The following is a 96,430-nucleotide window of genomic DNA, read 5'->3' on the forward strand; positions in this document are numbered from 1 at the left end:
TGTGCTTCTTCAGGTATAATATAATAGGCTGCACCCATAAAACCAGATAAAAGCCACACAACTAAAAGATTAGTATGTACTGCACGTGCAGTATTAAACGGTATAATATCGTGTAATCCATCTAGTCCAATACGTGCAAAACCCATTATAAAACCATAGACTAATTGTAAAACTAATAGTAGCATTGATAATGCAAAAAACCAATAAGCTACTTTTTGTGATTTATATTTCATGTTATTATTGTTTAGTTATTGATTTTATCTTTTGCTAATGGAGAAACAACCCTATCAAATCCGTTAAGATCTATATCATCAATCCAGTCAAAGAATGCAATAAGATCTTCGGCTTCCTGTTCAGAAAATCCATAGGCTACCATTTTTCTACCGTTAGGTTCCCAAGGTACCGGTGTCATTAAAACAGCTTTAATGTAACCCTTGCCCCTTCTATCAATCACCTTGGTTAATTCAGGTGCATAATAGGCTCCTTCACCCAATATTGTATGGCATCCCATACAATTATTAGCTTCCCATAACCCTTTACCTCGAACTACTTGTTCGGTAATTTCTCCATAATTTGATTGATCCTGTTCTTTACTAAAAGAATAAATGGTAAGCCCTATGAAAATAAGAAACGTTACCACTGTACCTCCAAGAAAGAAATTTCGTGCTTGTTTTTTTGATAACATAATTAAATTGGTTAAATTAAAAATAAAAAGACCTTTTTATCTTTTAAACAAAATAACTCTTTAATTATATTATAAAATATGACTTTTATCATATTTTAATTATCAGTTTTTTTACGTAATTTGTTTACGCAAAAAACTAACTAAACATGCTCATAAAAAGTTACTTAGCACATCCTTATGAAGGCAAAAAAGAGGAGCTAATTAAAGATATTTCTACCATAAAACAGTGCGAAGTTATTCCTGCAAAAAACAAAGACATTCTTATTGTTGTTACCGAAACCGAAAATAAGGAAGAAGAAAAGATAGTAAAAGAAAAATTAGAAACTATTACTAGTCTTAAGCTATTAGCAATGGTTTCAGGATTTAATACACCTCAAAAAAATTAATGTATGTATACTTCTATATCAAATAGACGAAGTTTTATAAAGAAAATGGCAATAATGTCTGCTATGACAGCGGCAGCGACCATGTTTCCCGGAATTCTGTTTGCTGATGAGCAAGAAAAAGGAATTTCGAATAGTGGAAATTTAGATTGGAAAAAAGCACCATGCCGCTTTTGTGGTGTAGGTTGTGGCGTATTGGTTGGTGTTGAAAATGGAAAAGCAGTGGCTGTAAAAGGAGACCCAAAATCTGCTGTAAATAAAGGTTTATGTTGTGTTAAAGGGTACCATTCTGTAATCGCTATGTATGGTCAAGATAGATTGACAAAACCTTTCGTTAAAAAGAATGGTAAATATGTAGAAACTTCGATGAAAGAAGCATTAGATTTAATAGCTTCTAAAATGAAAGAAACCATAAAAGATCATGGTAAAGATGCTGTTTCTATTTATGGATCTGGGCAATGGACTATACCAGATGGCTACGTGGCTTCTAAATTATTTAAAGGATGTATCGGTACTAACAATGTAGAGGCAAATGCTCGTTTGTGTATGGCTAGTGCGGTAACTGGTTTTTTAACCTCATTTGGAATGGATGAACCTATGGGGTGCTATGAAGATATAGACCATGCTGATGTATTTGTGCTTTGGGGAAATAATATGGCAGAAATGCATCCTGTCTTATTCTCACGATTGCTAGATCAACGTTTAAGAAGAGGTGTTAAAATTATAGATTTTGCCACGCGTACTACACGTACAAGTATGGCCGCCGATAAGTCCATCCTCTTTTTACCTCAGACTGATCTGGCTGTAGCTAATGCTATTTGTTATGAGATTATTAAAAATGGCTGGGTTAATAAATCCTTTGTAGAAAAGCACTGTAATTTCAGCAAAGGACTTACAAATATGGGGTACGGCTTAGAGGATAACTATAAGTTTACCGATAAACCTGAGAAAATAAGTTTTGAAGAATACAAAAAATTCTTAGAAGATTATACGCCAGAAAAAGTTGAAAAAATTTCGGGAGTATCAGCCAAGGATATTAAATACATGGCTGCTTATTATGGTGACCCGAATAAAAAAGTAATGTCACTTTGGTGTATGGGTATGAATCAACATACACGTGGTACATGGATCAATAACTTAGTGTACAATATTCATTTATTAACTGGTAAAATATCTACTCCTGGTAATAGTCCTTTTTCTTTAACAGGACAGCCATCTGCTTGTGGTACAGTAAGAGAAGTAGGTACACTAACTCATAAATTACCTAAAGGAGTAGTAATGAATCCAAAACATAGAGAATTTGCTGCTAAAATATGGGGTGTGCCCGTTGAAAATATAGATCCAAAGCCTACTTATCATACCGTAGAAATGTTTAGAGCTTTAGATAGAGGTGATATTCGTTTTATGTGGATACAGGTAACCAACCCAATGGTAACAATGCCAAAGTTAAAGCGCTATAGAGATGGTGCTAAAAAAGAAGGACGTTTTATTGTAGTTTCAGATATCTACCCTACTCCTACTACAGATATCGCAGATGTAATTTTGCCATCTGCTATGTGGGTTGAACGTGAAGGTATGTACGGTAATTCAGAGCGTAGAACACAGTATTTTGAGCAAATGGTAGAACCGCCTGGTGATGCTATGAGTGACACCTGGCAACTTGTAGAAGTAGCAAAAAGACTAGGATATGAAAAGCAATTTGGTTACAGTAAAGAAACTCATATAGAAGAAATTTATAACGAATACCGAAAATTTCATGAAGGAAAAAAGCATAACATGGCACCGCTAGCTGTTCTTAAAAAAGAATCTGGTGCTATTTGGCCCTATGTAAATGGTAAATCTACACAATGGCGATTTAATGCTAAATATGATCCTGCTTGTGATAACGGAGAAGAATTTCATTTTTATGGAAAACCTGATGGCAAAGCCATTATTTGGCAACGCCCGTATGAGCCTGCTGCAGAGGAACCAGATGCAGAGTATCCATATTGGTTAAATACTGGACGTGTAGTTGAGCATTGGCATACAGGCTCGATGACACGTAGAATTCCTGTATTACACAAAGCAATGCCGCAAGCTTATGTAGAATTGAATCCGGGTGACGCAAAACGTATGCAAATAAAAACAGGAGATCGTGTAAAGTTAACCACAAGACGTGGAAAAATTACCTTACCAGCTTCTGTAAATCAACGTGGAGTACCAGCACCAATGCAAGTGTTTGTTCCATTTTTTGATGAAAATATGCTCATTAATGATATTACATTAGATTCTTTCTGCCCAATCTCTAAGGAACCCGATTATAAAAAATGTGCTGTTAAAGTTGAAAAAGCATAGGCTATGAAAAAACGACTCGGTATCATATCACTATTTGTTTTGCTCTTTTTAGCCTTTATTATTGTTTGGAATTATAGTTATTATGAAGGCTTAGAGGAGGCTTATGTACCGATTACAAAAGATAAAGAATTGCCAATTATTCCTTCAGAAATAGGTGTTTTTCAGCGTTCTGAATATGCTTTAGATTATATGAACATGCCTGTTGATGAAAATCATCAACGTTCTATGGATACTTATTATAACAATAGAGCTTATCACGGTGCGCCGCCAAGTATCCCACATCCAATGTCAGATGAGCGAAGTATGGGAGGCAATAGTTGTTTGAAGTGCCATGAGAATGGTGGATTTGCTGAAAAATTTAATGCATATGCTCCTGTTACTCCCCATCCAGAAATGGTCAACTGTAAGCAATGTCATGTCCCTGAACAAACACAATCATTATTTAAAGGAACAAATTTCACAAAAGGAACTATCCCTTCAGTTGGAGTTAACAATGCATTAGCTGGTAGCCCTCCGGTAATACCTCATCAATTACAAATGCGAGAAAACTGTTTATCCTGTCATGCAGGCCCGAGTGCTCCAAAAGAAATTAGAGTAACACATCCTGAGCGTATTAATTGCCGCCAATGTCATGTGCTAAATACTAAAAAAGTAACAGATATAGGAATCTTTAAAAGAGCTACTACTAATGAATAACCTTTTTATTAAAATAATAGCTGTTTTTTGCTTAGTTGCATTGTTGACATCATGTAAACATCACGAAGAAGAATACCATAGTATCACAGATAAAATAGAAGCAGAAAGTAAAAATTATCATGGTACATCAATTTCTTCAGAGGAATTTATAGAAGGCATAAAAACCTTAGAAGTAACCGAAAACGGACAAACATTTCTAATACCAGATAGAAAAGGGCAATTAAAATCTTATGCATGTACCGAATGTCATACAAAGCCTTTAGCCAATATGCAAAGTAAAGACTTAAAAAAAGCGCATTGGAACATCAAGTTAGATCATGCAAATTTAAATACTATGAATTGTGTAACCTGTCATAATGGGAATGACATGGATCATCTTAAAAGTTTAACCGATGTTAAAATAGATTTTAATAAAAGTTATCAATTATGCAGCCAGTGTCATACAAAACAATTTAATGATTGGACAGGTGGAGCACATGGTAAACGTATAGGTGGTTGGGCGCCGCCGCGAGCTTCTATGACTTGTGTAAACTGTCATGATCCACACAAACCACACTTTGAATCGAAATGGCCAGAACGATATAACACTCAAAAAGTTGAAGAACGTAAATAATCAGGTATGAGCAGTCAAGAAAAAAAATGGTTTTCTTTAAACTTAAATAGTAAACGTAAGCAAAATCAAAGTTCAGGTTCTTGTGGTTGTGGAAATCCTTCAGGTGGATGCAATTCAGATAAAAATTTGAGCGATCAAGAGTTTTTTGATGCTGCTGTAGATGCCTCTATCGGTGAAGAACGACAAAAGGATGGCTTTGAACAGGTTTTTGATGTAAAAATGAGTAGGCGTTCAGCTTTTAAAAAGCTAACTGCTAGTTTATTGATTGGTGCTGGAGCTGTAAGTACTTCATGCAGTGTTGTAGCGGGAGAAGAGTCTAAAGAAAAAGCACAAATAGATTGGGAGGAACAATTTAAGGGCAATTATAAATTGATGGAAGATGAAGAAAAAGAAGCCACTGTAGATCGTTTAGTTCGTTCTTATCAATTACGTACAGGAAAAACAATTAGTATGTCTTCTAAAAATGCTGAGGAAGATGTATTATTTGGGTATGCATTCAATATTTCAAAATGTCAAGGATATATGGATTGTGTGAATGCCTGTGTGGAGGAAAACAATCAAGATCGAAAATCTGAAATGCAGTACATCCGTATTCATGAGATGAAAGATGGTAAAGGCTTTAATTTTAATGAGGCTGATGATAATTATTACCACGAGGTTCCTGCAGAAGGTCATTTTTATATGGGTACACAATGTTTTCATTGTGATAATCCACCATGCATTGAAGTATGCCCTGTGCAAGCTACATGGCGTGAGGAAGACGGATTGGTAGTAGTAGATTATGATTGGTGCGTTGGTTGTAGATATTGTATGGCCGCTTGTCCTTACGATGGTCGCCGATTTAATTGGAGTAAACCTGAAGTTCCAGAAAACGAAGTAAACAAGAATCAGCACTATCTAGGAAATCGACTACGCAAAAAAGGTGTGGTAGAAAAATGCACATTTTGTGTACAACGTTCAAGAGCAGGTCAAAATCCTGCTTGTGTTGAAGCTTGCCCAACCGGAGCACGAATTTTTGGTAATTTATTAGATCCAGATAGCACTATTCGCTGGGTATTAGCAAATAAAAAAGTGTTTAGATTAAAAGAAGACCTAGGTACCGAACCTAAGTTCTGGTATTTTATGGATTAAAATGCATATAATGAGAAGACTTAAAGTTTTTTGGAGTTTAATTAAAGATAGCTTAGACATTATTACTCATGGCTCTAAAAAATACCATATCTGGATGGCTTTTTTAACCTTTGTTATGCTTGTTGGCATGTACTGTTATTCCATTCAGCTAGATCAAGGATTAAGTGTTACAGGTATGACAGATCGTGTAAGTTGGGGATTGTATATTTCTAATTTTACCTTTTTGGTTGGTGTTGCCGCTGCCGCGGTGATGCTCGTAATGCCTACCTATGTACTGAAAGACATTGATTTTAAACAAGCTGTTTTAATAGGTGAAGGAGTTGCTGTAGCCGCTTTAATTATGTGTTTGGCATTTGTAATAGCAGATATGGGTGGTCCTTCTGTTTTATGGCATATGATACCAGGTATTGGTGTCTTTAACTTCCCTAATTCTATGCTTACCTGGGATGTTATTGTATTGAATGGCTATCTATTCTTAAACATTACCATTCCGTTTTATATATTATTTAGACATTATCAAGGAAAAAAATCGAAGCAAAGTGTCTATGTACCCGGAGCGCTTATTTCGGTATTTTGGGCTGTAGCCATTCACTTGGTTACCGCATTTTTATATCAAGGCCTACAATCACGTCCGTTTTGGAATAATGCCTTACTAGGTCCTCGATTTTTAGCTTCTGCTTTTGCTGCCGGGCCTGCATTGATCATTCTAGTTTTGGCTATTATTAGAACCTACACAAAGTTTAAAATTGAAGATAAGACTTTAAAGAAATTGGCTATGGTAGTTACTGTGGCTGCACAGATTAATTTAATTATGTTGATCTCAGAATTATTTAAAGAATTCTATGCGCCAACTCATCATAGTGAGAGTGCCTACTACCTTTTCTTTGGTTTAGATGGTAAAACTGCGCTTCTACCTTGGATATGGACTTCCATTTCTTTAAATGTGCTAGCTACCATTATACTTACTTTTCATAAACTACGTAATAATTTTAAGGTATTATTCTTTGCATGCTTTATTCTATTTGTAGCGATATGGATAGAAAAAGGTTTTGGCCTAATAGTACCAGGGTTTATACCAGGACCTTATGGTAAAATAGCCGAATACACACCAACAGGTATAGAAATTGGCGTCACCTTAGGCATTTGGGCGTTAGGTGCTTTTGTGTTTACTATTTTAGCACGAACAGCTATTAAGATTGAAACTGGGGAATTGAGGTATAAAGAAAAATGATTTATTTAATTGCCCTCCCTCTTATTTGAGGAATTATAGGAATAAATGGAGAGTATGAATTATATGTTTCTAATTCTAAACTGCTAAAACCGCTAGTCTCTAATAATTCTTTTGTTCCTCGATCAGTATGACAACCTTCGAAAAACCAATGCCATGGTTTATGCGCTAATTTTTGAATAAAGGCCAATATAGTATTCTCTTTTGCCTTTACGTGCTCAATAAAAACAAAAACTCCTGAAGGCTTTAATATTCGTTTGATTTGATTTATACATTTTATTGGATCATCTACCGTACATAATACTAACGTGCATAATACAAAATCACAATAATTATCTGGCAAATCTATACTTTCGCCTGTAAGCTCTTTTATTTCTAAATTTATTCCAAACTTATCAGCACTCCTTTGAAGGTTCTTATGCATATAAATATTAGGTTCTATAGCTACTAGTTTAGTTCCTTTTTTTAAATATCGCATATTTGCACCAGATCCAGAGCCAATTTCTACTACCACATCTGGATGGTCTTTAAGTAACTTTCTCTTTGAATTTCCGAAAAGCCAATTCATATAACCTGAAAGTACTTTGAACATCCATGAATTAATTGGTCCTAAAACTGGGTTATTTTTAAATTGTTTACTTGCTTTTAAATTTAAATTATCCATTATTTATCCTTTTTTAAAGACACATCTTTAAACAAAAGCATTTCTAATAATCTATTAGAACTACCGTCATAAAAACCAGTAGCACTATGATATGTCTTAGGGTTTTGAAACGTTCCAAAAATCATATCTACTAGTGGTATATCTGTATAATTATTCTTATGTATTTCTCTACCATGATGAATAGAATGACTTTCTGGGCGTTGAATAATATATCCTATCCAATGTGGTGTATTTATATTAGCATGTTGAAAGAAAGCTAAAAAGTTGATTATAAATAAAACTACTGTGATAGCTTGAGGCGATAAACCAATAGTAAGTGCAAATATTATACTACCAAGTAATGTAAACCCTATCATATCTAAAGGGCTATGAAATAGCGCACCATAAGTATCAAGTCTTTCTGCACTATGATGTATCTGATGAAATGTTCTCCATAAAAAATCAAATCTGTGCATGGAATAATGATAAGCAAATATTCCAAATTCATATACAATTAGCCCTATTAATGAAGAGGCAACAATTCCTAATTGACTTAAGTCTATCAATTGATACTGAGAAAGAAAAGGATCAGTTAACATTGGTAAATAAGAAGCAACAAAAAAGAAACTGAAGAATGAAATCAATCCTTTTAGCTTCCAATATTTAACTTTTGGGAGTTTTCTAGCCGGAAATATAGCTTCCCAAATTATTAATGAAGCATAAGTTGCTAACACGGCTAGTGATAAAGGGTCTAGTAGAATCTCTATCGGATTCGGTAATTGTGAAAATAAATTTTCCATAAATCTTAGTTTTTAATTAGATCGCAAAAGTAATTGTGTCTGAAATTTTAAACTAAAAAATGGACTTGACCTATGTTAGGAATTTAGCTTTTTTCTAATTCTGCTAAGGCTTTCTGGGTGTATTCCTAAATATTTTGCAATTTTATTTACTGGTATATAGGAGATGTATTGTGAATGTGTTTTAAACATTTCGGCATATCTTTCTTCTGCCGTTTTAGTTAAAAGGTTTTTCTCTCTATTAGATTTTCTTATATATCCTTGTTCTGTTAAAATTCTTCCAAACTTATTTGCATCAAGTGACGTGTTATATGCTTTCATTAAGTCTTCTCTAGTTATCATTTCTATTTCACAATCAATCAATGCTGTAATTTGTATATCTGTAGGTAGTTGAGTTAAAAAGGATGTAAAACCACAAACCAATTCGCTTTCAAAAAAGAAGTCGATAACTTTTTCAGTCATATAACTCCTAATCGTCATTTCAACGATACCATTGTTTATAAAATAAATGGCATCCTCAACTTCACCATACTCAGTTATAATGTCTCCTTTTTGAAATTGAATTTTTCTTACCGGATATGGCAAGTCATTATTAGAGGTAATAGATGTATTTAAAACTGAGTTGTAAAAGTCTAAGAATAGCATCATATACAAGTTTTAGGCTATATGCTTGTAATAAACTAACAAATCTAAACTAAATTTAATGCAATAAAAACCGTTTGAACTCACATCAAACGGCTTTTATAAATTTATAAGTTATTAAATTATAGTTTTAGGCCAAAACCAAAACCAAATATCCATGGGTTGATATCTACATCAGCACCAACAGTTGCTCCTAAAGCCGTTGTAGCATTAACAGTAACGTCAGTATTTAAGAATACTTTTTTTACGTCTACATTTAGAAACCACTTATCATTCAACATATAATCAAAACCTCCCTGAAACGCGAAACCAACAGCAGTATCATAATCTACATCATCTGCTACTGGGCCTTCATCTACCCCATAGAACAATGTTAAGTTTAAACCAGCGCCTAAATATGGTATAAAATCGTTACCCGTAAAATGATATTGACCTAATAAGGTTGGTGGTAATAACCAAACATCGCCTAAATCTATATCGCCAACTGCAGTTCCAACTGCTTTTACGTCATGATTTGTTGTTGCTAAAATTAATTCTGCTGACCAATTTTCATCAAAAAAGTAAGTAATGTCTAATTCTGGTACTACAGCAGTAGAAATATCTGCATTACCACCAATGCCTTGTATTGTAGCGCTTTCATCTGGAGTAACAACTATACCTCGTAACCTAAATTGCCAATTACTAAATCCTTTATCCTCTTCTAGTTTTTCTTGCGCATAAGTAAAACTAATAGCGCTTATAGTCAAAACTAATATTGAAATTATAGTTTTTTTCATTTGATATGATTTTTAAATTATATCATAAAAGTAGCTCTAAGTAGTATAAACATCTATGATAATTATCATAGATGAAAAGTATTTTTCAATAAAAATTAAACTTATAAGTTTAGATAAATAATAGACTTATTTATTAAACCTTTCGTATGCTGCTTTTTCTAATTCTTCTTGAAAATCTGGGTGTGCAATCTCAATTAAAGCATTAGCTCTTTGCTTTAAACTTTTGCCAAATAAATTTGCCACACCATTTTCGGTAACCACATAATGTACATGTGCTCTTGTGGTTGTTACACCAGCACCTTGTTTTAAAAAAGGTGTAATTTTAGATAAACCCTTATTGGTTACAGATGGCATGGCGAAAATTGGCTTCCCTCCTTTTGAGAGTGCTGCTCCTCTAATAAAATCCATTTGCCCACCTACACCCGAATATTGATACTTACCAATAGTATCAGCACATATTTGTCCGGTTAAGTCTATTTCTATAGCACTATTAATAGCAGTCACTTTAGGGTTTAATTTAATGAGTGAGGTATCGTTGGTATAAGCTGCTTCTTTAAAATGTACTATGGGGTTATCGTCAATAAAGTCATAGAGTTTTTTTGAACCAACGGCAAAACAGGTTACTAATTTTCCTGTTTTAAGCTTTTTTTCTTCTCCAGTGATCACGCCTTTTTCAACCAATGGCAAAATACCATCAGAAAACATTTCGGTATGAATACCTAATCGTTTATGATTGGTAAGATTATTTAACACTGCATTTGGTATATTACCTATACCCATTTGCAGCGTAGCACCATCTTCTACTAAATTAGCTACATAAGCTCCTATCTTTTTCTCTACAGGTGATAGATTTCCTAATTCTGTACTATGGATAGGCTTATCTACATGTACCGCATAGTCAATATTATCTACATGTATGATTCCATCTCCGTGTGTTCTAGGCACCTGTGGATTTATTTGAGCAATGACCATCTTTGCAGAACGTAAAGCTGGCAAAGTAATATCTACAGATGTTCCTAAAGAACAATAGCCGTGTCTGTCTGGCGTAGATACTTGTATAAAAGCGACATCTAGGGGTAATATTCCATCATCAAATAAATGATAAATTTCACTTAAAAATATAGGGATATAGTCACCTCTATTTGAATTTACAGATTTTCTGACATTGCCACCAACAAAACAACTTGTTAGTCTAAACACCTTATCATAAGGCGCTTCGGTATATCTGGCAGTCCCTTCAGTATGCACTTGAATAATATCAATATTAGAAAGCTCTTGATACCTTTCGCATAAAGCATCTATTAAAACATTTGGGGTCATCGCTGCTCCTTGAAAGAATATTCTGTCTCCAGATTTTACATTATTAATCGCACTAGTAGCATCTACTATTTTCATTTTATCTTATTTATAATTTTTTTTGAATTTATTCTACACACTCAATGGGTGTATTATGTACTTGTAGTTTTACATCTTTAGGAGATACATAAGGAATGCCTAAACCCATACCTCTAAGGATAAACAACAAACCAATTAATATTACAAATACTGGTATGGCTTTGGTGATTTTTTTACGAAAATTAATTGAAAAAATATTTTTAGAATATATAGCAAGTGTCATTATGGGTATGGTGCCAAGACCAAAAATAAACATATACAAGGCACCCAAATAGAATTCTGACATAGCAATCGCTCCAACCAATGCCATATAAACCATACCACATGGTAGAAATCCATTAAAAAAACCAATAGTAAAAATTGCTTTGTTAGATTTCTGTTTTAAATAAAAACCTAATTTAGACTTAACTTGACCAATTAAACGAAACAAGGGCTTTGAGAAATTATATTTATTAAAGATTCTAGCAGGTATTAATACAATGGCTATCATTATAATACCCAATAAAATAGATAACCGCTGCTGAAAACCAGATAAATACAATCCTCTACCCAATAGGCCAAATAAAGCACCAATGCTACTGTAAGCTAATAATCGACCTAAGTGGTATAACACCGTTTGATAAGTACCTTTTGTTTTGTTAGCTCGGTCAATTGGCAATACAAATGCTATAGGCCCACACATGCCAACACAGTGAAAACTACTTAATAAACCTAATATGATAGCAGACAATAGCATCTAATACACAAACTCTTTTTTATAGAGGTATTCTTTATTATTTTCGCTCCAACTAATTTTAATGTCCCAACGACCGCCTACCAACTTATTATCAGGTATGAGTAATGTAGTAGTTTTAGATAAGACAAATGGGATGTCTGTATCTAAACTTTGGTTAGACGGTCTATAAAGGGACACGTTTCCCTTGATAGTTTCTGTTTGATAATTTTCAGGGAAACTAATTTCTATTCCTTTTGTTGTTTTTTTAAATTGTAATTTAACACCTAGCTCTTTGGTATTCTTATATTTATCAATATCTTTTTGATAATTTAGTTCATCTTTATAATACTCATCAGAGACTAAATCGTAATCGTATTTTTCATTGGTACTGGCCTTTATAACAAAAAAGAGTATAAAGACTATAAATAGGATGAATGCTATTACGATACCCGTTCCCCAATTGATTTTCATAATTTCTTGTCTTTAGTTGTCAGTTCGAGTATTCCAGAGGAACATATCGAGAACTTGTTTTATATTCTAGATTCCGCATCAAATGCCGAATGACAATTCTTGTCAATATTTTTTTGGTCCTAGAAAATTAGTAGTTGTAGTTTCTACTAGCTCTCCATTTGAATAGACTCCTATTTTAATTTTTTCTTTACTCTCTTTTAATGATGCTCTAGGTATTTCAATAAATAGTGTTCCTTCAGACAAATCTTGCTTTGGTACTGACAAATCTTCTTCACCTACTAATTTTACTATACCATCGTGTGAAATTAATTTTATAGTTACGTCATTAATTTCATCGGTAGTTTTATTAATCAATTTGTATGTATATACATTACTGATTATATTGTTTTCTTTAGTAGTGTATAGTTGACCTGGCAATCGTAAAACTGTCGCCTCAACTGCATTACGCATAAAAAGCATTGCGATTAAAACACCAATTAAAATGATCAATACGCCTGTATATGCTTTTATTCTTGTTGTAAATGTTGGTTTTTCTTCTTTAGCAATGTTATCTTCAGATGCAAATCGTATTAATCCTTTCGGGAGGTTAACTTTTTCCATCATAAAATCACAAGCATCTATACAAGCTGTACAGTTTACACATTCTAATTGTGTTCCGTTTCTGATATCTATTCCAGTTGGACATACATCAACACATTGATGGCAATCTATACAGTCACCTTTACCAGAGGTTGGTCTGTCTTCATTCTTTTTAAACTTGGCTCTACCTGCTTCTTTTTCTCCTCGCTTATAGTCATAAGCAACTACAATAGATTTATTATCTAATAATACACTTTGCAGCCTTCCGTAAGGACAAGCTATCACACAAACCTGCTCTCTAAACCAAGCGAAAATAAAATAGAAAACTAATGTGAAAATGATAATAGAAATTAACCCACTTATATGATTCATTGGATTATCAGTAATAATCTCAAATAGTGCATCACTACCAATTATATAGGCTAAAAACACATTTGCAATTAAAAAAGATATGATAAAGAATACGGTATGTTTTAATACACGTTTTCTTATTTTCTCTGGAGTCCAATCTTGCTTTTTTAAACGAATTTGCGCCCCTCTATCTCCATCAATTGCATATTCTATCTTTCTAAAAAGCATTTCTAAAAAGATAGTTTGTGGACATACCCATCCACAAAATACCCGCCCATAAACCACAGTAAATAATGTGATAAAGACTACGCCAATAATCATTGAAATCACCAAAAGATGAAAATCTTGAGGCCAAAATGGAAATCCGAAAATATTAAATCGACGTTCTAAAACATTGAATAATAGAAACTGATTACCATTAACCTTTATAAAAGGTGCTGCAAATAGAAAAACTAATAAAAACCAGCTTACATAAGTACGGTACTTATAGAATTTACCACTAGGTTTTTTAGGAAATATCCATGAACGCTTACCGCTATCATCAATAGTGCCTATAGAATCTCTAAAGCTTTCTTTTGTTTGCTCACCCATTATTTACAAACTTCATTTTCCTTTTGAGTTAAACAAAGAATCTCTAGAACTAAAGATTCTTCAATACGTTATGAATGATAAATATTTACTCTTTCCAGAGTTCGCCTTCTTTTTCTTTAGGATTTTCAGTAGTTACTCCTTTCAAGCTCAATATGTAACTGGTAACTTGTTGAATCTTCTCGGCATTCAAACTATTTTTCCAAGCAATCATACCTTTACCGTCACGGCCACCATCAGAAATTGTATTATAAATATTTTCAGCACCACCGCCTAAAATCCAGTATTCATCAGTAAGGTTAGGGCCAATACCTCCACCACCATCAAAAGCATGACAGGCAGCACAATTAGTCTTAAAAATCTTCTTCCCTGCCTCTAAATTATCAGCACCACTCATACTGCTCGCATCTAGCACGACAGGATTGGCTCGTTTGTAATTATCTACTTCTATTTTCGCTAATCGCATTTCTTCTTCGAAACTTTCTGCATTCGTGTTACCTCCAAGAATATGATAATATCCTAAATATAATACTGCAAAAACAATAGAAATGTAAAAGGAATATAACCACCATGGTGGTAAAGAATTATCTAACTCTTTTATTCCATCATAATCATGATCTAATAAAATATCTTTTTCTTGCTCTATAGGCTTAGAACCCCACATACTTTTAAGAAAGCCTTTGAGTCCACTGTCTTCTTCAACTAAATTGTCTGAAGACTCATCAGAATCATTTGCATATATATTAAATGCCTCAAAACCGATCAGTAATAAAAACACAAACAAAAGAAATAAAGCTACCGAAGGGTTAGATATAAAAGCTGGTTCTGTACTAGTTTTATATAAACTTTCTACTATTATAAAAATAATTGCAAAAACAATTAATACACGCAGAAATGCAAGGGTTGATTTATTTTTCATAGTTCTAAAGTATTATCATTATCTAATGGTAAATTGCTTACCTTATTTATATATTCTTTTTTAGCTGTGAATACCCACCAAAATAACACTGCGAAAAAAATAAAAAAGATCAATAAAGAGATCATTGGGTATATGGCAACACCTTCCATGCTTTCCATATGATGTTTTATAAACTTTAACATGATTAGTTATTTTGAACTGTTTTTTGTTCGTCTTTTACTTTAATATCTGTACCTAGTCGCTGCAAGTAGGCAATTAATGCTACTATTTCGCGCTCATTCATTGGCGTAAATTCAAGTCCATTTGATGCTGCATCCTTTTTAGCAGCTTCATAACTTTCTGCGAATGCAGGATCTTGATATAAGTTCTTTTCGATACCTAATGCCTGCTCTTTCATGCTTGTACGTGCATTATCTATTTCTTCTTGAGAATATGGTACACCTAGTTTTACCATTACTTTCATCTTCTTCTCTATTTGAGAAATATCAAGCTTATTCTTACTTAGCCACTGATAATTAGGCATTATTGATCCTGGTGAAGTACTTTGCGGATCATTCATATGATTTAAATGCCAACTGTCTGAGTACTTTCCTCCTTCTCTGGCCAAGTCTGGCCCTGTTCGTTTAGAACCCCATAAGAAAGGATGATCATATACAAATTCACCAGCTTTTGAATATTCTCCATAGCGTTCAACCTCACTTCTAAATGGTCTAATCATTTGTGAGTGACACCCCACACAACCTTCTCTTATGTATAGATCTCTACCTTCTAATTCAAGCGGTGTATATGGTTTTACACTTGTGATAGTAGGAATATTCGATTTCACCATAATTGTTGGTACAATCTGTACTATGCCACCAATGAGTATTGCAATTGTTGCAAAAATTGTTAATTGAACTGGTTTTCTTTCTAAAGCATGATGCCAAGTTTCTCCTACTAAACGTCCTTTTTTAATTTTTACTAAAGCAGGAGCTTCTGCATGCTCATCTTCTACTTTGCTTCCAGATTTCACAGTCTTGACAACGTTATATAACATTATTATAGCACCAACTATATACATAGTACCGCCTATAGCACGCATCCAATACATTGGCATAATCTGAGTAACCGTTTCTAAAAAATTACCATAAACTAATGTACCATCTGGATTGAATTGTTTCCACATAGAAGCTTGCACAAAACCTGCTACATATAATGGTAATGCATATAAAATAATACCTAAAGTGCCAATCCAAAAATGTGTGTTGGCCAGTTTATTAGAATATAGTTTTGTTTTAAACATTCTAGGTATTAACCAATAGATCATACCAAAAGTTAAGAAACCGTTCCATGCTAAAGCACCAACGTGTACGTGAGCAATGATCCAATCTGAGAAATGCGCAATGGCATTAACACTCTTAAGAGAAAGCATTGGACCTTCAAAAGTTGCCATACCATAACCAGTAATGGCTACTACCATAAACTTCAATACTGGATCTGTTCTTACTTTATCCCAGGCGCCTCGTAGTGTTAGCAACCCGTTAATCATACCTCCCCAAGATGGCATTAATAACATTATAGAGAATACAACTCCTAAATTTTGAGCCCAATCTGGTAAAGCAGTATATAATAAATGGTGTGGGCCTGCCCAGATATAAATAAATATTAATGACCAAAAGTGAACTATAGATAATTTATATGAGTAAATAGGCCTGTTAGCCGCTTTAGGAATGAAATAATACATCAATCCTAAAAATGGTGTTGTTAAAAAGAATGCTACCGCATTATGACCATACCACCATTGCACTAAGGCATCCTGAACTCCGGCATAAACCGAATAACTTTTTAATCCGTTTACTGGTAATTCTAAACTGTTAAAAATATGGAGTACTGCAACAGTAACAAACGTAGCTAAGTAAAACCAGATAGCCACATATAAATGACGCTCTCTACGTTTTAAAATTGTACCAATCATGTTAATACCAAAGATTACCCAAACTAATGCAATAGCTATATCTATTGGCCATTCTAATTCAGCATATTCTTTACTTGTGGTATAACCCAATGGTAAAGTAATTGCAGCCGCCACAATAATTAATTGCCAGCCCCAAAAGTTTAATTTACTCAACAGATCACTATACATTCTTGCTTTAAGCAATCTCTGTAGAGAATAATAAACACCTGCAAAGATCGCATTACCTACAAAGGCAAAAATTACTGCATTAGTATGTAGTGGACGTAAACGACCAAAACTTAACCATGAAATTCCACTGGTTAGGTCTGGAAATAGAAACATAAAGGCTAGTAATAAGCCAATTAACATTCCTACCAACCCCCACAAAATGGTTGCATACAAGAAGTTTTTTACAATCTTGTTGTCATAATAAAATTGTTGCATTTCCATAAATTATGATTTATCTAAAGGTTTTGAAGTTTCTTTTTTAGTTGATTTATTTTCGAATAACATTCGTATAGAGGGAGTTACGGCATCATCGTACTGACCACCGCGGACAGCAAAAAAAAATGCTGCTAAAAAAATAATTGCAATAATTAAACTAACGGTTATTAATACATAAATAACGCCCATACCATACCTGATTAATAGACAAAATTAAGCGAGTAGAAAATTAAAAAATATGACAAATGTCATGTTTTATATTTTTTACTATTAGCTATAAAATTTGTTGCTACGGTTACAAAAATTACTATAGTTACAGAACTTAAAGGCATTAAAATTGCCGCAATAATTGGTGATAACAAACCATTAATGGCAAAATACATACCTATAAGGTTGTAGAGTAATGAAATTACAAAACTTATTTTAATAATTTTCAATGTTTTTTTAGACAATTCTAACAAGCTTGATAATTGTGCAAATCTGGTTGCATCTATTATTCCGTCTGAAGCAGGAGAAAATACATTAATGTCTTCTGCCATAGCCAAACCAACATTACTCTGTGCTAGTGCGCCTGCATCATTCAGCCCATCACCGACCATCAATACTTTTTGTCCTTTATCTTGTAATTCTTTAATATAGTTAAGCTTATCTTCTGGTTTTTGATCAAAAACCAACATTGTTTTATTAGGTAGTATTTCTTCGAGCTTATTTTTTTCACCTCGATTATCTCCTGATAAGATTCCTAAACGATAACTTTTCTTTAATTCTTTGAATAGTGAACCTAATTGTTCTCGGTATGAATTTTCGAAAACAAATTTTCCAAGCACCTCATTATTAATACTAATAAAAACTTTAGTTTGCAAAGAGGAAAGTTCTTTTGCATTTACAAACTCAGCTGACCCAAGTTTTACATGCCTACCATTTACTTTTCCTTGCACACCCTTTCCTAATTCTTCTTTAAATTCAGAAACTTTAAGCGAATGAATTTCTGTTAAATAATTATAAATATTTCTGCTTAATGGATGATTAGAGTTTCTTAAAACACTAATAACGGCTTGTTTATCTTCATATGAAAGTGGTAAACCGTCATAAACTATTCTAGCTTTGTTAGTAGTTATAGTACCCGTTTTATCAAAAATAATAGCATCTATATGAGAAAGATTCTCAATAACATCAGTATTTTTAAGATACATTTTTCGTTTACCAAAAATACGTAGCATATTCCCTAAAGCAAATGGTGCTGAAAGTGCTAACGCACAAGGACACGCAACTATAAGTACCGCAGTTACAACATTCGCCACCATTGTTACATCTTTAAAATACCAAAAGATTCCTGAGGCAAAAGCAATAAGTAAAACAATGATAGTAAACTGCTTACTTATAGAATCTGTTAGATTTTTTATTTTGCTAGTTTTAGTTTTTGTAAAAATATCATTGCTCCATAGCTGTGTTAAATAGCTTTGTGAAACAGATTGTAGAACTTCCATTTCTACTGCTCCTAAAAGTTGTTTTCCTCCTGCAAAGATTTTGTCACCAGATTTTTTTGAAACAGGTAAAGATTCGCCCGTAACAAAACTATAATCTATTTCAGTATTTTTAGAGATAAGTATACCATCAACTGGAATTAACTCGTTATTTCTGATCAATAGTCGATCTCCTTTTTCTACTTCGTAGATTGAAACATTTATTTCTGATTTGTCATCTTTAATTTTAGTGACTGCAATTGGAAAATAGGATTTATAATCTCGCTCAAAAGACAAGAAGCTATAGGTTTGTTGTTGAAATATTTTTCCTAGTAATAGAAAAAAAACAAATCCAGCCAAGCTATCGAAATATCCTTGACCAACATTAAAAAGTATTTCATAAGAACTTCGTAAAAACAGCACAGAAATACCTAAGGCTATAGGTACATCTATATTTAAGATCTTATGTTTTAATCCTTTATAGGCAGAAAGGAAGTAATCACTTGCAGCATAAAAAACAACTGGCAAAACTGTTATAAAAATTATGGTTCTAAATAAGGGTTTGTATTTTTCTAACCAGTAACCATCAGATTGAAAGTATTCAGGAAAAGATAACAACATAATGTTCCCGAATGCAAACCCCGCAACAGCCAATTTATATAAAAGTGATCTATTAACTTTCTTTTTTTGAGTAGTTTCACTATCAAGGCTAATGTAAGGTTCATATCCTATAGAACTTAATAATTCAACTAATTTTTTTAAAGTAGTTTCTCTATTACTAAATGTTAAACGAACTTCTTTTTTAGGGAAATTTACAATTGAAGAACTTATAGCAGAATTTAGCTTATTTAAATGTTCTAAAACCCAAATACATGAACTGCAATGTATATGTGGAATATAGAATGTGATTACAGTTGTATTTTCATCTTTAAAATCATAAAGGTTTTTTACAATCGCATCATTGTCTAAATAATCATATTTACCTTGAATATTCTCTGGAATTTTGCCTGGTGATTGTTCTAAATCATAATAATTACCGAGTTCATTCTCATTGAGAATTTCGTATACAGTCTTACATCCATTACAACAAAAAGATTTATTATTGAAATGGGTTACATCACTACTACAGTCATCACCACAATGATAACAATTAGTTAAAGACATACATTACTCATTTACCTTAAACAAAGGTTAGATATAAACTATTTCTAAAATATGATAAATATCATATATATTGAATATATTTGAATAGTAATTTCTCAATTTGGTATGGGTAACTGTCAGCAGTGTATAATCCGTGAATTTAATACTTTAAAATCTCTAACTAAAGATGAACTTAAGAGCATGTCTGATCATAAGGATGCCATGACTTTTAAGAAAGGTGATGTTTTATTTAGGGAAGGAAATACTTTAAATGGTGTTTATTGTATTAAGCAAGGTGTATGCAAACTTTCTAGATTGAGTGCAAATGGTAAGGAACAGATAGTCCGCTTTATTAAAGGAGGTGATATGTTGGGTTATAGATCTGTATTAAGTGAAGAACCTGTAACGCTTACTGTTACCGCTTTAAAAGATATGGAAGCTTGTTTTATACCTAAAAAAGATATTTTTGATTCTATTAGAGAAAATCCAAAGTTTTCTATGGATATGATGAAGACTGTTTGTCATGATTTAAAGGATGCCAATGCATCCATTACAAAAATGGCTCAAAAAACTGTAAAGCAAAGACTAGCCGATACCTTATTATTTTTAAAGGAAACCTTTGGTGAAAGTAAAGAGGGTTATTTAGATATTTCTCTAACACGTGAAGAAATTGCAAGTGTTATTGGAACCGCTACAGAATCTGCCATTAGACTTTTATCTGAATTTAAAAAGAAAGAGTTAATTTCTTCAGATGGTAAAAAACTTAAGGTTTTAGACGAAAAAGGTTTGTACAGAATTTCTCAAGGGTTTTAGTTGACAATAAGAACTTATCTTGTTGACATAAGAAAAGAGCAAAATTATTCAAATGATTTTCTTCCCGTTTAAATACACTTTTTCAACTTGATGATTTCCAAAGGAATATGGAATAAAACTGTAAGAGTTGATAGGTTTAGTCACTATTAAATTCGCCTGCTTACCAACAGTAATAGAACCTAATTGTTTTTCTAAACCCATTGCATAAGCTCCGTTAATTGTTGCTGCATTTATAGCTTCTTCTGGAGTCATTTTCATTTTTACGCAAGCAGTTGAAACTACAAAGTTCATATTACCCGATGGTGTGGAGCCAGGGTTATAATCTGTAGCAAGTGCTAATGGTAAACCTGCATCAATCATCTTACGCGCTGGAGTATAAGGTATGCTTAAAAAGTATGAACAGCTTGGTAAAGCAACTGGCATTGTCTTTGTGTTTTTTAGCACCTCGATGTCTTCATCTCGCATTTCTTCTAAATGGTCAACAGAAAGAGCATTATACTTTACGCCTGCCAGTATACCGCCAATTGCTGTAAATTGATTTACATGAATTTTAGGAATAAGTCCATACTTCTTACCTGCCTCTAAAATCAATTCTGTGTCTGCTACAGAAAAATATCCTGTTTCACAAAAAACATCTACATATTCGGCTAAGCTTTTTTTAGCTATAACTGGTATTATATCATCAATGAGCATTTGTAAATACCCATCTTTATTATCTTTATATTCTAAAGGTAAAGCATGAGCGCCTAAAAAAGTGGACTTGACCTCTATTGGATAATTCTCTTTTAACCGTTTAATTACGCGAAGCATTTTTAATTCTGCTTCTTTTGTTAAACCATACCCTGATTTGATTTCAACGGCACCAGTTCCTAAAGAAATAACTTCTTCTAAACGCACTTTACTTTGCTCATAAAGTTCTTCTTCTGAAGTTTCTTGTAGTTTTTTAGCTGAATTTAAAATACCTCCTCCGCGCTTGGCAATTTCTTCATAGGTTAGTCCATTAATGCGATCGACAAATTCTCCTTCACGATTACCAGCATAAACTATATGCGTATGAGAATCACACCATGATGGCAAAATCATTTTACCAGTTACATCAACAATTTTTGCTTGAGTTTCTGGGCAGTCTTCCATCTTTCCAAAATCAGCAATCAAACCATCTTTAACTAATAAATAAGCATTTTTAATAGTTGGTAACTCTTTCATTTCTTTACCAGAAACAAACGATATGGGTTCTGTTCTAACTTGAATTAATTCTTTTATATTCTTGAATAATGTATCCATTAAAACAGGTTATTTAATATATTATCGTCAACTAAATTAGGTATTGTAACTTTTAAACTTGGTGTACGTTCCATTTCACGCTTTATAGCAAATAATGCTTCCTTATTACGTGCCCAACTTCTACGCGCTATTCCATTATTTACATCATAAAAAAGCATTTTCTTCAATCGAGATTCAGCTTCAAAAGTACCATCAAGCAACATACCAAAACCGCCATTAATAACTTCTCCCCATCCTACTCCACCTCCATTATGAATAGAAACCCAGGTCGCACCTCTAAAACTATCACCAATTACATTATGAATTGCCATATCAGCTGTAAATTTACTTCCATCATAAATATTAGACGTTTCTCTGTATGGCGAATCCGTACCACTCACATCGTGATGATCTCTACCTAATACAACTGGTCCTATTTTCCCTTCTGAAATAGCATCGTTAAACGCTTTTGCAATTTTTACTCTTCCTTCCGCATCAGCATATAAAATACGTGCCTGAGAACCAACAACCATTTTGTTTTTCTTAGCGTCTTTTATCCAAGTGATATTGTCTTGCATTTGTAACTGAATTTCTTTAGGAGAATTTTCCATGATCTCTTGCAAGATATTCATAGCAATTTCATCAGTTTTATCTAGATCTTCTGGTTTCCCAGAAGTACACACCCAACGAAAAGGACCAAATCCGTAATCGAAACACATAGGACCTAAGATGTCTTGCACATATGACGGATACTTAAAATCTATCTGATTTTCGGCCATTACATCTGCTCCTGCGCGAGAGACTTCTAATAAAAATGCGTTGCCATAATCGAAAAAATAAGTTCCTTTAGCTGCATGGTTATTTATAGCTTCTGCATGTCTTCGCAATGTCTTCTGCACCTCTTTTTTAAACGTTTCTGGTTCCTTGCGAATCAATCGATTGGATTCTTCGTAAGAAATATCAACAGGATAGTAACCGCCTGTCCAAGGAATATGTAATGATGTTTGATCTGAACCTACATGTATAAAGATATTTTCTGCATCAAATCTTTCCCAAACTTCTACTACATTTCCGACATATGCGATAGAAACAACCTCTTCAGATGCTTGCGCTTGTTTTACGCGAGTTAACAAGTCATCCATATTGTCAATCAAGACGTCTACCCAGCCTTGCTCATAACGTTTTGTTGCTGCTTTTGGATTTACTTCTGCTGCAATAGTAATACAGTTAGCGATATTTCCTGCTTTAGGTTGCGCTCCACTCATACCTCCTAACCCAGCTGTTAAGAAGATTTTTCCTTTTGGGGTTTCTCCTTTCTTTAAAATTTTTCGAAAGGCATTCATCACCGTAATTGTGGTTCCATGTACAATCCCTTGAGGGCCAATATACATATATGAACCTGCCGTCATTTGTCCATATTGCGTAACTCCTAATGCATTGTATTTTTCCCAGTCATCTGGTTGCGAATAATTAGGGATCATCATACCATTAGTCACTATAACCCTAGGTGATTCTTTCGACGAGGGAAATAAACCCATAGGGTGACCCGAATACATATGCAACGTTTGTTCATTAGACATGGTAGCCAAATATTGCATTGTTAAAAGATACTGCGCCCAGTTTTGAAATACAGCTCCGTTACCACCATAAGTGATTAATTCTTCTGGATGCTGAGCTACTGCGGGATCAAGATTATTCTGAATCATCAACATAATAGCTGCTGCTTGCTGTGATTTAGCAGGGTATTCATCAATTGGTCTCGCAAACATTTTATAATCTGGCTTAAAACGGTACATGTATATGCGACCATAATCATTCAACTCTTCAGCAAATTCTAACGCTAGTTCAACATGCCACTTTTTTGGAAAATATCTCAAAGCATTGCGAATAGCCAATTGTTTTTCCTCTTTAGATAAAATATCTTTTCGTTTTGGAGCTCTATTTACATCCTTAGGATATTCTCTTTTTTTAGGAAGTTCCGATGGAATTCCTTGTAATATATTTTCTTTAAAAGTCATTTTAACTTTTGTTTAGTGCACTCTAAAAGATCGATTTTTAACTAAATCAATCATTGTATTAATATCATCTTTTAAAATCCTATCATCTTCTAATTTAGCAACTTTACCTCTAATAAGCTTAAAATTTTCTTCTATAATTTTAGAGAAGGTATTTGGACGTCTAAATTCCATGGCCTGTGCAGCATACATTAATTCAATTGCAAATATTTTTTCTAAATTTTCTAATATCTGATTGAACTTACGTCCAGAAATACTTCCCATAGAAACATGATCTTCTTGCCCCAAAGAAGTTGGTACACTATCTGCTGATGGTGGAAAACACAAAGATTTATTCTCAGTAACTAAAGCAGCTGTGGTATATTGAGGAATCATATAACCAGAGTTTAATCCACCACTTTCAGTTAATAATCGCGGCAAACCATATTTACCTTCGAGTAATAAATAACAACGCCTATCTGAAATATTTCCTAATTCAGAAGCTGCTATTGAAGTATAATCTAACGCCATAGCCAATGGTTGTCCATGAAAATTACCACCAGAAATAGCTTCAGTTTCACTCAATACAATAGGGTTATCTGTAACCGAATTCATTTCAATTTCTGCTAGTTCATTTAAATGATAAAAAGCATTTCTAGAAGCCCCATGTACCTGTGGCATACATCTAATTGAATAAGGGTCTTGAACCCTATCACATTCTAAATGATTTTCAACATTCTGAGAATTTTTTAAAAACATTCTTATACGCTCAGCAACTTTTAAATTTCCTTTAAATGGACGTATATTGTGTAGCTTTTCTTTAAATGGTGATGCACTGCCTTGAAATCCTTCTAAAGTCATGGTTCCAGAAAGATCAGCAAGATCAAGTAAATAGTCCATCTTTTTTAAACCTACAATCGCGTGCGCTAAAATAAATTGAGTACCATTAATTAAACCCAATCCTTCTTTTGCTTCTAATTTTAACGGTTTTAGTCCTCTAGATGCTAATACTTCTTTAGCAGAAATTATTTTGTCTTTAACCCAAAACTCTCCTTCTCCTAGTAATGGTAAAAATAAATGTGATAAAGGTGCTAAATCGCCCGAAGCTCCTACGGAACCTTGTTCTGGTACAACTGGCAATAAATCATTTTCAATAAAGTAAATAATAGTATTGATCAATTTTAACCGAACACCAGAATATCCTTGACAAAGTGCATGAACTTTACAGATCATCATAATTTTTGACAATTCTTTATCAATCGGATTACCAACACCAACCGCATGTGTAATTAACAAGTTTTCTTGAAGTTTACTAGTCTCATCTGGAGTAATTTGTGTGTCACACAATGGGCCAAAGCCAGTATTTATACCATATACAGCTTTCTTGCCGCTAGCCATAATCTCAACTTTCTTTCTGCATTCTTCAACTTGAATTATTGCCTTTTCGGTGAGTTCTGCCTTTAGATTACCATTTGCAATAGCAATAGCCTTATCTACTGTTAAATGATCTATACCGTATCTAAACATACTATTTATTAAATTTTATCAAAGTTATTCTTATTTTTGATGCTTTATAATACTAATATTGTTTATTATTGATAACTATGAGTAATCAAATTGAGCATAGACATTTACGCTATTTTTTAGCTGTTGCCGAAGATTTACATTTTAGAAAAGCTGCCGAAAGACTATATATTTCTCAACCTGGCTTAAGTAGACAGATCAAACAAATGGAAGATGATCTTGGGGTTCAATTGTTTGAACGCCATAACAGAAAAGTAGAACTAACTGAAGCTGGAAAATATCTTAAACATGAGGCTACACAAAACCTAAAAGAATTTGAGAATATATTATCTCATACGAAGCTCTTACATGATGGTACTCGAGGAAATTTGAGTTTTGGTTATGTGGGTTCTGCCATGCATCAATTGATTCCTGACCTTTTATTAAAGTTTAAAAAAGAATACCCTAAAGTAATCTTTAACCTAAAAGAAATGGATAATCAACGCCAGATTAAAAGTTTATTATCTAAAGAAATTGATATCGGTTTTGTAAGATTAGAACGCGTACCTAGAGCGCTAGAAGTATTACCAATTCTAAAAGAGCCTTTTTGTTTAGTTCTACCTAAAAATCATCCAATAAATTCTTCTAATTTTAAAAAACTTAGTCAATTAAAAAATGAATCGTTTATAATGTTTGATCCTTCTTATAGCCCTTCTTATTACGAAAAAGTAATGCAACTATTTGATGATAATGGATTTTCACCAATTATATCTCACAACACGATACATGCGAGTTCAATTTATAGATTAGTAGAAAACGGATTAGGTATTTCTATAGTACCGAGATCATTACAGCTTGGTTATAATATGGGTGTAAAATTTATAGAGTTAGATAAAATAAAGCATAGAACTGTTTTATCTGTTGTTTGGAATAAAAATAATAGAAACCCAGTTTTAGCCTCTTTACTAGAGTATTTAAAATAAAAAAGCCGTGCTAAACACGGCTTAAACTTTTATATAATAAGATTATTTTTCTTCTCTCTTCACCCTAATCTGTTCTCTAACTCTAAAATTAGTTCTTCTATTAAGCTGATGTTGATCTTCTGTACAATCTTTACCATTAACACAATCGTTTACTAACTGAGTTTCTCCTTTACCTTCGCTACTTACTCTACTTGTATCTATTCCTTTAGAAATAATATATTCTATTGTAGACTTAGCTCTTTTATCTGATAAACGCATATTATAAGAATCTGGCCCTCTAGAATCCGTATGCGAGGTTGCATGAATATCTAACTCTGGATATTTTTTCATAACCTCAACTACTTTATCTAATTCTTCAGCAGCATCTGGTCTTATATTATGCTTATCGAAATCAAAATAAATTACATTAATATTAATCAATAACTCATCACCCACCATTTTAAAGTCTGGTGTCATATCGAGGTTTTCTACTAAAGCATCAGCATCTAAATCGTTTACCGTTTTAATTGAGCGCTCTTCTCTTAAATACCCATCATTAGTAGCAACTAGAGTATAATCTCCATCACATGGTAACTTAAAACTAAACGTAGCATCATCTTCGTGAGCCGCCGTGATTTGTAATTGATTACCGTCAGCATCCAAAATTTGCACTATGGCTCCTGGTATTAATTCTTTCGTATCTATATCTCTAACCACACCTTTTATTTCTTGGAAACATTCAATAAATAACTCTTCGTCTTCAATAAAAGAATAAATATCATCATCACCTTTACCTTCTTCTCTGTTCGAAGAGAAAAATCCTTTTTGCGCTGATTCATTAATTATATACGCAAAATCATCTTTAGGGCTATTAACTGGTTGCTCTAGGTTTAAAGCTGGCGATACAGTATTATCAAAAATTTTACTTGCAAAAACATCTAAATTACCATGCCCAGGATGACCGTTAGAAGAAAAATATAAAATATTATCTTCTGCCATAAATGGAAACATTTCACGTTCTTCTGTGTTAATTCTAGGTCCTAAATTTTTAGGGTCACTAAAGGTTCCATCAGAATTAATATCTACAACATAGATATCCGTTTTACCCAAACCTCCTTCTCTATCTGAGACAAAATATAATTTTGAATCATCACTATTTAATGCTGGCAATCCTGTTTGAAAATCATTACTATTAAAAGGTAATTTCTCAACATTAGACCATACACCTTCATCATTAACAGTTGCTTTATACATCTGTATGTTATCAAATCCTCCTTTACCTCTTATAGATTTCTCCTTTTCATCATAGTTGTTAGCACTAAAATAAACAGTCTTTAAATCTTTGGTAAACACTACTGAACCTTCGTGCAATCTTTTGTTTACCTCGCCTTCAAATTTACGTTTGTTAACTACAGCTCCGGTGCTATCAATATCTCCTACATAAAGATCTAAATATGGTTGGCCATTTTCTCGCCATACTCTTTTTACAATAGTTACTTTATCACTAGGTGATGCAAAAACTACTTTTCCTTCTCCAAAAAAAGCAACTCCAAAATCTGCCAACTTGGTGTTAACGTCTTGAAGTTTTACTAAATGTTTTCCGGGTGTTGTTTGAGCCACAACAAAAAGTGTACTCAACAATAATAGTGTGGTTAATATTTTTCTCATGACAATGTTGTTTTCTTTATTAGAAAAATCTTGGTGACTTAATTTTTTTCTCTGCTGATCTAATATCCCATAATAAAATTCCTTCAAAAGAACCATTATTAAAATCACCTAAATTAGATAAGGTATGATCGTATGCAAAACCTAATCTAAATGTTGGGGTTATTGCAAAGTTAATTAAACCACTAATAGAATCGTCTAAACGATAGCTTGCCCCAACTTCAAAACGCTCGTTAAACAAAAAATTAGTCGAAATATCTGCCGATAAAGGGGCACCAGAAGTTGCTTTAAGCATTACTGATGGCTTAAATTTAAGATTTTTATTTAAATCGAACACATAACCAGAGGTTAAGAAATAGTGCATTTGATCTGAAACTTCGGTTATTTCACCATTTGAAGTTCTAATATGTGATGCTTTTAACATGTTTGGCATAGACAAACCTAGGTAAAAATGATCGGTATAATAAAATGCTCCTACTCCAAAATTTAAATCAGATGAAGAATCAATATTATCAAAAATAGGGTCTGGATCTACAGTTTCTAATAATAGATCTGCATTAAATAGTGTTACACCAGCCTTAATACCTAAAGCTAATCTGCCTTCTTCTGACGTTTGCAAGGTATATGAAAAATCACCGTAAATATTATGTTCTTTTATAGGACCATACTCATCTGCAATAAAAGATAAACCTAATCCTACTTTTTTTGCAATTGGAGCATGTAACGAAGCTGTAAACGTTTCTGGCGCGCCGTTTAAACCTGTCCATTGTTTTCTTCCTAACAAGCCAATACTTAAAGTCTCTCGAGATCCGGCATAAGCTGGATTCACCACATTCATATTGTACATGTATTGGGTATATTGGGGGTCTTGCTGCGCAAAACTATCAACCGTAAACAAACAAAATGCTATTGTTATATATAGAATAATCTTCTTCATCGAACTTTTTTTATCTATTTAAGTATACCCAATTAGAAATCGGATCTAAATTATCTTGATTGAAATATATAATGTAGTAATAGGTTCCGGTTGGTACTTGTTCACTACCATTAAAGTTTAGATTTCCGTTTGAGAAACCATCCCACCATAATGGATTATTTCTACCTTCATTTTCATAATCAAAAACCTTATTACCCCATCTATTATAGATCTCCATTTTAAAGTTTGGATATAAGAATCCTAAACCAGGCACTACAAATGTTTCGTTGATATTATCTCCGTTTGGTGAAAATCCTTCTGGAATAAAAATATCTATAGGATCTACAGAAGCAGTATCTTGATCGTCTTCATTAGGATCATTATTATCTGGAGTCGAATCAGGATCAAAATTTGAAGTAACAATTTCAGCTGAATTCACATAATCTTCAATTAAACCAATAACTGCAGTAATATTTAATGAAACAGAACTTCCGTTAGTAATATCTCCAATATTCCAAATACCAGTTGTTGGATCATAATCTCCATCATCTGAAAGATAAATATAACCTTGAGGTAAAATATCTCTAACTGTTACATTAGAAGCATCCTCAGGACCATCATTTGTTACAGTTATTGTAAAAACTACATTTGTACCTCTATGAGGTCTTCCTCCGACAGGATTATTATCTAAAATTTCAACTTCTTTTGTAAGGCTTAAATCTGATACAGTAGGAGTTACAATTACCAAACCTGTTTCATCATCATCAGCAATACCATCTGAATAATCATCATCATCAAAACTTGATGAAGGATCACTATCTAAATCATGAACATCAGAGGCAACAATCTCTGCTCTGTTATTATACTCTCCGGCAGCTAAAACAGTAGCACTAATAGTTAACGGAATAGATTGACCTGAGTTAACCGTTAAACCTGTCCAGTTAATAATATTACCACTATTTGAGCCCCCATTACCTATATTGGTTATGTTACCATAACCGCTAGGTACAATATCTCGAACAGCAACACCGGTAGCAGTATCTGGCCCATCATTAGTTAATGTTAACGTAAAAACAACCGTGTCACCAATATTAGGTGTTGGATTATCTACTGTTTTTGTTAAACTTAAATCAGCTCTCATAGGTACTACTGTAACAAGACTAGTTTCGTCATCATCAATACCGTCTGGAGTGCCATCTTTTCCATCATCTTGATCAAAACTTAGTGAAGGATCACTATCAGGATCTATCTGATCTGAAGTTGTTATTTCTGCTCTGTTATTATAATCACCTGTAGGGAGCACAGTTGCATTTACTGTTAAAACTATATCATCTGCAGGTGTATTTCCAACGGGAATTATCAAGTTTGGCCATAGAACTGTAGTTCCTATAGGAGTAACACCATTACTAATATTAGTAAGGTTACCATACCCATTAGGAATTACATCTCTAACGGTAACACCTGTAGCAATGTTTGGTCCATCGTTATGAATAGTTAAGGTAAATGTAACCACATCACCAACATTAGGCGCAGGGTCATTTACCGTTTTTGTAATACTTAAGTCAGCTTGAGCATTAATTGCTAGACTGGTAAAAACTAACAATACCGTAAATATTGTAAGTCTTCTAACAAAATGTCTTATATGATTATTAAGAGGAGTGTAGTTTTTTACCATATTATCTTTCCGTTCACAATTTAAATCTATGACACATTATATAACAATTAAGTCACAGATATTACTAGTTTTATTTTTATAAAAAAATCTTTTTGAAGCAGATGCTTTAAAAAGGAGCTTTTTTTAATTTGGTCGACAAATTTACAAATAATTTATAAAGACCAAATTGTTAGAAGGTTATTAAATAAATTTATAGGGTGATTTTCTGCTTTGAAAAGAAATCTAAAACAAGTAAAGAACTAATAGATAGTAAGCTATAAACAAATATCATCGATAAGTTTAAATTAATTTTAAAGTTAGTAAATAACGACTGAAGACGTTCAAAATAAGGAATCGCTTCATCCAATAATGATGGAGAAGTAGCAGGGGTTTGATTATATAAAGCATACGTCACTACAATAATAGAAATTACACCAATTATAAACCAAGATTTCTTGCTGATTATGGGTTGATATGAATTTACTGTACTAACCTCTATACTGTGCATTACATTCGAAATAAAGCCTGTTGAAGGCTTATCAATTGCATTATTCTTTAAAGCCTTAGAGAGTCTAATATCCTTAAGTAATTCTTCTTTGGTAAAGATATTTATATCATTCATAACACTATCTGTAAAGCTAGTTGGTGCTTTATCTACAGAAATATCTTTTAATAATTTGTCGATATGTTGCTCCTTATTTTTTTTCATTATAACAGTGTTTTTAATTCACTGTGTAACACAGATTCTAATTCTTTATATAATTTTTTTCTGGCTCTAAATAAACGCACTTTTACATTAGTTTTAGAATAGCCAGTAATATCTTTTATTTCATCAAGTGTATTATCATTTATATAAAACAAAGTTATTAATAATGCATCTAATTCTGGCAATCTATTAATAGCTGCTTTTACAAAATGCTCTTGTTCTTCATGCCTTAAGCTATCTATTTGAGATAAAGAACTATCAGTAGAATAATTATCTACTACATACTCATCTATATCTGTGACTTCTAGTTTCTTTTTTCTAGTTTTTGAAATAGCTGTTCTATAAACTATAGTATATAACCAAGTAGAAAATTTAGACTTCCCTTGAAATGTTTTTAATTGTTGAAATGCTTTTATAAAACTATCCTGAGCAACCTCTTCCGCGTCTTCCGCACTTCGCACAATTTTTAACGCAACGGTATATGCCATATCTTTATATTTTTCAACAAGATAGCTAAACGATGAAGTATCGCCAGATAATACTTTATCAATATAAATTTGGTCGTTGGATGGTTTCATTTAGTAGATAAGACATCCTTAACGGAATATTGGTTACACAAAAATGAAATTTTATTTAATATTATTTTAATGCTTTATTGCTCTAAGCATTTCCCTTTTGCCAGGAGGGCCAGGTAATCTTTCAACAAAAAAACCAGCTTCTAACATTGCTCGCCTTACACTTCCTTTAGCTGAATATGTCACTAAAATTCCTTTAGGTCGTAGTGCTACAAACATTTTCTTAAAGATCTCCACCGACCAAAGCTCGGGCTGAACTCTTGCGCCAAAAGCATCAAAATAGATTAGATCAAAGGTATCTACGTCATCAATTTCATTAAAAAACTGCTTTCGTTTTGTTAGTAAAAAATCTTGAGCTATTTGATGTTTTTCATTCCAGAAAAGTGAATGTATCTTATCAAAAATTTCTATTTCTTTTATAGCATTTAATTCAGAAACATAATTTAATTTTTCAATTTCATCCTTTTGAACAGGATAAGCTTCAACACCGCAGTAATTAATTTCGATTCTCTTCTTTTTTGCTTCTAAATAAGTAATAAAACAATTTAAACCAGTACCAAAACCAACTTCTAGTATTGATACATTTCTATGATTTTTTAACTGTTCTAGCCCATTTTTAATGAATACGTGATATGCTTCTTGAATAGCGCCATGCTTAGAATGATATTGCTCGTTCCAATCTGGTAAGTGAATAGTAGTAGATCCGTCTCCAGTAATTAAAATTTGCCGTTTCATTTGATTAGCAAACGCTTTATTTTAGGTATTGGTCCCTGACACTTAATCTCATGGCAGGTTATACAAGAATTTATAGTTTTATTAAAAAATACTTTTGCCGAGTCTTTACTAATTTGAATGGACTTTTGCATAAGCAAATATTTTCTTGAAAGCGTTTCAAAAATAGAATCTCTATCAGCTGGATCTGTAAGTACAGCTGAATGAATCTTAAAAAATTCTTCTGGAAAAACAATTAAAGAATCATTATCTACGATGCTTTTGCGTACAACCTTATTATATTCATACATCTGACGCATAAGCAAAGCCATTTCAGACGATTCATATAGCTGATATTCCTCTTTTACAGGATCATTTTTTTTAGAAGAACATGAAATTAAAAAAGCTAAGAATAAAAATAAAATTAAATACCTTATCATTCCTTAAGGAGTACTCCATTAGCTTCAAAAGCATATGTAAACTCTGGCTCTGTAATAGCTGCTATTTCTTCTTCAGATTTGCCTCCGTCTTTTGCGTAATGTTTGAGCTGATCTACAGAGATTTTGGTAACATAAGCTTTACCATCTACAATAACTTCTTTGTTATTAATATTTTTAGGCACAAAGAAACCATAGTCTTTAAAACGCACCATAGATTCTTTCTCGTTACCAAGGTCAAGTTTCATCCAACACCCTTTTTTTACACAAACCTCATTAACGGTAGAGGCAAACTTTACATTAAGCGTATCTCCATCTTTAAGCGAATAAAACTTTTCTGCCATTTCATCTTTAGTGAGTGTATTATCTTCTGTAATCTTATCTCCAAATGATGCATAAGTAGCTTTCATTACTTTTGCCTCTTCTTTATTCTCTTTACATCCAACAATCAAAAAAGCAAAACAAACTATTAATAAAAAATGTTTCATAATCATATTTTTATCACACAAAAGTACTAATTATAAGAATTATTCATTAGCAAAAATCTATTTAAAAAGTAAGTTTTATTGATTTTTTACGTTTATTTAATTGCAATTAGCAATTATTTTACACAAAAAAAGCATTTTAGTTAAAATTAGTAACTAAAACTAGCTAATCCTTGAATGAGGTATTATATTTTGTACTTTTGCATCGTAAAAATTTACCCTAATGAGCGTACAAATTTCATCACATCTTGATATTCAAAAAGTTACTAATTCTAAAATTTCTCAAGTAGATTTTGATAACTTGCAATTCGGTAGAGTCTTTACCGATCATATGTTTGTTTGTGACTATAAAGATGGTAAATGGCAACGCCCAAAAATAATGCCTTATGGCCCTTTAAGTATTGAACCTTCTGCTCGTGTTTTTCATTACGGACAGGCAGTTTTTGAAGGAATGAAAGCATATAAAGATGACAATGATGATGTGTGGTTATTTAGACCTGAGGATAATTTTAATAGGATAAATATCTCTTCAAAAAGAATGGCAATTCCAGAATTCCCAAAAGAATATTTTTTTGAAGGTTTAACAACTTTATTACAGCTAGATAAAGATTGGGTAAAAAAAGGAATTGGAAATGCATTATATGTTCGTCCGTTTGTTATTGCTTCTGAACATGCTGTAGCTGCATCTCGCTCTGAAGAATATAAATTTATGATTATTTGTTCTCCAGTACAAGCTTATTATAGCATGCCTATTAAAGTGTTATTTGCAGAAAAATATAGCAGAGCAGCAGATGGTGGTGTAGGTTACGCTAAGGCCGCTGGTAATTATGGTGCCCAATTTTATCCAACAAGCATAGCACAAGAAAAAGGGTTTCAGCAAATTATTTGGACAGACGCTAATTCGCATGAATATTTAGAAGAAGCCGGAACAATGAATATCTTTTTTAGAATAGGAGATAAGTTATTGACAGCTCCCAATAATGATAGGATTCTTGACGGAATTACTCGTAAAAGTGTTATAAAGTTAGCCGAAGACAATAATATAGATATAGAAGTTAGACCTGTAGCTGTTGCAGAAATTAAAGAAGCCGCCAAAAATGGTAGTTTAAAAGAAATTTTTGGTGCAGGTACTGCAGCTGTAATTACGCAAATATCTGGATTTGAGCATAGTGGTGAGACATTCGACTTAGAAATGCTAGAGAATTCTTATGCGAAAATGTTTAAAGAAAAGCTAATGAACATACAATACAATGTGTCTGATGATCCTTATGGATGGAGATACAAAGTATAAAATAATAATATATAATTTAAAAAGGAGCTCAATGAGCTCCTTTTTTATTATTCTAAAACTTCAGCAATATTTGGTTTAAAATAATTTGGGCCTTTCATCACCTTACCATCTTCACGATAAATCGGCTTTCCATCTGCTCCTAACTTACTCATATTACTTCGTTGTATTTCATTAAAAACATCTTCAATTTTATCTTGCATACCATGTTCTATAATTGTTCCACAAAGAATATATAACATATCACCAAGAGCATCAGCAACCTCAACCAAATCATCACTTTTAGCAGCTTCTAAATATTCTCTATTTTCTTCATCCATTAAGTCAAAACGCAATTGCATTTTTTGTTCAGAAAGTTTTGCAACTGGTTCTGTTTGATATCCTATGCTAAAAGCTTTATGAAACTCTTTTACAGCATTAATTTTATCTTTCATTCTTTATTAAAAATACTTCATTAATAATTTTGTTGGAACAATTTTTAGCATAAAAGCAACAAATGCCCAACGTTTTGTTATATATGCTTTTCTCTTTTTCTTTTTTATAGCGGTATATATCTGTTTTGTAGCTTTGTCTAAAGGAGCCATCCAAAAAGTTTCTCCTTTTATGATATCTGTATCTACATAACCAGGCAAAATATTTGTAACATCTATTTTAGCCTTTTTGGTTCTCTTAGCCTTCATATATAAAGACTCCATATAGCTTGATTGAAATGCTTTTGAAGCATGGTAAGCAGCCACCTGTCTATTACCTCTTAAAGATGCTACAGAAGTTATACCAACTAAATGCCCATAACCTTGAGCTGCAAAATAATTATAAGATCGTTGATAGATTTTTGTTGCTCCAAGAACATTTGTTTCTAAAGTAGGTAGGTCACGATTCCAATCAAGGTTAAAGTTAGGTTGCATAATTCCTGAATTATGAACTATAAGATCTACTTTGTCAAAAAAAGAAGGAAGCTCATCAAAAAATGTATCGGTATCATTTACGTCGGTCACATCATGTTGTCTAATTTTATATCGGTCGGGGCTTTCCGCTTTAATTTCCTCTAATCGCTCTAGTCTTCTTCCTGTAATCAGCACATTATAACCATCATTCACTAATAATTTGGACAGTTCTTTACCGATACCAGAAGTTGCTCCGAAGACAATTGCATTCTTACTCATATAGAAAATTTAATACACAAAAAAACGTATTTTTGTCGACATAAAAGAATCTCAATGCAATTTAGTACTGGTCAGAAAATTTTCGCACTTTTTTTTATTGTCGCTTTTGCTATTGGTATTGTTTGGAGTTACCGAAAAGACATCAAACTCCATAAAACATATTATAAAAAAGTATGGCTAGTTGCCTTAGGCATTATTCTAACGATACTTGCTTTTAAATATCTTGCTTATTATTTACACGAATAGCTATTTTTTATATTTAAGAACTTCTGAACGTCCTTTTTTAAATATCTTATTACTATTATGTTTCCCTTTGCGGAGTGCTTTCTGTTCCTCGTAAGGAAGATTAAAAACTTCTTGACAATCTGGCGAACAACATCCTTGCATTTTTTCTTTACAAGAATCACATTGAATGAATAATAAGTGACATGCTTCGTTTTCACAATTTACATGTGTGTCACATTTTTCGCCACATTGATGACAGTCAGCAATCACGTCAGCCGAAATTCGCTCACCTCTTCTATGATCAAATACAAAGTTTTTACCCACAAACTTATTCTCTAATTCTTCGGTTTTTACCTGGCGTACATATTCTATAATCCCGCCTTCTAACTGAAATACATTTTTAAAACCTTTGTGTTTATAGTAGGCACTTGCTTTTTCGCAACGTATACCGCCAGTACAATACATTAATAGATTTTTATCTTCTTTATGATCTTTTAGATCCTCTTCTATTATATCTAACGAATCACGAAAAGTATCTACATCTGGAGTAATTGCGCCTTTAAAATGACCTATTTCACTTTCGTAATGATTGCGCATATCGACACAAATAGTATTAGGGTCTTCGAGTAGTTTATTAAACTCTTTCGCCTTTAAATGAACGCCTTTATTTGTCACATCAAAAGTTTCATCATTTAAACCATCGGCTACAATTTTATGCCTCACTTTCACTTTTAGTTTTAAGAAAGACATATTATCTTGTTCAATGGCAATATTCAAACGAATATCTTTTAAAAAAGGAATACTATCTAAATGTTCTTTAAATAACTTGAAATTTTCTGCTGGTACAGATAATTGTCCATTAATTCCTTCATGGGCAACATAAATTCTGCCGAGAACATCTAACTCATTCCAAGTAACAAACAAGTGATTTCTAAATAATTGCGGATTGCCAATTTTGGCATATTGATAGAAAGATAGGGTTAATCGTTGCTGGCCAGCTTCTTCGATTAACGCAGCTCTTTCTTTTGCACTTAGTGTATTGTACAGTTGCATGCTATACTAATTTTAAGATTAAAAGAATGTTATAATTTGCGGCAAAAGTAATAATTTTGGCTCAAATTAAACTTAAGCCATTTTTAGGCGTTTGCATACATATAATCTTAGCTTTTTTATGACCTTTGTATCGAAATTAGTAAACTATAAATTATGAGAGTTGCTGTAGTTGGTGCTACCGGAATGGTAGGTAATGTAATGTTAAAAACATTAGAGGAGCGTAATTTTCCGATAACGGAATTAATCCCTGTTGCATCTGAAAGATCTGTTGGGAAAAAGGTAACTTATAAGAATTCTGAATATTCAGTAGTAGGGTTACAAACCGCCGTAGAGATGCAACCAGATATTGCACTATTCTCTGCAGGAGGTAGCACATCTTTAGAATGGGCACCAAAATTTGCTGAAGTCGGCACTATAGTAATTGATAATTCTTCGGCGTGGAGAATGGATGCCTCTAAAAAATTAGTGGTTCCTGAAATTAATGCTTCGCAGCTAACCGAGGATGATCTAATAATTGCAAATCCTAATTGTTCTACAATACAAATGGTTGTTGCGTTAGCACCTCTTCATAAAAAGTATGGCATAAAACGCTTGGTAATTTCTACGTATCAATCTATTACAGGAACTGGTGTAAAGGCCGTTCAACAATTAGAAAATGAGTACAAAGGTGAAAAAGGTGATATGGCCTATCATTACCCAATACATAGAAATGCCATACCACATTGTGATGTTTTTGAAAGCAACGGCTATACAAAAGAAGAGCTAAAGCTTGTTCGAGAAACACAAAAGATCTTAGATGATAGATCCATTGCTATAACAGCCACGGCTGTTAGAATTCCGGTAGTTGGTGGGCATAGTGAAAGTGTGAATATTGAATTTGAAAATGATTTCGACGAGTCAGAAGTTAGAACAATCTTAAGTGAAACAGATGGTGTAACTGTTCAAGACAATGTAGATACTAATACCTATCCTATGCCAATTTATGCTGAAGGAAAAGATGATGTTTTTGTAGGTAGAATTCGTAGAGATCTATCTCAACCGAAAAGCCTGAATATGTGGATTGTTTCAGACAATTTACGCAAAGGTGCTGCAACTAATGCAATACAAATTGCAGAATATTTAGTAGCAAATAATTTAGTTTCTACTAAAGTAATTTCTTAAGTACATAAAAAAATTATATGAAGCCTGAATTACAATTCAGGCTTTTTTACTTTTAATACTTCTTCAATTATTCTTTCTAACTCTTGCTTAGGCAAAGCTCCATTGGCCATTTGTGGTTGTTCATTGGCTTGACAAAACAGCATAGAAGGTATACTTCTAATTGCAAAAGCAGCAGAAAGTTCTTGTTCTACTTCTGTGTCAACTTTATAAATATTGATCTTTCCTTTGTATTCTTCACTTAATTGCTCTAAAACTGGAGCGATCATTTTACATGGCCCACACCAATCGGCATAAAAATCAACTATACACGGTATACCACCTTCAAACTTCCATTCTTTATTTTCGTTATAATTAAAAACTTTTTCTAAAAAAGTTTCTTTGGTCAATAATTCAGTCATTTAAATTTTAATTTTACTCCTATTGGTACGAATATATGTTTAAAAATTACAAAAGTATGTTGACGTCAATAAAAAAGTTAAAATTCTGTTATTCAGAATCAATCATGTAATTTAAAGTTCCTTTTTTAGTAGTTTTGTGTTGCTTCAAAATAAAACTAACTTAATCATGAAAAAAATTCTTTTTTTATTTATTGCAACATTAATTATAATTTCCTGTAAAACAGATAAAAAGACAGAAGAACAGCTGGCTATGACCTATCCTGAAACCAAAAAAGTTGACACTGTAGATACCTATTTCGGAACAGATATAAAAGATCCATATCGTTGGTTAGAAGATGATATGTCTGATGAAACAGCTGAGTGGGTAGAAGAACAGAATAAGGTAACTTTTGGTTATTTAGATAAGATTCCATATCGAGAAGAACTAAAAAAACGTATAGAGAAATTAATTAACTACGAAAGATATACTGCTCCTGTTAAAGAAGGTGATTATACCTATTTTAGAAAAAATGATGGCTTGCAAAATCAATCTGTGGTTTATAGACAAAAAGAAGGTGAAGATCCTGAAGTTTTCCTAAATCCTAATACTTTTTCTGAGGATGGAACAACTTCTTTAGGTGCATTATCTTTCTCAAAAGATGGTAGTATTGCTGCATATGCAATTTCTGAAGGTGGTTCAGACTGGCGTAAGGTAATTACTATGAATGCTATCACAAAAGAGATTAAAGAAGATACTCTTATTGATGTGAAATTTAGTGGCATCTCTTGGAAAGGTAATGAAGGTTTTTATTATTCTAGTTACGATAAGCCAAAAGGAAGTGAACTATCAGCCAAAACAGATCAGCATAAATTATATTACCACAAACTAGGCACAGAGCAAAAAGATGATCAATTAATTTTTGGAGGAACACCAGAACAGAAACATAGATATATTTTTGGCGGTGTTACAGAAGATGATCGGTATTTAATAATTAGCGGAGCTAAGTCTACTTCAGGTAATGATCTTTATGTTAAAGATTTATCGAAGCCCAATAGTAAATTAATGACTATTGTAGATAATTTTGATAGTGATAACACTATTGTAGATAATGATGGCAGTACGTTATTTATTCTTACTAATCTAAATGCACCGAATCAACGATTAGTCAAGGTAGATATTAATAATCCGTCTTCAGATAACTGGAAAGATCTAATACCCGAAACAGAAAATGTGCTAAACATAAGCACTGGTAGTGGTTATATTTTTGCAAGATATATGCAAGACGCTATTTCTAAAGTAATGCAATATGATTATAGCGGAAAATTAATTAGAGAGGTTGAATTACCTGGCATTGGTACTGCGAGCGGATTTAATGCTAAAAAAGATGCTAAAGATATATACTTCAATTTCAGCAATTATACAACTCCTTCTACTATTTACAACTTAAACCCTAAAGAGGGAAGCTCAACAGTATTTAAAAAACCTGTGATGGACTTTAATGGTGATGATTTTGAGTCAAAACAAGTATTCTATACTTCAAAAGATGGCACTAAAGTGCCGATGATAATTACCTATAAAAAAGGGCTAGAACTAAATGGTAAGAATCCAACTATTTTATATGGTTATGGTGGATTTAATATTAGCTTAACCCCAAGATTTAGAACTACAAGTATTGTTTGGATGGAGCAAGGTGGTATATATGCCGTTGCCAATTTAAGAGGTGGTGGCGAGTATGGAAAAGCATGGCATAAAGCGGGTACTCAATTGCAAAAACAAAACGTATTCGATGATTTTATCGCAGCGGCAGAATATTTAATAGCTGAAAATTATACATCTTCAGATTATTTGGCAATTAGTGGCGGTTCAAACGGAGGATTACTTGTAGGTGCTACTATGACACAACGACCAGATTTAATGAAAGTAGCATTACCTGCTGTTGGTGTATTAGATATGTTACGTTATCATACGTTTACTGCTGGTGCAGGATGGGCATATGATTATGGTACATCTGAACAAAGTAAAGAGATGTTCGAATATATTAAGGGATACTCTCCTGTTCATAATGTTAAGGAAGGTGTGCAGTATCCAGCCACATTAATTACAACTGGTGATCATGACGATAGAGTTGTGCCTGCTCACAGTTTCAAGTTTGCTGCTGAATTACAAGATAAACAGTCAGGTGCTAATCCAACCTTGATTCGTATTGAAACTAATGCTGGTCATGGTGCTGGAACACCAATTAGTAAAACTATTGAACAAACTGCCGATATTTTTGGATTTACGCTCTATAATATGGGAATAAAAGAATTAAAGTCTGATTATAAAGATTAGTTCTCTTTGATTATAAAATTAAAATCCCGCTATGAGCGGGATTTTTTATTAATATATTTCTTTAACAACAATCTCTTTATTGAGTACAAACTTCTCGCCTACTCTTTTACCTAATAATAACTTGCCAATTGGTGACCTAACTGAAACTCCATAATACGTTATTCCATTTACCAATAGTTCGCCAGCACTAATAGAAAGATAGTAATTCGCCTGATTGGTTATAATTAAACTTCCAAGTCTAACTACTTTAGAAGCTTCTGGAATATCTATTCTACTTAAAATAGTTTTCATATTATGAGCTACTTCTAACTGTTGACTTGCTTTTTCAATTTCAAGCTGTAGCATAGCTCTACCTGTTTCATGTTTGTCGCCTGCACTACTCTTAGTTTCTGAATTCAGTGCTTCTTGGTTAGATTGAATAGTTTTGAGAATAGCTTCTTCTTTGCCTTTTACAAAATCAAGACAAGCTTGATATAATTTTTTTTTAATTAATTCCAAACTAATAATTATACTATTAAATTCAAAAAGGTTAAGCCTAAATATATACTATATTTGGTCTTCAAAAGATATTAAACTTTCTAATAATTAACCTCGCTATTTATAAAAATGAGTAAAATAATTGTATTAGGGGCTGGTATGGTTGGTAGTGCCATGGCTATTGACCTCTCTAAAAAACATCAAGTTACAGTAACAGATCTTAATGCAGAAGCTTTAAAAAAGATAAAAGAAAAATGTAATAATCTTGAAATTAAACAACTAGACGTTACTAATAAATCTGATTTACAAAAAACTATATCGTCTTACCATTTGGTGATATGTGCAGTCCCAGGATTCCTAGGGTTTAAAACTCTAAAAACAATTATTGAGTCTAAAAAAGATGTTGTCGATATTTCATTTTTCCCTGAAAATTCTTTAAAATTGGATGATTTAGCAAAAGAGAATAATGTAACAGCTATTGTTGATTGCGGCGTAGCGCCAGGCATGGATAATTATATATTAGGTTATTATAACGAGCAATTAAAACTAACAGATTTTGAATGCTTAGTTGGCGGATTACCAAAAGTAAAAAAATGGCCATTCAATTATAAAGCGCCTTTTTCTCCAGTTGATGTTATCGAAGAATATACCAGACCTGCTAGATATGTAGAAAATGGAAAACTTATAACTAGAGACGCTTTGACCGATTGTGAATACATTGAATTTGAAAATATAGGCACTCTAGAATCTTTTAATTCTGATGGTCTTCGTTCGATTATCCACACTATGTCGCATATTAAAAACATGAAGGAAAAAACACTACGTTATCCTGGTCATGTAGAGTATATTAAAGTTTTAAAAGAGAGTGGCTTTTTTAGTGAAGATAAAATCTTGCTAAATAATTCAGAAATTTCTCCTTTAGATTTTACTAGTAAAATATTATTTAATGAATGGAAATTAAATGATACTGAAGAAGAAATTACCGTAATGAAAGTGATAGTAAAAGGTGAAAATTCTCAAGGAAAAATTGAAGAAATCATTTATACTTTACATGATAAATATTGTAATAACTCTCAAACATCTTCTATGGCGAGGTCAACAGGTTATACAGCTACGGCTTCTGCAAATATGCTCTTAGATGGATTATTTAACGAAAAAGGTGTATTCCCACCAGAACTAATCGGTAAGTATGAAAATTGTTTTAAATATATTTTAGAATATTTAAAAGATCGAGGTGTTGTTTATAAAAAAACGTCCCAAACAATAAACTAATTATGAATAAAAAAAGGTGTACTTGGTGTGGTGAAGATCCACTTTATGTTGAATATCATGATAAAGAATGGGGCGTGCCTGTATATGATGATGATACTTTATTTGAATTTTTGATTTTAGAAACTTTTCAAGCCGGTTTAAGTTGGATAACTATTCTAAGAAAACGAGAAAATTTCCGCAAAGCATTTGATAATTTCGATTATAAAAAGATTGCGAATTATGGTGAAGCAAAATATGATGAATTACTTCAAGATGCTGGAATTATTAGAAACAAATTAAAAATAAAAGCTACTATTTCTAATGCACAAGCTTTTATAAAAATTCAAAAAGAATTTGGTTCTTTTTCAAAATACATTTGGAATTTCACAAACGGAAAACCTATAAAAAACAAATTCAAATCTATGTCAGAAGTACCAGCAACAACAGAACTTTCTAACCAACTATCTAAAGACTTAAAAAAGAGAGGCTTTAAATTTGCAGGATCTACAGTTATTTATGCGCACATGCAAGCTACAGGTATGGTAAATGATCATACAACAGATTGTTTTAGATATAATGAGGTATAAAAAAACCCGAATTAAGATTCAGGTTTTTAAAAATTATTTTACAGGAATATAAATCTCAGTTTCCCAGTCCGCAGGGTTAGCTCGTGTCATCGGATCATTTTTATAAACCTCCATAGCAGCACTACCAGCAACCTGTTCTAGATTATTATCAACTATATATTTATAGGCTGTTTCCCATGCTTCTTTTAAGTTATCGTAATTACCTTTAAGAGTCGTTTTAATTGCTTTAAAAGGTTTTAACATACCTGTTTGTAAGCCACTAGCAGCATCTGTAATTACTCTATCAGCTACTGGAGCAGCACATGAGAAAATAACGGCATTATTTTCTACATCGTATTTATGATATAAGGTAAAAGGCATGCCTGCCATTTTTATATTATTCTTTTGTACATATTCACCAACTTTAGGCATCATTTTATTCATTTTATCGGCCAATTCTTCAATCTTACAAGACGTGGTATTGTATAGATAATAACCTCCACCATGAGTAGTTTCTCCATTAACAACTACGCTATATTTTTTCATATCAGACTGAATAACACTGTCTAACTTTATCAAGCCAGAATCATAGTCTTTACCCACATATTCATCCATTTTAGATGCCATATATCTCATCATAAAAGGCATTTCACCCTTCATTCCCCAGGTCACTTCTGTACCACCCCCTTCAGCAGGCTTAAAAGTCCAATAAATATCTGATTCAGATTCCCAAGGCTTAGTAAATTTAATTTTTTGATCGAGAGATTCATTAGCTTTACTCTCAATAGTTTCCATGCTACCAGCACCTACATCTTTATGTTCACTATCCCATGAATAAGATGCTCCATTACCAGAAGTAGTTTCACCAAAAGTTAATTTTGTGTTCGGATCTTTCCATAACCACGGTGACCAACTTTCCCAAGTTTTATAATCATTTACTTTATTAAAAACTAATTCTACAGGTGCTTTAATTACTTTAGAACGTTTTACATCATACTTTCCATCTAGGGTCGCTAAGTAAATAGCACCACCAATAAGAACTATAAGTACAAGCAATAATAAATATTTAAGGATTTTCATTTTAGACAATATTAGAGTTAGTAATTATCACAAATATAAAGAATTAAGTCAATTTTTAATTAAATTTGGCGCTCATTAAATTAAATTCGAACAAATGAAAATCAAATATCTGTTTTATAGCATTCTTATTATGAGTGTTTTAATATCTTGTAAAGGTAAAGAGCCTGTTGAAACTGAAGTCAAAGAAGATAAAAAATTTGAATATGTAGTAGATCAGTTTGCAGATTTAAAAATATTACGCTATCAAATTCCTGGATTTGATGAATTAACTCTAAAAGAGCAAACATTAGTTTATTATTTAACACAAGCTGGTTTAGCAGGTCGTGATATTATGTGGGCTCAAAATTATCGTCATAATTTATCGATAAGAAATGCCTTAGAAAATATTTACACATCTTATAAAGGAGATAAAACTGCTGATGATTGGAAAGCTTTTGAAACCTATCTAAAACGTGTTTGGTTCTCAAACGGAATACATCATCATTATTCAAATGATAAAATTAAACCTGGATTTTCTAAAGAATATTTAGAACAGTTATTAAAAGACACCAATACCGCTTTAACAGGAGAAGCACTAGAAGTAATCTTTAATGACAAAGATGCTAAAAAAGTAAATCTATCTAAAGATGCTGATATTGTTCTAGAATCTGCTATTAATTTTTATGGTCCAGACGTAACTGAAGCTGATGTAGATAGTTATTATAATGCCATTGAAGTCGATAAAAACAAACCTATCGAAAAGGGTTTAAACACTAGATTAGTTAAAGAAGATGGTAAGCTAGTTGAAAAAGTATATAAATCAGGCGGGCTCTATGGAGCTGCTATTGATAAAATTATTTATTGGTTAGAAAAAGCTAAAGATGTAGCTGAAAATGAAAAACAAGCTAAGGCTTTAGAATTATTAATTGAATATTATAAAACTGGAGATTTACATACTTGGGATGACTATGCTATTGCTTGGGCAACTTCTACTGAAGGAAATATCGATTGGATCAATGGTTTTATAGAAGTATATAATGATCCTAAAGGGTATAAGGGGTCTTATGAAAGTATTATAGAGATCAAGGATTTCGACATGTCTAAAAAAATGGCAGTGCTATCAGAAAATGCACAATGGTTTGAAGACAATTCTCCTCTAATGGATGCTCATAAAAAGAAAAATGTTGTGGGAGTATCATATAAAACGGTAAATGTTGCCGGCGAAGCAGGAGATGCATCACCGAGTACACCAATTGGTGTAAATCTGCCAAATAATAATTGGATCCGTCAACAACATGGTTCTAAATCAGTTTCTTTAGGAAATATTATAGGCGCCTATAACAATGCAGGTGGTTCAGGTCGTTTAAAAGAATTTGCTCATGATGCCGAAGAAATTGAATTAGAAGAAAAATATGGCAAATTAGCCGATAAATTACATACTGCATTGCATGAGGTTGTAGGCCATGCTTCTGGTCAGTTAAATGATGGTATTGGTACACCAAAAGAAACATTAAAAAGTTATGCTTCTACTTTAGAAGAAGGTAGAGCAGATCTTATTGGATTATATTATCTCATGGACTATAAATTACAAGAATTAGGATTAGTTGAAGATTGGGAAGCAACAGGTAAAGCAGCTTATGATGGCTATATAAGAAATGGTTTAATGACTCAATTAATTCGTCTAGAACCTGGTGCAGATGTAGAAGAAGCACATATGCGTAATAGACAATGGATTTCAGCTTGGGTTTTTGAAAAAGGTCAGGCCGATGGCGTTATAGAAAAAGTGACCCGAGATGAAAAAACTTATTTTAACATAAATGATTACAATAAATTACGTGAGTTATTCGGTCAATTATTAAAAGAAACTCAACGTATTAAATCTGAAGGGGATTTCGCTGCTGCACAAGCTTTAGTAGAAACTTATGGAGTAAAAGTAGACCAAAATATACATAAAGAAGTACTAGAGCGTAATAGTAAATTTAAATCTGCTCCATATAGTGGGTTTGTAAATCCTGTATTAACTCCAGAAACAAATGATGCTGGTGAAATTATAGCAATTAAAGTAGTACAACCAAATTCTTTTGAAGAACAAATGTTATATTATGCTAAAAAGTACAGTAATCTATCTGTTGAAAATTAATATTGAAAAAACAACTTGTAAAATCCGTTTTGAATAAATCGAAACGGATTTTTTTATTGTATTCATTTGAAAATAATTTTGGTAGTTTTGCTTGAATGAAATTGAAAGGAGTTGTCACAAAATCTACGGGTAGTTGGTACATTGTTAAACTAGATAATGGTCAGTTTATAAATTGTCGTATCCGTGGAAAATTTAGAATAAAAGGAATCAAGAGTACAAATCCTGTAACTGTTGGTGATAAAGTAGATATTAAACTAGAAGAAGATTCAGAAAACGGAATAATAACTACCATCCATGTCAGAAAAAATTACATTATCCGAAAATCTGTAAATCTTTCTAAGCAAACGCATATTATTGCGGCTAATATAGATCAGGTTTTTTTACTGGTTACCCTTAAAGAACCACAGACATTTACGAGTTTTATAGATCGTTTTTTAGCAACCGCCGAAGCTTATTCTATTCCTGCCATAATTATCTTTAATAAGATAGATATTTATAATAAAGAAGAGTTAGAACAAAAAAACAGTCTAGAAACTATCTATAAAAACATAGGTTATAAATGCCTTAATATTTCTGCTAAAAATGATGTGAATATTGATCAATTAGAAGATTTAATGAAAGACAAAGTAAGTATGTTTTCAGGTCATTCTGGTATCGGTAAGTCTACTCTAATAAATAAAATTGCTCCTGAATTAAATTTAAAAACAGCCGAAATTTCATCTCAACATAAACAAGGGCAACATACCACCACTTTTGCAGAAATGTTTGATTTACCTTTCGGTGGAAGCATTATTGATACACCTGGTATAAAAGGATTTGGAGTCGTCGATTTTCAAGAGGAAGAAATTGGTGATTTTTTTCCTGAAATTTTCTCACTAAAACAGCAGTGTAAATTCAACAATTGCTTGCACACAAATGAGCCCAAATGTGCAATAAAGGAAGCTGTTCAAGATGATAAAATTGCATTTTCTAGATATAGAAGTTACCTCCAGCTATTAGCTGGCGAAGACGAAAATTATAGAGTAGATAATTATATATGAAAGCAGTAATTCAAAGAGTTTCTAAAGCTTCTGTATCTGTAGATGGAAAAATTATAAGTTCTATAAAACATGGGCTTCTAATCTTATTAGGAATTACAAATGACGACTCAAAAAGTGATATAAAATGGTTAACTAAAAAAATCGTTAATCTTCGTATTTTTAATGATGAAAACGATGTAATGAATAAATCGTTACTAGATGTAAATGGCGATGCAATTATAGTAAGTCAGTTTACATTACATGCATCAACAAAAAAAGGTAATAGGCCATCTTATATTAAAGCTGCAAAACCAAAAATAGCTATTCCGTTGTATGAGCAATTTATACAACAATTAGAAAAAGATTTAAGTAAAAAAGTTGGTACTGGTATCTTTGGTGCCAATATGAAAGTAGAACTTCTAAATGATGGGCCAGTGACAATTAATATGGACTCAAAAAATAAAGAGTGATTTATCTTTCTCTTTTTAATATCTCAATATCCTTTTTTATTCTTTCTATTTCTTTTTTATCAGTCCCATCATAATAGCCTCTAATTTGCCTTTTTTTATCTACTAATATGAATTGTTCTGTATGAATAAAGTCTTGTTCACCTCCATCACCTTCATCTAAAGTTGCGAAATACGATTTACGAGCTAAATCATAAATATGCTTTTTATTTCCAGTAGTAATATGCCACTTATTTGCTATTATACCCTTGTTTTCAGCATACATCTTTAAGATAGGAATACTATCCATTATTGGAGTTACCGAATGCGACAATAGCATTATATCATCATCATCTTTATATATATTTTGTAATTCTATCATATTACCTGTCATAATAGGGCAAATAGTTGCACAACGGGTAAAAAAGAAATCTGCAACATAGATTTTATCTTTGTAAGTATTGTTGGTGATGATATCTCCATTCTGATCAACTAAACTAAAATCTGCTATTCTATGATTACTCTTTATATGTTGAACGGAATAATCTACTAACTTAGGATTTACATCGGAAGGGCTATAAATTGGTAATGTTTTTTTAGGGTTTAATAAAAAATATCCTATTATAACAGAGATTAAGAATATAGATAAAACTATTATTATTGATATTCTTGGTTTTTTAAAAAAACTAGATTTCATTAATTTTTTATATATTTGTTATACTATTACCCCCTTTGCTATGAATTACATATCACAAATTTACGTTATATGAATAAACTAATACGCTTATTTTTATTCATATTTCCGCTTATAGTAGTTTCTCAAGAAAATGAAGCATTTAGTATGCAAAACATGTATCTAAGTGAATTTGTAAATTCCTTTGAGGAAAATTCTTTTACAGGATATGATACCGATAATATAGATTGGCGCAAAGAGACCATCGCCAAATTGACTTCAAATAGTAATATTCAAGAAGCAAGTTTTTTAAAAACTGCAATGATATTACATATGTTAAAGTATAAATTAGGTGATAGTGTTTTTTATGAGGCTATTGGAGATTATAAAAATTCAATTGAGGAAAATAATACTGAAGTAGATTTGTTAGACTTTCAATACCTTCTAGAAAACAAAAGTGATATAGAGTTAACTTATTTTTTTAATGATTGGTTTAAAAGTAAAGGGCATCCTTCCTATCAGGTTAGTTGGTTTCAAAATGAAACGACAAATGAAGCTAGTTTTACAGTAAAACAATCACAATCTGACGCGTCAGTATCCTTTTTTGAAATGCCTTTACCTATTAAATTAATTGGCACTAAAGGTCAATCGCAATTAGTTAGATTAGAAATTAGTCAAAGCGGGCAAAGTTTTAACGCTCCTCTACCTTTTAAAATTGAAACAATAGAAATAGATCCTGATTTTCAATTGATTTCAAATAATAATATTGTAAAAGCTGGTATCGATCAAGAAGTTTTAAATAAGGAAATTTCTTTATATCCAAATCCTGCAATAAACCTTATTAAAATTCAAAATTCTAGTGAAGCTGTAGTAGAAAAAGTATCAATTTACAATATGCTTGGTAAACTGGTATTAGAAGAATCTAGTCCACTTATTTCAATAAACTTAAAACCTCTTTCTGCTGGTATGCATTTGGTTAAAATAGAAACCTCTCAAGGCACGCTGCATAAAACGATTCTTAAAAAATAACTTTAGCTTAAGTTTAACGCTATTTTGATGTCGGTCAATTACCCACAATTGACCATAAAATGGTACATTTGTGCGTTTTTAATTTTTATTGATTTAATGGAAGTATTCATAAAAGTATCACAATTCATTTTAAGCTTATCGATCCTAATAGTTTTACACGAATTAGGGCACTTTATCCCTGCAAAATTATTTAAAACCAAAGTTGAAAAGTTCTATTTATTTTTTGATTATAAATTTTCATTATTTAAAAAGAAAATCGGAGAAACTGTTTATGGTATAGGATGGATTCCTCTAGGCGGATATGTAAAGATTGCCGGTATGATCGACGAAAGCATGGATACTGAGCAAATGAAGCAAGAACCTAAACCTTGGGAATTCAGGTCTAAACCTGCTTGGCAACGATTAATTATTATGTTAGGTGGTGTTACTGTAAATTTTATCTTAGGAATACTTTTATACATCTTAATCTTAAACATATGGGGAGAAAAATATTTGCCTAACGAAAATCTAAAGGATGGTGTTTGGGTACAAGATCAATTAGGCAAAGATTTGGGATTAGAAACTGGAGATAAGATCTTAAAAATAGATGGAAATGAGGTTAGAAAATTTAGTAATCTTTTACCTGAATTTGTTAATGGAAATTCTTATACCATTGAACGAAATGGTGAAATAATAGATAAAGAAATTCCTATAGATTTTATTTCTAAGTTAATTGAACGCAAAAAAGAAGATGGAAGTTTTATTATGCCAAGAATGCCTTTTGTAGTTGGGCAAGTTACTGACTCTTCATTAAATACTACAAGTGGATTATTAGCAAAGGATATTGTTGTTGCTGTTAATAATGAGCCCATTAAATATTTTGACGAAATGAGCTCTACGCTTAAAAATTATAAAGGTCAAGAAATTCCACTTACAGTTAAAAGAAATAATGAGAATGTAAATTTAACCGTTAAGGTTAGTGATTCTGCTAAAATCGAAGTCTATCCAGCGAGTATATCAATAATTGATGCTAGTAAATTAGGGTATTATGATTTAGAAACTAAAACCTATTCTTTTATGGAGGCGATTCCAGCAGGAATTGAAAAATCATACAATACACTTGCAAGTTATATAAAGCAATTTAAGAAGATATTTAACCCTAAAACTGGTGCTTATAAAGGACTAGGAGGTTTTATTACTATAGGAAGTATTTTTCCGGCAACTTGGGATTGGCAGACATTTCTTAGTATAACGGCTTTCTTGTCAATTATGCTCGGTTTTATGAATCTATTGCCTATACCAGCCTTAGATGGTGGTCATGTAGTCTTTACATTATATGAAATGATCTCAGGTAGAAAGCCTAGCGATAAGTTCTTAGAATATGCTCAGGTTACAGGTTTTATTATTCTAATAGCATTACTATTATTTGCCAATGGAAATGATGTATATAGGTGGTTAACCGATAAATTCTAACACATAAACTAATCCAATAAAAAACTCGAAGCAATGCTTCGAGTTTTTTATATTTGAATAACTAATTATTCTAGAGATTAATCCGCTAGAATAATTATTTTATTTTCGTTTAATTCTATTGTACCAGAACTTATTGTAAGTAAAGTATCATCTCCATCTTTAGAGAATTTGTCTTTAAAATCTTCAGAAACTTCAACGTTTCCTTTAATCTTAACATTACCTTGTTGTAAAAGTGACACTATAGGTGCGTGATTGTTCAGCATTTGAAACTCACCATTTATACCTGGTACAGCAACTGATTCTACTTCTCCACTAAATAAAACTGCCTCTGGTGTTACAATTTCTAAAAACATAAATTTTTGTTTTAAACTTCAGCCTCCGCTAGCATTTTCTCTCCTGCATCAATAGCATCTTGGATAGATCCTCTTAAGTTAAATGCAGCTTCTGGATATTTATCTAACTCACCGTCCATAATCATATTAAAGCCTTTAATAGTATCTTTAATATCAACTAATACTCCTGGTATACCCGTAAATTGTTCAGCTACATGGAATGGTTGTGATAAGAAACGTTGTGCTCTACGAGCTCTATGTACAACTAATTTATCTTCTTCAGATAATTCTTCCATTCCTAAGATGGCAATAATATCTTGAAGCTCTTTATAACGTTGTAATAATTCTTTTACTCTTTGCGCTGTATTATAATGCTCTTCTCCTAAAATATCTGCTGTTAAAATCCTAGAAGTAGAATCTAACGGATCAACCGCAGGATAAATACCTAACTCAGCAATCTTACGCGATAATACTGTTGTTGCATCTAAGTGAGCAAATGTTGTTGCCGGTGCAGGGTCAGTTAAATCATCAGCAGGTACATATACTGCTTGTACAGATGTAATAGAACCTGTTTTAGTAGAAGTAATACGTTCTTGCATAGCACCCATTTCTGTTGCTAATGTTGGTTGATAACCTACCGCAGAAGGCATACGGCCTAAAAGTGCAGATACCTCAGAACCAGCTTGTGTAAATCTAAAGATATTATCTACGAAAAATAATACATCCTTACCTTGACCATCACCAGCTCCATCACGGAAATATTCTGCAATTGTTAATCCTGATAATGCCACACGTGCACGTGCTCCAGGAGGTTCATTCATCTGACCAAATACGAAAGTCGCTTTAGATTCTTTCATTCCTTCTTTGTCAACCTTTTCAAGATCCCAACCACCTTCTTCCATAGAATGCATAAAGTCATCACCGTATTTGATAATACCAGACTCTAACATTTCACGTAATAAGTCATTTCCTTCACGAGTTCTCTCTCCTACTCCTGCAAATACAGATAAACCACCGTGACCTTTCGCAATATTGTTAATCAATTCTTGTATTAATACTGTTTTACCTACACCGGCACCACCAAATAATCCAATCTTACCCCCTTTAGCATAAGGCTCAATTAAATCGATTACTTTAATACCTGTAAATAAAACTTCTGTAGAAGTTGATAACTCTTCGAACTTTGGTGCCTCTCTGTGAATTGGTAAACCATCTTTTTCAGTTTTTGGTAAATTACCTAAACCGTCAATAGCATCTCCTGTTACATTAAATAAACGACCGTAGATATCATCACCAACTGGCATTTGAATAGGATTACCCGTAGCAACCACTTCATGGCCTCTACTTAAACCATCCGTAGAGTCCATTGCAATACAACGAACAGTATCTTCACCTGTATGTTGTTCTACTTCTAATACTAATAATGATCCATCTTTTTTAGTTATTTCGAGTGAATCGTAAATTTTTGGAAGGTCAGCTCCTGATTCGAATTCAACATCGATAACAGGACCAATAATTTGGGCAATCTTACCTGTAACTTTTGACATTACTTATCTATTTAATATTATGCTTTATAATTGAAAGAAAACACTCTCGGTTTTCGCGCTGCAAAGATAAATTTTTAATTTAAAAATAAACTTGTTTTTTCTTCTTTTTTTGGAATAAAAAAGCGCTTCTAAATTAGAAGCGCTTTACATATAATATTTTTCGAAACTTATTGTAAAGTTGGTGAATAATTAGTTGGATAATCTACAGCCTTTGCGGTAGTATTAGACTCTATAAAATTTGAACCAAATGTTGCATCTATAGCTTCTAAAAACTTATTAGCCATAAAAGCATAGCCTCTTGAAGTTAAATGAATTCCATCTAGACCAACTAGTCCTCCAACAACTAAATCAGTTGTGTGCGTAAAATTATCGAATACAACACCTGATGTAGTAGCTTCGGTTAAAATGCTATTTAAATCAACTAACGCCACATTTGGATTTGAACCAGCAACAGCTGCTATAGTTAAATTATAAGCGTCTGTAGCATCTTTGATCTCAGCTTGTTCACTTGGTAATAGCACCCATTTGTCTGCTAATGGTAATGTTACACCCTCAACTGCAAATTGACCAGCTACTGCCTGAGGTAAACCTTGCCCCATTAAAGCTGCAACCACACCTGTATTTACAGTACCTATAACTGAACTACTTGGCAAAACAAGTAGATCGTCAGAAGTAGCTTGCCTTGTTTGTCCATATGTTGCACCAAATAGTGCTGCAACTGCTCCAACGGTCGCAGGATCTGTAGGTAATCCGAATTGAGCTAGTAAGCCAGCAAACTGAGGGCTGGCACTTAATACTCCTGCAATTTGTGCAGCTATATTTGGTAAATCTTCGTCTTTAATAACTACTGCACTTGCAGCAGATTCAGAAAAAACAATTGTTCTTTCAGCAGCATCACTAATTGCGCCTTGTGATTGTAAAAATGCATAAACTCCATTTAAGGCACCAAATACTGTATTCAATGTAGGAATTAACGGTCCATAAGCTGGATTAGAAGGATCTAACGGCGCATGAGGCACTGTTGTAAAATGCGGTAAATCTGTTATATAAGGAACATTAGTAACCACACCTTTAGCACCGCCACTAGTTAAAGTAGCTACAATAGCTCCAAATGTTTGATCAAAACCAACCCCAGGAGGGCCAGCAGATGGTGTGATAGCATTAGAACCATCTCCTCCAGAAGTAGCGTAACCTAATACGTCATTACCTCCTATTTCAGATAACGTGAAAAACGACGGACTTTGAGCCATTGCATCGCCTAACATAGTTGCGGTAGGACTAGACGCCATTCTTACAAAATAAGGATTAGCACTAACGCCCAAATTGGCTGGGTTACCATAGCCGTCAAACAATAAATGAAAACTTTTAGCACCAGGCACACCCATATTATTATAAGGCCCAGGTGTTCCTGCTAAAGTTTCAGTTGTTGGCGTAGCCGGTAATCTTACTGGCCCAGCACCATCAAAAAATAATCTTGGTAAGAAATTTTCATTCGTTGCTCCATTAATGAGTAAACCTCCAATATTGTCATTCATTAACGGTTGTGTAAAATTTGCCGTTCCGAACTGCTGCGCTAAAATATTAGGAAATGAGTTTTCTTGACTAGCTTTAAATAAAGCTCCATCAGAGAATCCAGCTGTAAATGAAGCTCCTAAAGCTACATAGTTAGAAAAATCTGCACTTCCAGTAGTTAAGGGAGGGTATACCGCTTCTGGTGGTAAACTCGTCTCTATCTCATCTACCTCACATGATGTTAGCCCAATAAAAACTAACAACAACCATATATATTTAAACTTATTATACATTTTCATTCTATTTTTTAATTATTTATTACCCAAGAAACATAAAACTGTGAACCTACAGCACCAGCACCTACAGCACTTTGGTATTCATCACCGCCAAGGTTAGAACCACCAATTTTAAATGTAGATTTAATCTTTGGTACTTTTAAGTTGACTTGAGCATCAACAACAGTTCTAGAAGGGATCATTGCATTAGCTATACTTGCTTGCCATAAATATTCGTCTTGCCATCTTGCGTTTATGTTAAACCCAAAGTTTTCAAATAATTTAGTATGTCCAAAAGAAAGTTTCACTTTATGTTCTGGAGTATTAAAGCCTGCAGAAAAATCAGGGTCATCAGCTTGTTCAAAGTCTAATTTTGCATAGGTATAATTTAATCCTAAATCAAAGCCTAAAATCTTTGTATCTAGACCAATATTAGCTCCATAAGAAGCAACATCGGCAGAAGCATTAGTATATGTTTGAAAAGCTGTTGCTTGACCTGTTATAAGATCTTGAATACCAGAAGCATCAGCTGTACTACCATTATTAGGTGTTACAACTATTTCTTGACTAATAAAGCCTTCATAGCTATTGTAGTATCCATTTATATCCATATTTACTTTACCTATTCTACCTCTATAACCAATATCGTAAGCCGTCACTTTTTCAGGTGCTACCAAGTCTGTTGGAGCTTGAACTAATAGGGCAGGGTTTCCACTTGCTCTAAATGCGTCTACAGATGTTCTTGTATAAGAATCAAAATATACATCGCGTCCTGTTAAAGCTGTACCAGGTAGTCTTCTATCTAAGTTATCTGGTGATGAACCAACTAAAATAGCTCTACCTACATTAAAACCAATAAATAAAGATTGTGTATCTGGATTTCTAAAACCAGTTTGGTAAGAAGCTCTAAAGTTATGATTTCTATTTTCACCAGCCGAGTATACTAGGGATGCTCTTGGCGAAATATTACTATCAAAAAATTCATTCTTATCATAACGAATAGATCCTGTTAATTTTAATCTTTCGTCCGCAACTTTAGTACTTGCTTGTACATAAGCACCTACTTCATTATATTTTATAGGCCCATCGTAATCTGTAAAAATAGTACCAAATGAATTTAATGCATATTGTCTATAAGATCCACCAACTTGAAGATCAAATTTATCATCAAATAAATGAGAGAAATTATAATTCCCTTCTGCATGATACGCTTTAGTCTCGTCTAAAAATTTAGAACCAGAAGAAATATCTGGGTCTGATGTTATTTGATCGAATAAAGCTCTAAATTCTGGCGTACCTGGTTCTGGCCTATAAGCAGCATCTGCTGCTGCTCTACCTGTAGCATGAGCTTGAGCATCTGAACCACCACCTAACACAGTTTGTAAATAACCACCTGCGTAAGTACCAAACCATTCTAAAGCATTTACTCTATTCATATTAATACCTGTAAAGCGCATATCATATGAATCACCCGCTTTCTCTGCTGTAGTATATCCTCTAACAAAGAAGTTATCACTCTTAATTTCTAATTTATGTTGTTGAATAAAGAAATCGTCTAACTGATATCTATTAGCTCCTTGGTAAATTGAATTACCAAAACCCATTCTAGAATTCCAGATAACTTCTACATCATTTTCGAAAGGTCTATAGTTTAATGATACATCTAACTTTATACTTCTTGCATCATAATCTGTTAAATCTTGTTCCATATAACCCGTACGACCTATATTAACATCTGGCAATAAAGCAGCTCCACCCGCAGGAAAGCCTGTTCCTGGTGTCATTTCCAAAACTTCTCCAACACCCCTCAAGGTAAGGCCAGCTAGAGCAGTTGTAACTTCATCTCCATATATATTTAACCCGTCATGATCATGTCTAGATGGGTCTGCAGGGATAACAAAATCAGGGTCACCTACCCTTGAACCTACATCGCTATATTGATTTGTATCATTCGCATACCAATCTGTTCCGTCTAAATAAGAAAATGAGGCTTTGGCTGCAAATTTTTCACTAAATGCATGTGCAGCACGAATACCTACATCAGTATATTGATTATCTCCTGCCAAATCTTGAACAGTTAAACCTGTTTTTACATAGGCACTTATTCCTTGATGTTCAAAAGGATTTTTACTAGTCATAAATAAGATACCATTAAATGCGTTGGCACCATATAATGCAGAAGATGCTCCTGGTAACAATTCGATGCTATTTACATCAAGTTCATTTATACCAATTAAGTTACCCATTACAAAGTTTAACGCTGGTGAAGAGTTATCCATACCATCAATAAGTTGAACGAAACGTGTATTCGCAAACGTTGCGAAACCTCTGGTATTTACAGAGTTAAACGTTAAACTACTTGTATTTACATCTACTCCTTTTAAATTTTCTATACCTTGATAGAAAGAAGCGGCCGAAGTATTTTGTATTGCTCTGGCATCCATTCTTTCAATCGTCACTGGAGATTCACGTACACTTTCTGGAGTTCTCGAAGCAGATACTACAACTTCATCTAACTGCGTACCTTCTATTAAAGCAATAGTAAGTTTTTGATTATTCTCGGTTACTTCTACTGTTTGGCTCTCATATCCTACAGACGTAAAAACTACTTTAAAAGGTAAAGGTTCAGTAACATTCAAGGTAAAATTACCATCAAAATCAGTACTGGTACCAATAAATTTACCTTCAAGCCTAATATTTACACCTGGTATTGGGTCATTATTTGCTGAGTCGGTAACAGTTCCTGAAACTACGGTTTGTGCCATTGTAGTTGCACAAATACATAGCATAGCAACAAGAGTAAAAAGTTTATTCATAATGTATAATTATAAGGTTAACAATGTCGCAAAGTACGATTTTTTTTGAAGTTTACAATGCGTGCATAATAAATTCAATAGGGATAAATTAGAAAACTAATAATCTTTTTACAGCAGTTTCTTTACCCTTACGGATTTCAACAAAATAAATGCCATTAGATAAATTACTTACATTTATTTCCTCATTAAAAACTACCTCTTCGATATTATATTTCTTTGAAACTACTCTTCTACCTAGCGTATCGTAAATAGAAATATTAGTATCGTTATTTATAAATGACACAAAGGATATATTCACTATATCTTCTGTAGGATTCGGCCAAACTGATAAGTCTTGAAACGTTTCACCGTCTACATTGGCTACGGTAACACTTTCACACAATTCTATGCTCCAATTGTCTATACTACCAACATCATCACCTGCATTATCAGAAACATTAAGTATCCAATCTCCTATTGAAGATTCACTATTAAAACCTGACAGCGTTTCACTAGGCTTTATTGTTCCCGTTATAACAGGAGTAGAATTTGCACAAGCTAAGTCGACACCTAAATCATCAAAAGTTGCAGACATATTTACATTACCACCAGCTCCACTACATTGCCGATTTACTAATTCAACAATTGTTCCTTGTGGGCTTTCTAAGGTAAAAATGAGATCACGCATCCATGTATGAGTCACATTTATGGCAATATTTACATCACTAATAATATAATCATCACTAATAGTTATAACCGAATTAACACCAGAAACATCATCATCAGGTATATTTAAAGGTGTATCAGTAGCATTATATATTTTGCAAACAATTTGGCTAGTTGTAAAGATACTTATAGCTGAAAAATTGCCAGTGTTGCAATTATTATTCCCTCTTGCTCTCCAATAATAAGTTACCGCATCTTGTAAATTTTGAGGAATATAAGAATTTGTTTGAATAGTTGCAGATTCTATTATAGTATTAAAAGCAGCATCGGTCGCAATTTCAACATCATAATTTTCTACATTTACATCAACATCCCATTGTAAAGTACTCCCCATTGCTAACACACCAGTAGCTCCATTTGAGGGAGTTGCTAGAACAGGATCAGCAATTGAACTTTCAAAAATATTTAAGACAACATCTAAGGTTCTAGTAACTGAAGTTGACGTCCCTACGATTTCAATATTATATGTGCTTGGAGCAATATTATCTGTATTACTAATAGTCATTTGAACATTAGCATTTGAATTTGCAGATACTGGACTAAAACTTACACTTGCCCCAGTCGGAAGATCATTTGTTGAAAAGCTTACAGTTTCTGAAAAACCAGCAGCAAAATTCACATTAAAGTCATAGACTGCATTTGCAGGTAAACATATTGTTTTAGTATTTTGAGTTGTACTTAGCGCAAAATTATTTACGATGCTTATATCGGTTTTATTTAATGCATAAAATATATTATTAACTGCTTCTACTTTAATTCTACCCGTACTCGTTATATTAGAAGGTACAGTAATAACATGACTCCCATCATTTGGAGTATTAGAAGCTAATGTTATTGGGTATGTAAAACCACCATCTAATGATAATAATATATTAACGTTAGCTGTATTTATTGGAGCGTTATTAGTTCCTGCAACATCCCAAATAATAGTTTCAGAAGTCCCTGCTGCCCAAAAAACCTCATTTGCGCTTTGACTTGTAACAACAAAAGGACCGGAATTATTATCAACAGTTATAGTCATATTATCTGAAACTGTTTGTCCTCCACCAGCTACATTATCTCTAACAGTTAACATAAAATCCATTGTTCTACCTACACTTGGTAATACTTGCCATGTAGAAGATAAATCACCCGCTATAACTGTACTTAATGCCGGCAAATACCTGTCAGGTGAACTTGTAGGACTTAATGATCTAAACACTGAGCCCTGAGTTTGAGTAGATATAGGCGGGCTAGAAATACCAACAACACTGTTATCATTTTGTTCCCAACAAAATGTTATTGGGTCTCCATCAAGATCTGCGCCTTGCCCTCTAAGAACTAATGGTGTTGACTTAGGTACAGTAAAATTATTACCGGCCTCAACAGTCGGAGCATTTGCATTTCCTGTTAAAGCTGTTTCGTCATCACATAAAGAACTACCAGATGAGATAAAATTATATATCTCTTGTATGCTTCTAACATTAAAATAATCATCACTATTTAATTGTATATTTTGAGGAGCGCAAATACCAGCATAAGCCATAATTGTTGTCCCGCTACCTGGTTCTACTGCAGTAGCATCATTTCTATTACCTCCTCCGCAACTTCCAGCGGTTCCGTTAAAGGTATGATTAGCTCCAAACTGATGTCCCATTTCATGAGCAACAAAATCAACATCAAAAGGATCTCCAACAGGTGCATTTTGACCTGTAACTCCTCTAGCTTTTGACCCGCCACAAGGTGATCCTAAAAAGGCTACGCCTCCTCCTCCAGTACTAAATACATGACCTATATCGTAGCTTGTAGATCCAATAACACTATCAATATTGTTTTGATTTTCAGTAAGCATTGCTGTTCCATCTCCGTTAGAGTAAGGATCAGTAGTTCCATCTAAATAAATTAATAAATCATTATTTGGAACCAACTCCATAGTTAATGCTAATTCTCGTTCAAAAATAGCATTCACACGAGTCATAGTAACATTTATAGCGGCCATAACAGCTGCTCTTTTTTGTGCTTCAGTGCCGCCAGAAACACCAGCTGCATTAATATGAAATTGTGAATATTCTCCTGTGGTGGCAAGTGCTAATTCAAAAGTTCGAAGCAAACCATCATTCGCATTTTTAAAATTTGAACTTTTAGTTTTAGGTATTGATGGTTGACTTTCAGTAAGACAAGTAAACTCTTTTTTAATTTCTAAGTCTTTTCTTTTGTAAGTTACATATGTATTTGTATTGGACTTAACGGGATCTATGTATAAAGTACTTTTAGAATTAGTAAACACAACAGCATGTAGCCCTAAATTACTCAAACTAAATCGAACAGAAGTAGATTTGTCGTTTAGCCCTTTACCAATATAGGATTTGATGTTAGGGAATTTTGAAGCAAGATCAGAATGCATTATAGATGCCTCTTGTATCGAGTATTTTACTAATTCACCATCAGCATTCGGAAATTGAATAATAGTTTTAGGTTTAGGTGCTTTATTTTTACGTGGAGGAACATTGCTCAACATCTCTTTAAGAGCATTAATTTCTAAATTATATGCTTTATAATTTTTGGGAAGATTTTTTTTAGCAACTAGCAATCCTTTTTCTACGCTTGCTTTTGTCCATAAAGTTCTCTCTTGGGCTAATCCAAACAAACAAAAAAATGTAAAAAAAACTGTTAGTAAGAATGATAAATCTCTCTTCATGCGATCGTCACCATTATAAAGTGTCTTAAACAAATTTAGGCAATTAAATTTTATATCTTTACAAAAAGCATACTATGAGAATATATTTTGCTTTATCTGTTTTTCTTTTCTTAATGGGCTGTAATGCCCAAAAACAAACCTCTAACCTAACTGATTTAAAAAAAAGTAAATCTTTTAACATTAGCAATTGCCCTGACAATGGAAGTTGTTTTTTAAAAGTTATACCCAATAAAAGCTTAGAATTAAAAAAGGATGAATTTGGAATGCTTTATGGAAAAACGATTGATAGCGACAACATTCTTGTTAAATACTCCTATAAACGTAAAGAATTAAAAAATACTGCCGACAGTCATTACAGTGAAACTATCTATTTTTCAATTTCAAAAAATGTAAAAAAACTAGACTTAGCTGACACAGATTTACAAAAAGCTTCTGTAACTCTACATCGACTTTGTTATTGTAAAGGCACAGCAGGATATTTTAAAATTACTAGTGGTAATTTGAATATAGATATCAAAAAAAATGAATTAACTTTGAAGTCAGATTTAAGCTTGAAAAACATTCCTTTAATGCTTGCTAAAATCAATGAAAAAATAAATTTAGAACATTAAGTTTCTTTAGTGAATATACACCATTCTTACCAAAATTTTAACAAAAAAAATATTTCGATTGTTACCATCGGCACTTTTGATGGTGTGCATATTGGCCATCAAGCCATCATAAAAAATTTAATAAAAAACGCTAAAAACAATCATGGCGAGTCGGTGATTTTAACTTTTTTTCCGCACCCCAGAATGGTATTACAAAAAACCAATTCTATAAAATTACTCAATACAATAAATGAAAAAATAAACTTGCTAGAAAAAACTGGTTTAGATCATTTAATTATTGAGCCTTTTACAAAAGAATTCTCTCGGTTAACTGCTTTAGATTTTGCTAGAGATATTTTGAGTAAAAAATTACATGCTAAAAAATTAGTAATCGGATACGATCATCGTTTTGGAAGAAACAGAGAAGGCAATTTTGAGCAATTACAAGAATATGGATCTGTTTATAATTTTGAGGTAGAAGAAATTCCTGCTCAAGATATTAAAGATGTAGCAGTAAGTTCGACAAAAATTAGAACTGCATTAGAAGAAGGTGAAATTGAAAAGGCCAATGAATATTTAGGCTATTCTTTTATGTTGAATGGTGAAGTTGTTGCAGGAAAAGCTTTAGGACGACAATTCAATTATCCCACAATTAACATTAATGTAAAAGAAGATTATAAATTGATTCCGAAATCTGGGGTTTATGTTGTTGATTCGAATATCAACAACTCCCATTATTTTGGTATAATGAATATTGGTAAAAGGCCTACATTAAATGGCAAACGTAAAACAATTGAGGTTCACCTTTTGGATTTTGACGCTAATCTTTATGGAGAAAATATTCAAGTAAATCTTTTAAAGCGTTTGCGCGATGAGCAAAAATTTGCGTCTATAGAACACTTATTTGCACAAATTAAGAAAGATGAACAGAAAGCTCGAAATTTAATAGAGAGTGGAGCGATTTCTTTTTAGACATATAGACAATTCTCCTTTAATTATTTTTCGAATTATTTTCGGATTGTTACTTTTTCTAGAGTCCTGGGGTGCTATTTTAACAGGTTGGATAACCAAAACCATGGTCGAACCCAAGTTTACATTCAATTTTATTGGTTTTGATTTTCTACAGCCCTTACCAGGTAATGGTATGTATTATTATTACCTCATTATGGGCATTTTCGGATTTTGTGTAATGATAGGTTATCGATATCGTTTAGCAATTATTTCTTTTTTCTTACTATGGTCTGCAACCTATTTAATGCAAAAATCTTCTTACAATAATCACTATTATTTAACAGCGTTATTAAGCTTTTTAATGATCTTTTTACCAGCGAACAATTACTTATCTGTTGATGCAAAACGAAATCCTACCCTAAAAGCAATTTCGGTTCCTTTTTGGACTTCTCTCATACTTATGCTACAAATAGGATTAGTTTATTTTTACGGAGGTATTGCAAAAATATATCCCGACTGGCTACAAGCTATACCAGCCAAACTATTCTTGGCTTCAAAAGGAAATTATCCCATAATAGGAAAGATGCTTACTACAGACTGGTTTCCTTATTTTTTAAGTTATGGAGGTTTACTCTTTGATCTTTTGATTGTTCCTTTATTATTGTTCAAAAAAACACGGGTTTTTGCTTTTGCTGTTTCTATATTTTTCCACCTTTTTAATGCAATAGTCTTTCAAGTTGGTATTTTCCCTTTTTTAAGCTTAGCATTTGCACTATTCTTTTTTGAACCAGAAACAATCCGAAATATCTTCCTAAAAAAGAAACCTTTCTATGTTAAAAATGAAGTAATCATACCCAAATACAAGAAAGTATTGATATTATTTATAGGAGTTTATTTTGTCATTCAATTTTTGCTTCCATTAAGACATTGGGTTATTAAAGATAATGTACTTTGGACAGAAGAAGGACATCGTTTAAGTTGGCGTATGATGCTTCGTGCAAAATCTGGTTATCAAACTTTTACAGTTATAGACAAAGAAACTGGTAAAAAGGAAGTAGTTGACCTAAACCAGTACTTGACCAATAAGCAAAAACGGTCTGTAATGGCTAAACCGGACATGATTTGGCAATTTGCACAGAGACTTAAAAAAAGTTATGCGAAAAACGGGAAAGATATTTCAGTCTTTGTAAAAGGTTATGTTAGCGTAAATGGAAAACTTAGCCAACCTTTAGTAAACAACACTATAGATTTAGCATCAATAAAATGGGATCATTTTAAACATAGTGACTGGCTACTGTCATCTACAAAAAACTAAATCACCTTAATACAATATAGCTTCTTTACACTCGTTCTTTTTTTATAGGTTTTATCCTTTTCTAATGTTTAGACAAATACTCCTACTAGGATGCATCTTTGTTCTCAGTATGAAGACACATGGTCAATCATGCATTACAATAAACGAGCAACCACAAGATCAACTTTTTTTAGATAACGATAACATCTCTTTAAGTGTTGATGCTACTAGTAGCGAAAACTTATCATATCAATGGCAAATATTTAATACCGTATCTGGAGAATGGGAAGATATTAATGACGATTTTGATTATACCGGAACAAACACAACTACTCTAACATTAATTAATGTATCTCAAGCTATTAGCGAGACAGCTTTTAGAGTTCAAATATTTGGTCAAGACCCTTCATGTACCGAAGACTCAGATCAAGCAATAGTTAGATTTATTGCTATAAATGTAAATAACATCTTTACACCAAATGACGATGGATTTAACGATTTTTTAAACATTGGTGGTATTCTTTCATTCCCACAGAGTAAGCTACAAGTTTATAATCGTTGGGGAAATTTAGTTTTTGAAAAAAGAGGTTATCAAAATGATTGGGATGGAATTGCCACTACAGGAGCAACAATCAATGGTTCAAAAAAATTACCAACAGGCACTTATTTCTACACTATCGATTTGAATTTTGATAATAAAAAATTCTCAGGATGGTTATACCTAGCTAGATAATGAAGAGATACCTAAGACATATTATTTTTAGCTGTTTTTTATTAACCTTATTATTAAACATACAAGCTCAGCAAGTACCACATTATACCCAATATATTTTCAATACTCAACTTTATAATCCAGCTTACGTTGGTAGTAAAGAATTTTTAAGTTTAACGTTATCTTCGAGAATTCAATGGACACCAATAAATGGTGCTCCACAAACACATAATATTTTTGCACAAAAGAAGCTAGAAAATAGACCTATTGGTATAGGAGCTTCTTTTTCTCTAGATCGCTTAGGTCCTGTTGACCAAAAGGACTTCAGTATCGATGGGTCTTATACAATAAGAGCAACAGAAAAATCTCAACTTGCTTTTGGTTTAAAAATAGGAGGAGAAATTTTAACAATAGATTTAAGCAAAGGTAATCCAGATGACCCAAACGATCCTTTATTAGCCGAACCTTTAGAATCCAAATTTTCACCCACTTTAGGCGCAGGAGCATTCTGGTATGGCGATAACTGGTATATGGGCTTATCAGCATTGAATTTATTACATGCCAATCATTTTAATGGCGAAATAACTGATAGGCCACAATATTTTCTAATGAGTGGTTATGTGTTCGAATTAAGCAGAATGTTAAAATTTAAGCCAACACTTTTAACCAAGGTCGTTAGTGGCGCTCCTATATCTCTTAATGTTGCAGCTAATATTATGTTCGATGAGAAATTTACTGGTGGGCTGTCGTATAATAATGGTGAGTCGTTAAGTATAGTAGTAAGTGCAGATCTAAGCTCAGTTTTTACCATTGGTTATTCGTTCGATTATTCTCTAAAAAGTTTAAATCAATTTAATGATGGTAGTCACGAATTTGTATTATCCTATCGATTTACGGAAAGCTCTAAAGCACATCGTTGTCATACCCGATTCTTCTAAATTAAAAATAGAATTCTTCATTCATAAATCTACTGGCAATCCTTATCTTTGCTCACTTAAAGTTGAACTACAATGTTACAAGTAGCTTTTATAAGAGAGCATAAAGAACGTGTTTTAAAAGGATTAGAGGTTCGCAATTTTGCTAATGCTATAGGCATAATCGACAAAGTTTTAAGTGCAGATGAAGCAAGAAGAAATACTCAGGCCGAATTAGACGCTATCCTTGCTGAATCTAATAAGATTTCTAAAGAAATCGGATTACTCTTTAAGTCTGATGAGGTTCAAAAAGCCAATTTATTAAAAGAAAAAACTATCCAATTAAAAGAACAATCTAAACAATTAGCTGAAAAATTAAACACTTCTCAAGAAGAGCTAAATCAATTATTATATCAGATTCCTAATATTCCAAACTCATTAGTTCCTGTCGGAAATACTGAAGATGACAACGAAGAAACCTTCCGTGAAGGTGATATTCCGAAATTGAATGAAAATGCCTTACCACATTGGGAATTAGCAAAGAAATACGATATTATCGATTTTGAGCTTGGTAATAAAATTACAGGTGCTGGTTTTCCTGTCTACAAAGGAAAAGGCGCAAAATTACAACGTGCATTAATTAGCTATTTTTTAGATAAAAATACTGAAGCAGGTTATCAGGAAGTACAAGTTCCACATTTAGTGAATGAAGCTTCGGGTTTTGGAACTGGTCAACTTCCTGATAAAGAAGGTCAAATGTATCATGTAACTGGTGATAATTTATATTTAATACCTACTGCTGAAGTTCCAGTTACTAACTTATATCGCGACACTTTACTTAAAGAAAGTGATTTTCCTATTTTGAATACTGGTTATACTCCCTGTTTTAGACGAGAAGCAGGTTCGTATGGTGCACATGTTAGAGGGCTAAACAGATTACATCAATTCGATAAAGTAGAAATTGTTAGAATAGAGCATCCTGATAATTCTTATGAAGCTTTAGACGGAATGGTAGATCATGTAAAAGAAATTCTAAGAGAATTAAAACTACCCTATAGAATTCTACGATTATGTGGCGGTGATTTAACTTTTGCTTCAGCCCTTACTTATGATTTTGAAGTCTTTTCTACAGCGCAAGATAGATGGTTAGAAATAAGTTCAATTTCAAACTTTGAAACCTTTCAGGCAAATAGATTAAAGTTACGTTTTAAAAATAGTGAAGGTAAAAGTCAATTAGCACACACGTTGAATGGAAGCGCTTTAGCTCTGCCTAGGGTACTAGCAGGAATCTTAGAAAATTATCAAACGGAAGAAGGCATCGTGATACCAGAAGTATTACAAAAATATACTGGTTTTAAGATAATAGACTAGTTATTGGTAACAGCTACCATTAATTTTTTATACCTGTTCATTTCTATAAGTGCATCAACATATGCATTTATATTACCAGATTTCATAAAAAGATTTGCTTTTTTCTTTGCAATCGTGTAGTGTTTCTTTAATTCGATCATTGTAAAAGTATTTAGTTGTTGTTACTTAATAGACAAATGTCATGCCAAAATGTTACAAAGTAAAGGTTCAACTCATACGTTTTATCAAATTTTTAACACTTCTTTTACTACCTTTGATCAAGTAGCAAATAAATTTTAGTTTACTCACGTTATAACGCTATGCGAATTACTTTTATTGCCATATTATTATTCTTTACAACATTTAGCTTTTCGCAAAGCTCTCAGTTGGCTTATAGTTATTTTAGAAAAGGAGAGTATGAAAAGGCCTCAGTACTATATAAACAATTACATGAGAAGAATGCCATTAGGCGTGATTATTTTAAAAAATTATTGTCTTGTTATCAATTAACTGAAAGGTTTGAAGAAGCTACTGATTTACTAAATCAACAAAAGGAAAGGTTTCCTTTGCAACAATATTTAGATGTTGAAGTAGGTTATAATTTACAACTTCAAGATCAACCAGATCAGGCACTACCCTATTATGAATCAGCTTTAAAATCTGTTGAAAAAAATCCTAACTCAGGATACCTTGTCGGAAAGACTTTTCAGGATAACCACCTATTAGATTATGCTTTAAAAGCTTATAAAAAAGCGATGGAATTGAACCCTAACCTCAACTATGATGCTTATATCGCCTTTATATATGGTGAAAAAGCAGAAATAGAAAACATGTTCGATTCTTATTTAAATATGGTTGATAAAAATCCTAGTTATTTTTCTACAGTTCAGCGTTATGCAGGGCGTTTCTTATCAGATGATAATCAAGATGTAAATAATGTACTTTTTAGAAAGCTATTATTAAAACGTTTACAAAGTAATCCGAATAATTTGTGGAATATGTTACTTAGCTGGCTTTACATGCAGCAAAAGGATTACGACAAAGCTTTGGTTCAAGAAAAAGCTATTTATCTACGTAATAAAGAAAGTTTAGAAAGAATTATCGAAGTTGGCGATCTTGCCTTTAATAATGAAGATTTTGAAACTGTAAAAAACACCTTTCAATATGTATTAGAAAATACTGCAGATCAAAATACTCAGCTTGAGGCTCAATTGTATTTACTAGATGCCAGTATTGCTACGGCAATATCTAAAGAAGAATTAAACTTATTAGATGAAAAATTCCAGCAATTATTTCAACAATACGGTATTAATAATAATACAATTGACCTACAGGTAGCCTATGCAGATTTTCTAACATTTAAGAAAAATAATCCTCAAAAAGCTATTGATATTTTAAACGCCGCATTGCAAAGAACAACATCAGATTTTCAAAGAGGTGAAGTAAAAATTAAGCTAGCAGACGTTTTAGTGTACACTAATCAATTCAATCAGGCATTGATTCATTACACACAAGTTCAAACCAAACTAAAGAACAGCACATTAGCTCAAACTGCACGTTTTAAAGTTGCGCAAACATCTTATTTTAAGGGTGATTTTAAATGGGCTTCTACTCAATTAAAAGTATTAAAAGGATCTACATCTCAACTAATAGCCAATGATGCTGTTGATTTATTTCTATTGATTTCTGATAATTTAGGGTATGACTCAATCCCTAAAGCATTACAACTATATGCTAAAGCTGATCTATTGGCTTTTCAGAACAAAAATAAAGAGGCGATTGATAGTTTAAATCTCGTTTTAAAAAACCATAAAGACCACGAAATAGAAGATGTAGCCTTATTTAAACAAGCACAGCTTTTTGAAAAAATTCAACAATTTACCAACGCTGAAAGTAACTATCAAAAAATTATTACTATGCAAGATGCTAGTATTTTACTAGACAATAGTTATTTTAGATTGGGTGAATTGTACGAAAACAAACTCAACATTCCTGAAAAAGCCAAAGAAATGTATCAAAAGATCATTTTCGAACATCCGTCTAGTATTTATTTAGTTGATGCTCGTAAACGTTTCAGGAAGCTAAGAGGAGACATCATTAATTAGAAATATACATGTACATATATAACGTAACAATAAATATTGATGAATCAGTTGAAAACGACTGGCTCAGATGGATGCAAGAAAAGCATATACCTGAAATGTTAGACACCGGTAAGTTTACCGAAGCAAAAATGTGTCAAGTAATGGTAGAAGAAGAATTGGGTGGTGTTACTTATTCAGTTCAATATACAACCGACAGTAAAGAAACACTAGATCTTTATTATCATCATGACGCTGATAGATTACGTGAAGACGCCATAAAACTTTTTGGCAATAAATTTGTTGCGTTTAGAACCGAATTAGATGTAGTACATCACACCAAAAACTTCATTAAATCTTAATGTCGGTAAAAGCAAAAAAACATCTTGGTCAGCATTTTTTAAGAGATGAAAATATCGCCAAAAAAATTGCCGATTCACTTACTAAAAATGGTTATAATGATGTTTTAGAAATTGGCCCTGGCATGGGTGTCTTAACTAAGTATTTATTAAAAAAAGATTTTACAACTCATGTTATTGAAATTGACTCAGAGTCAGTTGAATATCTAAAAGCACATTACTTAAATTTAGCAAATAGAATTATTTCAAAAGATTTTTTAAAGCTAAATCTAGATGATTATTTCGAAAGCAAGCAATTCGCAATAATTGGTAATTTTCCATATAATATTTCATCTCAAATTGTTTTTAAAGCTTTAGAAAATCGTCACCGTATACCAGAGTTTTCTGGCATGTTTCAAAAGGAAGTTGCCCAACGCATAGCCGAAAAACCTGGTTCTAAAACCTATGGAATCCTTTCTGTGTTAACACAGGCTTTTTATAATGCAGAATACCTTTTCACTGTTCCGCCAAGCGTATTCAATCCGCCACCTAAAGTAGATTCTGGCGTAATCAGACTTATCCGTAAAGAAAATTACACACTCCCAGTTGATGAAAAATTGTTTTTTCGAGTGGTAAAGACAGCTTTTAATCAACGTAGAAAAATGCTACGCAGCAGTTTAAAAGCTTTTAATCTTTCAGATAAATTAAGAGAAGATGCTATATTTGCGCAACGTCCTGAACAATTATCGGTTGAGGAGTTTATCAGTTTGACGCAAAAAATAGCAAACGATGCCATTTGAATTAACCAAAGAATTTTTAGAACAAGTTGAGTTGCACATCTCTCAATTAGATGATAAGGCTATTCTTACATTGTTGGAAAATGAGCATTACGCTGATATTGCAGAAGTCTTAGAGGAATTAAATTTTGATAATGCTGTTTACATTATCAAATTATTAGATAGTGAAAAGACTTCGGATATTTTAATGGAACTTGACGAGGATACTCGTGAAAAAATCCTAAAAAATCTATCTGCCAAAGAAATTGCAGAAGAACTTGAGGAGCTAGATACTGATGATGCAGCAGATATGATTGCTGAATTGCCAGAAGAGCGTCAAGAAAGTGTTATTTCTGCGATAGAGGATGAAGAACACAAGGCGGAAATTGAGGAATTACTGGCTTATGATGAAGACACCGCTGGAGGTTTAATGGCAAAAGAGTTGGTTAAAGTTTATGAAACTTGGACCGTCGCAGGTTGTCTACGAAGAATTAGAGGGCAAGCTAGAGATGTTAGAAGAGTACATTCAATTTATGTAGTCAATAAACAAGAACAATTAATCGGTAGACTTTCGTTAAAGGATTTGATCATAGCTAAAAATGAGGAAAAAATTGCTGATATCTATATTACAAATGTCGATTCTGTTCATGTAAATGATCACGGTGAAGAAGTTGCCAAAGTAATGGCTAAATATGACTTAGAAGCAGTTCCTGTAATAGATGATAATCAAGTCTTATTAGGTAGAATTACGATTGATGATATTGTTGATGTATTAAAAGAAGAAGCCGACAAAGATTATCAATTAGCTGCTGGTATTACAGAAGATGTTGAAGCCGATGATTCTATTTTTGAACTTACAAAAGCGCGCTTACCTTGGTTAATTTTAGGGTTAATTGGCGGATTAGGTTCTGTTATTATTATGGAAGGCTTTGAAGATGCCTTAGCCAAATACAAACATTTATTTTTCTTTACGCCTTTAATTGCCGCAATGGCAGGTAATGTTGGCGTGCAATCTTCGGCAATTATAGTTCAAGGTTTAGCTAACAATACTGTAAAAGGAAGCTTGTTTAACCGTTTAGTTAAAGAAGTAGGGTTAAGTTTAATTAATGGTCTTGTATTAGGTATTTTAGTTATTCTTGCTGGGTTTGCCATGAAAATGGATATTACTTTTAGCTTTACAGTAGCTATATCTATGATTAGTGTAATAATAATTGCTGCATTAATAGGAACATTTGTTCCGATTATTTTAGATAAACGTGGTATAGATCCTGCAATTGCAACTGGCCCATTCATTACCACCAGCAACGATATTTTTGGTATCTTTTTATTCTTCTATATTGCTAAAATTATCCTTGGTTTTTAAAGTTTAAACCTCCTTAAACCTTAAGTCATTTTGAACAAATGTGAGAAATATAGATTTCTCAATCGCAAGCTCTTTTCGAAACGACATATTAATAATCTCAGCTCACTTATTTTAGCTATTTTTGCATGTCAATTTTTAGAAGATGTCTGAAGAAAAAAAATCATTAAACTTTTTAGAGCAAATTATTGAAGAAGATTTAGCAAATGGTTTCGATAAAAACAAATTGCGATTTCGTTTTCCGCCAGAGCCAAATGGGTATCTGCACATTGGTCATGCCTCTTCTATCTGTCTAAATTTTGGATTAGGATTGAAATATAATGCGCCTGTAAATTTGCGTTTTGACGACACTAATCCTGCCAAAGAAGAGCAAGAGTATGTTGATGCCATTAAACATGACATTAAGTGGCTAGGCTTTGAATGGGAGAATGAATTGTATTCTTCAGATTATTTTCAACAATTGTACGATTGGGCTATTCAATTAATAAAAAAAGAAAAAGCTTATGTAGACAATCAGTCTTCAGAAGAAATTGCTAAACAAAAAGGCACACCAACAGAACCGGGTACAAACAGCCCTAATAGAGATCGTTCTGTAGAGGAAAATTTAGAACTCTTCAACAAAATGAAGAATGGTGAATTTGATGAAGGTTCACATATTCTTCGTGCTAAAATAGACATGACTTCACCAAATATGTTAATGCGTGATCCTATTATTTACAGAGTACTAAAAAAAGCCCATCATAGAACTGGCAATGATTGGAATATTTACCCAATGTATGATTGGACACATGGCGAATCAGATTATATAGAAAGTATTTCACACTCTTTATGTACATTAGAATTCAAATCTCATAGACCACTATATGATTGGTTCTTAGATCAAATTTATGATGGCGGCATTCGCCCTAAACAACGTGAATTTGCTCGTAGAAACCTCAGCTACACGGTTATGAGTAAGCGTAAATTATTGCAATTAGTAGAAGAAGGTCATGTTGCCGGTTGGGATGACCCGCGTATGCCAACGATTTCTGGATTACGACGTAGAGGTTATACTCCCAACTCCATCAGAAAATTTAGTGAAGTTGCGGGTATTGCAAAGCGTGATAATGTTACAGATGTAGCACTATTAGAATTTTGTGTAAAAGATGATCTAAATAAAACCGCGCCTAGAGTGATGGCTGTGTTAAACCCTGTAAAGCTAGTTATCACAAATTACCCTGAAGGAAAAGAAGAATGGTTAGATGCAGAAAATAATCCTGAAGACGAAAATGCTGGCAGCAGAAAAGTTCCTTTTTCAAGGGAAATTTATATAGAGCGAGAAGACTTCCGTGAAGAAGCAAATAAAAAATTCTTCCGGTTAAAATTAGATAAAGAAGTTCGCTTAAAGAATGCATATATAATTAAAGCAGAATCTTGTACTAAGGATGAAAATGGCGAAATCACAGAAATTAATTGTACTTATGACCCACTTAGTAGAAGTGGTAGTGACACCGAAGAAAGCAAGCGTAAAGTAAAAGGCACCTTGCATTGGGTTTCTATTCAACACGCCGAAAAAGCCGAAGTGCGTATGTATGATAGATTGTTTAATAATGAAGCTCCAGATGGCCATAAAGACAAAGACTTTAAGGAATTTATTAATCCGGATTCTTTAACTATTAATAAAAATGCTTTTGTTGAACCAAGTTTAAAAGAAGCAAAGATTGGAGACCGTTTTCAATTTCAACGTTTAGGATATTTCTGTGTAGATAATGATAGTACTTCTGAAAATTTAATGTTTAATAGAACTGTGCCTTTACGAGATAGTTGGGCAAAGATTGAGAAGAAAAATTAAGATTCTATTTACTGATAATGATGTACATTTGATGCTCCAATGAAAGTTGTTGAGCAAATAAAGTCCCCTATTCAGCAAGAAATGGAACTCTTTGAAGAAAAGTTCAAAGAGTCAATGATTTCTAAAGTTCCGTTACTAAACAGAATTACGCATTTTATCATTCGCCGTAAAGGAAAACAAATGCGACCCATGTTTGTTTTTTTAGTGGCAAAAATGGTTTCTGGCGGTAAATTTAAAGATAAAACCTATCGCGGTGCTTCGCTAATTGAATTGATACATACAGGTTCTTTAGTTCACGATGATGTTGTTGATGATAGTAATCGTCGTCGAGGATTTTTCTCTCTTAATGCTTTATGGAAAAATAAAATTGCTGTTTTAGTTGGTGATTATTTATTCTCTAAAAGTCTTTTGTTATCTGTTGATCATGATGATTTTGACTTGTTGAAATTAGTTTCAATTGCATTAAAAGAAATGACAGAAGGTGAGTTATTACAAATTGAAAAAGCTCGTCAACTTGACATTACAGAAGAAGTATACTTTGACATTATAAGACAAAAGACAGCAACACTAATTGCTGCCTGTTGTGGAATCGGTGCTGCATCTGTAGATGCGCCTGAAGACGAAATTCAACAAATGCGAAAATTTGGAGAATTGATAGGTATTGCTTTTCAAATTAAAGATGACCTTTTTGATTATACCGATGGTAAAATTGGTAAGCCAACTGGCATCGATATTAAAGAGCGAAAAATGACTCTTCCACTAATTTATGCATTAAACAATTGCTCAGTTAAAGAAAAGAAATGGTTAATTAATTCTGTAAAGAATCATAATAAAAATAAAAAAAGAGTAAAAGAAGTTATTGCTTTTGTAAAACAGAAAGGCGGTATTGGATATACCAATAAAAAGATGCATGAGTATCAGATAAAAGCTTTAGAAATTTTAAATTTATACCCTGATTCAGAATATAAGAAATCACTTACAGAAATGGTAAATTATGTAATAGAAAGAAAGATTTAATCTTTAATAAGTTGTTGAATCACATCTTTTTTTACTTCATGTTTTCCTTCAAAAGAAGTCATTGTAGCCGAGTCACCAAATAAATTATAAAAACGTTTCTTCTCTTTATTGAGAAGTTCTTTATTTAAATATTCATCTTGTGTACCATATATAAATGAAACTTTAGTTTTATCATCTGAAAATTCAAAATCTTCTTTAGTAAGTTCATTAGGGATTCTTCCTGAAAGAAATACTAACTGTTGACATTTTAATTTTCTCTTAGCTACATATCTTGCAGCAACGGACACACCTTGAGAATAACCTAAAACTATCAAATTAGTAGTACTAGGTAATTTTTCTGCCTCTAAAACAGCATCAAAATACGTCATTACATTTTCAATTTCTTTTAAAGTATTTTCTTTTGTAAGCCAACTGGCTCCAACATGTTTGTATGTTGAACCCAAATAGTGTTTACTCTGAGCCTGAGGAGCAATAATATAATTCTCATCACTATTTAATTCACCAAAATATCTTAAGAAATACCTACTTAAATACCCAATACCATGGCAAACAAACCAAATGTTTTTTGTTTTATCTGTTAAACTATTTAACGTTGAATATGAATTTGCAGCAGTATAAGAAACTTCTTTTTCGATAGCGATCATTTAACTATTTTTAAGTAGTGTATAACTGTTCTGACTGCCCAAGTAATTCTTCAATAAAATCTCTATTATTTGCAAGTCTAGGTACTTTGTGTTGACCACCTAGTTTCCCTTTTTGCTTCAACCAATTATAGAACATTCCTTGTTTTGCTATATGAACCTTTGGCATATCTAACGTCATATTATTATAACGTTTCGCTTCATAATCAGAATTTATGGATTTTAATGAATTATCTAACAATTCAGCAAAATAATCGATATTCTTGGGTACCTTTTTAAACTCAATTATCCATTCGTGAGCTCCTTTAGAATTACCATCCATAAATATTGGCGCAGCAGTATAGTCAGTAATTTCTGCATTTGTTTTTTTACAAGCTTGCCTTAAAGCATCTTCTGCGTTTTCTATAATTAGTTCTTCACCAAATGCATTGATATAATGTTTGGTACGCCCAGTAATTTTAATTCTATAAGGGTTCAACGAAACAAATTTTACTGTATCACCTATTAAATACCTCCAAAGACCTGAATTCGTAGTAATCACCACTGCATAATTCTTATCTAATTCTACTTCCTGTAAAGGAATGGCAATCGAATCTTCTCCATGATATTGATCCATTGGTATAAATTCATAGAAGATTCCATAGTCTAACATTAACAATAGATCGTTAGAATTATTAGAATCTTGAATTGCAAAAAACCCTTCTGAAGCATTGTACGTTTCGTAATATTTAAAATCGCTTTTAGGTAATAGCTTTTTATACTGTTCTCTATATGGATTAAAGTTTACACCTCCATGAAAATAAACTTCAAGATTAGGCCAAACTTCTAAGATATTTTCTTTGCCAGATTTTTCGAGCACACCATTTAATAAAACTAACATCCAAGAAGGTACACCAACAAGGCTTGTCATATTTTCATCTATAGTCTCATTAATAATTGCCCCCATTTTAGTTTCCCATTCGCTCATTAATGCCACTTCTGTTTTTGGAGCACTACTAAAGTCTGCCCAAAAAGGCATGTTTTCTATAATAATAGCTGATAGATCCCCGAAATACGAATTGTTATCCTCATAAATTGCACTACTACCACCTAAACGTAAGCCTTTTCCGTTAAACAATCCTGCACTCTCATTATTATTAATGTATAATGCAAGCATATCTTTACCCGCCTTTAAATGGCAGTTTTCTAAAGCCTCATTACTTACAGGGATAAACTTGCTCTTCGCATTAGTAGTACCGCTAGACTTAGCAAACCACTGAATATTACTTGGCCAAAAAAGATTTTGCTCACCTTTTCGAGTTCGTTCGATTAAAGGTTGAATAGATTCATATTGCTGTATCGGAACTCGTTCTGAAAAGGTTTTATAATCATAGATCGTCTTAAACTCATATTGTTTACCAAATTCGGTGTTCTGGGCAACTCCGAGTAATCGAATCAATAATTCTTGCTGTACATCAATCGGATATTTTAAAAATAATTCCATTTGATGTTTTCGTTTCTTTAAAAACCACGAAACAACAGTATTGAATAAGGGTAACATTGATTTTTGAGTTCGTTAAATTCAACTAAAAACCAGTCTTTAAAAACCAGTTTTTATAGTATCTTTAGCCAATAAAAATACAATATTTCTTGATATCAGTTTTGACTGATTTTAAGTAAATTAAAATCTTTTCTTTAAAATTATGGCTAAAGTTGGTATTATTATGGGTAGCAATTCTGATATGCCTGTTATGCAGGATGCTATTGCTATTTTACATGACCTTAATATAGAAACCGAAGTAGATATTGTTTCTGCACATCGTACACCGGATAAGTTGGTTGATTACGCAAAAAATGCACACTTACGTGGAATTTCAGTCATTATAGCTGGTGCAGGAGGTGCCGCTCATTTACCTGGCATGGTCGCTTCTATGAGTCCGTTACCAGTAATTGGCGTACCAGTTAAATCGCGTAATTCTATTGATGGGTGGGATTCTATTTTATCTATTTTGCAAATGCCAGGTGGAGTGCCTGTAGCAACTGTTGCGTTAGACGGTGCAAAGAATGCCGGCATTTTAGCAGTACAGATAATTGGATCGGCCAATAAAGATGTTTTACAATCAATTATAGATTATAAAGAAGGATTAAAAGAGAAAGTAAACAAAGCTGCCGAAGATTTAAAAAAATGAGTAACCCACTTCTAGAGAAATTCAACACCAAACATACTACCGCCCCATTTTCGAAGATTAAAGAAGAGCATTTTAAGCCTGCATTTAAAGAAGCTATTAATCTCGCTAAAGCGGAAATTGATGAAATAACAGCTAATACAGAAGTTCTAACTTTTGAAAATATAATTGAAGCTTTAGAGTTTTCTGGCCAAACATTAGATCGTGTTTCTTCTATCTTTTTTAACCTTAATTCGGCTGAAACTAATGATGAAATTCAAAAAATAGCACAAGAAGTTTCACCTTGGTTATCTGAATTTTCGAATGACGTTAGATTAAACGAAGAATTATTTAAACGTGTAAAAGCTGTTTATGAAAACCGCAATAATCTTAATTTAACAACAGAACAAAATACGTTACTCGAAAAAAAATATAAAGGGTTCTCTAGAAATGGTGCCAATCTAAATGAAACTGATAAAGAGAAACTTCGAGAAATAGATAAACAACTCTCACAACTTTCATTAAAATTTGGTGAAAATGTCTTAGCAGAAACCAACGCTTACGAGTTGCATATTACCGAAGAAGGTCAACTTAAAGGTCTATCTGATAGTGCCAAAGAAGCTTCTGCGATGACAGCAAAACAAAAAGAAAAAGATGGCTGGATATTCACATTAGATTATCCGAGTTATGTGCCGTTTATTACCTATGCTGATGACCGCAAATTACGAGAACAATTGTCAAAAGCTTTTGGTGCAAGATCATTTCAAAAAAATGAATACAACAACGAGCAAATTGTTCTCGATATTGTTAAGCTTCGCCATGAACGTGCTAACTTGTTAGGTTATAAAACGCATGCTGATTTTGTTCTCGAAGAGCGTATGGCCGAAACACCCGGTAAAGTATTGTCCTTTGAAAATGATTTACTCAAAAAAGCTAAACCAGCCGCTAAAAAAGAATATAAACAATTGGTTGAACTGGCAAAAAAGGACGGAATCGATCAACTCCAAAAATGGGACGGTGCTTATTATTCTGAAAAATTAAAAAAGCAACTATTCGATTTAGATCAAGAACAGCTAAAGCCCTATTTTAAATTAGAAAATGTCATAGAGGGTGTCTTTACTATTGCCAATAAATTATTTGGCCTCAACTTTAAAAATGTTAATGACATTGATAAATATCATGAGGAAGTAATGACGTATGAAGTCACCAATTCTAAAGGTAATTTTATAGCAATATTTTATGCAGATTTCTTTCCGCGTAAAGGAAAGCGAAATGGTGCTTGGATGACCTCTTATAAAAGTCAGTGGAAGAAAGGCAATGAAAATTCTAGACCACATATTTCTATTGTATGTAATTTTACCAAACCTACAGAAACCAAACCTTCGTTATTAACTTTTAACGAGGTAACCACACTGTTTCATGAGTTTGGTCATGCCCTACATGGTATGTTGGCAAACACCATCTATCCTAGCCTTTCGGGTACTTCTGTTTATTGGGATTTTGTAGAACTACCAAGTCAACTACTGGAAAATTGGTGTTATGAAAAAGAAGCCTTAGACTTATTTGCTCGTCATTACCAAACCAATGAACCTATACCGATGGAATTGGTTCAAAAAATTAAAGATTCTTCTAGTTTTTTAGAAGGTATACAAACCTTACGTCAATTAAGTTTTGGCTTATTAGACATGGCTTGGCATGGTGCCGGCGAGTCGCCGGAGACAATTACTTCGGTAAAAGATTATGAAACTAAGGCTTTTTCGGGTACACAGTTATATCCTGATGTGCCAGAAAACTGTATGAGTACCGCTTTTTCACATATTTTTCAAGGTGGTTATTCTTCTGGTTATTATTCATATAAATGGGCGGAAGTATTAGACGCGGATGCTTTTGAGTATTTTAAAGAAACTGGCATTTTTAATAAAAAGACAGCTAAGAAACTTGAAGAGAATGTACTATCTCAAGGAGGCACAGAAAAACCAATGACTTTATATAAACGTTTTAGAGGTAAAAAGCCTAGCAATGAAGCTTTGTTAAAAAGAGCAGGTTTGTTAAATTGATCTGATATAGTTATACATCTTTTCCCGACCTTTTGCATTTGGCAGATTACCATAACCAGCCATCATATTATCAATTACATGGTGAGGTTTTGAGGTGCCAGGAATCACACAAGTAACCAAATCGTTGGAAAGAATAAATTTTAAAAAATACTGTCCCCAGCTATTAATATCATATTCTTTACACCATTCAGGTAATTGTTTGCCTCGAGTGATTCTAAAAAGCGAACCACTTTCATAAGGTTGGTTGATCAAAACTGCTGTCTGATTTTTTCTGATGGTTTCAAACAAAGATTTCTCTGCATGTCTTTCTCTAATAGAATAATTGAATTGTACGAAATCTGGTTTTTCTTGTTTGATAATTTTTTCTAAAGATGTATGAGATGAATTTGTATAATGGGTAATACCCCAATACTTTATTTTGCCTTTTTCTTTCCACCCTTTGAGTGTTTTCGCATGAGTTTTCCAATCAACTAAATTGTGAATCTGCATTAAATCTATTTGCTTACGGCGCATCAATTTAAATGACTGCTCCATTTGACGAATACCGGCATCTTTCCCAGAAGTCCAAACTTTAGTAGCATAGAAAAATTTATCTGCTAATCCCGATTTTGTCGTTAAATCACCTACCACTTTTTCTGAGCTTCCATACATAGGTGAAGAATCGATAACACCTCCTCCTAATTTTTGCATTTCTTTAAGCACTTGCATCAGCACAGTTCTTTCTTCAGATGAATTACCCACATCAAAGGTTTGCCAGGTACCTAAACCAACAACAGGTAATTTTTCTTTTGAAGATGGAATAGCTCTTTGCAACATATTTTCTTTTAGATTCAATGATAAAAAACTGGGGCTAATCAATAATCCTGTTGTAGCAAGTCCAGCTAGTTTAAGAGCTTCTCTTCTAGTAAGTTCATTTGTTTGCATGCCTAAATTTACGAATTCTTAGCTTCAATCCACTTACTTAAATATTTAGTGCTTTGTAATGAGTGATATTGTAACAACCTTCCTAAAAAGTTTTTAGTTCTATGGGTTTCTAAATTAATTTGGAGTTCTTCAATTCTATCGACTAATCTTTGACCTAACTCTTCTTTGTCATACAGTTGATTGATGAGTTTAATTCCATTTTGTTGTGATTGCTCCCAAAGCAACTTATTCGAATATAATTCTACAGCCTCTTTTGCAAATAATTCTGGATTATCTTCTATAAATCCATTCCATGGTAGATTACTATGCATCCCTTCAGCACCAATAGAAGTGGTCATACTTGGCGCTCCACAAAGCATCGCTTCGGTAAGCTTTCCTTTTATACCAGCTCCAAAACGTAAAGGGGCTAACACAACTCGAATATTTCTAACAATTTCTTCAGGTTTATCTGTATGCCCTTTGATTAAAAACCCTTCTCTTTCATTGTGTAAATCATTTACTTGTTGCGTAGCATAAGCTACATACACATGCAATTCGGCTTTGGGTAACTGTTTTCTAATTAGTGGCCAAATAATTTTTTTTAATAGTAAAATAGCATCTACGTTTGGATCATGTAAACAATTACCTATTATCGTAAAATGCTTGCGATCTTCAAACCTTTTCCAAGAATCAATATGATCTTTATCTATCTTATTTAGTAAAAATGGAATGTGATACAAAAGCTCTTTATCTACCTTAAAGATTCGCTCTAGTACATCCATTTCATACGTAGAAATCATCAATGATAAATCACATCGAAGTATGGAAGCTATTTCACGTTTTGCCAAATCAAATGCAAGCAAATCTTCTTCTTTAAAAGCCCTATTCTCTTTTAAAGCTTGATGACGTGCTTTTCTAAGTGTATGAAAATCTTCAGTATCTAAAATCCGTAAAGCGTTAGGGCAATTTTCAGCAACCCGCCATCCAAACTGTTCTTCGGTCATAAAGCGATCAAACATCACGATATCTGGATTTAATCTCTTTACAAAGTCATCAAAAGAAGCATCGTTTAATTTAATTTCAACCTCATCAATCCCCAAAGAAGAAAGATTTGTCGCTTTTTCATTTTTTTGAGCTGTAGAAGCAAATGTTATTTTCCAGTCTTGTTTTAAAAAAACCTCTATGAGCTGTAACATTCTACTTCCCGCCGCTGAAGAATTAGGTTCTACCCAAACATAGCCTATTATCAATACGTGATTCATATCACAAAATAAACGATAATTAACTAGCATTCCTAGTTTCAAGAACTCAACAAATATGATTACTTTTGTGTTTCAAAATTTAAAATACACATGAGTACATACGATGTAGCCATTATTGGCTCTGGTCCTGGAGGATATGTAGCAGCAATTCGTTGCGCGCAATTAGGTATGAAAACTGCAATTATAGAAAAATACGATACCCTTGGTGGTACCTGCTTAAATGTTGGTTGTATCCCTTCAAAAGCCTTATTGGATTCTTCGCATCATTATGACGATGCTGTTAAGCATTTTGAAGAACACGGTATTGAAATCACTGGAGAGGTAAAAGCCAGTTTAGAGAAAATGATAGCTCGTAAACAAAATGTTGTTGATACAAACACGGCAGGTATTAAATACTTAATGGATAAAAATAAAATTGATGTGTATCATGGTTTAGGGTCTTTTAAAGATGATACCCACATCAATATCGCTAAAGCAGATGGAAAATCAGATGAGATTGAAGCTAAAAATACGATAATAGCAACAGGCTCAAAACCATCAACGCTGCCATTTGTCAAGCTAGATAAAAAGCGAGTTATTACTTCTACTGAAGCACTTAGTTTAAAAGAAATACCTAAACATTTGGTAGTAATTGGTGGCGGAGTTATCGGATTAGAATTAGGACAAGTTTATCGTCGTCTGGGCGCTGAAGTTTCTGTAATTGAATATATGGACAGAATCATTCCGACAATGGATGCTGCACTATCTAAAGAATTACAGAAAGTATTAAAAAAACAAGGTGTAAAGTTTTATACCAAACATAAAGTAACAGCAGTAAAAGCTTCTGCTAAAGAGGTTACTATTACAGCAGATGATAAAAAAGAACAGCCAGTAGAATTTAAAGGTGATTATTGCTTGGTTTCTGTAGGTAGAAGACCATACACTGACGGATTAGGATTAGAGAATGCTGGTGTAAAAATGACTGAAAGAGGTCAGGTTGAAGTAAATGACCATTTACAAACTAATGTGTCAAACATCTATGCTATTGGCGATGTGGTTCGAGGCGCTATGTTAGCACATAAAGCAGAGGAAGAAGGTGTTTTTGTAGCCGAAACTTTGGCAGGACAAAAACCACATATTAATTACAATTTAATTCCTGGCGTGGTTTATACTTGGCCTGAAGTTGCTGCAGTAGGTAAAACAGAAGAAGAGCTTAAAGAAGCTGGTGTTAATTATAAATCAGGACAGTTTGCTATGCGTGCATTAGGGCGATCTAGAGCAAGTGGTGATATCGACGGGTTTGTAAAAATATTAGCAGATGCAAATACTGATGAAGTTTTAGGCGTACACATGTGTGGTGCTCGTGTAGCTGATCTTATTGCAGAAGCTGTTACCGCGATGGAGTTTAGAGCTTCTGCCGAAGATATTGCGCGTATGAGTCATGCACACCCAACCTATGCCGAAGCGGTTAAGGAAGCGGCTTTAGCTGCAACAGATAACAGACCATTACACAGTTAAAACAATTATAAGATGAGATTTCTTTTTACGTTCGTATTTTTAATAACCACAGTAATTATGGTCATAGGCCAAGAAAAAGAAGTCTCATCTTCTTATCAAATTTCCAAAAAGGAAATTACCCAAATGTTAAACCAAGATGCTAAGTATTGGAGCGACGGTAATATTGAAGCCTTTATGGAGAGTTATATAAAATCTGACAGTTTGGTTTTTATTGGCAGTCGAGGTTTAACCTATGGTTGGCAACAAACCTTAGAAAATTATAAGAAAGGATACCCTACCAAAGAGCATATGGGTACTTTAAGTTTTGATTTATTGGAGTTTAAAGAACTAGCCTCAGATGTTTTTTTGGTTATCGGAAAGTACAATCTAAAAAGAACTGTTGGTGATGCCAGTGGTTATTTTTCTATCATCTTAAAAAAGATTGATGGTAAATGGAAGATCATTGCTGATCATTCATCGTGACTTGTTTGAATGATAATAATAACTTGTCATTCCGCACTCGATGCGGAATCCAGAAAAAACACCTCATAGATTCCTGCCTTCGCAGGAATGACAAATAGTTAAATTCCTCATTGCGTACTTCAAAAAAAATAAAACTTAAAAACATTACTGAATTCAAGGCTAAGTTACTTGTTTGGTCGCAACAATTTGATGAAGTAGTTTGGTTAGATAGTAATGAGTACCCTCAAAAGTATTCGAGTTTTGAAGCTGTATTAGCCATAGATGCAAAGTCACGATTAGCATGTAATTCTAAAGATGCTTTCGCAGAATTAAAACAGTACAAAAGTAAGGTCAATGATTTCATTTTTGGCTATTTAAGTTATGATTTAAAGAATGCAGTTGAAGACCTTTCTTCTAATAATTTTGATGGGTTAAACTTCCCTGAATTGTATTTCTTTCAACCAAAGAAATTATTCTTTTTAAAGGATGATGAATTAGAAGTTCAATATCTAAAGGAATACGAAATAGAATTAGAGAATGATCTTGAGCAAATACGTCATTACGAGGAAAGTCAGTCTGAGCTTGTCGAAGACTGCAACCGAAGTAATCTCACTAATAATAAACAGATTGCCGCAAATTTTCAAGAAAATTCTCGCAATGATGTTAAGATTCATAAGCGTATCACTAAAAAAGAATACTTACAACACTTAGATACGATTTTGCATCACATCCACCGAGGTGATATTTATGAGATGAATTTTTGCCAAGAATTTTATGCCGAAGACGCAGCAATCAATCCGTTTAAAGTGTATCAGCATCTAAACGAAATTTCTTCTCCTCCGTTTGCTACTTTCTTAAAAGCGAAGAACAAATTTCTATTATCAGCCTCACCTGAGCGTTTTGTGAAAAGAGAAGAAAACAAAATCATTTCACAGCCAATTAAAGGAACTGCGAAACGTTTACAAAAGAAAAAACTAGATAAAAAACTAGCAGATCGACTGGAAAACGATGAAAAAGAGCGTTCAGAAAATATTATGATTGTCGATTTGGTTAGAAACGACTTATCTAAAACAGCTATTAAAGGTTCTGTAAAAGTTGAAGAATTATGCAAGGTGTATTCTTTTAAACAAGTACATCAATTAATTTCTACGGTTGTTTCTGAAGTCGCTCACACAACTGACAGTATCGATATTATCAAAAGCCTCTTCCCTATGGGAAGTATGACGGGGGCACCTAAGATCTCTGCTATGCAAATCATCGAAAAAGAAGAAAGCACAAAACGAAGTTTATACTCTGGTGCTGTTGGTTATTTTACACCTAAAGATGATTTTGATTTTAATGTGGTGATAAGAAGTATTCTATATAATGAAGCTAAGCAATATTTATCTTATTCGGTTGGTGGAGCCATAACGGCAAAATCAGATCCTGAAAAAGAATACCAAGAATGTTTATTAAAAGCTATTGCCATGAAAAAGGCGCTTAAGAGCTAAAAACTACAAGCAAAATCATTTGTTTTCCATATAATTATTCCAATTGATAAGACCTCAAAAGGAATGTCTTGCTCGCCACTTCCAATTATGCCTATTAATTCTCCAGAACAATTATAAACAGGAACAACTTTACTTATTGCGGGGTTACAATCTCCATAAATAAAAACTGTATTATCATTGTATGTAGATTGACTTATATAACAATATTTAGAATCTTCGGTTATATTTTGATTTCTCTGTTCTATTTCATTTCTAAGCCATTCTAAGTCTTGAGCAGGATTTTCTACTGAACAGGTGTTAACATTTACGTCATCAGAATTACAACTAAAAAGCAGAAAAGAAACAAGAAAAATATTCAGTGCCAATTTCATAATATTGTTATTTTATAATCAGTAGATTCTAATATTTAAAAAGGTTGCTTCATTATTATATTATTTTTTAGTAACGTAAATTCTTTTAGAAAATGTAAATTTGCCGAAATTTTTTAAAGCCATAATTATGGATATCAACATGCTTAAATGCAAAATACACAATGCCACCGTTACTGAAGCAAATCTAAAGTATGTAGGCAGTATTACAATCGATAGTGACCTATTGGATGCGTCTGGCATGTTAGAGTATGAAAAAGTGCAGGTAGTAAATGGTAATAATGGCGCTCGAATAGAAACTTATACATTTAGAGGTGAGCCTGGAAGTGGTATTATCTGTTTAAATGGAGCAGCGGCTCGTCATTTTGAAGTTGGTGACGAAATCATTATCATGGCTTATTGCCAATTAAATGCTGAAGAAGCCAAAGAACATAGACCTACTGTTGTTTTAGTAGATAATAAAAACAATATTACTAAAGTTGGTAACTATGAAGAGAATGGTGTGATTGGTTCATAATTCTCTCCTTTTTAATTAGAAAATTTCATTTTAAAGTTTTTAGCAGTTTTTAACATTTTTGCAATTTGAGGAATGTCATTATCTATTTTTGGTTACAAACCTAGCTAAATGACAAACCAAGAATTTGACTTTAATTTTTATAACACAAAATTTTATGGTCAATATTTTCAGTTAAAAACTGTAAAAGGTGTCGTTGTATTGGTTCATGGTATGGGTGAACACTTAGGTAGATATACTTCATTTGTTATTCCTAAACTTACAGGGCAAAATTTAGCAGTAATTGCTTACGATCAATTTGGTCATGGTAAGACCCAAGGTAAAAGAGGTCATAATCCTGGTTATTCGTATCTATTAGATTCACTTGATGCAGTTGTAAAGAAAACACAAGAATTATTTCCGAATAAACCTCTTTTTTTATATGGTCATAGTATGGGTGGTAATGTTATTATCAATTATATTCTAAAAAGAAAACACCCATTCAAAGCAGCCATCGCTACAAGTCCTTTATTACGATTAGCTTTTCAACCTCCAAAATGGAAATTGTCTGCTGGTAGAATCCTTAAAAAAATTGCACCGTCAATTACTATGCCTAGTGAATTAGATGTAAATGCTATTTCTCGCGATCCTGCTGAAGTAAAAAAATATGTAGACGATGTATTTGTCCACGATAAAGTAAGTGCTAATTATTCATTATCTGTTTTCGATGCTGGCGAATGGGCCATAGAAAATTCGAATCAATTAACCGTACCTGTGTTAATTATCCATGGTACTGGCGATCAAATAACAAGTCATAAAGCATCTGAGGAATTTGCTAATAATAGTAACAAAAAAGCTGAATTACATTTATTTGAGGGTGGTTATCATGAATTACATAATGACTTAGAAAAGGAAGCTTTTATACAAACTATTTTAAACTGGATTAATAACCAAATCAATTAAATGAAGAAACTCCCCTTTACTACCCTTCTAATCTTCTTAGCAAGTATTTTACACTCACAAGATGGCCTTTTAACGGAAAGTTCAAACGACTTGGTGTATTCTGAAAACTTTGAAACTTCATCAATGAATATATCACATGAATCTTCTTTAAATGAAGAATCTATAAGCGATTTAAAAAATAAAAATGTTTTTAATTCTGAAATTTTAAAACAACGTTTAGAGACACTTAATGAAAAAACACCATTTGACGTACCCTATAATGCTACTGTAGAACGATTTATTAGAGTTTATCTTAAAACTAGAAAGGATGATTTTTCGAATCTAATGGATAAGGCCAAATATTACTTTCCTCTTTTTGAAGAATACCTTGACAAATATGATTTGCCATTAGAAATTAAATATTTGGCAATCGTCGAATCTGCTTTAGAACCTAATGCTAAATCAGTTTCAGGTGCAAAAGGATTATGGCAATTTATGTATCATACAGGTAAACAGTTCGACTTAAATGTAACCTCCTATATAGATGAGCGTACTGACCCTATAAAAGCTACACAAGCAGCTTGTCAATATCTAAAAAGTTTGCATAAAATTTTTGGCGATTGGGATCTTGCTTTAGCAGCTTACAATTCTGGGCCTGGTAATGTCTCTAAAGCTATAAGACGCTCGGGTGGAATGCGTAATTATTGGAACATCCGTAACTACTTGCCAGCTGAAACAAGAGGCTATTTACCTACTTTTTATGCTACTTATTATTTGTTTGAATATGGAGATGAGCATCAGATTTATCCTAAAAATAATGATATTACTTTTCACGAAACCGACACCATCCTAGTAAAAAACAAGATTACTTTTAAAGAAATAAAAGAGCGATTTAATATTAATGATAAGCTATTACGGTTTTTAAATCCGCAATATCGTCTGGGCATTATCCCACATTCTAAAGAGAGGAAGCATTACCTAACTTTACCAAAATCAATGATTAACAAATTTGTTTCCTGCGAAAGTGAAATATACAACATAGCTCAAAAAAATCTTAAGAAAGAACCTTTTACTTTTTTTATTCCCAACAAATCAAATAGCTATGTAGTTCGAGCAAATGATAATTTAAGTTCGATCGCCAAGAAATTTAACATTTCAATTGCGCAAGTAAAGCAATGGAATGGCTTACAAACTAATTATATTATTGAAGGACAACGTTTAGTAGTTACTAGTAAAAAGCTAAATAAGCTTGACCTTATTGATAAAACTGAATTACCTAAAAACCATCAAACATATGTAGTTAAAGAAGGTGATTCACTATGGCGAATTTCAAAATTATTTCCTAATACTACCATTACCCAATTAAAAAGCTGGAATAATCTCTGGAGTGTTTCCTTTTTAAAGCCTGGAACCAAACTGAAAATTTTAACAAAATAATTACAATCTAAACCCAGATAAGGCGTTATCTTTTTTTAGTAACCCAAAACTAAAACATCCTGCCTTAACTATTACTTTAAAAAGTGATTTAAATAATTTAATTACATTTGTTTTTGCCGTTAATTGAGTAGTGGCATTATTTTAAAAAGATATGACGATGACGAAACCCCTTCTTATAGCCCTAATGTCATTTTTTTCTATTGCTGCATTTGCGCAAAAAGAAAATAATACAAAACCTCTTGATAGTAAAGATGCTAAGCAAGCTAAAAATGTTGATTTTGGAGGAAATGTAGTTGCTAAGAAAAAAGACAATTCTAAAGACACTTTAAAATTAGTAAACCATAAAGAAGCTACTTTAATTGATAGTTTGTGGTTAAATTCTATGTATCAATCACCTTTGTATGATTCGATAGAATATGTATTGTCTGAATCACAAATCAAAGATGAAACTTCTGTTGATCTTTCAACAGAAATTTTAAAGGAACGTTTGGCTTATTTAAATAGTAAAACACCTTTTAATGTAGAATATAATCCTTCTTTAGAACGTATTATAAAATCGTATTTAAAACATCGTCAAAAGTCATTAGCTGAATTAATGGCTAAAGCGAAGTATTACTTTCCGATGTTCGAAGAACATTTAGATAAATACGACCTCCCTTTAGAAATAAAATATCTAGCTATAGTTGAATCTGCTTTAAGACCACGTGCCCGTTCGCGTGTTGGGGCATCAGGCTTATGGCAATTTATGTATTACACGGGCAAACAATTTGGACTAGATGTTAGTTCTTATGTAGATGAGCGCCACGATCCGTTAAGAGCAACTGAAGCTGCTTGTAAATATCTAGCAAACTTATATGGTATTTTTAATGACTGGGATCTTGCTTTAGCAGCTTATAATTCAGGACCTGGTAATGTTTCTAAAGCTATTCGCCGATCTGGAGGTAGTAAAAATTATTGGAATATTCGTCATTATTTACCTCGAGAAACTGCAGGTTATCTACCAGCTTTCTACGCAACATATTATATTTTAGAATATGCCGATAAGCACAATATTGATGTTACAAAAAACTACATCAATAATTTTGAGACAGACACTATTCATGTAAAAAGGCAATTAACCTTTGAGCAAATTAATAAGGTATTAGATACAGATGATGAATTGTTAGAATTTTTAAATCCACAATACAAATTGAATATTATTCCGTTTGTAAAAGATAAAAATTACACGCTGAGATTGCCTAAAGATCTTATTGGTAAATTCGTGTCTAATGAGGCGCAAATTTATGCTTTTGCGGAAGCTGATGAAGCTAAAAGAGAAAAGCCATTACCAAAATATTTTGAACCAAAAAATAGAATTCGTTATAGAGTTCGAAATGGTGATTATTTAGGGAAAATTGCACAGCGTTATGGCGTTGGTGTATCTCAAATAAAACGCTGGAATGGATTGCGAAGTAGTCGTTTAAGAATTGGACAACGTTTGACAATTTATCCAAGAGGTTTTTCCAAAACTAAAAAGAAAAGTAATACATCTAATACTAAGAAAACTGTTGCCATTGCCACTCCAAAAGGTAAATACACAACATATACTGTACAGAAAGGTGATTCGCTTTGGTTAATTTCTAAAAAATTTCCTAAAGTTTCTGTTAGTCAAATCAAAAAATGGAACAATATTTGGAGTGTAAAAAGTCTAAAACCAGGTACCAAACTTAAAATTTATAAAGGATAATTTTTGAGTTTGTTATCATAACATAACTAACATCAATGAAAAAATTATTCGTTTTCGCATTTATAGTTGCAATTTTTACTTCGTGCACTAACAATAACAAAGCTGTTTTAAGACAATCGACCGGCAGTATGAACGGCCTTTTAATTGTTATGAATAATAGCGAATGGCAAGGTAAAGCTGGTGATGTACTACGCGATATTATTGCCTCTCCTGTCTTAGGGTTACCTCAAGAAGAAAATCAATTTACAGTACATCAGGTACCACCAAATACATTTTCAAAATTATTTAAAGCAAGTAGAAATATATTATTTGTAGGTGTTGATAAAACTGATGGTTTTAATGTAAATCAAGAGTTATATGCAACCCCGCAAATAGCCATGACCATATTAGGTAAAGACGAAGCTTCGCTTATAGAACAAATACAAAATCATAAAGAAGAGATAATCTCTGTGTTTAAAGAAGGTGATCTAAAATTTTTCCAAAAAAAATTAACTGAAAAACATTTAGATGCAGAAAAAATAGAAACTTTTAAAAAGTTAGGCGTTTCTATGGCTATACCTAATGACTATAGAACAGTTGATGATAATGGTGAATTTTTATGGTTACGCGATGAGTATGACAATGTGAGCAAGAATATTTTAGTGTACTCTGTACCTATAAATTCTGAAGATGATGCTTTAGGAAATAATATTGTTGCTGCTCGCGATACTATTGGAAAACGTTTTATTCCTGGTGGGCCAGATGGATCTTATATGGTTACCGAAGCCGCTTATTCACCTCATATTAAAAAAACACAACTAAACGGAAAAGATGCTTTTGAAGCCCGAGGCAAATGGGAAGTTAAAGGCGATTATATGGCTGGTCCATTCTTAAATTATACTGTGGTTGATAAAGAAAACAATCGACTACTAGTGGCAGAAGGATTTACCTATGCACCTAATGTAAATAAACGTGATTATATGTTTGAACTAGAAGCCATTTTAAAAACGCTAAAGATCTAAATTGGTAGTAGCAAAGGTTTCTAGATTTCCTTTTTCATCACTAAAAATAAGATAGGCTTTCAGTTCTTGATGTTTATTCAAGAACTGTTTTGCTTTGTCAACAGACATAGCCATTAATGCAGTGGCATAGCCATCTACATCTGCACAATCGATTTTTCCGATAATAGAAACACTTAATAAATTACTTTGTGTTGAGTATCCTGTTTCAGGATTTAATATATGTACGTATTTTTTACCTGTCAAGCTATCAACTTTAAATTTTCGATAGCTACCAGAAGTTGCCATTGACTCATTTTGTATCGAAATAATTTTCTGAATAGAACGTGTACCATCAAAATTTGGATCTTCAATACCAGCTTTCCAAAATGAACCATCTTTCTTAACTCCTTTGGTTCTTATCTCTCCCCCAATTTCTACTAAATAATTAGTTATGTTTTGAGATTCAAGAAAACGCCCAGCTATGTCTACGGCATATCCTTTCGCTATAGCATTAAAATCAAAATAAATACTATCATCGCCCTTTTTAACTTTTCTATTTTCTAACTGAACTTTGTCAAACCCTACTAATTGTAACAACCTCTTAATGCTAGCTGAATCTGGTTTAACTTTAGCTTTCTTAGGTCCAAACCCCCAAGCGTTTACCAAAACACCAATAGTAGGATCAAAAAAGCCTTGGGTTTCTTTATAAATTTTTAACGATTTATTATAAACTTCCGTAAAAAAGTCATCTACTATAACTGTTGTATCTCCTTTATTGATCTTTGAAATATCTGAATTCGGAATGTAGGTTGATAGTGATCTATTTACCAAGTGAAATAAGCTATCTATTTGCTTAGTAAAATCTTGTTGATTATCATAAGTAATATGAAATGTTGTTCCGAAAGCGTGTCCTTCTAATTTAATAAATTCATGTTTTTCTGTTTGACGGCAAGAAAAACTTAATAAAAGAAGTAAAAAAAGTGAAATTAAAACTCTAAACTTCATATTTGCTTTAGATTCTATAATTAACATTGCAAAGATAAAAGTATCGTTGTTAAAATAGTATTAAATAGGTTTTTAAAACTGGTTGCTAAATATATTTTAATAACTTCGTATCATAATTAAATAACTATCCATCATGAAGAGAATTATTACCCTTTCTGTGGTTTCTGCTATTCTATTATCATCTTGTGTTTCGCAAAAGAAATTTGCGGAATTACAAACTGAATACGACTCCACAAAACAACAATTAACCGATGCCAATGCTAAGGTGTTAGAATGTCAAGTAGAAAAAGACAAAATAGCTGGTCAAGTTGCTAGTTTAGAAGCTCAAAATAAATTATTGAGTCAGAATAATGAAAATAACATTAGACAAATTGAAAGCCTAACTAGATTATCAGAATCTGCTAGTGGTAATATTAAAGATGTTATTGCACAATTAAGTGAAAAAGATAAATATATAAATGGTATTAGAGGTGCTATGTCTCGTAAAGACTCTATTAATTTAGCCTTAGCTGTGAATCTAAAAAGTGCTTTAGCGGACGGAATACAAGATGAAGATATTATTGTAGATGTAGAAAAAACTGTTGTTTATATTACTATTTCTGATAAATTATTATTTAAAAGTGGTAGTTCAACAATCACTTCTAAGGCAAAAGGATTGTTAGCTAAAGTAGCTGCTGTTATTGCTGAAAAACCAGATATGGAAGTGATGGTAGAAGGTTATACCGATAATGTACCTATTAAAACAGCTAAAACTCAAGACAACTGGGACTTAAGTACTCAACGTGCAACTTCTGTTATTAGAATATTGCAGAATGACTTTAAAATTGACCCGAAGCGATTAATAGCATCTGGTAGAAGTGAATATTCACCAATTGCTACTAATGATACTGCCGAAGGTCGTTCAAGAAATAGAAGAACACGTTTTGTTATTTTACCGAAATTAGATCAATTCTTTGATATTTTAGAACAAAAACCTGAGTCTACTTCTGGTAATTGAGACAGAAAAGATTAAATAAAAAAGCCGCTGTAACAGCGGCTTTTTTATTTTTCGATGTTATTATAGACTAGTAAAATTATTTCGTAAATTAGAGACATCAACAATAAAAATTAATTATTATGAATGACTCAGAAAAATACACAGAAGAAGAATGGAAAACTATTTCGTCTACTCCACAAGCAGTAGGTGCTATCATGGCCAGTGCTGGCTACAGTGGTTTAATTGGCTCTGGTAAAGAAATGTTTGCCAGTGTGCGAGAAATTATGGATGCTAAAAAAGAGTATGCAAACAATCAATTAATTCAGCAAATAATACCTGATGTTAAAGATAGAAGCAAAGCAATGGAAACTGCAAAAGAGCAGCGTAAGTTTTTAATGAATAGAATTAAAGAGAATGATATAAAGAACTCTGAAGGGTTAAGAACATTAATTTTAGGTGATTGTAGAAAAACAATTAAACTTCTTGAAGCCAATGAGTCTCCTGAGGCTGTAAGTGAATATAAAGAATGGGTTCTGGGTGTGGCCGAAAGAGTTGCCAATGCAGCAAAAGAAGGTGGTTTTTTAGGTTTTGGAGGTGAGCGATTTAGTGAAAAAGAGCAAAAACTTTTTAGTGAACTAAAAAATATTTTGAACTAAATACTTTAAGAAAATAAAAAAACCGCTCAATGAGCGGTTTTTTTATTTTCTTAAAGTACACTGTTATTACACTTCTTCTACAGACGCTTTTGGTGCATTACTTCTAACCGAAGCAATACCATTTTCCATAGCTGAAGCAGATGAATATTGTTCGCTAGTACCAACAACTTGACCATTAGTTGATTTTAGATTGAAATAAGGCTCACCGTTTTTAGCTTCTAATCTTTCGAAACAAGCATCATCAGTGCAATTAGTTCTTACAGACTCAATTCCGTTTTCGCATCCTGATTTAGATGCATATCCTTGACTAGCCAAGATAGTTTGACCATTACCTGCTTTTAATCTAAATCTGTACTTTCCACCCTTATCAGTGTACACTTCAAATTTTCCCATAGTTATAATTGTTTAAATTTTTGTTTATTGACCAATTTATAAATTTCATTGTTAATTTAAAAGTCTTTTTATCTTTTCTTTTACATAAATAGTGAGCATAACTACAAGAGTATCAACCAATACTCTACCTAGCCTATTATTTATGCTCATATATCTTATTAAAGTTTTCGAACGCCACATAATAAGGATGATCTTTAAAAACGGGCATTTCAACACTTTCTGCATTTGCTAGACCTACACTCGCAAACCAAACTGAAGCTTCTTGTTTTTTAGCATGCTGTACAAAGGTTTCCATCCAGATTTTGTCATAATCATGACCTTGTTGAATATTATTGGTTGCTTTTACTAATACAAAAATAGTAGGCTCTCCTTTTTTGAATAAAACAAATTGAGGGTGTTTTTTAAGCTTACTATTTACAGCAACAAACTCATAACCCATTTCTTGAAGTTTCTTACCAACAATGTTCATTGCTAAATTATGTAATTCTTGTTCAGTAAGTGGTGTCATTATCTTTTTAAACATTTTATTAAAACACAAAATTTAATTTGGTATTGTGTTATAATCATTTAAAGTATTTGATATTTTTTAAGAAATAAATAATTATAATTTCTAATTATTCCTTATTTTTCATTTATAATCTTAATTGTTTATTATTTTAATAGATTTAATGCTAAATTTTTGATTTTAATATATTTTTATTATCTTTGAAGTAATAAACCCCTTAACTACAAAGCTTTAGAAGTCATTTCTGTTAATTTTTTTTCTTAAAAAGAAAAAATGCTGTGAAGAATCTAACTTATTCGAAAAGTCTTCTGAACAAAAATAAAGAACAAATCTAATTGAATACATTTAATATGAAATAACTTTACAATTCTTTTAATTAAATAGTCATTTTTTTATAACGAGTTGTAGAGTAATTTCTAAACTAACTTAAACCCCCTTGTTATGAAAAAAAATGTTACCCCCTACATTTTTAAGTCGCTTACACCCTTTTTTAAAAAAACCCTTTTTATCGCTTTTATTGGATTAGCTTTTGCTACCAGTTCTTATGTAATAGATAAGATTGAAAATGATAAACAATTAAGTGAGTCTATTAGCAACGAAACTGTTGAAAACATATACAGTCGTTCTATGTTGCACAATGCACCTAATTCATTTAAAACATATCCTGAAAGTGCTTTTAATACAAACTCAGAAAATAATTCAATTAAAAATATTGTTTTAGATGGTGGTGATTTTTCAGATATGGATTTTGAAGCTGGCGACCCAGATCTTTATCCACGACTTACGTATGCGCAAGTAATGGGGTCATTGCCCTCAGGAACTGCTAATTCAACAAGTCTAGGTTTCCCTATACCTGGAGCTGATCATAGCACATCAGTAGAATCATTAAGGCCAGATAATTTAGGTCTAGGGCAAGTGGTACCTTTCTTGTTAGAGTTCCAAATGGATGGTACCTGTACTAATGAATGTATGACATATACTGCCGTGTGGGATACAGAGACTACTGCCGGATCAGATTTTGGTTTTGATCCTGCTCTTGGTGTCATCGCTGCATTTGTAGATTCTGGTGACCCTTTTCATAATGACACAGGAGCTACAGCAACCGTAGATAATTTTTCATGGACAATTAATGGTTCTAACCAGATAGAAGGAACATTTGAAGTATGCGGCATTGATCCTGGAGATGATTTAGTTGTTGAAATGTGGTTAGTGTTAGACAATGCTTTACCTACAATGGGAGGTTTAAGCGGTAATATTCAAACAGCTTTGACTAATGCAGAAACTTCTGGAACTGGAACTGGTAATTGCGCTCCTGGAGATGCTATTTCTACTGGAAATCAAACTGTACCACTTAATCAAGTTGGAAAATTTGAATCTGCAAAGGTAGATATAGGAATCACTAAGATTGATAATGCAGACCCCGTAGCTTACAATACAGACTTCACATATACTATTACCGCTGAAAATTTCCTTGCCGACCCACCAGTAGTTGCCAATACTATTGTAATTACAGATACTTTCGACCCAAACACTACCTATGTATCTCATGTTGTTAATGATACAGAAGGTGCACCAACTACCTGTACATTTTCAGGCGGTGTTTTAACATGTACAAGCGATTTCATGAATTCTGGAGAAAGTTTGAGTATAGATGTTACAGTTCAAGTCACTGGCACAACAGCAAATTCAGGTATTGCATATGAAGGTATACCATGCGATGGCAGTGAAGATGTCTGCAACAATGTAAATATAACTACCATAACTGATGATACCGATCCATCAAATAACTCTGATGATGAACCTACTGGTGTCATTTGTACTTTAGATAATAGTATAACTCAAATAAATATCTCTTGCTTTGGGGAAGCAACTGGCGAAATAGATATAACACTTACTGATGGAACAGCACCATATACATATTTGTGGTCAACCTCAGATGGAAGTGGTTTAAATACTATTGCTGAAGACCAAACTGGACTTTCAGCTGGCACTTATGATGTGACCGTAACTGATGCTAATAATTGCACTACTCAAGCAAGTGTTACTATCACACAAGCTGATGCTTTCAGTGTAGCCGCAACAGGTACCAATGTAACCTGTAATGATGATAGT

The 96,430-nt window shown here is 32.7% G+C and carries 90 protein-coding genes and 1 pseudogene (1 of these 91 cut by a window edge); 44 read left to right on the forward strand and 47 right to left on the reverse strand.

Annotated elements, in window-relative coordinates:
- Together AC3IF2_RS09525 and AC3IF2_RS09530 are read right to left on the reverse strand one after the other, a co-directional pair.
- Nucleotides 1-233, reverse strand: the 5' portion of a protein-coding gene (locus AC3IF2_RS09525; protein WP_489166807.1) for a cbb3-type cytochrome c oxidase subunit I. It extends 1,108 nt beyond the left edge of the window; 233 of the gene's 1,341 nt are visible here — the first part of the coding sequence; its start codon is at nt 231-233; its stop codon lies off the left edge, out of view.
- Nucleotides 234-244: 11 nt separating this feature from the next.
- A complete protein-coding gene (locus tag AC3IF2_RS09530; protein ID WP_489166808.1) occupies nt 245-685 on the reverse strand; it encodes a c-type cytochrome in 441 nt (146 codons plus the stop codon).
- A gap of 146 nt (nt 686-831) precedes the next feature.
- Here AC3IF2_RS09530 and AC3IF2_RS09535 point away from each other — a divergent pair, with 146 nt between their 5' ends.
- The 6 genes from AC3IF2_RS09535 to dsrP are packed head-to-tail and all read left to right on the forward strand — an operon-like array spanning nt 832 to nt 7,073.
- Nucleotides 832-1,071, forward strand: a complete 240-nt coding sequence (locus AC3IF2_RS09535; protein ID WP_489166809.1) for a hypothetical protein — start codon at nt 832-834, stop codon at nt 1,069-1,071.
- Between the two features lie 3 nt (nt 1,072-1,074).
- The gene (locus AC3IF2_RS09540; protein WP_489166810.1) at nt 1,075-3,402 is read left to right on the forward strand and encodes a molybdopterin-dependent oxidoreductase; all 2,328 of its coding nucleotides are present in this window, start codon (nt 1,075-1,077) and stop codon (nt 3,400-3,402) included.
- 3 nt (nt 3,403-3,405) lie between these two features.
- Nucleotides 3,406-4,098 (forward strand): multiheme c-type cytochrome, encoded by a 693-nt coding sequence (locus AC3IF2_RS09545; RefSeq protein ID WP_489166811.1) that lies wholly within the window; start codon nt 3,406-3,408, stop codon nt 4,096-4,098.
- Nucleotides 4,091-4,711: a cytochrome c3 family protein gene (locus AC3IF2_RS09550; protein ID WP_489166812.1), complete on the forward strand. Its 621-nt coding sequence runs from the start codon at nt 4,091-4,093 to the stop codon at nt 4,709-4,711. The genes AC3IF2_RS09545 and AC3IF2_RS09550 overlap by 8 nt, the downstream gene beginning before the upstream one ends.
- 6 nt (nt 4,712-4,717) lie before the next feature.
- Nucleotides 4,718-5,842, forward strand: a complete 1,125-nt coding sequence (locus AC3IF2_RS09555; protein ID WP_489166813.1) for a 4Fe-4S dicluster domain-containing protein — start codon at nt 4,718-4,720, stop codon at nt 5,840-5,842.
- Between the two features lie 10 nt (nt 5,843-5,852).
- Entirely contained in the window at nt 5,853-7,073 is a 1,221-nt protein-coding gene (gene dsrP, locus AC3IF2_RS09560) for a sulfate reduction electron transfer complex DsrMKJOP subunit DsrP (protein WP_489166814.1), read from the forward strand.
- 1 nt (nt 7,074) lies between these two features.
- Here the strand turns inward: dsrP and AC3IF2_RS09565 are convergent, their stop codons facing one another.
- The 13 genes from AC3IF2_RS09565 to AC3IF2_RS09625 all read right to left on the reverse strand — a co-directional run bounded on the left by AC3IF2_RS09565 (nt 7,075) and on the right by AC3IF2_RS09625 (nt 19,950).
- The gene (locus AC3IF2_RS09565) at nt 7,075-7,734 is read right to left on the reverse strand and encodes a class I SAM-dependent methyltransferase (RefSeq protein ID WP_489166815.1); all 660 of its coding nucleotides are present in this window, start codon (nt 7,732-7,734) and stop codon (nt 7,075-7,077) included.
- Nucleotides 7,734-8,513 (reverse strand): sterol desaturase family protein, encoded by a 780-nt coding sequence (locus AC3IF2_RS09570; protein WP_489166816.1) that lies wholly within the window; start codon nt 8,511-8,513, stop codon nt 7,734-7,736. The genes AC3IF2_RS09565 and AC3IF2_RS09570 overlap by 1 nt, the downstream gene beginning before the upstream one ends.
- A gap of 75 nt (nt 8,514-8,588) precedes the next feature.
- Nucleotides 8,589-9,158, reverse strand: coding sequence for a Crp/Fnr family transcriptional regulator (locus AC3IF2_RS09575; protein WP_489166817.1), 570 nt, complete (start codon nt 9,156-9,158; stop codon nt 8,589-8,591).
- A 116-nt stretch (nt 9,159-9,274) separates the two neighbouring features.
- Nucleotides 9,275-9,928, reverse strand: a complete 654-nt coding sequence (locus AC3IF2_RS09580) for an OmpW/AlkL family protein (protein ID WP_489166818.1) — start codon at nt 9,926-9,928, stop codon at nt 9,275-9,277.
- 126 nt (nt 9,929-10,054) lie between these two features.
- Complete coding sequence (locus tag AC3IF2_RS09585; RefSeq protein ID WP_489166819.1) at nt 10,055-11,323, reverse strand: acetyl-CoA hydrolase/transferase family protein; 1,269 nt, start codon at nt 11,321-11,323, stop codon at nt 10,055-10,057.
- A gap of 28 nt (nt 11,324-11,351) precedes the next feature.
- Nucleotides 11,352-12,059: a sulfite exporter TauE/SafE family protein gene (locus AC3IF2_RS09590; protein WP_489166820.1), complete on the reverse strand. Its 708-nt coding sequence runs from the start codon at nt 12,057-12,059 to the stop codon at nt 11,352-11,354.
- Nucleotides 12,060-12,509, reverse strand: coding sequence for a FixH family protein (locus AC3IF2_RS09595; protein WP_489166821.1), 450 nt, complete (start codon nt 12,507-12,509; stop codon nt 12,060-12,062). It abuts the gene before it with no gap.
- Nucleotides 12,510-12,611: 102 nt separating this feature from the next.
- Nucleotides 12,612-14,030 carry a cytochrome c oxidase accessory protein CcoG gene (ccoG, locus tag AC3IF2_RS09600; protein WP_489166822.1) on the reverse strand — a complete coding sequence of 473 codons (1,419 nt, stop codon included), beginning with the start codon at nt 14,028-14,030 and terminating at the stop codon, nt 12,612-12,614.
- An 85-nt stretch (nt 14,031-14,115) separates the two neighbouring features.
- On the reverse strand, nt 14,116-14,946 hold the full coding sequence (locus AC3IF2_RS09605; protein WP_489166823.1) for a cbb3-type cytochrome c oxidase N-terminal domain-containing protein: 831 nt from the start codon (nt 14,944-14,946) through the stop codon (nt 14,116-14,118).
- Nucleotides 14,943-15,128 (reverse strand): CcoQ/FixQ family Cbb3-type cytochrome c oxidase assembly chaperone, encoded by a 186-nt coding sequence (locus AC3IF2_RS09610; protein WP_489166824.1) that lies wholly within the window; start codon nt 15,126-15,128, stop codon nt 14,943-14,945. The genes AC3IF2_RS09605 and AC3IF2_RS09610 overlap by 4 nt, the downstream gene beginning before the upstream one ends.
- 2 nt (nt 15,129-15,130) lie before the next feature.
- A complete protein-coding gene (gene ccoN / locus AC3IF2_RS09615) occupies nt 15,131-17,329 on the reverse strand; it encodes a cytochrome-c oxidase, cbb3-type subunit I (RefSeq protein ID WP_489166825.1) in 2,199 nt (732 codons plus the stop codon).
- Between the two features lie 3 nt (nt 17,330-17,332).
- Complete coding sequence (gene ccoS / locus AC3IF2_RS09620; protein WP_489166826.1) at nt 17,333-17,512, reverse strand: cbb3-type cytochrome oxidase assembly protein CcoS; 180 nt, start codon at nt 17,510-17,512, stop codon at nt 17,333-17,335.
- A 59-nt stretch (nt 17,513-17,571) separates the two neighbouring features.
- Entirely contained in the window at nt 17,572-19,950 is a 2,379-nt protein-coding gene (locus AC3IF2_RS09625) for a heavy metal translocating P-type ATPase (protein ID WP_489166827.1), read from the reverse strand.
- A 180-nt stretch (nt 19,951-20,130) separates the two neighbouring features.
- Between AC3IF2_RS09625 and AC3IF2_RS09630 the strand changes: the two genes are divergently transcribed.
- A complete protein-coding gene (locus AC3IF2_RS09630) occupies nt 20,131-20,742 on the forward strand; it encodes a Crp/Fnr family transcriptional regulator (protein ID WP_489166828.1) in 612 nt (203 codons plus the stop codon).
- A gap of 48 nt (nt 20,743-20,790) precedes the next feature.
- Here AC3IF2_RS09630 and hutI read toward each other — a convergent pair whose 3' ends face one another.
- From hutI to hutH, 3 genes are read right to left on the reverse strand one after another with little or no spacing between them, the layout of a single operon-like run.
- Complete coding sequence (gene hutI, locus AC3IF2_RS09635) at nt 20,791-22,026, reverse strand: imidazolonepropionase (protein ID WP_489166829.1); 1,236 nt, start codon at nt 22,024-22,026, stop codon at nt 20,791-20,793.
- A complete protein-coding gene (gene hutU, locus AC3IF2_RS09640; RefSeq protein ID WP_489166830.1) occupies nt 22,026-24,023 on the reverse strand; it encodes a urocanate hydratase in 1,998 nt (665 codons plus the stop codon). The genes hutI and hutU overlap by 1 nt, the downstream gene beginning before the upstream one ends.
- A 12-nt stretch (nt 24,024-24,035) precedes the next feature.
- Nucleotides 24,036-25,526, reverse strand: coding sequence for a histidine ammonia-lyase (gene hutH / locus AC3IF2_RS09645; protein WP_489166831.1), 1,491 nt, complete (start codon nt 25,524-25,526; stop codon nt 24,036-24,038).
- Nucleotides 25,527-25,603: 77 nt separating this feature from the next.
- Between hutH and AC3IF2_RS09650 the strand changes: the two genes are divergently transcribed.
- Nucleotides 25,604-26,485, forward strand: coding sequence for a LysR family transcriptional regulator (locus AC3IF2_RS09650; protein WP_489166832.1), 882 nt, complete (start codon nt 25,604-25,606; stop codon nt 26,483-26,485).
- 42 nt (nt 26,486-26,527) lie between these two features.
- On the opposite strand, the gene AC3IF2_RS09655 is transcribed toward AC3IF2_RS09650, so the two are convergent.
- From AC3IF2_RS09655 to AC3IF2_RS09690, 8 genes are all read right to left on the reverse strand, one after another.
- Nucleotides 26,528-28,132 (reverse strand): OmpA family protein, encoded by a 1,605-nt coding sequence (locus AC3IF2_RS09655; protein ID WP_489166833.1) that lies wholly within the window; start codon nt 28,130-28,132, stop codon nt 26,528-26,530.
- Nucleotides 28,133-28,151: 19 nt separating this feature from the next.
- Nucleotides 28,152-29,066 (reverse strand): PorP/SprF family type IX secretion system membrane protein, encoded by a 915-nt coding sequence (locus AC3IF2_RS09660; RefSeq protein WP_489166834.1) that lies wholly within the window; start codon nt 29,064-29,066, stop codon nt 28,152-28,154.
- 10 nt (nt 29,067-29,076) lie between these two features.
- Complete coding sequence (locus AC3IF2_RS09665; protein ID WP_489166835.1) at nt 29,077-30,720, reverse strand: T9SS type B sorting domain-containing protein; 1,644 nt, start codon at nt 30,718-30,720, stop codon at nt 29,077-29,079.
- A 190-nt stretch (nt 30,721-30,910) separates the two neighbouring features.
- Entirely contained in the window at nt 30,911-31,408 is a 498-nt protein-coding gene (locus tag AC3IF2_RS09670) for a hypothetical protein (RefSeq protein ID WP_489166836.1), read from the reverse strand.
- Nucleotides 31,408-31,983: an RNA polymerase sigma factor gene (locus AC3IF2_RS09675; protein ID WP_489166837.1), complete on the reverse strand. Its 576-nt coding sequence runs from the start codon at nt 31,981-31,983 to the stop codon at nt 31,408-31,410. Before AC3IF2_RS09675 ends, AC3IF2_RS09670 begins: the two co-directional genes overlap by 1 nt.
- A 66-nt stretch (nt 31,984-32,049) precedes the next feature.
- A complete protein-coding gene (gene mnmC2, locus AC3IF2_RS09680) occupies nt 32,050-32,715 on the reverse strand; it encodes a tRNA (5-methylaminomethyl-2-thiouridine)(34)-methyltransferase MnmC2 (protein ID WP_489166838.1) in 666 nt (221 codons plus the stop codon).
- Entirely contained in the window at nt 32,712-33,131 is a 420-nt protein-coding gene (locus AC3IF2_RS09685) for a hypothetical protein (protein WP_489166839.1), read from the reverse strand. Before AC3IF2_RS09685 ends, mnmC2 begins: the two co-directional genes overlap by 4 nt.
- The gene (locus AC3IF2_RS09690) at nt 33,128-33,616 is read right to left on the reverse strand and encodes a DUF4920 domain-containing protein (protein ID WP_489166840.1); all 489 of its coding nucleotides are present in this window, start codon (nt 33,614-33,616) and stop codon (nt 33,128-33,130) included. Before AC3IF2_RS09690 ends, AC3IF2_RS09685 begins: the two co-directional genes overlap by 4 nt.
- A gap of 220 nt (nt 33,617-33,836) precedes the next feature.
- Here AC3IF2_RS09690 and AC3IF2_RS09695 point away from each other — a divergent pair, with 220 nt between their 5' ends.
- A complete protein-coding gene (locus AC3IF2_RS09695) occupies nt 33,837-34,904 on the forward strand; it encodes a branched-chain amino acid aminotransferase (RefSeq protein ID WP_489166841.1) in 1,068 nt (355 codons plus the stop codon).
- A gap of 47 nt (nt 34,905-34,951) precedes the next feature.
- On the opposite strand, the gene AC3IF2_RS09700 is transcribed toward AC3IF2_RS09695, so the two are convergent.
- Both AC3IF2_RS09700 and AC3IF2_RS09705 read right to left on the reverse strand, forming a co-directional pair.
- Nucleotides 34,952-35,335, reverse strand: coding sequence for a pyrophosphohydrolase domain-containing protein (locus tag AC3IF2_RS09700; protein WP_489166842.1), 384 nt, complete (start codon nt 35,333-35,335; stop codon nt 34,952-34,954).
- Between the two features lie 6 nt (nt 35,336-35,341).
- Nucleotides 35,342-36,064: an SDR family NAD(P)-dependent oxidoreductase gene (locus AC3IF2_RS09705; RefSeq protein ID WP_489166843.1), complete on the reverse strand. Its 723-nt coding sequence runs from the start codon at nt 36,062-36,064 to the stop codon at nt 35,342-35,344.
- Nucleotides 36,065-36,118: 54 nt separating this feature from the next.
- Here AC3IF2_RS09705 and AC3IF2_RS09710 point away from each other — a divergent pair, with 54 nt between their 5' ends.
- Complete coding sequence (locus tag AC3IF2_RS09710) at nt 36,119-36,310, forward strand: hypothetical protein (RefSeq protein ID WP_489166844.1); 192 nt, start codon at nt 36,119-36,121, stop codon at nt 36,308-36,310.
- Here the strand turns inward: AC3IF2_RS09710 and trhO are convergent, their stop codons facing one another.
- Nucleotides 36,311-37,342 (reverse strand): oxygen-dependent tRNA uridine(34) hydroxylase TrhO, encoded by a 1,032-nt coding sequence (trhO, locus tag AC3IF2_RS09715; RefSeq protein WP_489166845.1) that lies wholly within the window; start codon nt 37,340-37,342, stop codon nt 36,311-36,313. It lies immediately after the preceding gene.
- A gap of 153 nt (nt 37,343-37,495) precedes the next feature.
- Between trhO and AC3IF2_RS09720 the strand changes: the two genes are divergently transcribed.
- Complete coding sequence (locus AC3IF2_RS09720) at nt 37,496-38,503, forward strand: aspartate-semialdehyde dehydrogenase (RefSeq protein WP_489166846.1); 1,008 nt, start codon at nt 37,496-37,498, stop codon at nt 38,501-38,503.
- 29 nt (nt 38,504-38,532) lie between these two features.
- Here AC3IF2_RS09720 and trxA read toward each other — a convergent pair whose 3' ends face one another.
- The gene (gene trxA / locus AC3IF2_RS09725) at nt 38,533-38,901 is read right to left on the reverse strand and encodes a thioredoxin (protein WP_489166847.1); all 369 of its coding nucleotides are present in this window, start codon (nt 38,899-38,901) and stop codon (nt 38,533-38,535) included.
- A gap of 166 nt (nt 38,902-39,067) precedes the next feature.
- Between trxA and AC3IF2_RS09730 the strand changes: the two genes are divergently transcribed.
- Complete coding sequence (locus AC3IF2_RS09730) at nt 39,068-41,212, forward strand: prolyl oligopeptidase family serine peptidase (RefSeq protein ID WP_489166848.1); 2,145 nt, start codon at nt 39,068-39,070, stop codon at nt 41,210-41,212.
- Nucleotides 41,213-41,260: 48 nt separating this feature from the next.
- On the opposite strand, the gene AC3IF2_RS09735 is transcribed toward AC3IF2_RS09730, so the two are convergent.
- The gene (locus tag AC3IF2_RS09735) at nt 41,261-41,710 is read right to left on the reverse strand and encodes a 3-oxoacyl-ACP synthase (RefSeq protein ID WP_489166849.1); all 450 of its coding nucleotides are present in this window, start codon (nt 41,708-41,710) and stop codon (nt 41,261-41,263) included.
- A 108-nt stretch (nt 41,711-41,818) separates the two neighbouring features.
- Between AC3IF2_RS09735 and AC3IF2_RS09740 the strand changes: the two genes are divergently transcribed.
- Together AC3IF2_RS09740 and AC3IF2_RS09745 are read left to right on the forward strand one after the other, a co-directional pair.
- Nucleotides 41,819-42,961 carry a saccharopine dehydrogenase family protein gene (locus tag AC3IF2_RS09740; RefSeq protein WP_489166850.1) on the forward strand — a complete coding sequence of 381 codons (1,143 nt, stop codon included), beginning with the start codon at nt 41,819-41,821 and terminating at the stop codon, nt 42,959-42,961.
- Nucleotides 42,962-42,963: 2 nt separating this feature from the next.
- Nucleotides 42,964-43,527: a DNA-3-methyladenine glycosylase I gene (locus tag AC3IF2_RS09745; RefSeq protein WP_489166851.1), complete on the forward strand. Its 564-nt coding sequence runs from the start codon at nt 42,964-42,966 to the stop codon at nt 43,525-43,527.
- A 33-nt stretch (nt 43,528-43,560) separates the two neighbouring features.
- Here the strand turns inward: AC3IF2_RS09745 and AC3IF2_RS09750 are convergent, their stop codons facing one another.
- Nucleotides 43,561-44,586, reverse strand: coding sequence for an SRPBCC family protein (locus AC3IF2_RS09750; RefSeq protein WP_489166852.1), 1,026 nt, complete (start codon nt 44,584-44,586; stop codon nt 43,561-43,563).
- Between the two features lie 94 nt (nt 44,587-44,680).
- Here AC3IF2_RS09750 and AC3IF2_RS09755 point away from each other — a divergent pair, with 94 nt between their 5' ends.
- From AC3IF2_RS09755 to dtd, 3 genes are all read left to right on the forward strand, one after another.
- Complete coding sequence (locus tag AC3IF2_RS09755; protein ID WP_489166853.1) at nt 44,681-46,705, forward strand: dipeptidyl-peptidase 3 family protein; 2,025 nt, start codon at nt 44,681-44,683, stop codon at nt 46,703-46,705.
- Nucleotides 46,706-46,806: 101 nt separating this feature from the next.
- Complete coding sequence (gene rsgA / locus AC3IF2_RS09760; RefSeq protein ID WP_489166920.1) at nt 46,807-47,745, forward strand: ribosome small subunit-dependent GTPase A; 939 nt, start codon at nt 46,807-46,809, stop codon at nt 47,743-47,745.
- Complete coding sequence (gene dtd / locus AC3IF2_RS09765) at nt 47,742-48,194, forward strand: D-aminoacyl-tRNA deacylase (RefSeq protein ID WP_489166854.1); 453 nt, start codon at nt 47,742-47,744, stop codon at nt 48,192-48,194. Before rsgA ends, dtd begins: the two co-directional genes overlap by 4 nt.
- A 1-nt stretch (nt 48,195) precedes the next feature.
- On the opposite strand, the gene AC3IF2_RS09770 is transcribed toward dtd, so the two are convergent.
- The gene (locus AC3IF2_RS09770; RefSeq protein WP_489166855.1) at nt 48,196-48,867 is read right to left on the reverse strand and encodes an SCO family protein; all 672 of its coding nucleotides are present in this window, start codon (nt 48,865-48,867) and stop codon (nt 48,196-48,198) included.
- Between the two features lie 69 nt (nt 48,868-48,936).
- Here AC3IF2_RS09770 and AC3IF2_RS09775 point away from each other — a divergent pair, with 69 nt between their 5' ends.
- Both AC3IF2_RS09775 and rseP read left to right on the forward strand, forming a co-directional pair.
- A complete protein-coding gene (locus AC3IF2_RS09775) occupies nt 48,937-49,872 on the forward strand; it encodes a T9SS type A sorting domain-containing protein (protein WP_489166856.1) in 936 nt (311 codons plus the stop codon).
- A 96-nt stretch (nt 49,873-49,968) separates the two neighbouring features.
- Nucleotides 49,969-51,324 carry an RIP metalloprotease RseP gene (rseP, locus tag AC3IF2_RS09780; protein WP_489166857.1) on the forward strand — a complete coding sequence of 452 codons (1,356 nt, stop codon included), beginning with the start codon at nt 49,969-49,971 and terminating at the stop codon, nt 51,322-51,324.
- Between the two features lie 77 nt (nt 51,325-51,401).
- Here the strand turns inward: rseP and AC3IF2_RS09785 are convergent, their stop codons facing one another.
- From AC3IF2_RS09785 to AC3IF2_RS09805, 5 genes are all read right to left on the reverse strand, one after another.
- Nucleotides 51,402-51,677 carry a FoF1 ATP synthase subunit delta/epsilon gene (locus AC3IF2_RS09785; RefSeq protein ID WP_489166858.1) on the reverse strand — a complete coding sequence of 92 codons (276 nt, stop codon included), beginning with the start codon at nt 51,675-51,677 and terminating at the stop codon, nt 51,402-51,404.
- Between the two features lie 11 nt (nt 51,678-51,688).
- Nucleotides 51,689-53,203, reverse strand: coding sequence for a F0F1 ATP synthase subunit beta (gene atpD / locus AC3IF2_RS09790; RefSeq protein ID WP_489166859.1), 1,515 nt, complete (start codon nt 53,201-53,203; stop codon nt 51,689-51,691).
- Between the two features lie 167 nt (nt 53,204-53,370).
- A complete protein-coding gene (locus AC3IF2_RS09795; protein WP_489166860.1) occupies nt 53,371-55,008 on the reverse strand; it encodes an SGNH/GDSL hydrolase family protein in 1,638 nt (545 codons plus the stop codon).
- 14 nt (nt 55,009-55,022) lie between these two features.
- The gene (locus AC3IF2_RS09800) at nt 55,023-57,806 is read right to left on the reverse strand and encodes a TonB-dependent receptor (protein WP_489166861.1); all 2,784 of its coding nucleotides are present in this window, start codon (nt 57,804-57,806) and stop codon (nt 55,023-55,025) included.
- An 88-nt stretch (nt 57,807-57,894) separates the two neighbouring features.
- Nucleotides 57,895-61,221, reverse strand: coding sequence for a reprolysin-like metallopeptidase (locus AC3IF2_RS09805; protein WP_489166862.1), 3,327 nt, complete (start codon nt 61,219-61,221; stop codon nt 57,895-57,897).
- A 41-nt stretch (nt 61,222-61,262) separates the two neighbouring features.
- On the opposite strand from AC3IF2_RS09805, the gene AC3IF2_RS09810 reads away from it, so the two are divergent.
- The 6 genes from AC3IF2_RS09810 to serS all read left to right on the forward strand — a co-directional run bounded on the left by AC3IF2_RS09810 (nt 61,263) and on the right by serS (nt 67,020).
- Nucleotides 61,263-61,799: a hypothetical protein gene (locus AC3IF2_RS09810; RefSeq protein ID WP_489166863.1), complete on the forward strand. Its 537-nt coding sequence runs from the start codon at nt 61,263-61,265 to the stop codon at nt 61,797-61,799.
- 9 nt (nt 61,800-61,808) lie between these two features.
- Complete coding sequence (locus AC3IF2_RS09815; RefSeq protein ID WP_489166864.1) at nt 61,809-62,750, forward strand: bifunctional riboflavin kinase/FAD synthetase; 942 nt, start codon at nt 61,809-61,811, stop codon at nt 62,748-62,750.
- Complete coding sequence (locus tag AC3IF2_RS09820) at nt 62,731-64,044, forward strand: HTTM domain-containing protein (RefSeq protein WP_489166865.1); 1,314 nt, start codon at nt 62,731-62,733, stop codon at nt 64,042-64,044. The genes AC3IF2_RS09815 and AC3IF2_RS09820 overlap by 20 nt, the downstream gene beginning before the upstream one ends.
- Nucleotides 64,045-64,153: 109 nt before the next feature.
- Nucleotides 64,154-64,756, forward strand: a complete 603-nt coding sequence (locus AC3IF2_RS09825; protein WP_489166866.1) for a T9SS type B sorting domain-containing protein — start codon at nt 64,154-64,156, stop codon at nt 64,754-64,756.
- On the forward strand, nt 64,756-65,673 hold the full coding sequence (locus AC3IF2_RS09830) for a PorP/SprF family type IX secretion system membrane protein (RefSeq protein ID WP_489166867.1): 918 nt from the start codon (nt 64,756-64,758) through the stop codon (nt 65,671-65,673). Before AC3IF2_RS09825 ends, AC3IF2_RS09830 begins: the two co-directional genes overlap by 1 nt.
- 72 nt (nt 65,674-65,745) lie before the next feature.
- The gene (gene serS, locus AC3IF2_RS09835; protein ID WP_489166868.1) at nt 65,746-67,020 is read left to right on the forward strand and encodes a serine--tRNA ligase; all 1,275 of its coding nucleotides are present in this window, start codon (nt 65,746-65,748) and stop codon (nt 67,018-67,020) included.
- On the opposite strand, the gene AC3IF2_RS09840 is transcribed toward serS, so the two are convergent.
- Nucleotides 67,017-67,160 carry a hypothetical protein gene (locus AC3IF2_RS09840; RefSeq protein ID WP_480199135.1) on the reverse strand — a complete coding sequence of 48 codons (144 nt, stop codon included), beginning with the start codon at nt 67,158-67,160 and terminating at the stop codon, nt 67,017-67,019. The genes serS and AC3IF2_RS09840 overlap by 4 nt on opposite strands.
- A 159-nt stretch (nt 67,161-67,319) precedes the next feature.
- Here AC3IF2_RS09840 and AC3IF2_RS09845 point away from each other — a divergent pair, with 159 nt between their 5' ends.
- The 6 genes from AC3IF2_RS09845 (at nt 67,320) to AC3IF2_RS09870 (ending at nt 74,402) form a co-directional block, all read left to right on the forward strand.
- The gene (locus AC3IF2_RS09845) at nt 67,320-69,104 is read left to right on the forward strand and encodes a tetratricopeptide repeat protein (protein ID WP_489166869.1); all 1,785 of its coding nucleotides are present in this window, start codon (nt 67,320-67,322) and stop codon (nt 69,102-69,104) included.
- A gap of 8 nt (nt 69,105-69,112) precedes the next feature.
- Complete coding sequence (locus AC3IF2_RS09850) at nt 69,113-69,442, forward strand: DUF4286 family protein (RefSeq protein WP_489166870.1); 330 nt, start codon at nt 69,113-69,115, stop codon at nt 69,440-69,442.
- The gene (rsmA, locus tag AC3IF2_RS09855) at nt 69,442-70,218 is read left to right on the forward strand and encodes a 16S rRNA (adenine(1518)-N(6)/adenine(1519)-N(6))-dimethyltransferase RsmA (RefSeq protein ID WP_489166871.1); all 777 of its coding nucleotides are present in this window, start codon (nt 69,442-69,444) and stop codon (nt 70,216-70,218) included. The genes AC3IF2_RS09850 and rsmA overlap by 1 nt, the downstream gene beginning before the upstream one ends.
- Nucleotides 70,208-71,557 (forward strand): magnesium transporter, encoded by a 1,350-nt coding sequence (gene mgtE, locus AC3IF2_RS09860; protein ID WP_489166872.1) that lies wholly within the window; start codon nt 70,208-70,210, stop codon nt 71,555-71,557. The genes rsmA and mgtE overlap by 11 nt, the downstream gene beginning before the upstream one ends.
- Before the next feature lie 142 nt (nt 71,558-71,699).
- Nucleotides 71,700-73,385, forward strand: coding sequence for a glutamine--tRNA ligase/YqeY domain fusion protein (locus AC3IF2_RS09865; RefSeq protein ID WP_489166873.1), 1,686 nt, complete (start codon nt 71,700-71,702; stop codon nt 73,383-73,385).
- 39 nt (nt 73,386-73,424) lie between these two features.
- Nucleotides 73,425-74,402, forward strand: a complete 978-nt coding sequence (locus AC3IF2_RS09870) for a polyprenyl synthetase family protein (RefSeq protein ID WP_489166874.1) — start codon at nt 73,425-73,427, stop codon at nt 74,400-74,402.
- Here AC3IF2_RS09870 and AC3IF2_RS09875 read toward each other — a convergent pair.
- Together AC3IF2_RS09875 and AC3IF2_RS09880 are read right to left on the reverse strand one after the other, a co-directional pair.
- On the reverse strand, nt 74,399-75,046 hold the full coding sequence (locus AC3IF2_RS09875) for an alpha/beta hydrolase (RefSeq protein WP_489166875.1): 648 nt from the start codon (nt 75,044-75,046) through the stop codon (nt 74,399-74,401). The two genes, AC3IF2_RS09870 and AC3IF2_RS09875, sit on opposite strands and share 4 nt — an antisense overlap.
- Nucleotides 75,047-75,056: 10 nt before the next feature.
- Nucleotides 75,057-76,583: a GH3 auxin-responsive promoter family protein gene (locus AC3IF2_RS09880; protein WP_489166876.1), complete on the reverse strand. Its 1,527-nt coding sequence runs from the start codon at nt 76,581-76,583 to the stop codon at nt 75,057-75,059.
- Nucleotides 76,584-76,725: 142 nt separating this feature from the next.
- Here AC3IF2_RS09880 and purE point away from each other — a divergent pair, with 142 nt between their 5' ends.
- Both purE and AC3IF2_RS09890 read left to right on the forward strand, forming a co-directional pair.
- A complete protein-coding gene (gene purE / locus AC3IF2_RS09885) occupies nt 76,726-77,211 on the forward strand; it encodes a 5-(carboxyamino)imidazole ribonucleotide mutase (protein WP_489166877.1) in 486 nt (161 codons plus the stop codon).
- Nucleotides 77,208-79,244, forward strand: a complete 2,037-nt coding sequence (locus tag AC3IF2_RS09890; protein WP_489166878.1) for a M3 family metallopeptidase — start codon at nt 77,208-77,210, stop codon at nt 79,242-79,244. Before purE ends, AC3IF2_RS09890 begins: the two co-directional genes overlap by 4 nt.
- Here the strand turns inward: AC3IF2_RS09890 and AC3IF2_RS09895 are convergent.
- Nucleotides 79,236-80,168: an aldo/keto reductase gene (locus AC3IF2_RS09895; RefSeq protein ID WP_489166879.1), complete on the reverse strand. Its 933-nt coding sequence runs from the start codon at nt 80,166-80,168 to the stop codon at nt 79,236-79,238. The two genes, AC3IF2_RS09890 and AC3IF2_RS09895, sit on opposite strands and share 9 nt — an antisense overlap.
- Nucleotides 80,169-80,176: 8 nt before the next feature.
- The gene (locus tag AC3IF2_RS09900; protein ID WP_489166880.1) at nt 80,177-81,409 is read right to left on the reverse strand and encodes a glycosyltransferase; all 1,233 of its coding nucleotides are present in this window, start codon (nt 81,407-81,409) and stop codon (nt 80,177-80,179) included.
- A 90-nt stretch (nt 81,410-81,499) separates the two neighbouring features.
- On the opposite strand from AC3IF2_RS09900, the gene lpdA reads away from it, so the two are divergent.
- The 3 genes from lpdA to AC3IF2_RS09915 all read left to right on the forward strand — a co-directional run bounded on the left by lpdA (nt 81,500) and on the right by AC3IF2_RS09915 (nt 84,837).
- Nucleotides 81,500-82,906, forward strand: a complete 1,407-nt coding sequence (lpdA, locus tag AC3IF2_RS09905; protein WP_489166881.1) for a dihydrolipoyl dehydrogenase — start codon at nt 81,500-81,502, stop codon at nt 82,904-82,906.
- A 12-nt stretch (nt 82,907-82,918) separates the two neighbouring features.
- Nucleotides 82,919-83,368: a YybH family protein gene (locus tag AC3IF2_RS09910; protein ID WP_489166882.1), complete on the forward strand. Its 450-nt coding sequence runs from the start codon at nt 82,919-82,921 to the stop codon at nt 83,366-83,368.
- A gap of 110 nt (nt 83,369-83,478) precedes the next feature.
- A complete protein-coding gene (locus AC3IF2_RS09915) occupies nt 83,479-84,837 on the forward strand; it encodes an anthranilate synthase component I family protein (protein WP_489166883.1) in 1,359 nt (452 codons plus the stop codon).
- Here the strand turns inward: AC3IF2_RS09915 and AC3IF2_RS09920 are convergent.
- On the reverse strand, nt 84,834-85,208 hold the full coding sequence (locus AC3IF2_RS09920; protein ID WP_489166884.1) for a hypothetical protein: 375 nt from the start codon (nt 85,206-85,208) through the stop codon (nt 84,834-84,836). The two genes, AC3IF2_RS09915 and AC3IF2_RS09920, sit on opposite strands and share 4 nt — an antisense overlap.
- A 127-nt stretch (nt 85,209-85,335) precedes the next feature.
- Between AC3IF2_RS09920 and panD the strand changes: the two genes are divergently transcribed.
- From panD to AC3IF2_RS09945, 5 genes are all read left to right on the forward strand, one after another.
- Nucleotides 85,336-85,722 (forward strand): aspartate 1-decarboxylase, encoded by a 387-nt coding sequence (panD, locus tag AC3IF2_RS09925; RefSeq protein ID WP_489166885.1) that lies wholly within the window; start codon nt 85,336-85,338, stop codon nt 85,720-85,722.
- A 108-nt stretch (nt 85,723-85,830) separates the two neighbouring features.
- Nucleotides 85,831-86,661 carry an alpha/beta hydrolase gene (locus tag AC3IF2_RS09930; protein WP_489166886.1) on the forward strand — a complete coding sequence of 277 codons (831 nt, stop codon included), beginning with the start codon at nt 85,831-85,833 and terminating at the stop codon, nt 86,659-86,661.
- Nucleotides 86,662-88,077 carry a lytic transglycosylase domain-containing protein gene (locus AC3IF2_RS09935; RefSeq protein WP_489166887.1) on the forward strand — a complete coding sequence of 472 codons (1,416 nt, stop codon included), beginning with the start codon at nt 86,662-86,664 and terminating at the stop codon, nt 88,075-88,077.
- A gap of 151 nt (nt 88,078-88,228) precedes the next feature.
- Nucleotides 88,229-89,803 carry a lytic transglycosylase domain-containing protein gene (locus tag AC3IF2_RS09940; protein ID WP_489166888.1) on the forward strand — a complete coding sequence of 525 codons (1,575 nt, stop codon included), beginning with the start codon at nt 88,229-88,231 and terminating at the stop codon, nt 89,801-89,803.
- Nucleotides 89,804-89,838: 35 nt separating this feature from the next.
- Entirely contained in the window at nt 89,839-90,804 is a 966-nt protein-coding gene (locus AC3IF2_RS09945; protein ID WP_489166889.1) for a DUF4837 family protein, read from the forward strand.
- Here AC3IF2_RS09945 and AC3IF2_RS09950 read toward each other — a convergent pair.
- Nucleotides 90,793-91,788, reverse strand: coding sequence for an FAD:protein FMN transferase (locus AC3IF2_RS09950; RefSeq protein ID WP_489166890.1), 996 nt, complete (start codon nt 91,786-91,788; stop codon nt 90,793-90,795). The genes AC3IF2_RS09945 and AC3IF2_RS09950 overlap by 12 nt on opposite strands.
- Nucleotides 91,789-91,921: 133 nt before the next feature.
- Between AC3IF2_RS09950 and AC3IF2_RS09955 the strand changes: the two genes are divergently transcribed.
- Together AC3IF2_RS09955 and AC3IF2_RS09960 are read left to right on the forward strand one after the other, a co-directional pair.
- A complete protein-coding gene (locus AC3IF2_RS09955) occupies nt 91,922-92,785 on the forward strand; it encodes an OmpA/MotB family protein (RefSeq protein ID WP_489166891.1) in 864 nt (287 codons plus the stop codon).
- A gap of 119 nt (nt 92,786-92,904) precedes the next feature.
- A complete protein-coding gene (locus tag AC3IF2_RS09960) occupies nt 92,905-93,420 on the forward strand; it encodes a hypothetical protein (protein WP_489166892.1) in 516 nt (171 codons plus the stop codon).
- Nucleotides 93,421-93,486: 66 nt separating this feature from the next.
- Here AC3IF2_RS09960 and AC3IF2_RS09965 read toward each other — a convergent pair whose 3' ends face one another.
- Complete coding sequence (locus AC3IF2_RS09965) at nt 93,487-93,813, reverse strand: YegP family protein (RefSeq protein ID WP_489166893.1); 327 nt, start codon at nt 93,811-93,813, stop codon at nt 93,487-93,489.
- Nucleotides 93,814-93,949: 136 nt separating this feature from the next.
- Entirely contained in the window at nt 93,950-94,336 is a 387-nt protein-coding gene (locus tag AC3IF2_RS09970; protein WP_489166894.1) for a DUF8840 domain-containing protein, read from the reverse strand.
- A 423-nt stretch (nt 94,337-94,759) separates the two neighbouring features.
- On the opposite strand from AC3IF2_RS09970, the pseudogene AC3IF2_RS09975 reads away from it, so the two are divergent.
- A pseudogene (locus AC3IF2_RS09975) lies at nt 94,760-96,430 on the forward strand (hypothetical protein); the annotation flags it as partial.

The sequence above is a fragment of the Maritimimonas rapanae genome (assembly GCF_057837205.1).

What these genes read in the sequence shown, in the direction of transcription:
- AC3IF2_RS09625 (WP_489166827.1), bottom strand. Translation starts at nt 19,950, where the DNA reads ATGTCTTTAACTAATTGTTATCATTGTGGTGATGACTGTAGTAGTGAT.
- AC3IF2_RS09555 (WP_489166813.1), top strand. Translation starts at nt 4,718, where the DNA reads ATGAGCAGTCAAGAAAAAAAATGGTTTTCTTTAAACTTAAATAGTAAA.
- AC3IF2_RS09650 (WP_489166832.1), top strand. Translation starts at nt 25,604, where the DNA reads ATGAGTAATCAAATTGAGCATAGACATTTACGCTATTTTTTAGCTGTT.
- mgtE (WP_489166872.1), top strand. Translation starts at nt 70,208, where the DNA reads ATGCCATTTGAATTAACCAAAGAATTTTTAGAACAAGTTGAGTTGCAC.
- AC3IF2_RS09775 (WP_489166856.1), top strand. Translation starts at nt 48,937, where the DNA reads ATGAATAAACTAATACGCTTATTTTTATTCATATTTCCGCTTATAGTA.
- dsrP (WP_489166814.1), top strand. Translation starts at nt 5,853, where the DNA reads ATGAGAAGACTTAAAGTTTTTTGGAGTTTAATTAAAGATAGCTTAGAC.
- AC3IF2_RS09755 (WP_489166853.1), top strand. Translation starts at nt 44,681, where the DNA reads ATGAAAATCAAATATCTGTTTTATAGCATTCTTATTATGAGTGTTTTA.
- hutI (WP_489166829.1), bottom strand. Translation starts at nt 22,026, where the DNA reads ATGGATACATTATTCAAGAATATAAAAGAATTAATTCAAGTTAGAACA.
- ccoN (WP_489166825.1), bottom strand. Translation starts at nt 17,329, where the DNA reads ATGGAAATGCAACAATTTTATTATGACAACAAGATTGTAAAAAACTTC.
- AC3IF2_RS09950 (WP_489166890.1), bottom strand. Translation starts at nt 91,788, where the DNA reads ATGAAGTTTAGAGTTTTAATTTCACTTTTTTTACTTCTTTTATTAAGT.
- AC3IF2_RS09575 (WP_489166817.1), bottom strand. Translation starts at nt 9,158, where the DNA reads ATGATGCTATTCTTAGACTTTTACAACTCAGTTTTAAATACATCTATT.
- AC3IF2_RS09705 (WP_489166843.1), bottom strand. Translation starts at nt 36,064, where the DNA reads ATGAGTAAGAATGCAATTGTCTTCGGAGCAACTTCTGGTATCGGTAAA.
- AC3IF2_RS09605 (WP_489166823.1), bottom strand. Translation starts at nt 14,946, where the DNA reads ATGAAAAATAAATCAACCCTTGCATTTCTGCGTGTATTAATTGTTTTT.
- AC3IF2_RS09920 (WP_489166884.1), bottom strand. Translation starts at nt 85,208, where the DNA reads ATGAAATTGGCACTGAATATTTTTCTTGTTTCTTTTCTGCTTTTTAGT.
- purE (WP_489166877.1), top strand. Translation starts at nt 76,726, where the DNA reads ATGGCTAAAGTTGGTATTATTATGGGTAGCAATTCTGATATGCCTGTT.
- AC3IF2_RS09890 (WP_489166878.1), top strand. Translation starts at nt 77,208, where the DNA reads ATGAGTAACCCACTTCTAGAGAAATTCAACACCAAACATACTACCGCC.
- AC3IF2_RS09895 (WP_489166879.1), bottom strand. Translation starts at nt 80,168, where the DNA reads ATGCAAACAAATGAACTTACTAGAAGAGAAGCTCTTAAACTAGCTGGA.
- AC3IF2_RS09675 (WP_489166837.1), bottom strand. Translation starts at nt 31,983, where the DNA reads ATGAAACCATCCAACGACCAAATTTATATTGATAAAGTATTATCTGGC.
- AC3IF2_RS09595 (WP_489166821.1), bottom strand. Translation starts at nt 12,509, where the DNA reads ATGAAAATCAATTGGGGAACGGGTATCGTAATAGCATTCATCCTATTT.
- lpdA (WP_489166881.1), top strand. Translation starts at nt 81,500, where the DNA reads ATGAGTACATACGATGTAGCCATTATTGGCTCTGGTCCTGGAGGATAT.
- dtd (WP_489166854.1), top strand. Translation starts at nt 47,742, where the DNA reads ATGAAAGCAGTAATTCAAAGAGTTTCTAAAGCTTCTGTATCTGTAGAT.
- AC3IF2_RS09700 (WP_489166842.1), bottom strand. Translation starts at nt 35,335, where the DNA reads ATGAAAGATAAAATTAATGCTGTAAAAGAGTTTCATAAAGCTTTTAGC.
- AC3IF2_RS09865 (WP_489166873.1), top strand. Translation starts at nt 71,700, where the DNA reads ATGTCTGAAGAAAAAAAATCATTAAACTTTTTAGAGCAAATTATTGAA.
- AC3IF2_RS09785 (WP_489166858.1), bottom strand. Translation starts at nt 51,677, where the DNA reads ATGTTTTTAGAAATTGTAACACCAGAGGCAGTTTTATTTAGTGGAGAA.
- AC3IF2_RS09685 (WP_489166839.1), bottom strand. Translation starts at nt 33,131, where the DNA reads ATGATAAGGTATTTAATTTTATTTTTATTCTTAGCTTTTTTAATTTCA.
- AC3IF2_RS09745 (WP_489166851.1), top strand. Translation starts at nt 42,964, where the DNA reads ATGAATAAAAAAAGGTGTACTTGGTGTGGTGAAGATCCACTTTATGTT.
- AC3IF2_RS09940 (WP_489166888.1), top strand. Translation starts at nt 88,229, where the DNA reads ATGACGATGACGAAACCCCTTCTTATAGCCCTAATGTCATTTTTTTCT.
- AC3IF2_RS09695 (WP_489166841.1), top strand. Translation starts at nt 33,837, where the DNA reads ATGAGCGTACAAATTTCATCACATCTTGATATTCAAAAAGTTACTAAT.
- AC3IF2_RS09585 (WP_489166819.1), bottom strand. Translation starts at nt 11,323, where the DNA reads ATGAAAATAGTAGATGCTACTAGTGCGATTAATAATGTAAAATCTGGA.
- trhO (WP_489166845.1), bottom strand. Translation starts at nt 37,342, where the DNA reads ATGCAACTGTACAATACACTAAGTGCAAAAGAAAGAGCTGCGTTAATC.
- AC3IF2_RS09810 (WP_489166863.1), top strand. Translation starts at nt 61,263, where the DNA reads ATGAGAATATATTTTGCTTTATCTGTTTTTCTTTTCTTAATGGGCTGT.
- atpD (WP_489166859.1), bottom strand. Translation starts at nt 53,203, where the DNA reads ATGTCAAAAGTTACAGGTAAGATTGCCCAAATTATTGGTCCTGTTATC.
- AC3IF2_RS09610 (WP_489166824.1), bottom strand. Translation starts at nt 15,128, where the DNA reads ATGTTAAAGTTTATAAAACATCATATGGAAAGCATGGAAGGTGTTGCC.
- rsmA (WP_489166871.1), top strand. Translation starts at nt 69,442, where the DNA reads ATGTCGGTAAAAGCAAAAAAACATCTTGGTCAGCATTTTTTAAGAGAT.
- AC3IF2_RS09710 (WP_489166844.1), top strand. Translation starts at nt 36,119, where the DNA reads ATGCAATTTAGTACTGGTCAGAAAATTTTCGCACTTTTTTTTATTGTC.
- ccoG (WP_489166822.1), bottom strand. Translation starts at nt 14,030, where the DNA reads ATGGGTGAGCAAACAAAAGAAAGCTTTAGAGATTCTATAGGCACTATT.
- rseP (WP_489166857.1), top strand. Translation starts at nt 49,969, where the DNA reads ATGGAAGTATTCATAAAAGTATCACAATTCATTTTAAGCTTATCGATC.
- AC3IF2_RS09875 (WP_489166875.1), bottom strand. Translation starts at nt 75,046, where the DNA reads ATGATCGCTATCGAAAAAGAAGTTTCTTATACTGCTGCAAATTCATAT.
- AC3IF2_RS09630 (WP_489166828.1), top strand. Translation starts at nt 20,131, where the DNA reads ATGTCTGATCATAAGGATGCCATGACTTTTAAGAAAGGTGATGTTTTA.
- AC3IF2_RS09970 (WP_489166894.1), bottom strand. Translation starts at nt 94,336, where the DNA reads ATGTTTAAAAAGATAATGACACCACTTACTGAACAAGAATTACATAAT.
- hutH (WP_489166831.1), bottom strand. Translation starts at nt 25,526, where the DNA reads ATGTTTAGATACGGTATAGATCATTTAACAGTAGATAAGGCTATTGCT.
- AC3IF2_RS09830 (WP_489166867.1), top strand. Translation starts at nt 64,756, where the DNA reads ATGAAGAGATACCTAAGACATATTATTTTTAGCTGTTTTTTATTAACC.
- AC3IF2_RS09750 (WP_489166852.1), bottom strand. Translation starts at nt 44,586, where the DNA reads ATGAAAATCCTTAAATATTTATTATTGCTTGTACTTATAGTTCTTATT.
- AC3IF2_RS09840 (WP_480199135.1), bottom strand. Translation starts at nt 67,160, where the DNA reads ATGATCGAATTAAAGAAACACTACACGATTGCAAAGAAAAAAGCAAAT.
- AC3IF2_RS09960 (WP_489166892.1), top strand. Translation starts at nt 92,905, where the DNA reads ATGAATGACTCAGAAAAATACACAGAAGAAGAATGGAAAACTATTTCG.
- ccoS (WP_489166826.1), bottom strand. Translation starts at nt 17,512, where the DNA reads ATGGGCGTTATTTATGTATTAATAACCGTTAGTTTAATTATTGCAATT.
- AC3IF2_RS09545 (WP_489166811.1), top strand. Translation starts at nt 3,406, where the DNA reads ATGAAAAAACGACTCGGTATCATATCACTATTTGTTTTGCTCTTTTTA.
- panD (WP_489166885.1), top strand. Translation starts at nt 85,336, where the DNA reads ATGGATATCAACATGCTTAAATGCAAAATACACAATGCCACCGTTACT.
- AC3IF2_RS09590 (WP_489166820.1), bottom strand. Translation starts at nt 12,059, where the DNA reads ATGCTATTGTCTGCTATCATATTAGGTTTATTAAGTAGTTTTCACTGT.
- AC3IF2_RS09740 (WP_489166850.1), top strand. Translation starts at nt 41,819, where the DNA reads ATGAGTAAAATAATTGTATTAGGGGCTGGTATGGTTGGTAGTGCCATG.
- AC3IF2_RS09910 (WP_489166882.1), top strand. Translation starts at nt 82,919, where the DNA reads ATGAGATTTCTTTTTACGTTCGTATTTTTAATAACCACAGTAATTATG.
- AC3IF2_RS09825 (WP_489166866.1), top strand. Translation starts at nt 64,154, where the DNA reads ATGAAGACACATGGTCAATCATGCATTACAATAAACGAGCAACCACAA.
- serS (WP_489166868.1), top strand. Translation starts at nt 65,746, where the DNA reads ATGTTACAAGTAGCTTTTATAAGAGAGCATAAAGAACGTGTTTTAAAA.
- AC3IF2_RS09730 (WP_489166848.1), top strand. Translation starts at nt 39,068, where the DNA reads ATGAAAAAAATTCTTTTTTTATTTATTGCAACATTAATTATAATTTCC.
- AC3IF2_RS09900 (WP_489166880.1), bottom strand. Translation starts at nt 81,409, where the DNA reads ATGAATCACGTATTGATAATAGGCTATGTTTGGGTAGAACCTAATTCT.
- AC3IF2_RS09965 (WP_489166893.1), bottom strand. Translation starts at nt 93,813, where the DNA reads ATGGGAAAATTTGAAGTGTACACTGATAAGGGTGGAAAGTACAGATTT.
- mnmC2 (WP_489166838.1), bottom strand. Translation starts at nt 32,715, where the DNA reads ATGAAACGGCAAATTTTAATTACTGGAGACGGATCTACTACTATTCAC.
- AC3IF2_RS09955 (WP_489166891.1), top strand. Translation starts at nt 91,922, where the DNA reads ATGAAGAGAATTATTACCCTTTCTGTGGTTTCTGCTATTCTATTATCA.
- AC3IF2_RS09930 (WP_489166886.1), top strand. Translation starts at nt 85,831, where the DNA reads ATGACAAACCAAGAATTTGACTTTAATTTTTATAACACAAAATTTTAT.
- trxA (WP_489166847.1), bottom strand. Translation starts at nt 38,901, where the DNA reads ATGACTGAATTATTGACCAAAGAAACTTTTTTAGAAAAAGTTTTTAAT.
- AC3IF2_RS09845 (WP_489166869.1), top strand. Translation starts at nt 67,320, where the DNA reads ATGCGAATTACTTTTATTGCCATATTATTATTCTTTACAACATTTAGC.
- AC3IF2_RS09690 (WP_489166840.1), bottom strand. Translation starts at nt 33,616, where the DNA reads ATGAAACATTTTTTATTAATAGTTTGTTTTGCTTTTTTGATTGTTGGA.
- AC3IF2_RS09570 (WP_489166816.1), bottom strand. Translation starts at nt 8,513, where the DNA reads ATGGAAAATTTATTTTCACAATTACCGAATCCGATAGAGATTCTACTA.
- AC3IF2_RS09535 (WP_489166809.1), top strand. Translation starts at nt 832, where the DNA reads ATGCTCATAAAAAGTTACTTAGCACATCCTTATGAAGGCAAAAAAGAG.
- AC3IF2_RS09670 (WP_489166836.1), bottom strand. Translation starts at nt 31,408, where the DNA reads ATGAAAAAAAATAAGGAGCAACATATCGACAAATTATTAAAAGATATT.
- AC3IF2_RS09850 (WP_489166870.1), top strand. Translation starts at nt 69,113, where the DNA reads ATGTACATATATAACGTAACAATAAATATTGATGAATCAGTTGAAAAC.
- AC3IF2_RS09580 (WP_489166818.1), bottom strand. Translation starts at nt 9,928, where the DNA reads ATGAAAAAAACTATAATTTCAATATTAGTTTTGACTATAAGCGCTATT.
- AC3IF2_RS09530 (WP_489166808.1), bottom strand. Translation starts at nt 685, where the DNA reads ATGTTATCAAAAAAACAAGCACGAAATTTCTTTCTTGGAGGTACAGTG.
- AC3IF2_RS09550 (WP_489166812.1), top strand. Translation starts at nt 4,091, where the DNA reads ATGAATAACCTTTTTATTAAAATAATAGCTGTTTTTTGCTTAGTTGCA.
- AC3IF2_RS09945 (WP_489166889.1), top strand. Translation starts at nt 89,839, where the DNA reads ATGAAAAAATTATTCGTTTTCGCATTTATAGTTGCAATTTTTACTTCG.
- AC3IF2_RS09800 (WP_489166861.1), bottom strand. Translation starts at nt 57,806, where the DNA reads ATGAATAAACTTTTTACTCTTGTTGCTATGCTATGTATTTGTGCAACT.
- AC3IF2_RS09665 (WP_489166835.1), bottom strand. Translation starts at nt 30,720, where the DNA reads ATGGTAAAAAACTACACTCCTCTTAATAATCATATAAGACATTTTGTT.
- AC3IF2_RS09870 (WP_489166874.1), top strand. Translation starts at nt 73,425, where the DNA reads ATGAAAGTTGTTGAGCAAATAAAGTCCCCTATTCAGCAAGAAATGGAA.
- AC3IF2_RS09795 (WP_489166860.1), bottom strand. Translation starts at nt 55,008, where the DNA reads ATGTATAATAAGTTTAAATATATATGGTTGTTGTTAGTTTTTATTGGG.
- hutU (WP_489166830.1), bottom strand. Translation starts at nt 24,023, where the DNA reads ATGACTTTTAAAGAAAATATATTACAAGGAATTCCATCGGAACTTCCT.
- AC3IF2_RS09935 (WP_489166887.1), top strand. Translation starts at nt 86,662, where the DNA reads ATGAAGAAACTCCCCTTTACTACCCTTCTAATCTTCTTAGCAAGTATT.
- AC3IF2_RS09770 (WP_489166855.1), bottom strand. Translation starts at nt 48,867, where the DNA reads ATGAAATCTAGTTTTTTTAAAAAACCAAGAATATCAATAATAATAGTT.
- AC3IF2_RS09655 (WP_489166833.1), bottom strand. Translation starts at nt 28,132, where the DNA reads ATGAGAAAAATATTAACCACACTATTATTGTTGAGTACACTTTTTGTT.
- AC3IF2_RS09880 (WP_489166876.1), bottom strand. Translation starts at nt 76,583, where the DNA reads ATGTTACCCTTATTCAATACTGTTGTTTCGTGGTTTTTAAAGAAACGA.
- AC3IF2_RS09720 (WP_489166846.1), top strand. Translation starts at nt 37,496, where the DNA reads ATGAGAGTTGCTGTAGTTGGTGCTACCGGAATGGTAGGTAATGTAATG.
- AC3IF2_RS09565 (WP_489166815.1), bottom strand. Translation starts at nt 7,734, where the DNA reads ATGGATAATTTAAATTTAAAAGCAAGTAAACAATTTAAAAATAACCCA.
- AC3IF2_RS09540 (WP_489166810.1), top strand. Translation starts at nt 1,075, where the DNA reads ATGTATACTTCTATATCAAATAGACGAAGTTTTATAAAGAAAATGGCA.
- AC3IF2_RS09660 (WP_489166834.1), bottom strand. Translation starts at nt 29,066, where the DNA reads ATGAAGAAGATTATTCTATATATAACAATAGCATTTTGTTTGTTTACG.